106 protein-coding genes and 1 riboswitch (2 of these 107 cut by a window edge) are annotated in these 113,982 nt (G+C 67.5%); of the genes, 49 read left to right on the top strand and 57 right to left on the bottom strand.

Annotated elements, in window-relative coordinates:
* The 5 genes from leuE to gloB all read right to left on the bottom strand — a co-directional run.
* Window positions 1-79 carry the beginning of a leucine efflux protein LeuE gene (gene leuE / locus AC5LXK_RS06655; RefSeq protein ID WP_175842762.1) on the bottom strand. 581 nt of this gene lie to the left of the window's left edge, so 79 of the gene's 660 nt are visible here — the first part of the coding sequence; it begins with the start codon at window positions 77-79; its stop codon lies off the left edge, out of view.
* 36 nt (window positions 80-115) lie between these two features.
* Window positions 116-1,261, bottom strand: coding sequence for a glutamine-hydrolyzing carbamoyl-phosphate synthase small subunit (carA, locus tag AC5LXK_RS06650; protein WP_493390859.1), 1,146 nt, complete (start codon window positions 1,259-1,261; stop codon window positions 116-118).
* 365 nt (window positions 1,262-1,626) lie between these two features.
* Entirely contained in the window at window positions 1,627-2,844 is a 1,218-nt protein-coding gene (locus AC5LXK_RS06645) for an MFS transporter (RefSeq protein WP_493390858.1), read from the bottom strand.
* Between the two features lie 158 nt (window positions 2,845-3,002).
* Complete coding sequence (locus tag AC5LXK_RS06640) at window positions 3,003-4,577, bottom strand: transglycosylase SLT domain-containing protein (protein WP_493390857.1); 1,575 nt, start codon at window positions 4,575-4,577, stop codon at window positions 3,003-3,005.
* A 151-nt stretch (window positions 4,578-4,728) separates the two neighbouring features.
* Window positions 4,729-5,535 (bottom strand): hydroxyacylglutathione hydrolase, encoded by an 807-nt coding sequence (gene gloB, locus AC5LXK_RS06635; protein ID WP_493390856.1) that lies wholly within the window; start codon window positions 5,533-5,535, stop codon window positions 4,729-4,731.
* 18 nt (window positions 5,536-5,553) lie between these two features.
* Between gloB and AC5LXK_RS06630 the strand changes: the two genes are divergently transcribed.
* From AC5LXK_RS06630 to dnaQ, 3 genes are read left to right on the top strand one after another with little or no spacing between them, the layout of a single operon-like run.
* On the top strand, window positions 5,554-6,366 hold the full coding sequence (locus AC5LXK_RS06630; RefSeq protein ID WP_493390855.1) for a class I SAM-dependent methyltransferase: 813 nt from the start codon (window positions 5,554-5,556) through the stop codon (window positions 6,364-6,366).
* A complete protein-coding gene (gene rnhA, locus AC5LXK_RS06625) occupies window positions 6,363-6,806 on the top strand; it encodes a ribonuclease HI (RefSeq protein WP_011351593.1) in 444 nt (147 codons plus the stop codon). Before AC5LXK_RS06630 ends, rnhA begins: the two co-directional genes overlap by 4 nt.
* 39 nt (window positions 6,807-6,845) lie before the next feature.
* Window positions 6,846-7,580: a DNA polymerase III subunit epsilon gene (gene dnaQ / locus AC5LXK_RS06620; protein WP_493390854.1), complete on the top strand. Its 735-nt coding sequence runs from the start codon at window positions 6,846-6,848 to the stop codon at window positions 7,578-7,580.
* Window positions 7,581-7,607: 27 nt separating this feature from the next.
* Here the strand turns inward: dnaQ and AC5LXK_RS06615 are convergent, their stop codons facing one another.
* Window positions 7,608-7,940 carry a YnfA family protein gene (locus AC5LXK_RS06615; protein WP_493390853.1) on the bottom strand — a complete coding sequence of 111 codons (333 nt, stop codon included), beginning with the start codon at window positions 7,938-7,940 and terminating at the stop codon, window positions 7,608-7,610.
* Window positions 7,941-8,481: 541 nt separating this feature from the next.
* On the opposite strand from AC5LXK_RS06615, the gene proP reads away from it, so the two are divergent.
* Window positions 8,482-9,972 (top strand): glycine betaine/L-proline transporter ProP, encoded by a 1,491-nt coding sequence (gene proP, locus AC5LXK_RS06610; protein WP_493390852.1) that lies wholly within the window; start codon window positions 8,482-8,484, stop codon window positions 9,970-9,972.
* A gap of 110 nt (window positions 9,973-10,082) precedes the next feature.
* On the opposite strand, the gene AC5LXK_RS06605 is transcribed toward proP, so the two are convergent.
* Complete coding sequence (locus AC5LXK_RS06605; RefSeq protein ID WP_006491323.1) at window positions 10,083-10,289, bottom strand: hypothetical protein; 207 nt, start codon at window positions 10,287-10,289, stop codon at window positions 10,083-10,085.
* Between the two features lie 173 nt (window positions 10,290-10,462).
* A complete protein-coding gene (locus AC5LXK_RS06600; RefSeq protein ID WP_493390851.1) occupies window positions 10,463-11,092 on the bottom strand; it encodes a glutathione S-transferase family protein in 630 nt (209 codons plus the stop codon).
* 141 nt (window positions 11,093-11,233) lie between these two features.
* Between AC5LXK_RS06600 and AC5LXK_RS06595 the strand changes: the two genes are divergently transcribed.
* Window positions 11,234-12,454: a polyhydroxyalkanoate depolymerase gene (locus AC5LXK_RS06595; protein WP_493390850.1), complete on the top strand. Its 1,221-nt coding sequence runs from the start codon at window positions 11,234-11,236 to the stop codon at window positions 12,452-12,454.
* A gap of 7 nt (window positions 12,455-12,461) precedes the next feature.
* Here AC5LXK_RS06595 and AC5LXK_RS06590 read toward each other — a convergent pair whose 3' ends face one another.
* The 11 genes from AC5LXK_RS06590 to madL all read right to left on the bottom strand — a co-directional run bounded on the left by AC5LXK_RS06590 (window position 12,462) and on the right by madL (window position 21,522).
* Complete coding sequence (locus AC5LXK_RS06590; protein WP_493390849.1) at window positions 12,462-13,106, bottom strand: phosphoribosyltransferase; 645 nt, start codon at window positions 13,104-13,106, stop codon at window positions 12,462-12,464.
* 130 nt (window positions 13,107-13,236) lie between these two features.
* Complete coding sequence (locus AC5LXK_RS06585) at window positions 13,237-13,758, bottom strand: phospholipase D-like domain-containing protein (RefSeq protein WP_493390848.1); 522 nt, start codon at window positions 13,756-13,758, stop codon at window positions 13,237-13,239.
* A gap of 117 nt (window positions 13,759-13,875) precedes the next feature.
* Window positions 13,876-14,808 carry an acyltransferase domain-containing protein gene (locus AC5LXK_RS06580; protein ID WP_493390847.1) on the bottom strand — a complete coding sequence of 311 codons (933 nt, stop codon included), beginning with the start codon at window positions 14,806-14,808 and terminating at the stop codon, window positions 13,876-13,878.
* Window positions 14,805-15,686 carry a triphosphoribosyl-dephospho-CoA synthase MdcB gene (gene mdcB, locus AC5LXK_RS06575; RefSeq protein WP_493390846.1) on the bottom strand — a complete coding sequence of 294 codons (882 nt, stop codon included), beginning with the start codon at window positions 15,684-15,686 and terminating at the stop codon, window positions 14,805-14,807. The genes AC5LXK_RS06580 and mdcB overlap by 4 nt, the downstream gene beginning before the upstream one ends.
* The gene (mdcG, locus tag AC5LXK_RS06570) at window positions 15,683-16,351 is read right to left on the bottom strand and encodes a malonate decarboxylase holo-[acyl-carrier-protein] synthase (RefSeq protein WP_493390845.1); all 669 of its coding nucleotides are present in this window, start codon (window positions 16,349-16,351) and stop codon (window positions 15,683-15,685) included. The genes mdcB and mdcG overlap by 4 nt, the downstream gene beginning before the upstream one ends.
* On the bottom strand, window positions 16,338-17,045 hold the full coding sequence (gene mdcE / locus AC5LXK_RS06565; RefSeq protein WP_493390844.1) for a biotin-independent malonate decarboxylase subunit gamma: 708 nt from the start codon (window positions 17,043-17,045) through the stop codon (window positions 16,338-16,340). The genes mdcG and mdcE overlap by 14 nt, the downstream gene beginning before the upstream one ends.
* Window positions 17,032-17,967, bottom strand: coding sequence for a biotin-independent malonate decarboxylase subunit beta (locus tag AC5LXK_RS06560; protein ID WP_493390843.1), 936 nt, complete (start codon window positions 17,965-17,967; stop codon window positions 17,032-17,034). The genes mdcE and AC5LXK_RS06560 overlap by 14 nt, the downstream gene beginning before the upstream one ends.
* Window positions 17,964-18,278: a malonate decarboxylase acyl carrier protein gene (gene mdcC, locus AC5LXK_RS06555; protein WP_006485317.1), complete on the bottom strand. Its 315-nt coding sequence runs from the start codon at window positions 18,276-18,278 to the stop codon at window positions 17,964-17,966. Before mdcC ends, AC5LXK_RS06560 begins: the two co-directional genes overlap by 4 nt.
* 10 nt (window positions 18,279-18,288) lie before the next feature.
* Window positions 18,289-19,935: a malonate decarboxylase subunit alpha gene (gene mdcA / locus AC5LXK_RS06550; RefSeq protein ID WP_493390842.1), complete on the bottom strand. Its 1,647-nt coding sequence runs from the start codon at window positions 19,933-19,935 to the stop codon at window positions 18,289-18,291.
* A gap of 412 nt (window positions 19,936-20,347) precedes the next feature.
* The gene (gene madM, locus AC5LXK_RS06545; RefSeq protein ID WP_493390841.1) at window positions 20,348-21,115 is read right to left on the bottom strand and encodes a malonate transporter subunit MadM; all 768 of its coding nucleotides are present in this window, start codon (window positions 21,113-21,115) and stop codon (window positions 20,348-20,350) included.
* Window positions 21,116-21,126: 11 nt separating this feature from the next.
* Window positions 21,127-21,522 carry a malonate transporter subunit MadL gene (gene madL, locus AC5LXK_RS06540; RefSeq protein ID WP_059235074.1) on the bottom strand — a complete coding sequence of 132 codons (396 nt, stop codon included), beginning with the start codon at window positions 21,520-21,522 and terminating at the stop codon, window positions 21,127-21,129.
* A 325-nt stretch (window positions 21,523-21,847) separates the two neighbouring features.
* On the opposite strand from madL, the gene AC5LXK_RS06535 reads away from it, so the two are divergent.
* The gene (locus tag AC5LXK_RS06535) at window positions 21,848-22,696 is read left to right on the top strand and encodes a LysR substrate-binding domain-containing protein (RefSeq protein ID WP_493390840.1); all 849 of its coding nucleotides are present in this window, start codon (window positions 21,848-21,850) and stop codon (window positions 22,694-22,696) included.
* 160 nt (window positions 22,697-22,856) lie between these two features.
* Window positions 22,857-23,135 (top strand): DUF4148 domain-containing protein, encoded by a 279-nt coding sequence (locus AC5LXK_RS06530; protein ID WP_493390839.1) that lies wholly within the window; start codon window positions 22,857-22,859, stop codon window positions 23,133-23,135.
* A 9-nt stretch (window positions 23,136-23,144) separates the two neighbouring features.
* Here AC5LXK_RS06530 and AC5LXK_RS06525 read toward each other — a convergent pair whose 3' ends face one another.
* Window positions 23,145-24,062, bottom strand: a complete 918-nt coding sequence (locus AC5LXK_RS06525; protein ID WP_493390838.1) for a 3-hydroxyacyl-CoA dehydrogenase NAD-binding domain-containing protein — start codon at window positions 24,060-24,062, stop codon at window positions 23,145-23,147.
* Window positions 24,063-24,307: 245 nt separating this feature from the next.
* On the opposite strand from AC5LXK_RS06525, the gene AC5LXK_RS06520 reads away from it, so the two are divergent.
* Together AC5LXK_RS06520 and AC5LXK_RS06515 are read left to right on the top strand one after the other, a co-directional pair.
* A complete protein-coding gene (locus AC5LXK_RS06520; RefSeq protein WP_493390837.1) occupies window positions 24,308-24,748 on the top strand; it encodes an Hsp20/alpha crystallin family protein in 441 nt (146 codons plus the stop codon).
* A gap of 16 nt (window positions 24,749-24,764) precedes the next feature.
* Window positions 24,765-25,175, top strand: coding sequence for an Hsp20/alpha crystallin family protein (locus AC5LXK_RS06515; protein WP_493390836.1), 411 nt, complete (start codon window positions 24,765-24,767; stop codon window positions 25,173-25,175).
* Window positions 25,176-25,284: 109 nt separating this feature from the next.
* On the opposite strand, the gene AC5LXK_RS06510 is transcribed toward AC5LXK_RS06515, so the two are convergent.
* Both AC5LXK_RS06510 and AC5LXK_RS06505 read right to left on the bottom strand, forming a co-directional pair.
* Window positions 25,285-25,587: a TFIIB-type zinc ribbon-containing protein gene (locus AC5LXK_RS06510; RefSeq protein WP_493390835.1), complete on the bottom strand. Its 303-nt coding sequence runs from the start codon at window positions 25,585-25,587 to the stop codon at window positions 25,285-25,287.
* Window positions 25,588-25,677: 90 nt separating this feature from the next.
* Complete coding sequence (locus tag AC5LXK_RS06505; RefSeq protein WP_493390834.1) at window positions 25,678-26,430, bottom strand: TerC family protein; 753 nt, start codon at window positions 26,428-26,430, stop codon at window positions 25,678-25,680.
* Window positions 26,431-26,538: 108 nt separating this feature from the next.
* Between AC5LXK_RS06505 and AC5LXK_RS06500 the strand changes: the two genes are divergently transcribed.
* Both AC5LXK_RS06500 and AC5LXK_RS06495 read left to right on the top strand, forming a co-directional pair.
* Window positions 26,539-27,432 carry a LysR family transcriptional regulator gene (locus tag AC5LXK_RS06500; protein ID WP_493390833.1) on the top strand — a complete coding sequence of 298 codons (894 nt, stop codon included), beginning with the start codon at window positions 26,539-26,541 and terminating at the stop codon, window positions 27,430-27,432.
* 116 nt (window positions 27,433-27,548) lie between these two features.
* Complete coding sequence (locus AC5LXK_RS06495; RefSeq protein ID WP_493390832.1) at window positions 27,549-28,760, top strand: DUF2242 domain-containing protein; 1,212 nt, start codon at window positions 27,549-27,551, stop codon at window positions 28,758-28,760.
* A 237-nt stretch (window positions 28,761-28,997) separates the two neighbouring features.
* Here AC5LXK_RS06495 and AC5LXK_RS06490 read toward each other — a convergent pair whose 3' ends face one another.
* A complete protein-coding gene (locus tag AC5LXK_RS06490; RefSeq protein ID WP_493390831.1) occupies window positions 28,998-29,918 on the bottom strand; it encodes a pyridoxal-phosphate dependent enzyme in 921 nt (306 codons plus the stop codon).
* Between the two features lie 161 nt (window positions 29,919-30,079).
* Here AC5LXK_RS06490 and AC5LXK_RS06485 point away from each other — a divergent pair, with 161 nt between their 5' ends.
* Entirely contained in the window at window positions 30,080-30,991 is a 912-nt protein-coding gene (locus AC5LXK_RS06485; protein WP_493390830.1) for a LysR family transcriptional regulator, read from the top strand.
* A 741-nt stretch (window positions 30,992-31,732) separates the two neighbouring features.
* A complete protein-coding gene (locus tag AC5LXK_RS06480) occupies window positions 31,733-32,938 on the top strand; it encodes an MFS transporter (RefSeq protein WP_493390829.1) in 1,206 nt (401 codons plus the stop codon).
* Window positions 32,939-33,039: 101 nt separating this feature from the next.
* Here AC5LXK_RS06480 and AC5LXK_RS06475 read toward each other — a convergent pair whose 3' ends face one another.
* Complete coding sequence (locus tag AC5LXK_RS06475) at window positions 33,040-33,300, bottom strand: hypothetical protein (protein WP_493390828.1); 261 nt, start codon at window positions 33,298-33,300, stop codon at window positions 33,040-33,042.
* Between the two features lie 216 nt (window positions 33,301-33,516).
* Here AC5LXK_RS06475 and AC5LXK_RS06470 point away from each other — a divergent pair, with 216 nt between their 5' ends.
* Genes AC5LXK_RS06470 through AC5LXK_RS06455 form a run of 4 tightly spaced genes read left to right on the top strand, consistent with a single transcriptional unit; the run spans window position 33,517 to window position 38,088 of the window.
* Complete coding sequence (locus AC5LXK_RS06470) at window positions 33,517-34,002, top strand: Csu type fimbrial protein (RefSeq protein ID WP_425320698.1); 486 nt, start codon at window positions 33,517-33,519, stop codon at window positions 34,000-34,002.
* A 15-nt stretch (window positions 34,003-34,017) separates the two neighbouring features.
* Window positions 34,018-34,737 (top strand): fimbrial biogenesis chaperone, encoded by a 720-nt coding sequence (locus tag AC5LXK_RS06465; RefSeq protein ID WP_493390827.1) that lies wholly within the window; start codon window positions 34,018-34,020, stop codon window positions 34,735-34,737.
* A 7-nt stretch (window positions 34,738-34,744) separates the two neighbouring features.
* Window positions 34,745-37,129 (top strand): fimbria/pilus outer membrane usher protein, encoded by a 2,385-nt coding sequence (locus AC5LXK_RS06460; protein ID WP_493390826.1) that lies wholly within the window; start codon window positions 34,745-34,747, stop codon window positions 37,127-37,129.
* On the top strand, window positions 37,126-38,088 hold the full coding sequence (locus AC5LXK_RS06455; protein WP_493390825.1) for a Csu type fimbrial protein: 963 nt from the start codon (window positions 37,126-37,128) through the stop codon (window positions 38,086-38,088). The genes AC5LXK_RS06460 and AC5LXK_RS06455 overlap by 4 nt, the downstream gene beginning before the upstream one ends.
* Window positions 38,089-38,104: 16 nt before the next feature.
* On the opposite strand, the gene AC5LXK_RS06450 is transcribed toward AC5LXK_RS06455, so the two are convergent.
* The 4 genes from AC5LXK_RS06450 to AC5LXK_RS06435 form a co-directional block, all read right to left on the bottom strand.
* Window positions 38,105-38,392, bottom strand: a complete 288-nt coding sequence (locus AC5LXK_RS06450; RefSeq protein WP_493390824.1) for a hypothetical protein — start codon at window positions 38,390-38,392, stop codon at window positions 38,105-38,107.
* 104 nt (window positions 38,393-38,496) lie between these two features.
* Window positions 38,497-39,519 carry a histone deacetylase family protein gene (locus tag AC5LXK_RS06445; protein ID WP_493390823.1) on the bottom strand — a complete coding sequence of 341 codons (1,023 nt, stop codon included), beginning with the start codon at window positions 39,517-39,519 and terminating at the stop codon, window positions 38,497-38,499.
* Window positions 39,520-39,544: 25 nt separating this feature from the next.
* Window positions 39,545-40,816 carry a Zn-dependent hydrolase gene (locus AC5LXK_RS06440; RefSeq protein WP_493390822.1) on the bottom strand — a complete coding sequence of 424 codons (1,272 nt, stop codon included), beginning with the start codon at window positions 40,814-40,816 and terminating at the stop codon, window positions 39,545-39,547.
* 31 nt (window positions 40,817-40,847) lie between these two features.
* A complete protein-coding gene (locus AC5LXK_RS06435) occupies window positions 40,848-42,158 on the bottom strand; it encodes an MFS transporter (protein ID WP_493390821.1) in 1,311 nt (436 codons plus the stop codon).
* A 189-nt stretch (window positions 42,159-42,347) separates the two neighbouring features.
* Between AC5LXK_RS06435 and AC5LXK_RS06430 the strand changes: the two genes are divergently transcribed.
* The gene (locus AC5LXK_RS06430) at window positions 42,348-43,304 is read left to right on the top strand and encodes a LysR family transcriptional regulator (RefSeq protein WP_175842843.1); all 957 of its coding nucleotides are present in this window, start codon (window positions 42,348-42,350) and stop codon (window positions 43,302-43,304) included.
* Window positions 43,305-43,362: 58 nt separating this feature from the next.
* On the opposite strand, the gene AC5LXK_RS06425 is transcribed toward AC5LXK_RS06430, so the two are convergent.
* The 5 genes from AC5LXK_RS06425 to speB all read right to left on the bottom strand — a co-directional run bounded on the left by AC5LXK_RS06425 (window position 43,363) and on the right by speB (window position 48,558).
* Window positions 43,363-44,433: a porin gene (locus AC5LXK_RS06425; RefSeq protein ID WP_493390820.1), complete on the bottom strand. Its 1,071-nt coding sequence runs from the start codon at window positions 44,431-44,433 to the stop codon at window positions 43,363-43,365.
* A 158-nt stretch (window positions 44,434-44,591) separates the two neighbouring features.
* Entirely contained in the window at window positions 44,592-46,022 is a 1,431-nt protein-coding gene (locus AC5LXK_RS06420; protein WP_493390819.1) for a purine-cytosine permease family protein, read from the bottom strand.
* A 303-nt stretch (window positions 46,023-46,325) separates the two neighbouring features.
* Window positions 46,326-47,003, bottom strand: coding sequence for an SOS response-associated peptidase family protein (locus AC5LXK_RS06415; protein ID WP_493391193.1), 678 nt, complete (start codon window positions 47,001-47,003; stop codon window positions 46,326-46,328).
* Window positions 47,004-47,132: 129 nt separating this feature from the next.
* The gene (locus tag AC5LXK_RS06410; RefSeq protein WP_493390818.1) at window positions 47,133-47,597 is read right to left on the bottom strand and encodes a GNAT family N-acetyltransferase; all 465 of its coding nucleotides are present in this window, start codon (window positions 47,595-47,597) and stop codon (window positions 47,133-47,135) included.
* Window positions 47,590-48,558: an agmatinase gene (gene speB / locus AC5LXK_RS06405; RefSeq protein WP_493390817.1), complete on the bottom strand. Its 969-nt coding sequence runs from the start codon at window positions 48,556-48,558 to the stop codon at window positions 47,590-47,592. Before speB ends, AC5LXK_RS06410 begins: the two co-directional genes overlap by 8 nt.
* 129 nt (window positions 48,559-48,687) lie before the next feature.
* Between speB and AC5LXK_RS06400 the strand changes: the two genes are divergently transcribed.
* Window positions 48,688-49,605: a LysR family transcriptional regulator gene (locus AC5LXK_RS06400; RefSeq protein ID WP_493390816.1), complete on the top strand. Its 918-nt coding sequence runs from the start codon at window positions 48,688-48,690 to the stop codon at window positions 49,603-49,605.
* Between the two features lie 27 nt (window positions 49,606-49,632).
* On the opposite strand, the gene AC5LXK_RS06395 is transcribed toward AC5LXK_RS06400, so the two are convergent.
* A complete protein-coding gene (locus AC5LXK_RS06395) occupies window positions 49,633-50,262 on the bottom strand; it encodes an NAD(P)H-binding protein (RefSeq protein WP_493390815.1) in 630 nt (209 codons plus the stop codon).
* Window positions 50,263-50,718: 456 nt separating this feature from the next.
* Between AC5LXK_RS06395 and AC5LXK_RS06390 the strand changes: the two genes are divergently transcribed.
* Window positions 50,719-54,318 (top strand): YadA-like family protein, encoded by a 3,600-nt coding sequence (locus AC5LXK_RS06390; RefSeq protein WP_493390814.1) that lies wholly within the window; start codon window positions 50,719-50,721, stop codon window positions 54,316-54,318.
* 116 nt (window positions 54,319-54,434) lie between these two features.
* Here AC5LXK_RS06390 and AC5LXK_RS06385 read toward each other — a convergent pair whose 3' ends face one another.
* Window positions 54,435-55,460 carry an AraC family transcriptional regulator gene (locus AC5LXK_RS06385; RefSeq protein ID WP_493390813.1) on the bottom strand — a complete coding sequence of 342 codons (1,026 nt, stop codon included), beginning with the start codon at window positions 55,458-55,460 and terminating at the stop codon, window positions 54,435-54,437.
* Between the two features lie 112 nt (window positions 55,461-55,572).
* Here AC5LXK_RS06385 and AC5LXK_RS06380 point away from each other — a divergent pair, with 112 nt between their 5' ends.
* The gene (locus AC5LXK_RS06380) at window positions 55,573-56,547 is read left to right on the top strand and encodes an alpha/beta hydrolase (RefSeq protein WP_493390812.1); all 975 of its coding nucleotides are present in this window, start codon (window positions 55,573-55,575) and stop codon (window positions 56,545-56,547) included.
* A 122-nt stretch (window positions 56,548-56,669) separates the two neighbouring features.
* On the opposite strand, the gene lpdA is transcribed toward AC5LXK_RS06380, so the two are convergent.
* From lpdA to AC5LXK_RS06355, 5 genes are all read right to left on the bottom strand, one after another.
* Window positions 56,670-58,061 carry a dihydrolipoyl dehydrogenase gene (gene lpdA, locus AC5LXK_RS06375; RefSeq protein ID WP_493390811.1) on the bottom strand — a complete coding sequence of 464 codons (1,392 nt, stop codon included), beginning with the start codon at window positions 58,059-58,061 and terminating at the stop codon, window positions 56,670-56,672.
* 5 nt (window positions 58,062-58,066) lie between these two features.
* Complete coding sequence (locus AC5LXK_RS06370) at window positions 58,067-59,377, bottom strand: dihydrolipoamide acetyltransferase family protein (protein WP_493390810.1); 1,311 nt, start codon at window positions 59,375-59,377, stop codon at window positions 58,067-58,069.
* Between the two features lies 1 nt (window position 59,378).
* Window positions 59,379-60,419, bottom strand: a complete 1,041-nt coding sequence (locus AC5LXK_RS06365) for an alpha-ketoacid dehydrogenase subunit beta (RefSeq protein WP_175842863.1) — start codon at window positions 60,417-60,419, stop codon at window positions 59,379-59,381.
* Window positions 60,420-60,421: 2 nt separating this feature from the next.
* Entirely contained in the window at window positions 60,422-61,654 is a 1,233-nt protein-coding gene (locus tag AC5LXK_RS06360) for a 3-methyl-2-oxobutanoate dehydrogenase (2-methylpropanoyl-transferring) subunit alpha (RefSeq protein WP_493390809.1), read from the bottom strand.
* Window positions 61,655-62,059: 405 nt separating this feature from the next.
* A complete protein-coding gene (locus AC5LXK_RS06355; protein WP_493390808.1) occupies window positions 62,060-63,091 on the bottom strand; it encodes an alcohol dehydrogenase catalytic domain-containing protein in 1,032 nt (343 codons plus the stop codon).
* A 159-nt stretch (window positions 63,092-63,250) separates the two neighbouring features.
* Here AC5LXK_RS06355 and AC5LXK_RS06350 point away from each other — a divergent pair, with 159 nt between their 5' ends.
* Entirely contained in the window at window positions 63,251-64,195 is a 945-nt protein-coding gene (locus AC5LXK_RS06350) for a LysR family transcriptional regulator (protein ID WP_493391192.1), read from the top strand.
* A gap of 13 nt (window positions 64,196-64,208) precedes the next feature.
* On the opposite strand, the gene AC5LXK_RS06345 is transcribed toward AC5LXK_RS06350, so the two are convergent.
* Window positions 64,209-64,919 (bottom strand): response regulator, encoded by a 711-nt coding sequence (locus tag AC5LXK_RS06345; RefSeq protein WP_174934982.1) that lies wholly within the window; start codon window positions 64,917-64,919, stop codon window positions 64,209-64,211.
* 374 nt (window positions 64,920-65,293) lie between these two features.
* Here AC5LXK_RS06345 and AC5LXK_RS06340 point away from each other — a divergent pair, with 374 nt between their 5' ends.
* The 7 genes from AC5LXK_RS06340 (at window position 65,294) to AC5LXK_RS06310 (ending at window position 71,762) form a co-directional block, all read left to right on the top strand.
* Window positions 65,294-65,926, top strand: a complete 633-nt coding sequence (locus AC5LXK_RS06340) for an energy transducer TonB (RefSeq protein ID WP_493390807.1) — start codon at window positions 65,294-65,296, stop codon at window positions 65,924-65,926.
* A 56-nt stretch (window positions 65,927-65,982) separates the two neighbouring features.
* Window positions 65,983-66,771: a MotA/TolQ/ExbB proton channel family protein gene (locus tag AC5LXK_RS06335; RefSeq protein ID WP_493390806.1), complete on the top strand. Its 789-nt coding sequence runs from the start codon at window positions 65,983-65,985 to the stop codon at window positions 66,769-66,771.
* A 3-nt stretch (window positions 66,772-66,774) separates the two neighbouring features.
* A complete protein-coding gene (locus tag AC5LXK_RS06330) occupies window positions 66,775-67,206 on the top strand; it encodes an ExbD/TolR family protein (RefSeq protein ID WP_493390805.1) in 432 nt (143 codons plus the stop codon).
* A 28-nt stretch (window positions 67,207-67,234) separates the two neighbouring features.
* A complete protein-coding gene (locus AC5LXK_RS06325; RefSeq protein ID WP_493390804.1) occupies window positions 67,235-67,663 on the top strand; it encodes an ExbD/TolR family protein in 429 nt (142 codons plus the stop codon).
* A gap of 24 nt (window positions 67,664-67,687) precedes the next feature.
* The gene (locus tag AC5LXK_RS06320; RefSeq protein WP_493390803.1) at window positions 67,688-69,049 is read left to right on the top strand and encodes an MFS transporter; all 1,362 of its coding nucleotides are present in this window, start codon (window positions 67,688-67,690) and stop codon (window positions 69,047-69,049) included.
* Window positions 69,042-70,091 carry a dipeptide epimerase gene (locus tag AC5LXK_RS06315; RefSeq protein ID WP_493390802.1) on the top strand — a complete coding sequence of 350 codons (1,050 nt, stop codon included), beginning with the start codon at window positions 69,042-69,044 and terminating at the stop codon, window positions 70,089-70,091. Before AC5LXK_RS06320 ends, AC5LXK_RS06315 begins: the two co-directional genes overlap by 8 nt.
* A gap of 87 nt (window positions 70,092-70,178) precedes the next feature.
* Window positions 70,179-71,762 (top strand): serine hydrolase domain-containing protein, encoded by a 1,584-nt coding sequence (locus AC5LXK_RS06310; protein WP_493390801.1) that lies wholly within the window; start codon window positions 70,179-70,181, stop codon window positions 71,760-71,762.
* A 42-nt stretch (window positions 71,763-71,804) separates the two neighbouring features.
* On the opposite strand, the gene AC5LXK_RS06305 is transcribed toward AC5LXK_RS06310, so the two are convergent.
* Window positions 71,805-73,271, bottom strand: a complete 1,467-nt coding sequence (locus AC5LXK_RS06305) for a M81 family metallopeptidase (protein WP_493390800.1) — start codon at window positions 73,269-73,271, stop codon at window positions 71,805-71,807.
* 120 nt (window positions 73,272-73,391) lie between these two features.
* Window positions 73,392-74,441: an ATP-binding protein gene (locus AC5LXK_RS06300; protein ID WP_493390799.1), complete on the bottom strand. Its 1,050-nt coding sequence runs from the start codon at window positions 74,439-74,441 to the stop codon at window positions 73,392-73,394.
* Window positions 74,442-74,646: 205 nt separating this feature from the next.
* On the opposite strand from AC5LXK_RS06300, the gene AC5LXK_RS06295 reads away from it, so the two are divergent.
* Together AC5LXK_RS06295 and AC5LXK_RS06290 are read left to right on the top strand one after the other, a co-directional pair.
* Window positions 74,647-77,025, top strand: a complete 2,379-nt coding sequence (locus AC5LXK_RS06295) for a TonB-dependent receptor (protein ID WP_493390798.1) — start codon at window positions 74,647-74,649, stop codon at window positions 77,023-77,025.
* Window positions 77,026-77,044: 19 nt separating this feature from the next.
* Entirely contained in the window at window positions 77,045-78,679 is a 1,635-nt protein-coding gene (locus AC5LXK_RS06290; protein WP_493390797.1) for a serine hydrolase domain-containing protein, read from the top strand.
* A gap of 151 nt (window positions 78,680-78,830) precedes the next feature.
* On the opposite strand, the gene AC5LXK_RS06285 is transcribed toward AC5LXK_RS06290, so the two are convergent.
* The 3 genes from AC5LXK_RS06285 to AC5LXK_RS06275 form a co-directional block, all read right to left on the bottom strand.
* Complete coding sequence (locus tag AC5LXK_RS06285) at window positions 78,831-80,351, bottom strand: GMC family oxidoreductase (protein WP_493390796.1); 1,521 nt, start codon at window positions 80,349-80,351, stop codon at window positions 78,831-78,833.
* 51 nt (window positions 80,352-80,402) lie between these two features.
* Window positions 80,403-81,326, bottom strand: a complete 924-nt coding sequence (locus AC5LXK_RS06280; protein WP_493390795.1) for a transporter — start codon at window positions 81,324-81,326, stop codon at window positions 80,403-80,405.
* 161 nt (window positions 81,327-81,487) lie between these two features.
* The gene (locus AC5LXK_RS06275) at window positions 81,488-82,441 is read right to left on the bottom strand and encodes an AraC family transcriptional regulator (protein ID WP_493390794.1); all 954 of its coding nucleotides are present in this window, start codon (window positions 82,439-82,441) and stop codon (window positions 81,488-81,490) included.
* A 692-nt stretch (window positions 82,442-83,133) separates the two neighbouring features.
* Between AC5LXK_RS06275 and AC5LXK_RS06270 the strand changes: the two genes are divergently transcribed.
* The 3 genes from AC5LXK_RS06270 to AC5LXK_RS06260 all read left to right on the top strand — a co-directional run bounded on the left by AC5LXK_RS06270 (window position 83,134) and on the right by AC5LXK_RS06260 (window position 87,047).
* A complete protein-coding gene (locus AC5LXK_RS06270; RefSeq protein WP_493390793.1) occupies window positions 83,134-84,735 on the top strand; it encodes a GMC family oxidoreductase in 1,602 nt (533 codons plus the stop codon).
* Between the two features lie 35 nt (window positions 84,736-84,770).
* The gene (locus tag AC5LXK_RS06265; RefSeq protein ID WP_493390792.1) at window positions 84,771-86,261 is read left to right on the top strand and encodes an aldehyde dehydrogenase family protein; all 1,491 of its coding nucleotides are present in this window, start codon (window positions 84,771-84,773) and stop codon (window positions 86,259-86,261) included.
* A gap of 363 nt (window positions 86,262-86,624) precedes the next feature.
* Entirely contained in the window at window positions 86,625-87,047 is a 423-nt protein-coding gene (locus tag AC5LXK_RS06260) for a tellurite resistance TerB family protein (protein WP_493390791.1), read from the top strand.
* A 571-nt stretch (window positions 87,048-87,618) separates the two neighbouring features.
* On the opposite strand, the gene AC5LXK_RS06255 is transcribed toward AC5LXK_RS06260, so the two are convergent.
* From AC5LXK_RS06255 to AC5LXK_RS06235, 5 genes are all read right to left on the bottom strand, one after another.
* Window positions 87,619-88,803: a lipid-transfer protein gene (locus tag AC5LXK_RS06255; RefSeq protein ID WP_493390790.1), complete on the bottom strand. Its 1,185-nt coding sequence runs from the start codon at window positions 88,801-88,803 to the stop codon at window positions 87,619-87,621.
* Window positions 88,804-88,822: 19 nt separating this feature from the next.
* Window positions 88,823-89,698 (bottom strand): transporter, encoded by an 876-nt coding sequence (locus AC5LXK_RS06250; RefSeq protein ID WP_493390789.1) that lies wholly within the window; start codon window positions 89,696-89,698, stop codon window positions 88,823-88,825.
* An 80-nt stretch (window positions 89,699-89,778) separates the two neighbouring features.
* The gene (locus tag AC5LXK_RS06245) at window positions 89,779-91,320 is read right to left on the bottom strand and encodes an acyl-CoA synthetase (RefSeq protein ID WP_493390788.1); all 1,542 of its coding nucleotides are present in this window, start codon (window positions 91,318-91,320) and stop codon (window positions 89,779-89,781) included.
* 27 nt (window positions 91,321-91,347) lie between these two features.
* Window positions 91,348-92,469: a DUF5938 domain-containing protein gene (locus tag AC5LXK_RS06240; protein WP_493390787.1), complete on the bottom strand. Its 1,122-nt coding sequence runs from the start codon at window positions 92,467-92,469 to the stop codon at window positions 91,348-91,350.
* A 42-nt stretch (window positions 92,470-92,511) separates the two neighbouring features.
* On the bottom strand, window positions 92,512-93,315 hold the full coding sequence (locus AC5LXK_RS06235; protein WP_493390786.1) for an SDR family NAD(P)-dependent oxidoreductase: 804 nt from the start codon (window positions 93,313-93,315) through the stop codon (window positions 92,512-92,514).
* Between the two features lie 263 nt (window positions 93,316-93,578).
* Here AC5LXK_RS06235 and AC5LXK_RS06230 point away from each other — a divergent pair, with 263 nt between their 5' ends.
* The 8 genes from AC5LXK_RS06230 to AC5LXK_RS06195 all read left to right on the top strand — a co-directional run bounded on the left by AC5LXK_RS06230 (window position 93,579) and on the right by AC5LXK_RS06195 (window position 101,646).
* Complete coding sequence (locus AC5LXK_RS06230; protein ID WP_493390785.1) at window positions 93,579-94,226, top strand: TetR/AcrR family transcriptional regulator; 648 nt, start codon at window positions 93,579-93,581, stop codon at window positions 94,224-94,226.
* A 224-nt stretch (window positions 94,227-94,450) separates the two neighbouring features.
* The gene (locus AC5LXK_RS06225; protein WP_493390784.1) at window positions 94,451-95,476 is read left to right on the top strand and encodes a LacI family DNA-binding transcriptional regulator; all 1,026 of its coding nucleotides are present in this window, start codon (window positions 94,451-94,453) and stop codon (window positions 95,474-95,476) included.
* A 73-nt stretch (window positions 95,477-95,549) separates the two neighbouring features.
* Complete coding sequence (locus AC5LXK_RS06220; RefSeq protein WP_493390783.1) at window positions 95,550-96,578, top strand: ABC transporter substrate-binding protein; 1,029 nt, start codon at window positions 95,550-95,552, stop codon at window positions 96,576-96,578.
* A 17-nt stretch (window positions 96,579-96,595) separates the two neighbouring features.
* Window positions 96,596-97,420 (top strand): ABC transporter permease, encoded by an 825-nt coding sequence (locus tag AC5LXK_RS06215; protein ID WP_493390782.1) that lies wholly within the window; start codon window positions 96,596-96,598, stop codon window positions 97,418-97,420.
* Window positions 97,421-97,430: 10 nt separating this feature from the next.
* A complete protein-coding gene (locus AC5LXK_RS06210) occupies window positions 97,431-98,327 on the top strand; it encodes an ABC transporter permease (protein WP_493390781.1) in 897 nt (298 codons plus the stop codon).
* Window positions 98,328-98,340: 13 nt separating this feature from the next.
* Window positions 98,341-99,372: an ABC transporter ATP-binding protein gene (locus AC5LXK_RS06205; RefSeq protein WP_493390780.1), complete on the top strand. Its 1,032-nt coding sequence runs from the start codon at window positions 98,341-98,343 to the stop codon at window positions 99,370-99,372.
* An 87-nt stretch (window positions 99,373-99,459) separates the two neighbouring features.
* Window positions 99,460-100,284, top strand: a complete 825-nt coding sequence (locus tag AC5LXK_RS06200; protein ID WP_493390779.1) for a phosphodiesterase — start codon at window positions 99,460-99,462, stop codon at window positions 100,282-100,284.
* Window positions 100,285-100,446: 162 nt separating this feature from the next.
* Window positions 100,447-101,646: an MFS transporter gene (locus AC5LXK_RS06195; protein WP_493390778.1), complete on the top strand. Its 1,200-nt coding sequence runs from the start codon at window positions 100,447-100,449 to the stop codon at window positions 101,644-101,646.
* Between the two features lie 21 nt (window positions 101,647-101,667).
* On the opposite strand, the gene AC5LXK_RS06190 is transcribed toward AC5LXK_RS06195, so the two are convergent.
* Complete coding sequence (locus AC5LXK_RS06190) at window positions 101,668-102,834, bottom strand: EamA family transporter (protein ID WP_493390777.1); 1,167 nt, start codon at window positions 102,832-102,834, stop codon at window positions 101,668-101,670.
* 506 nt (window positions 102,835-103,340) lie between these two features.
* On the opposite strand from AC5LXK_RS06190, the gene AC5LXK_RS06185 reads away from it, so the two are divergent.
* Both AC5LXK_RS06185 and AC5LXK_RS06180 read left to right on the top strand, forming a co-directional pair.
* The gene (locus tag AC5LXK_RS06185; RefSeq protein WP_493391191.1) at window positions 103,341-103,694 is read left to right on the top strand and encodes a type II toxin-antitoxin system RelE/ParE family toxin; all 354 of its coding nucleotides are present in this window, start codon (window positions 103,341-103,343) and stop codon (window positions 103,692-103,694) included.
* Window positions 103,691-103,972 carry a helix-turn-helix domain-containing protein gene (locus tag AC5LXK_RS06180; RefSeq protein WP_493390776.1) on the top strand — a complete coding sequence of 94 codons (282 nt, stop codon included), beginning with the start codon at window positions 103,691-103,693 and terminating at the stop codon, window positions 103,970-103,972. The genes AC5LXK_RS06185 and AC5LXK_RS06180 overlap by 4 nt, the downstream gene beginning before the upstream one ends.
* A gap of 25 nt (window positions 103,973-103,997) precedes the next feature.
* Here the strand turns inward: AC5LXK_RS06180 and AC5LXK_RS06175 are convergent, their stop codons facing one another.
* From AC5LXK_RS06175 to AC5LXK_RS06165, 3 genes are all read right to left on the bottom strand, one after another.
* Window positions 103,998-104,786 carry a molybdopterin-dependent oxidoreductase gene (locus AC5LXK_RS06175; RefSeq protein WP_493390775.1) on the bottom strand — a complete coding sequence of 263 codons (789 nt, stop codon included), beginning with the start codon at window positions 104,784-104,786 and terminating at the stop codon, window positions 103,998-104,000.
* Between the two features lie 29 nt (window positions 104,787-104,815).
* Window positions 104,816-105,448: a cytochrome b/b6 domain-containing protein gene (locus tag AC5LXK_RS06170; RefSeq protein WP_493390774.1), complete on the bottom strand. Its 633-nt coding sequence runs from the start codon at window positions 105,446-105,448 to the stop codon at window positions 104,816-104,818.
* A 77-nt stretch (window positions 105,449-105,525) separates the two neighbouring features.
* Window positions 105,526-105,798: a pentapeptide MXKDX repeat protein gene (locus AC5LXK_RS06165; RefSeq protein WP_175842910.1), complete on the bottom strand. Its 273-nt coding sequence runs from the start codon at window positions 105,796-105,798 to the stop codon at window positions 105,526-105,528.
* Window positions 105,799-106,068: 270 nt separating this feature from the next.
* Window positions 106,069-106,185, top strand: a riboswitch (TPP riboswitch).
* A 75-nt stretch (window positions 106,186-106,260) separates the two neighbouring features.
* Between AC5LXK_RS06165 and thiC the strand changes: the two genes are divergently transcribed.
* The 5 genes from thiC to AC5LXK_RS06140 all read left to right on the top strand — a co-directional run bounded on the left by thiC (window position 106,261) and on the right by AC5LXK_RS06140 (window position 111,932).
* Window positions 106,261-108,192, top strand: a complete 1,932-nt coding sequence (gene thiC / locus AC5LXK_RS06160; protein WP_493390773.1) for a phosphomethylpyrimidine synthase ThiC — start codon at window positions 106,261-106,263, stop codon at window positions 108,190-108,192.
* A 232-nt stretch (window positions 108,193-108,424) separates the two neighbouring features.
* Window positions 108,425-108,637, top strand: a complete 213-nt coding sequence (locus AC5LXK_RS06155) for a YMGG-like glycine zipper-containing protein (protein WP_493390772.1) — start codon at window positions 108,425-108,427, stop codon at window positions 108,635-108,637.
* A 213-nt stretch (window positions 108,638-108,850) separates the two neighbouring features.
* On the top strand, window positions 108,851-109,099 hold the full coding sequence (locus tag AC5LXK_RS06150; RefSeq protein ID WP_493390771.1) for a hypothetical protein: 249 nt from the start codon (window positions 108,851-108,853) through the stop codon (window positions 109,097-109,099).
* 143 nt (window positions 109,100-109,242) lie between these two features.
* The gene (locus AC5LXK_RS06145; RefSeq protein ID WP_493390770.1) at window positions 109,243-110,169 is read left to right on the top strand and encodes a DMT family transporter; all 927 of its coding nucleotides are present in this window, start codon (window positions 109,243-109,245) and stop codon (window positions 110,167-110,169) included.
* Window positions 110,170-110,651: 482 nt separating this feature from the next.
* The gene (locus AC5LXK_RS06140; RefSeq protein ID WP_493390769.1) at window positions 110,652-111,932 is read left to right on the top strand and encodes a sensor domain-containing phosphodiesterase; all 1,281 of its coding nucleotides are present in this window, start codon (window positions 110,652-110,654) and stop codon (window positions 111,930-111,932) included.
* Window positions 111,933-111,989: 57 nt separating this feature from the next.
* On the opposite strand, the gene arfB is transcribed toward AC5LXK_RS06140, so the two are convergent.
* Window positions 111,990-112,394 carry an alternative ribosome rescue aminoacyl-tRNA hydrolase ArfB gene (gene arfB, locus AC5LXK_RS06135; RefSeq protein WP_493390768.1) on the bottom strand — a complete coding sequence of 135 codons (405 nt, stop codon included), beginning with the start codon at window positions 112,392-112,394 and terminating at the stop codon, window positions 111,990-111,992.
* A protein-coding gene (locus AC5LXK_RS06130) for an AAA family ATPase (RefSeq protein ID WP_493390767.1) crosses the window boundary here: on the bottom strand, window positions 112,391-113,982 show its 3' portion. 718 nt of this gene lie beyond the right edge of the window; only the last 1,592 of its 2,310 coding nucleotides appear in the window; its start codon lies off the right edge, out of view; its stop codon occupies window positions 112,391-112,393. The genes arfB and AC5LXK_RS06130 overlap by 4 nt, the downstream gene beginning before the upstream one ends.

Genomic DNA, 113,982 nt, shown 5'->3' with positions numbered 1-113,982 from the left:
GCCCCGGCAGCAGGATGATGAAGATCACGCCGAACACGTAGGTCCAGATATCCGTGATGCCGAGTGCGTGGCCGAACATGATGTGAATCTCCCGTCCTTCGGTTGCGTCAGTGACTTAAGCGTTGCGCTGCTTCGCCGCGTCCATCAGCGCGGTGAAACGGTCGAACAGATAGCCGATGTCGTGCGGGCCGGGCGACGCTTCCGGGTGACCCTGGAAGCAGAAGGCCGGCTTGTCGGTCAGCTCGAAGCCCTGCAGCGTGCCGTCGAACAGCGACACGTGCGTCACGCGCGCGTTGGCCGGCAGCGAATCGGCGTCGACCGCGAAGCCGTGGTTCTGCGACGTGATCACGACACGACCGTCGCCGAGATCCTTCACCGGATGGTTCGCGCCGTGGTGACCCGTCTTCATCTTCAGCGTCTTCGCGCCGACCGCGAGGCCCATGATCTGGTGGCCAAGGCAGATGCCGAAGGTCGGCACGCCGCGCGCGATGAATTCCTTCGTGGCCGCGATCGCGTAATCGCACGGCTCCGGATCGCCGGGGCCGTTCGACAGGAAGATGCCGTCCGGATTCAGCGCGAGCGCATCTTCCGCGCTCGCCTGTGCCGGCAGCACCGTCACGTGGCAGCCGCGCTCGGCGAGCATGCGCAGGATGTTGTACTTGACGCCGAAATCGTAGGCGACGACGCGGTACTTCGGCGTTTCCTGCATGCCGTAGCCGCCTTCGAGGCGCCATTCCGTCTGCTTCCACTCGAACGGCTTGGTGGTCGACACGACCTTCGCGAGATCCATGCCCGCGAGGCCCGCGAACGAGCGCGCGAGCTCGATCGCCTTCGCCTCGTCGTCCGAGCCGGCCAGGATGCAGCCGCTCTGCGCGCCCTTGTCGCGCAGGATGCGGGTCAGCTTGCGGGTATCGATGCCGGCGATCGCGACGACGCCTTCGTCGCGCAGGTAATCGCCGAGCGTGCGGTCCATGCGGAAGTTCGATGCGAGCGTGGGCAGATCACGGATGATCAGGCCGGCGGCATGGACTTTCGTGGCTTCGACGTCTTCGGCATTGACGCCGACGTTGCCGATATGCGGGTAGGTGAGCGTGACGATCTGGCGCGAGTAGCTCGGATCAGTCAGGATTTCCTGATAGCCGGTGATCGCGGTATTGAACACGACTTCGCCGATCGTGTGGCCTTCGGCCCCGATCGAATAACCACGAAAGACCGTGCCGTCGGCGAGTGCAAGCAAGGCGGGAGAAAAAGACGGCAACACGGGAGGCTCCTTGGGGAACACCCTGCTGCCGACCTGTTTACCCTGCCGCGCGAGCGCCGCGCTGCGTGGGCGCGCGTGGTCGCTTGCTGGACGCGGCCTGCGTTGTCGAGACGCGAACCCGGCGCGTGGCGCACGAGGCTTCGCGGCATCGCCCGGCAGACGGCGTGCGGCGGATGAACGGGATGAATGAGGTAGGCGCTAGGGTGCGAGGTTGATCAGCACAAACTTTCAAATTATAGCCTGAAAATGGCCTTATCTTCAATCGATATGGCCGTCCGATCGTGTGCGCGCCGCGCCCGGAAGCGCGGCGCGACGTGCTGCGGCCCCGTTTCCGCGGCCGCCCCATCCGCCAGCGTACCGCCGGATCAGTGCGCTTGGCCAGCGCCTCGCGCGGGCCATACGTACCAGACCGCACTCGCGAGCTGCAGCGCGAGCAGCACGCCCCACGCGGTGAAGTGCGCGGCGGCCGGATAACGGCCATCGACTGCCGGCCAGTGCGACAGGACCGCGCCGACGCCGATCTGGAACGCAAAGATCAGCAGGAAGATCACGAGCGTGAGCGTCGTGTTCGCGCGGCCGATCAGATGGGCGGGGAAGTGCCCGGCCATCACCGCATAGGTCAGGATCCCCACGCCGCCGAACATCCCGTACGCCGCCCACAGCACGGCCGGCGGCAGCGGCACGCGCGCGACGATCGCGACCTGCGTCGCGACGAACAGCGCCATGCCGACCCCGCAGAATGCGTAGACCGACACGCCGCGCCGCTCCAGCACGCGCGCCGCCGCGCCGAAGCCGACGCAGCCGGCCATCATCGCGAAGCCGAGCACCGACACGAGACGCGCGGCATGCGGCGCATCGAATCCGCCGACATCGCGCAGGTACGGCCCGACCCACAGCGACTGCATCGCGTAGAACACGCCCTGCGTGACGACGGAGAACGACGAGATCTTCCAGAACGCGCGGCTGCTCAGGATGTGCCACGTCCCCTTGAACTGGCTGACGAGCCCGCCCTGGTGGCGCACCTGCTTCGCCTCGGGCGCACCGAAGCTGATCGACGCCGCGACGATTACCGTCAGCACCGCGAGGCCGAAACAGATCGCGCGCCAGCTCGTCCAGCCGAGCAGCCAGGTCAACGGCGAGCCGACCATCACGCCGCCGAGGCCGCCCACGGCCATCACGAGGCCGTTGACGAGCGGCAGACGGCCGACCGGGAAATGCTGCGCGAGCGCCTTGAACGCCGCACCGAGACACACCGATACACCGACGCCGATCAGCAGCCGGCCGGCCATCATCGTGCCGAGGCTGTGCGCGGCGCCGAACACGGCCGCACCGGCCGCCGCGAACAGCAGCATGCCGGCCGTCACGCGACGCGGGCCGAAGTGGTCGAGCATCACGCCGGCGGGAATCTGCGCGCCCGCGAAGCCGAGGAAATAGAGGCTCGTCAGCAGGCCGAGATCGGCGGCCGACAGCCCGAGTTCGTGCGTGACGAACGGCGCGAAGCCCAGATTGACGCCGCGGAACACATACGACACGAAATACCCGACCGAAAACAGCGCGAGCACCCTCACCTGCACCGACGACATCACTTCCCCTTGTTTTAGAAGACTTCCGGAACAGCGCCCCCGCGCCGCACACAAACGAAAACGCCGTCACCTCGGTGACGGCGTTTCGTCGCAATTCGTCGGATGATAGCGCAATCGCGCGAACCGGACCGGCCCGCCCGCTGCGCGCGGCAGCCGCGTTACTTCTTCTTGCCCTTGTGCGCGGCGGCCTTGGCCGGCGCAGCCTTGGCGGGAACCGCCTTCGCCGACTTGGGCGCCGGCTTCGCGGCACCGCGCTTCGCGCCGTGCGACTTGCCGCCTACCGCCAGGCTGGCGCGCTCGATGTGCGCACCGCCGGCCGACGTCGCGATCCGCTCCGGACCGGGTTCCGCCGGCACCGAACGGCCGACCGGCACGTGCAGCACGAGCGCCTGGCCCGGCATCACGAGATCGCGGTGCGTCCGGTTCCACGCCTTGAGCTGGCCGACCGACACGCCGTAGCGGCCGGCGATCGCCGCCATCGACTGCTTGCGGCGCACGCGGATCAGCATCTTGCGCGTATCGGGTACGTCGGGCTCCATCGCGAGCGCGCCGTTTTCGGCGACGTCGGCGCTGATGTCCTCGTCGTCATCGTCGCCGCGCGGCACGACGATCGTCGAGCCCGGCTTCAGGCGCATGCCGGCCGGAATCTTGTTGACCGACATCAGCGTATCGGCGTCGACGCCGATCTTTTCGGCAATCGCGGCCGGGCGCGCCCGTTCGCTGACCGTGTAGGTGGTCCACGACGACAGCTGGCCGTTGTACGCCTTCAGGTTCTTCTCGAACGCCGATGCGTTGTCGAACGGCAGCAGGATCTGCGGATCGGTCGCACCGAGGATCACGGGCTTCGAGAACGACGGGTTCAGCGAGCGGAACTCGTCGAGCGACAGGTTCGCGAGCTTCGCGGCCACCGCCACGTCGATGTCGCGCGACGTCGTGACCGTCACGAAATACGGGTGGTTCGGGATGTCCGGCAGCGTCAGGCCATACTGCTGCGGGCTCGCGATGATGTTCTTCACCGCCTGCAGCTTCGGCACGTAGTTGCGCGTCTCGTTCGGCATCCGCAGGCTCTGGTAGTCGGTCGGCAGGCCGGCCGCCTGGTTGCGCGCGATCGCGCGCTGCACGTTGCCCTCGCCCCAGTTGTACGCGGCCAGCGCCAGATACCAGTCGCCGAACATGTCATGCAGGCGCGACAGGTAGTCGAGCGCGGCGCTCGTCGACGCGAGCACGTCGCGACGCTCGTCCTGCCACATGTTGCGCTTCAGGTTGTACGTGCGGCCGGTGCCGGGCATGAACTGCCACATGCCGGCCGCCTTCGCGACCGACAGCGCCTGCGGGTTGTACGCGGACTCGATGAACGGCAGCAGCGCGAGCTCGGTCGGCATGTGACGCGCCTCGAGCTCCTCGACGATGTGGTACAGGTACTTCTGCGAGCGCTCGGTCATGCGCTGCACGTAATCGGGACGCTGCGTGTACCACGTCGTCTGCATGTCGACGAGGTCGCTCTGCAGGTCGGGCATCTGGAAGCCGCGACGAATGCGCCCCCACAGATCGGAGTCGGCACTGGTCAGGTCGCCGACGGATTGCTTGTCGACGTCGACAGTTTCTTTGGCGGTGGCTGATTTACGGAGGTAGTTGGACGTCGCCTGCGAATCGGCGGCGTTGTTGGCGACAGGGGCCTGGCTCGCACAAGCGGCGAGTAGCAGCACCACCATCGCACTCAATATAAGTCGCATGAAAATCTCGGCTTCCGACGGCTGGAAATTGCAGGCGATACTACGGAAGTGCGTGCTTCACGTCAATAAAAACACCGAAAACTCAGCGAAATCCTACATTTGGAGCAATTTTTACAGACACCGCTTGAGCTTTGGAGTCCTCCGGAAATCATCATCGGAACCGGTTTTTCCACTCGCGCATCAGCGTGAATGCCGCCAGACGATCCGGCACTGTTTCGTGCAGCTCGGCCTCGAGCGTGGCGTGAATCGCCGCGCTGTCCGCCCGCATGAACGGGTTAACGGCACGCTCGTGGGCAATCGTAGTGGGCAGCGTCGGCACGCCGCGCGCACGCAGCGCCTGCGCCTCGTCACGCCACGCGGCGAGCGCCGCATTGCCGGGCTCGCACGCGAGCGCGAAGCGGATGTTCGACAGCGTGTATTCGTGTGCACAATGCACGCGCGTGTCGCCCGGCAGCGCCGCGAGCGCGTCGAGCGACGCGAGCATCTGCGCGGGCGTGCCTTCGAACAGGCGGCCGCAGCCGCACGAGAACAGCGTGTCGCCGCAGAACACGTGCGGCACTGCGTTGCCCTGCCCGGCCGTCTGGAAATACGCGATGTGGCCGCGCGTATGACCGGGTACGTCGAGCACGTCGAACGCGGCGGCCGGCGCATCGAGCGTCACGCGATCGCCGCCTGCAAGCGGCCGCGTGACCACGCCGATCGCTTCGGCGGCAGGGCCGTAAACGGTCAGCGGAGCATCGTCCGGTTGGCTATTGCGCAGCGCCTCGACACCGCCGACGTGGTCGGCGTGGTGGTGCGTGAGTAAAATAGCGGTCAACCGCCAGCCTCGTTCGGCAAGAACCCGGCGTACGGGCGCGGCTTCACCCGGATCGACGGCGATTGCATCGCGGCCGTCCGAGACGAGCCAGATATAGTTGTCATCGAATGCCGGAACCGGCACGTATTCCAGCTCGTTCATGGGCGCGCAATCATCGTTATGTCTGATCGTCAAATTATAGACTGGCCCGCCTGGACCGACTCGCCTCCCGGCCGCTACGTGCTGGACTGGGAGCAGGCGCAGCTCGACCGGATCGTGTCCAACGTCTTCGGGTTTCACGCGCTGCAACTCGGCCTGCCGCAGCTCGACGCGCTGCGCGAGAACCGCATGCCGTATCGCGGCCTCGTGCTCGATCCGGCCAGCGGCGCGAGCGCGCCGTACCAGTATCCGTGGGCGCGCGAAGCACACGCGGCCGTGCACGCGCCCGCCGGTCGCAGCACGACCTGGTGCGACCTGCTCGACCTGCCGTTCGAGTCGCAGAGCGTCGACCTGATCGTGATGCCGCACACGCTCGAATTCACGTCCGATCCGCACCGCCTGCTGCGCGAGGCCGAACGCGTGCTGATGCCGGAAGGCCAGCTCGTGATCACCGGCTTCAACTCGCTCAGCCTGTGGGGCATGCGGCAGTCGTTCGGCCGCATGGCGAACCGCCCGTTCGTGCCGGCCACGCGCGACCAGATCGCGTTCATCCGGCTCAAGGACTGGATCAAGCTGCTCGGCTTCGACCTCGAACGCGGCCGCTTCGGCTGTTACCGGCCGCCGCTCGTCACCGACAAGTGGCTGGGCCGCTACGGCTTCATGGAGGCCGCCGGCGACCGCTGGTGGCCGATCTTCGGCGCCGTCTACATGGTGACGGCCGTCAAGCGCGTGCGCGGCATGCGTCTCGTCGGCCAGATCAAGATGAAGAAGCCCGTGCTCGCACCGGGCCTGACGCCGGCGGCCTCCCCGACCACCCATCAAGAACATTCATGACAACCGATACCATCGACATCTATACCGACGGCGCCTGCAAGGGCAACCCCGGCCCCGGCGGCTGGGGCGCACTGATGCGCTACGGCGACAAGGAGAAGGAACTGTTCGGCGGCGAGCCCAACACGACCAACAACCGCATGGAGCTGATGGGCGTGATCGCCGCGCTCGAAGCGCTGAAGCGGCCGTGTCAGGTGATCGTGCATACCGACTCGCAATACGTGCAGAAAGGCATCAGCGAGTGGATCCACGGCTGGAAGAAGAAAGGCTGGATCACCGCGGCGAAGACGCCCGTGAAGAATGCCGATCTCTGGAAGCGGCTCGATGCGCTCGTCGCGCAGCACGAGGTCGAGTGGCGCTGGGTCAAGGGTCACGCCGGCCATCCCGAAAACGAACGCGCGGACGCGCTCGCGAATCGCGGCGTCGAATCGCTCACGGCCTGAACGCCGGCCGCCTCCCCTGTTTTCTTTGCTTTTCCCGACATGCGCCAGATCATTCTCGATACCGAAACCACCGGCCTGAACGCCCGCACGGGCGACCGCCTCATCGAAATCGGCTGCGTCGAGCTGCTGAACCGGCGGCTCACCGGCAACAACCTGCACTTCTACGTGAACCCCGAGCGCGACAGCGATCCGGGCGCACTGGCGGTGCACGGCCTCACGACCGAATTCCTCAGCGACAAGCCGAAGTTCGCGGAAGTCGCCGACCAGATCCGCGACTTCGTGAAGGACGCCGAGCTGATCATCCACAACGCGCCGTTCGACCTTGGCTTCCTCGACGCCGAATTCGCGCGACTCAAGCTGCCGCCGTTCACCGAACAGTGCGGCGGCGTGATCGACACGCTCGTGCAGGCCAAGCAGATGTTCCCCGGCAAGCGCAACTCGCTCGACGCACTGTGCGACCGCTTCGGCATCAGCAACGCGCACCGGACGCTGCACGGCGCACTGCTCGACTCGGAGCTGCTCGCCGAGGTGTACCTCGCGATGACGCGCGGCCAGGACAGCCTCGTGATCGACATGCTCGACGACGCGGGCGCCGGCGGCGGCGCCGCGAACGGCCAGCGCGTGGCGCTCGCCGCGCTCGACCTGGCCGTGGTGGCCGCGAGCGACGACGAGCTCTCCGCGCACCAGGCGCAGCTCGACGAACTCGACAAGTCGGTCAAGGGCACCTGCGTGTGGCGCACGTCCGCCAACGCGGGCGCCGCCGAAACGGCCTGACGCCCGCCGCACGCGCCGCGGCCGCGCCTACGCGCGCGGCTGCAGCGCGATGACGGCCATCCCGCCGAGCGCGAGCACCGCGCCGGCCACGTCCCAGCGGGTCAGCGCGACGCCGTCGACCACCCGCAGCCAGATCAGCGCCACCGCAATGTACACGCCGCCGTACGCGGCATAGGTGCGCCCCGCCGCACTCGGGTGCAGCGTCAGCAACCATGCGAACAGCGCGAGCGACAGCGCGGCCGGCACCAGCAGCCAGCCCGGGCGACCGCCCTTCAGCACGAGCCACGGCAGGTAGCAGCCGACGATTTCGGCCAGCGCGGTGACGGCGAACAGCGCCGCGATCTTCATCAGTTCGGTCATCCGGTTTCTCGCGAATTTGCCCCCTGCTCCCGGGGGCCGCACGGCCTCGCCGCGCGCCGCCGATCATACCCGAGCGGGCGCCGCCGAATGCCCCGCCAGACGGGCGCCTCCCGGCAATTTGCACGATCATCCGTCATCGTGCTATCATGTCGCCTGTTTCAACATTCAATCTCTGTCTATTCGATTTCGAGAGAAGACCGCTCGCGCATTGCGGGCCGGCGCTTCGACCGGAATTGCATCCACAGGAAAGCCCGCCCGACAGGCCCGCTTTTCTCGTTTCGCTGCCCCTCCGGGGCGTTGCCGGAACGCCGGACCCATTGTCCGCACCGGCATCTGCCGCCTGCATCACGCGGCCCATTCTTCTCGAGCGCACTGTCGCGACGGCCCATCGGGCCCGCGTCGAAGCAGCCCCTTGTGGCCCTTTACCGCCTTTTGTGCAGTAAGTGCTTAATGGCCTGCCCCGACGCGCAGCACACGACCCCGCGCTCACCGGCAAACCGTGTCGGACGGCCCGCCCGTTCCGGCGCAGTCAAAGGAGTGCATGACCTTGACCGCAACACACGTCAGCCCGACCGCTGTCTCTTCCCCTGCTTCGTCGTCCGGCGAGGCCCCGCTCGCCGTGGACGACATTACCGTCGTCGACCAGAGCCTGCTCAAGCGCGCCGTCAGCGCGATGGCCATCGGCAATGCGATGGAATGGTTCGACTTCGGCGTCTACAGCTACATCGCCGTCACGCTCGGCAAGGTGTTCTTCCCGTCCAGCAGCCCGTCCGCGCAGCTGCTCGCGACCTTCGGCACGTTCGCGGCCGCGTTCCTCGTGCGCCCGCTCGGCGGCATGGTGTTCGGCCCGCTCGGCGACCGCATCGGCCGCCAGCGCGTGCTCGCCGCGACGATGATCATGATGGCCGCCGGCACCTTCGCGATCGGCCTGATCCCGAGCTACGCGTCGATCGGCATCATGGCGCCCGTGCTGCTCCTCGTCGCCCGCCTCGTGCAGGGTTTCTCGACCGGCGGCGAATACGGCGGCGCGGCCACCTTCATCGCCGAATTCTCGACCGACAAGCGCCGCGGCTTCATGGGCAGCTTCCTCGAGTTCGGCACGCTGATCGGTTACGTGATGGGTGCAGGCGTCGTCGCGCTGCTCACCGCGTCGCTGTCGCAGGAAGCGCTGCTGTCGTGGGGCTGGCGCGTGCCGTTCCTGATCGCGGGCCCGCTCGGCCTGATCGGCCTCTACATCCGGATGAAGCTCGAGGAAACGCCGGCGTTCAAGCGCCAGGCCGAAGAGCGCGAAGCGCAGGACAAGGCCGTGCCGAAGGCGCGCTTCCGCGAAACGCTGATGCGCAACTGGCGTGCGCTGCTGCTGTGCGTCGGCCTCGTGCTGATCTTCAACGTGACCGACTACATGGTGCTGTCGTACCTGCCGAGCTTCATGTCGTCGACGCTGCACTTCGACGAATCGCACAGCCTCGTGCTCGTGCTGCTCGTGATGGTGCTGATGATGCCGATGACGCTGTACGCCGGCCGCCTGTCCGACAAGATCGGCCGCAAGCCCGTGATGCTCGCCGGCTGCGTCGGCCTGCTCGTGCTGTCGATCCCGTCGATGATGCTGATCCATGCGGGCACCACCGCGTCGGTGTTCGGCGGCCTGCTGATCCTCGGCGTGCTGCTGTCGTGCTTCACCGGCGTGATGCCGTCGGCGCTGCCCGCGCTGTTCCCGACCGAGATCCGCTACGGCGCGCTCGCGATCGGCTTCAACGTGTCGGTGTCGCTGTTCGGCGGCACGACGCCGCTGATGACCGCCTGGCTCGTCGACGTGACGCACAACCTGATGATGCCCGCGTACTACATGATGGGCGCCGCCCTGATCGGCATCGTGTCGGTCGTCGCGCTCGCCGAAACCGCGCGCCAGCCGCTGAAGGGCTCGCCGCCGGCCGTCGCGACGCGCCGCGAGGCGCACCAGCTCGCGCGCAAGCTGCGCGAAGAGGACGACACGCCCGAGATGTACGGCGTCGCGACGCCGGCACGCGCGTGAGCGCCGCCCAATGAAAAAGCCCCGGCCGAAGCCGGGGCCCGATCGAACCCGATCCGCCCGACCGGCTTGCGCCGGCCGGGCTTTTTTTCATCCTTTCGACGCAGCCGCCTTCATGCGCGCGCTTCGCAATGACGGCAGAAGATCAGCGCGCGCGAGCGCGACACGGCCGCCTGGGCGCCGCGCGTGGCCATGATCAGCCCGACCTGGCCGAGATTGAAATCGCGCTCGACCATCAACTGCGTCAACGCGGCAAGCGGCAACACGACGGACGGGTGGTACAGGCTCGATTCGATCAGGGCTTTCATCATCGGCTCCATCTGGCAATGCGTGATTCGATGGAGCGAATTCTAGTGACCGGCCGCCTCCGGATAAACAGCGCGAATGCGAAGTCACTTGTCAGCCGCTGCGAACAATCGGCAGCGGCTTGCGGGGCAAGGCTCCGCGGGCGGCAGGCAGCGTCATGCGGCAGTCCGTCGGCCGCCGCCGGGCCCTAGACGAGCGGCGTTTCGACGAATACCGGCAACGCTTCCGCCCGCGCCGAATGCGCGGCGAGCGCCGGATAACGGGCTGGATCGAGCCGCGCGAGCACCGGATAATCGGCCGCCATGAACTGCGTGAAGCGCCAGGCCACCGCGACCGTCACGTCCGACTGCAGCAGCCGCGCACCGCCGAACCAGCCGTTCGCGGCCGCGACGAGCGGCTCCAGTGCGCCGTACGCACCTTCGAGCTGGCTCAACACGCGTTCGATCCACGGCGCGTGCTGCTTGTCGGACGGGCGCAGTGCCTGCTCGTAGACGATCTGCACCGTTTTCTCGGCCGCCGCCAGCGCGAAACCGACCGGCACGAGCGCGCGCAGCCGTGCATCGGCGGCGTCCGGCAGCAGGCGCCGCTCCGGCGCCACCAGGTGATCGAGATAGTCGACGATCAGCGACGAATCGATCAGCGTCGCGCCGTCGTCGGCCACGAGCGTCGGCGCCTTGACGACCGGGTTGACCGCCCTGAACTGCTCGAAATGGCGGAACACCGAGATCGATTCGTGTTCGAACGGCAGGTCGAGCAGCTTCGCCGAAATGGCGACGCGGCGCACGAACGGGGAATCCAGCATGCCGATCAGCTTCATCGCAAACGCTCCGCTTGAGGGGAATGGGACCGATGACTGTAGCAGCGTCGCGCGACATCGCCTAGGGCCTCACCCGGCTCCCGCTGCCCGGCCACAGTGACCATAATGCAGGTTCACGCCCCTTCCGCCCCAAGGTCCGCCATGTGGTATGCCCTCGTCGAGCAGCAGCGGGAATGGATGCGCGCCTGGCGCGCGGCGACACGGTACGCGTTCGACGCATGGCCGGCGGCCTCGCTGCCGCACGCTGCGTCGTCGTGCTACGACGACCTGTTCGAACCGCTGCTCGGGCCGCCGGCCGCGCCGCCGTCCTTCGACATCGATTGGCCCGCGATCAGCGAGCGAATCGTCGCGCGTACGCCGTTTTGCGACCTGCGGCGCTTCGCCCACGCCGACGATGCGCGCCGCACGGTGCTGCTGTGCGCGCCGCTCGCCGGGCACGCGACCGTGATGATGCGGGAAACCGCCGAGACGCTGCTCGCCGACGGCGACGTCTGCGTGACCGACTGGCGCAATGCGCGCGACGTACCGCTCGCGGCGGGCCGTTTCGGGCTCGACGAATATGTCGCGATGCTCGACGGCTTCGTCGATGCACTCCAGCACGACGACCGGCCGCTGCACGTCGTCGCCGTGTGCCAGGCGACCGTGCCGGTGCTCGGCACGCTCGCGCTGCGTGCCGCGCGCGGCCTCGCGCCGCCCGCAAGCGTGACCCTGATCGGCGGCCCGCTCGATGCGCGCCTGAATCCGAGCGCGCTCGGCACCGCGGCGGCCAGCCATTCGCTCGACTGGTGCCGGCGCCACCTGCTCGACATCGTGCCGCCCGGCTTCGCGGGGTACGGCCGCCACGTGTTCCCGACCTATCTGCAGCAGGGTGAAATCGCGCTCCTGTATCCGAAGCGCTTCCTGACGCTGATCGAGGCCTACGCGCTGGCCGCGTCGCGCTTCGACATGGCCGGGCTCGCCGGCGCGCGGCGTGCGCTGCTCGAATACACGGCACTGCTCGACATGCCGGCCGACTATTTCCTCGATACGGTCGACGTCGTGTTCCAGCGCATGAGCCTCGCGACCGGCACGTGGGACGTCGGCGGCCGGCGCGTCGACCCGGCCGCGCTGCGCGGCGTCGTGCTGCTGACCGTCGAAGGCGCATGCGACACGGTCACGGGCGCCGGCCAGACGCATGCGGCGCTCGGCCTGTGCAGCGGCCTCGCGGCCGGCGAGCGCCACCGTATCGACATCGACGATTGCGATCACTACGGGTTGTTTACGGGGGCGCGCTGGCACGGCAACGTCCATCCGGCGCTGCAGCGCGTGTTCGCACTGGCCGAGGCCGGCCGATCGCGCCCGCGCCGGCTCCGGCGGACATGACGCTGCTTCAGGAACGGGCCGCGTCGAGCCATGCACGCACCTCGTCGTCGCTCGTCTGCTCGAAGCGTGCGTAGAACTGGCTGATCCCGAAGAACCGCAGTGGCCGCGACACCGTGACGAACGCGTCGGCCAGATCGTCGAACACATGCCGCGCGCCCGCCGGCGCGACCGGCGCAGCCGCCACGACGCGCGCGGGGCGGCGCTCGCGCAATGCCTGCAGCGCGACGTGCATCGACGCACCGGTCGCAACGCCGTCGTCGACGACGATCGCGATGCGGCCCTCCACCGGCAGCGGCGGCACGGCGCCGCGATACAGTGCTTCGCGACGCTGCAGTTCGGCGGTCTCGCGCGCGATCACATCGGCAAGCTGTGTGTCGGATACGCCCATCGAGCGGATCGCCGAACGCTGCAGATGAATGGCTCCGCCGGTGGCGATCGCGCCCATCGCGAGCTCGGGGTCGGCCGGCACGCCGAGCTTGCGCACGACCAGCACGTCGAGCGGCGCGCGCAGCGCGCATGCGACCGGATACGCGACGGGCACGCCGCCGCGCGGTAACGCAAGCACGACGACATCGCCGCGCCCCGCGTATTCGCGCAATGCGTCGGCCAGCTGGCGGCCGGCATCGGCGCGATCGGCAAAGCATTCGGTCACGATCGGCTCCCTGCCGTTGCGCCGGAGGCACGAAACGGGTGCCCGACGCAGGTCTGTCATCGAGCATGGTTCATCGGCCGCGCCGATGCAAGCAGGGTCACACCGGCGCGCGACGCACCGCGGGAAAGGGTCAGAGGCCGCCGGCCTGCCGGTACAGCCGCCAGAACGACTGCGCATAGGATTGCGCGAGCTCGGGCGCGCGCCGGAACACGTTCACCGTCTCGGCATGCGCGGCCGCACCGTCGGAGAGCGTCGTCAGCGCGACGTTGTCGTCGACGATCACGAAGCGCGGCGCGGGGTCGCCATGCCGCGAATCGATCGCGACGTCGATGCCCGCGGATTTCAGATAGCCGGCGCCGCTGTACCTGCCCGCGCGGGGCGAGCGCACGAGCACGACGCGTACCTCGATCCCGCGCGCGCGGGCCATGCGCAGCGCGCTCGCGACCGCCGGCGGCACCTGCGTATAGCCGGCCAGCAGCACGCGGCGCTGCGCCTGCCCGATCAGGTCGACGGTCGCGTCGGCCGCCGCATTGTCATACGAAAAGTACGCGCCGACCGATGCGGCGTCGGACGGAATCTGGCTGGCGTGGACGCTCGTCGCGCACGCCAGCGCGGCGAGGAAGAAAGCGGCGGATCTCATGGCGGGCGCCATTGTAGCGACGCCAATTCGCATGGCAAGGGCCGGCTGCGACGCTGCTGCGCCGGCGCAACACACAGGGCGGAACAGGCGCCCGGCGACTGTGCTTCAAGCCGTCTTTCAGGCCGCCGATCAGCCGGCCGCGACGCGCGCGAGCCAGCTCGTCACGCCGTCGACGGAACGGAAATCCGCGAGGCTGCGCGCCGGTAACGCGGGATAAGCGCCGCCGGCCATCTCGGCCAGCGCACGCCCGGGACCGAGCTCGAAGAACGCAGTGGCGCCGGCCTCCACGCAGGCGGCGAGACAGGCCGCCCACTCGACCGGCTCCGCGATCTGCCGCGCGAGCTTGTCGAGGCCCGCGTCGGCGTCGAGCACCGACGCGCCGTCGATCCCCGAGAACAGCCGCGTGCCGGGCAGCGGCCGGCGCACGCGGGTCGCGGCAAGCGCCGCGCGAAATGTCGGCACGGCCGCCGCGAGCCGGCGCGTGTGCGACGCGATCCGCACGCAGACGGGCGCCACGCGCAGCGCGCCGGCACGCGTCGCGTCGTCGGCCACGGCATCGACATCGGCCTGCCGCCCCGCGACCACGAACGCATCGCCGGGGTTCGCAATCGCGATGGCTGCATCGCGGCCGTCGCACAGCTGCGCAAGCTGCACGCGCGTCAGCCCGCGCACGAACACCATCCGCTCGTCGCCGCTGCTCGCAGCGTCCATCGCGCGTGCCCGCGCATCGGCCAGATCGAGCGCGTCGTACGGCTCGATCATCCCCGCGACGCTCCACGAGCCGACCTCCCCGACGCTGTAGCCCGCAACGCAACGCCGGCGCGGCCACACCGCGTCGAGCAGCGCGACAGCCGCAAGCGCCTGGGTCGTACAGAGGATCTGTGCGGCACGGTTTTCGCGCAGCGCGTCGGGCCCGGCCTGCCGGACCCATGTGCGCGGATCGTCGCCGAGGAGCCGGCCGGCATGGGCGAACACGCCATCGGCCTGCGGCGCCGCTCCGGTCAGGTCGAACATGTCGGCGCGCTGCGCGCCCTGCCCCGAACAGAGGATGGCCAGCGTCATCGCGCGCCTCCGCCGGCTTCGAGCGCGTCGACGAAGACGCTCATCGCCAGCAGGTCGGCCGCGCCGCCCGGGCTCAGCCGGCGCGCCACGAACGCGCGGTGCGCGGCCGCCGCGCGCCACCGCCAGTCGCATGCCCGCACGCCACCGCGTGCGATGAATGCCCGGGCGGTCGCCCGCGCGAAATCGAGGCCGCCCTGCCCGCCCCGATGCAGCAGATTCGTATCGTCGAGCGCGGCGATCAGCGCGAAGCACGCGTCGACGCGTGCGGCTTCCGGATCGTCCGGCAGGTCGCGCTGGGCGCGGCGCAGCGCGGGCAACCCGATCGCGTATACGGTGTTGAAGCCGTCTGCCGCTTCGCGACGCGCGCCGCCGACACCGTAGCGACGGCTTGCACGCTCGCCGTGGCTGTCCGGCAGGCGCGGGCCGCCAAGAATCTCGGCGCCCCAGCGGTGCGAGACGAACGCGCCGAGCGTCATCCCGTCCGGCACGGCACCCGGCATCGCGCGCCGGCCGGCGGCCGCGCACAACAGCCCGAGCCCGAAGATCGCGCCCCGATGCGTATTGACACCGCCGGTCGCGGCGAGCATCGCGTGCTCGGCACGCAGGCCGATCTTGCGCAGCACGGCCATGTCCGCGTCGCGCGCGCCTGCGTCCGCGAGTGCCGCAAAGTAAGGCCGCAGCACGGCGGCGCTGCGCGCGAACGTCGCGGCATCCATGTCCGCGTGACTGCCGGTGTCGACGTGACTGACGAGGCCCGGCTTCGGATAGGTCTCGATCTCGAGCACGAGGCTGCGTTCTGCTAGCGCGGCGATGCGCCCGGCATCCGACGGCGCCGCATCGAACGACTCCGGTAAGCCGCAGGCAGCCCATGCGTTCATCGTGTGCCCCCGGCAAACGCGTCCGCGTGCATCAATTCGACGGCGATCGCGGTCTTCACCGCGACTTCCGGCGATCGCGCGTGCAGCTCGCGCCAGTTGACGCCCGCGCCGTCGTCGCGCAGCAGTTCGCCGTCGATGCGCATCGGCGCACGCGCGTCGATCGCCGCGAGGCCGTCGAGCAGCGGCGCCAGCGACACGGCCGCCGGCAGCGGAAAGACGATGTCGAGATCGGACGACGCACTCAGGTATGACTCGCCCGTCAGCGCCTGCCAGGCGAGGCTGCCGAACACGCGGCCCTGCACGCCACAGCGTGCGCCGAGCGCATCGAGCGCGCGCAGCGGCGCGTGCCATGCGTCGGGTGCAGCGGCGAGCACGTCGGCCAGCGCGGGCAGCGGGCCGACCGTCGCGAGCGCGTCGGGGGCAACGTTCAGCGCGATGCGCCGCTTGCCCGCCGAAGGCGGTAGCGGCAGGCCGAGCGGCACACGGCCGGCATCGGCTTCATCCGGCGACGCGCGACGCACGATCAGCGGCCAGCCGCGTTCGGCCCATGCGCGCACGAGCGGATCGCCCGCGAGCGCGGGATCGCGTGCGAATGCCGCGCCCCACCCGGCCGCCGTCAGCGTGACCAGCGTGTGGCGGCGCAGCGGCAGCTCAGCGTGCGGCACGCGCGAGTGCCTCGACGCGCTGCGCGACGTCGGTCGCGACCGGCCGGCCGCGCGCCGCACGACGATCGACGCGATCCACCGGCTTGCCGAACCATTCGCCGACCTGCACGTCGAGCGCGCGGGCCGGATCGAGCACCGCGTCGACGGCCCCCATCTTCACGAGGTTGTCGAGCCCCGGTGCGAACACCGGCGTCGAGCGCGACATCTCCTTCAGCACGTCGATCGGCAGCTTGGTCACGCGCGACATCGACGGCAGATCCATCACCTCCGGCTCGGCGCCCGGCAGCGCGAGCAGCGTGCGCGTCGCGAGCGCGGTCGCGATGAACGCGCCCGCGGCCGTGTGGCCGTACAGCACGCCGATCGTCCGGTGCCCGGCGAGATCCGCGTGCATCAGGCATTTCGCAAGGTGCGACAGCCCTTCGTTGAGGCCGAGCAGCTCGTCGCGCTTGCTCATCCGCTGGCTGTCGCTGTCGACGAGCACGAGGATCGGCGTGTCGCCGCCACGCGCGATCGTGCCGAGCACGTGCGACGCGAGCGTCAGCGCCTCGTCGATGCCGAACGGCAAGCGGTCGGCGACGCCGATCACGTCGACGCGCGTGCCGGCCAGTTCCGCGTGGCCCGTCAGCAGGCCGCCGTCGCGCGCGATCGAGTGGCCCTTCGGAAACAGCGAATTCAGTACTTCATCGAGCGTCATGCTTCGGCTCCTGCAAGTGATCGGCGAGCTTCGCGAATGCGTCGTCGGGCATGCCCGGAATCGCTTCCGGCGTGTCGGCCCCGAGCATGCGCCACACGTCGAGCGCATCCTTGCATCCGCCGAACCGGTCGACGCGCGCTTCAAGACGTGCCTGCTCCGCGCGCAGCATCGCGGCATCGAACGCCGGCGCGCCGCCGATCAGGTCGAGCGCCGCCACACGGAACGCATCGGGCGTATCGGCCACGTAACGATCGGCGCCGCCGATCAGCCGCCGGTGCTTGCCGCCCATCGTGCGCCAGATCAGCGCGCGATCCTTCGAATCGAATTCCTCGACGCCGCGATTGGTCTCGATCACCTCGGGGCCGGATACGCTGATGCGCCCCTGCTCCGACACCGCGAGCGCCGAACAGCATGCAGCGAGCAACCCGCCGCCGCCGTAGCAGCCCGCGCGCCCGCCGATCAGCCCGATCACCGGCACGCCGGCCGCACGCGCTTCGACGAGCGCGCGCATGATTTCGGCGATCGCCAGCTCGCCCGCGTTCGCTTCCTGCAGCCGCACGCCGCCCGTATCGAACATGATCAGCACCGGCTTGCCGGCTTCGCGCGCGGCGCGCAGCAGCCCGGTGAGCTTCGCGCCGTGCACCTCGCCGAATGCGCCGCCCATGAAGCGCCCCTCCTGCGCGGCGACGAACACCGGCCGGCCGTCGAGCCGGCCGTGGCCGACCACCATCCCGTCGTCGAACTGCTGCGGCAGGCCGAACAGCGGCAGATGCGGGCTCGTCACGCGCTCGGCCGGCCCGAGGAATTCGCTGAAGCTGCCCGCGTCGAGCAGCCCGTCGATGCGCTGCCGCGCCGATGCTTCGTACCAGCTCGCGCCGTTCGCGACGAACGCCGGCGCGTCGTGGATCACGTCGCTCATCATGCGTCCCCCTCGATCGCGCGCACGGCCTGCGCGAGCCGCAGCGACACCATGTCGGGCCGCGCGCCGCCGTCGTTGATCGACAGCTTCAGGCCGCCCGGCGTGCGCCGCTCGACGAAATCCGACACGACGGCCTGCCAGACCGCACCGAAACCGACGGCCGCGGTGCGGATGTCGATCTCGCACTCGTTGCCCGGCAGCACGCGCTCGACGAGCACCTCGAGATTGCCGGACGCAACCACGCCGACGAGCGCCGCGGCCTGCTCGCCTTTCGCGCGTTCGCGCGCGGTGAAGCGATAGTTCAACTGTTCCATGCCCTCTTCCTCACCAGTTGCGGAACCGGGCCGGCGGCGCATAGAGCCCGCCCGACCAGTGCACGAGATCCTTGATCGAACGCGCGGCGAGCCAGCGGCGATCGGCGTCGAGCGGATCGATGCCGAGATCCTCCGGGCGGCGGATCACGCCGCGCTCGCGCAACCGCTCGACCATCTTCCGGTCGCGGCCGCGGCCGATGTCCGTATAACCGGCGACGCCGCGGATCGCATGCTCGCGTTCGTCCTTGTCGCGGCACATCAGCAGGTTCGCGATCCCTTCCTCGGTGACGATGTGCGTGACGTCGTCGCCGTAGACCATGATCGGCGCGAGGTCGAGCTGCAGCTTGTCGGCGAGCTTCAGCGCGTCGAGCTTCTCGACGAACATCGGCACGTTCTTGTCGCCGAACGTCTCGCCGATCTGCACGACGAGCTTGCGGCCGCGCCGCAGCGCCGCCGGCGTGTCGGGGTCGGCTTCCGCACCGGCCTTCAGCCACGGCTCGCTCGGATGGCGCCGGCCGCGCGCGTCGCTGCCCATGTTCGGCGCGCCGCCGAAGCCGGCAATGCGTTCGGCCGTGACCGTCGACGAATGGCCGGACAGGTCGATCTGCAGCGTCGAGCCGATGAACATGTCGCACGCGTAGAGGCCGGCCGTCTGGCAGAGCGCGCGGTTCGAGCGCAGCGACCCGTCGGGGCCCGTGAACCACACGTCGGAACGCGCGCGGATGTAATCGTCCATCCCGACCTCGGAGCCGAAGCAGTGGATCTGCTCGACCCAGCCCGACTCGATCGCGGGAATCAGCGTCGGATGCGGATTGAGTGCCCAGTGCGTGCAAACCTTGCCTTTCAGCCCGAGCTTCTCGCCGTAGGTCGGCAGCAGCAGCTCGATCGCGGCCGTGTTGAAGCCGATCCCGTGGTTCAGGCGCTTGATGCCGTACGGCTCGTAGATGCCCTTGATCGCGAGCATCGCGGTGAGGATCTGCGTTTCGGTGATCGCGGCCGGATCGCGCGTGAACAGCGGCTCGACGTAGAACGGCCGGCCGGCCTCGACGACGAAATGCACGCGGTCGCCCGGGATGTCGACGCGCGGCACTTTGTCGACGATGCGGTCGACCTGTGCGATCACGACGCCGTCCTTGAATGCGGTGGCCTCGACGACGGTCGGCGTGTCCTCGGTGTTCGGGCCCGTGTACAGGTTGCCGTCGCGATCGGCGCTGACCGCGGCGATCAGCGCGACCTGCGGCGTGAGGTCGATGAAGTAGCGTGCGAACAGCTCGAGATACGTGTGCACCGCACCGAGCGCGATCTTGCCGCCGAACAGCAGCTTCGCGATGCGCTGCGACTGCGGGCCCGAATACGCGAAGTCGAGACGCTTCGCGATGCCGCGCTCGAACACGTCGAGATGCTCGGGCAGCACGACGCCCGACTGCACCATGTGCAGGTCGTGGATCTTCGCGCTGTCGACGTCGGCGAGCGCCGTCGCAAGCAGGTCGGCCTGCTTCTGGTTGTCGCCTTCGAGGCAGACGCGGTCGCCGGGCCGCAGCACCGCTTCGAGCAACGCGACGGTGTCGCGCGCATCGACCCGCTTGCCCTGCGCGTAAGCCGCGCCGGCCGCGAGCCGTGCATCGCGCGCCTGCCGCGCGTGATTCCATCCCGTCATGAACAGTTCTCCCGCTTCGATGGTTCAGCGGCATTCTAAGCCTGGCGCCGCCGCCGATTGATGATGTTGACGAATGCGACTCAGAGGACGCCGCGATGGATGCGGCCCCCGCACCGCACGGCCCTAGGGCCTGTTCACGCTAATAACGGGCTTGCGCTGGCCCCCAGAAGGGCCGAGCGCAAGGATTGCGACGAAGCGAATACTCGACGTATTCGCGAGGAGCATGACGCGGCGATCGGCCCTTCTGGGGGCCAGCCCCACGAATGAAGTTTTCCAAACAGGGGAACGTGCCTTGCCGGCCGCATTGCGGCGTCGCGCGTCGCTTGTTTGGCTCGGCCAAACGGCGCTCCTTGCTTCTTGCACTGCAGCCGGCAAGGCACGTTCGCAAGCCCGTTATTAGCGTGAACAGGCCCTAGGCACCGACCAGCGCCCGCGTCGTGAAGAACAGCACCGACGGGCCGAGCAGGCAGCCGACGCCCGTGTGGAACGTCGCGACCAGCGCGCCGTACGGAACGAGCCGACGATCGGTCGCGGCGAGCCCCGCGCTCACGCCGCTGACGGTGCCCGCGAGGCCGCCGAAGATCATCGCGGAGCGCGGCGTCTTCAGGCCCATGAAGTTGGCCGCGACCGGCGTGCCGACCATCACGATGATCGCCTTCACGAGCCCCGTCGCGATGCTGAGCGCGATCACGTCGGAACTCGCGCCGATCGCCGCACCCGTGACGGGCCCGACGATGTAGGTGACGGCGCCCGCGCCGATCGTCGTCATGCTGACCGCATCGGTATAGCCGAACGCCCGCGCGATGCACGCGCCGACGATGAACGGCAGCACGGTGCCGAGCAGCAGCGACACGACGCCGACGAGCCCGGCCTTGCGCGCCTCGGTCGGCTGCACTTCGAACGCGGTCGCGACGATCGCGAAATCGCGCAGCATCGCGCCGCCCATCAGGCCGATGCCCGCGAACAGCGGCACGTCGGCAATTCCCTTCTCGCCGCCGGTGAACGCGCCGCCGACATACGCGAGCACGAGACCGATCACGATCGCGATCGCGGAGCCGTGCACGCGGCCGAACGTGAGCTTGCGCGACGCGATCGACGACAGCCACATGATCAGGCCGACCAGCGCGAACGACGCGACGAGCCCGTTGTGGGCGACGGTTTTTTCGAGCATCTGCAGCATGACGGCCTCCGTTACTGTTCTTCGAATTGCGGCACGCCCGCGAAGGCCGTGTCGTCGCGCCCGGTGCGCACGAGTACCGCGATGCAGCATGCGCAGATCGCGACCGCGCCGACGGCGGCCAGCAGCGCGACGGGGCCGCCCTTCAGCGCGGCGACGACGTTCTGGTTCGCGGCCATCGCGACGACGACCGGGATGTACATCGCGCCCCAGAAACCGACGCCGGCCTCGGTCTCCTTCGGCATCCAGCCGCGACGGTGCAGCCACAGGCGCAGGCAGATCAGCAGCAGCATCGCGATGCCGACGCCGCCGACGTTGGTCTTCACGCCGATCGCACTGCCGAGCAGGTCGCCGAGGAACAGTCCGGCCAGGTGGCAGAACGCCAGCAGCGCGGTTCCGTAGATGATCATGAGTCGTCTCCAGTCTCTTCGTGACGGGCGCCGGACGCATGCAGGAACCGCGCCCGCACGCCGATCCCGTGTGCGGACTTGTCTCCTGCGGCGGTGCGCCGCGGCCCGGCGGCCCGTCTGGCGGGCACGTTCTCGGGCGGTCGATGGGATGATGCGGTTTCGGGCCGGACGCCGGATGCCGTAGACTGAACGATGCAGCCGCCGGCACGACGCGGGCTACGGCCGGTGCGCCCCGTTGCGGGCCGCACCGGCGCGTGATCCGATACTAGCGCTGCACCATCCGGCCATTTATGAAGTTGTCGAAACCGATTCAGTGGATTTAGCAATGCGTCCGTTACCGCCCGAGCTGCTGCGCAGCTTCGTCGCCGTTGCCCAGTCCGGCAGCTTCACCGCCGCGTCCGAGCGCGTGAGCCTGTCGCAGTCGACCGTCAGCCAGCACATCCGCCGCCTCGAGGAGCTGCTCGACCGGCCGCTGTTCGAGCGCGACACGCGCAACGTCCACCTGTCGCAGCACGGCGACGCGCTGTTCCGCTATGCGGTGCGCATCCTCGAACTGATGGACGAAGCCGTCACGTCGGTGTGCGGGCCGCCGCTGTCGGGCAAGGTGCGGCTCGCGATGTCGGAGGATTTCGCGTCGGCGCACCTGACGGCCGCGCTCGCGAGCTTCGTGCAGCGCAATCCGGACGTCGAGCTCGCGATCTCGACCGGGCTGTCGGGCGACCTGTTCGACGCGCTCGACGAAGGCCGGCACGATCTCGTGTTCGCGAAGCGCATCGCGGGCAGCCGGCGCGGCCGCGTGATCCGCAGCGAACCGCTGTACTGGTGCACCGGCCCCGATTCGCGGATCACCGGCCACGAGGCCGTGCTGCCGCTCGCGATGCACCCGGAGCCGAGCGTATCGCGCCGCCGCGTGCTTGAATCGCTCGAAGCCGTCGGGCGGCCGTACCGGATCGCGGTGGTCAGCAGCAGCGTCGCGGTGCTGCGTGCGGCCGCGAGCGCGGGGCTCGGCGTCAGCGCGTTCGCCGGCTACGTGATTCCCGCCGGGCTCTCGCGGCTCGACGCGGGGCTGCCCGAACTCGGCGAACTCGAATACGTGATCGACCGGCCGGCGGCCGCGTCGCGCTCGACGCTCGCGCTCGAAGCGACGCTGATCACGGCGGCGGCCGAGCTGTAACTGCACCGGCGGCACCGCATGTGCCACGCCCGCACCTGACAGCTTTGCCCGGAACGCGTCATCGTCTGCGCAGCACCCGCTCGCGACAATGGGACCCATCGGAACGCACGGCAAACCGCCACGCGCACCCGGTACCCCGTCCCCTTGATCGGAGCCCGCCATGAACGTCCTGCGATTCGTCGTCGCGACCACCGCAGCCGCGCTGCTGTCCCCCGCCTTTGCCCAGACCGACGCGTCGGCGCCCGCCCAGGGCCTGACGCGCGCGGAAGTCATCGCCCAGCTCAAGCAGGCCTATCTCGACGGCGAACTGCCGACGAACGACAGCAACTACCCGCCGAATGCCGCGACGCGTGCACGCAACCGCGAGCTCGTGCAGGCCGCGAGCCCCGCCTGGCTCGCGCAAACGCCGCCCGCACCGCAGGCGGCGTCGCAGCAATAACCTGCGCGCTCAGGGCAGGAAACTGCGGCGCCGCGCGTCGATCAGCTCGACGAGCAGCCGGTCGCGCTCGGTCGAGAGTTCCTGCATCGACCGCTCGCCCTGGATCGCGCGCAGTTCGTCGTTCAGCCTGCGATCGACTTCCGGATCGAACGACGGCGTACCGAGATCGTCCCACCAGCTCGTGATCGGCCCCGACAGGTGTTCGAGGAAATGCTCGATCCCGCCCGCGCCGCCGCCGAGGTGATAGGTCAGGCACTGCCCCATCAGCCCCCAGCGCAGGCCGGGGCCCCACGCGACGGCCTTGTCCGCATCGGCGACGCTCACGACGCCTTCGCCGACGAGGTGATACACCTCGCGGAACAGCGCGGCCGCGAGCCGGTTCGCGACGTGGCCGGTCATCTCCTTGTTGAGGACGATCGTCTGCTTGCCGAGCGCATCGTAGAACGCCTTCACGCGCGCGATCACGTCCGGGCCGGTCGCCTCGCCGCCGACCAGCTCGACGAGCGGGATCAGGTGCGGCGGGTTGAATGGATGCGCGATCAGGCAGCGTTCCGGATGCTTCTCGCATGCGGTCTGGATGTCGGACATCTTCAGGCCCGACGAGCTCGATGCGATCGGCACGTGCGCGGGCAGCACGTCGTCCATCTGCCGGTACAGCGCACGCTTCAGGTCGAGCCGTTCCGGGCCGCTCTCCTGCACGAAGTCGACGCCGTCGAGCGCACGCACGAGATCGGCGTCAAACGACAGCCGCGCGGATAGTCCGGCGGCGCGCTCGCCGAGAAACGCGGCCAGCGCGTCGCGCAGCCGCGCGTCGGCTTGCGGCGCCGGATCGGTCGCAACGACGTCGAAGCCCTGCGCCAGATAGAAGGCGGCCCAGCTTGCGCCGATCACGCCGGTGCCGACGATTGCGATGCGTCGAATGTCCATGGTTGTCCCGTGTAGTTGGTCTGCGGATGGTTCGCGGCGATTGTCGCATCGAATCCCGAGCCCATGCGTCGATGCAGATTGCAGATGCCCTCTTGAAATGCGCGACGGTGGCCACTAATTACCCGTCGTCGGGCAGTGCTTCATGCAACGCACCGCCCCCGTTTCGATCCCGTGGAGCCACCGTCGCGCCCGCCGCAGGCGTCGCGCCGTCACGTCTCCCGCGTTCCCTGTTCAGGAGGACAAACATGAGCGGCATCCATCACAGCTACGACCTGTTCGACGAATTCGCCCGCGTGCAGCGGCAGGTGGCGAACCTGCTCGGCGAACGCCCGTCCGGCATCCGCGCGGTGCGTCCGGGCACCTTTCCCGCGCTCAACGTCGGCGCCACCGACGACGCGGTCGAGATCGTCGCATTCGCGCCCGGCATGGCCGCAGGCGATTTCGACGTGTCGATCGACAAGGACCTGCTGACGATCAGCGGCGAGCGCAAGCCGGCGCCGCGCACCGAAGGCGAAGACGTCCGCACGTATGCGCAGGAGCGCTTTCACGGCGCATTCCGGCGCGTCGTCGAACTGCCGCGCGACGCGAATCCCGACCAGGTCAGCGCCCGCTACGAAAACGGCTGCCTGCTGATTCGCGTCGGCCGGCGCGAAGCGTCGAAACCGCGTGCGATCACCGTTCAGTAATCTTCAGGAGACCGACATGAACACGAACCCGACCTTGGCCGAACGCCAAACGAATACCGTCCACCCTGCTGCTGCCGAGGCCGCGCGCCGGCCCGCGATCACGCCGTCCGTCGACATCGTCGAGGACCATCGCGGCGTCACGCTGCGCGCCGACCTGCCCGGCGTGCCGCGCGAAAACCTCGACGTGAAGGTGCACGACACGACGCTGACGATCGAAGCCGCCACGCACATCGATACGCCGGACGACCTGCGCGTGCGGCATGCCGAAGTGCGCGCGACGCGCTATGCACGGTCGTTCGTGCTGAGCGCCGACCTCGACACGTCGCGGATCGACGCGAACCTGCGCGACGGCGTGCTGACGCTGACGATCCCGCGCCGCGAGGAAACGCGTCCGCGCCGCATCGACGTGACGGCCGGCAACGCGTAAGCATCGACGCGCGTCGCGACGTGATGCGACACGCATGAAAAAAGCCCCGTCCGGCATCGCGCCGGGCGGGGCTTTATTGCGTCGGGCGGCGCACGCGCCGCATCCGGGTTCAATCGAAATCGAACAGGTCGAACACCGACTTCTTGCGCCGCTGGCCGTCATGCCGGTAGCGATCGTCGTGCGAGCGGCCGTCGCGACCCCAGCCGTCGTCGCGGCCGTGCTGCGCCGGTGCTTGCTGCCGGGCCTGCACGTCGTCACGGCGGGCCGGCGCATCGCCGGTTTCCCGGGCGATCAGCTTGTCGAGTTCGCCGCGATCGAGCCACACGCCGCGGCACGTCGGACAGTAGTCGATCTCGATCGACTGGCGCTCGGCCATCAGCAGGTCGGGCGTCTTGCAGACAGGACATTTCATCGCGTTTCTCCTTTCCGTGCGAATTTCGTCTGGATTCCATATCGGGTGCGCGACCCGGCCGCCGCGGCGGCCGACGTCACGCGCACCGGCTCAGTCGCCTTCCACTCTCGCCGAACGCTTCGCCTTCGCGCGCCGCGCCAGCATGTTCATGCCCTCGACGAACGCCGAGAACGCCATTGCCGCGTAGATGTAACCCTTCGGCACGTGCGAACCGAAACCTTCGGCGATCAGCGTCATGCCGATCACAACGAGGAACGACAGCGCCAGCATCACGATCGTCGGGTTGCGGTCGATGAAGCGTGCGAGCGGCTGCGCAGCGAACAGCATCACGGCCACGGCCACGATCACGGCGACGAACATGATCGGGATGTGCTCGGTCATGCCGATCGCGGTCACGATGCTGTCGATCGAGAACACGATGTCGAGCATCACGATCTGGCCGATCGCGGCCCATACCGTCAGGCTGGCCGCGCCGCTCGCCCCGCCCCCGCCGCCGTCATGCGACACGTGGTGATGAATCTCGGTGGTCGCCTTCCACACGAGGAACAGGCCGCCTGACAGCAGGATCATGTCGCGCCACGAGAACGCATGGTCGAACAGCGTGAACACGGGTTCGGTCAGGCTCGCGATCCACGCGACGCTGCCGAGCAGCGCAAGACGCATCACCAGCGCGAGCGCGATGCCGAGGCGCTGCGTACGGGCGCGCTGCGCTTCGGGCAGCTTGTTGCTGAGGATCGAGATGAAGATCAGGTTGTCGATGCCGAGCACGACTTCCATCACGACGAGCGTCAGGAGCGCGGCCCAGACGGCGGGGTCGGCGGCAAGCGTCAGCAGGTAGTCCATGAAATGGGCCGATACGAAAGTGGAAAGCCAGATGATATGCCGCCCCGCACTTCGCAAAAATCAGAGAGAATCTGACTTTAAGTTCGGTTTTTCCGATATTTCGATCCGATGCTGAATTTTCGACATCTGTACTACTTCTGGGTCGTCGTGAAGGAAGGCGGCTTCGCGCGCGCGGCCGGCCGGCTCGACATGGCCGTGCAGACGATCAGCGCGCAGGTGCGCGAGCTCGAGAAATCGCTCGGGCACCAATTACTGCGCCCCGCCGGGCGCGGCGTCACGATGACCGACGCCGGACAGGCCGCATTTGCGCGCGCGGAGGTCATCTTCGAGATGGGGCGGCTGATTCCCGACGAAGTACGCGCGGCGGCCAGCCAGCCGACCGTGCGCCTCGCGGTCGGCCTCGCGGACGGCATCTCGAAGCTCGCCGCGCACGCGATCCTCGCGCCGGTGCTCGATACGCCCACGCTGCGGCTGCTGTGCCACGAGGGCGAGCACGATGCGCTGCTCGCGGAGCTGGCGCTGCATCACCTGGATCTCGTGCTGGCCGGCCAGGGCGCACCGTCGGGGTCGAACCTGCGCGTGACGAGCGAGCGGCTCGTCGCGTCGCCGGTCGACTGGTACGGGCCTGCGGCACTCGTCACGCCGGCCGCCCGGCAGCGCTTTCCGCAGTGCCTGGCCGACCTGCCCGTGCTGCTGCCGACCGCCCATTCGGCGCTGCGCGCCCGCCTCGACCTGTGGCTGGAAGGCGAACGGATCGTGCCGCGCGTGGCCGGGGAATTCGAGGACAGCGCACTGATGGCCGTGTTCGCGGCGCGCGGCCTCGGCGTGTTTCCGCTGAGCGAACTCGGCGCGAACGATGCGTCGCTATTGCGCGGGCTCAGGCGGCTCGGGCGCGCGGGCGACGTGACCGAGGAGATCCACGCGATCCGCTCGCGGCGCGGCGAACATCATCCGCTGACGTCGCAATTGCTCGCCGCCGCGCGCGGCGCACCGGCCGACTGAAGCGAGCGCGACATCAAACGAAACTATAATGACGCCCCGGCCATACGAGATGTGCACGCGCATCACCCCAGGCACCGCCATTGTGCGGCATCTCGCCGAGCCTTCTGAAAGACGCCATGCACAACCGATTTCGCCTGTTTTCCGTTTCGTGCGCGCTCGCGGCCGCGACCGTGCTGGCGGCGTGCTCGTCGCCGCCCAAGCCGATCTACCAGCAGGAACAGTTCGACGCGACGAGCAGCCCGTATGCGCATACGTTCCAATCGAAATCCGACGCAGCCTGCGAGGCCGCTCGGCGCGCGCTGCTGAGCCAGGGCTATGTGGTGTCGTCGTCGCGCAACGATGCGGTCGACGGCAGCAAGAATTTCCAGCCGAACAACGACATGCACGTCGTGATCGAGTTTCACGTCGTGTGCGCGGATGCGAACGCGGACGGCTCGTCGAGCATCGCGTACGTGAACGCGGTGCAGGATCGCTATACGCTGAAGAAGTCGAATACGTCGGCCAGCGTCGGCTTGAGCGTGTTCGGTTCGCTGTCGCTGCCGATCGGGTCGAGCGACGATGCGCTCGTCAAGACCGCGAGCGAGACAATTCCCGCCGGCGTGTTCTATGAGCGCTTCTTCAATCTCGTCGACCATTTCCTGAAGATCGACCCCGCGCGCCGCGACCGCGCGACCGTGAAGGCCGCCGAAAAAGAACCCGTCACGCCGCTGCCCGAACCCGCACCGACGCAGGGCGAACCGCTGAAGATGACGACGCCGGTCGTACCGACGCCGCCCGCGGCGCCGGTGCCGCTGTCGGTGCCGGGCGTCGCGCCCGGGTCGGGCGCGAATGCCGTGCCGGCTGCGGCAGCGGCCGTTGTCGTCCCGGCGGCAATGCGTGCCGCCGCGCCGGTGGCGGCGTCCGGTGCCGGGTCGGCGCCGGCTGCGGCCGTGGCGCCTGCGGCCGCCTCCGCCGCCGCGCCCGCACCGGCTTCGATTACCGGTTCGTCGGCCGCAGCGGCCTCGGCGCCTGCGTCGGCTGCCGCACCTGCACCCGCTTCGGCACCCGTGCCGGCTTCCTCCGGCCCGGCACCTGCGCCGGTTTCCGGTTCGGCGGCTGCATCGGCTGCCGCACCCGTTTCCGCCCCGGGTTCCGCGCCCGCATCGGCTTCGGGTCCGGCGGTACCGCCGGCCACCGCCACCCCGGCATCGGCCGCGCCCGCACCTTCGTCCGCAGCATCGGCACCCGTGTCGGCATCGGCGCCGTCGAACACGTCGCCTGCGCCTGCCGCCGCGAACCCCGTCGCATCGTCCGCGCCGTCCGGCACGAGCGCGCCGGTCGCGAACTGATCGATCTGCCGTATCGTCGCGCCCGGCCGCACATGGCGCGGCGCGACGATGCGCTCCCTGTCCGCGTCATTCCCCGAAGCAATGTCCGCCCATCCGGTTGCCTGACCGCGCCGCGATGACCGGCCGGCGACGGCGGCGCTTCGCGCCGGGCCGCACGCGGCCGATACCCGAAGCCCCGCACTCGACGCTCGAAAGCCTCACGGCCATTTCCCGGCCGCCCCGGCTTCCCGCTCCCCCTTACCGCAACGTCGCGCGCAGCGTCTGCAGATGCTCGACGGTCGCCGTCACGCCGCCGCAGACGATCACGGCGATGTCCGACGCCGATTCGAGCACCGGCACCGGCCGCTCGAGTGCGGCCAGCGCCGCACCGCACGCCGGCTCGACGACGATCCGGTGCTCGTCGAGAAACCGCAGCGACGCGGCCACCGCGTCGGCATCGGACACCACGACGGGATGGATCTCGTGGCGCGTCGCCCACTCGACCGCCGCATCGCACGGCCGCTTCGCGCCGAGCGACGTCGCGATGCTCGAGATCGCCGACAGCTCGACCGGATGCCCCTGCGCGACCGAGCGCGCATAGCAGTCGGCACCTTCCGTTTCGGCCGCGACAACCGGCACGTCGTGCCAGCCGTTGCGCACCAGCCCTTCGAGCACGCCGCACAGCAGCCCGCCGCCGCCGACTGCCAGCACGACCGCGTCGGGCTTCGGGCCGGCCGCCGCCATCTCGTCGATCATCGTCGCGTGGCCCTGCCACAGCACGGGATCGTCGAACGGATGCACGAACGCATCGTGCTCGCCGAGCGCCGACTGCGCGAACGCGTTCGCCTCGGCCCAGCTCGCCCCGTGCACCATGAGTTCCGCGCCTTCGATCCGGATCAGTTCGCGTGCCCGGGCCGATGCGCTTTCCGGCACGACGACGCGCACCGGCACGCCGAGTTCACGGCCGCAATACGCGACCGCAATGCCCGCGTTGCCGCCCGACGACGACACGAACCGTCGCGCGCCGGCCGCATGCCGCGCCTCGCAGACGGCGCCGATGCCGCGCAGCTTGAACGAGCCCGACGGCTGCAGCGCATCGAGCTTCAGCCGGATGGTCCTGCCGAGCCGGCAGGACGCGATTTGCGAGCGGATATACGGGGTCGGGATATGAAGCGGCATGGGACGGGACGCAGTGGGAACGGGGGAAACGCGCGCAACTCGCGAGCACGCGAGCGCGGCAACGACGGTCATCGTACGGCAGGCTCGTCATGCTTTCCAATACCATCGAATGGTGTTTGTTATGCTTGCAGGGCATATCAACGAACCGGAACGGACACCGCATGCGCCAGATCGAATTGCGCCACCTGCGCTACTTCGTCGCCGTCGCACAGGCCGGCAGCGTGATGGCCGGTGCCCGCGCGGCCGGCATCGTCCAGCCCGCGCTGTCGCGGCAGATCCGCGAGCTCGAGGACGCGATCGGCACGCCGCTGCTGATCCGCCGCACGACGGGCGTCACGCTCACGGCGGCCGGCGCGAGCTTCCTGCAGGATGCGACCGGCCTGCTCGCCACGCTGCAGGACAGCCGCGAGCGCGCGTTGCGCAGCGCGGCCGGCCAGCTCGGCGAACTGCGGCTCGGCGCGCTGCCGAACTGCCTGCCGTTGCCGATCGTCGCGAACGTGCTCAAGGCGTTTCGCGACGCATGCCCCGACGTGAAGCTGTCGATCGCGCCGATGCTGTCGGCCGAACAGGCGAGCGCGCTGATGCGCGGCCAGCTCGATGCCGGGATCATGGCGTGGCGTCGCGACGAGGCGCCGCACCTGTCGGGCGTGCGGCTGCTGAGCGACCGCTTCGTGCTCGCGATGCCCGCGCCGCCGGGCGGCCGCTTCCACGCGCCGCGCACGCTGGCCGACGTCGCGGACGAACCGTTCGTCTGGTTCGACGCACAGCGCTCCGCCGCACACCACCGGTTCCTGATGGCGCAGTGCCAGCAGGCCGGTTTCACGCCGCGCATCGCTCAGGTCGGCAGCGACATCCCGACGTTGATCGGCCTCGTCGCGGCCGGGATGGGTTGTGCGTTCGTGCCCGAGAGCGCGTCACCGACCTGCCCGCGCACGGTCCGGCTCGTCGCGCTCGACGAGCTCGCGCACCGCTTCGACATCGAGTTCGTGTTCGACGGTGCGGCGGCGGCTCCGTCGCCGATCGTCGCGCAGTTTCTCTCGGCTGTGCGCGATGCAACCGGCGACGTGGGCTGAACCGATGCCGGACGCACCCGGCACGTGATCGGGCAGCACGTCTTGCACGTCCGGCTGACGGGCGACATCCCTCCTCCGTCATACCGTCGCTTGTGCTGCTCCAGCACGCTAAACAGCAGCATCGGGCCTGCGAAAAATCTTTCAGGAAACCGACGCACAACTCTGTGACACGGGAATTTTCAAATTGGCACCAAAAACGGCCGTTTAACGCCGGTTCGAATTGTCGCGGGCCGAAATATACTGCGCGCGCATCCAACCCTCGTGCCAAAGAGAGGATGCGTTTCCGCCCCGGCCACGGTCCCCCTGTGGTCGGGGCTTTTTTGCGTTTGTGCGTTGCCGGAAAAGGGTTCCCGGTCATGGTGCGCCGCCGGTCACGGGAGCTCGCCGATCGCGGGACCATTCGCCCGGACCGCTCGGCTGCCCGTTGCCGCCCGGCGGCCGAACCGCGCTCCGGTGTCGCACAGAACGACCGCCCGGCCGCCGCACGCCGCGACGAGATCCCATCCGCCCAGCGGCAGGCGCCAACCCCGCAGCTGACGAATATCCGTCACAAAGAACGCCCTCGTTCGCCGACGCCCCGCCCGCAAGCCTCGCGCGCCCGCGGCCCATGCCCCGCATTGTTGACATGAAATCAAGATAATTTCGTCCGGATACGGCTTTTTCCGCAAAAGTAATGCAGGCACACTTCGCCCTGTCCTCAATGGCCGAGTGCCGTTGTCCTTCGATTACAGGAGCCATCGCGTGAACACCACGACTTCTTCTCCTTCCCGCCCGGGCGGCAGCGCCGCGCTGCCGCTGCTGGCGCTCGCCGCCGGTGCGTTCGGCATCGGCACGACCGAGTTCTCGCCGATGGGCCTGCTGCCCGTGATCGCCGACGGCGTACACGTGTCGATTCCGCAGGCCGGCATGCTGATCAGCGCGTATGCGATCGGCGTGATGGTCGGCGCGCCGCTGATGACGCTGCTGCTTGCGCGCTGGTCGCGCCGTTCGGCACTGATCGCGCTGATGTCGATCTTCACGATCGGCAACCTGCTGTCGGCCGTCGCGCCGGGCTACACGACGCTGCTGCTCGCCCGCCTCGTGACGAGCCTCAACCACGGCGCGTTCTTCGGGCTCGGCTCGGTGGTCGCGGCCAGCCTCGTGCCGCGCGAAAAGCAGGCGAGCGCGGTCGCGACGATGTTCATGGGCCTCACGATCGCGAACGTCGGCGGCGTGCCGGCCGCGACCTGGCTCGGCCAGATCATCGGCTGGCGCATGTCTTTCGTGGCGACCGCGGGCCTCGGCCTGATCGCGATCGCCGGCCTGTTCGCCGCACTGCCGAAGGGCGAAGCCGGCAAGATGCCCAACCTGCGTGCCGAACTCTCGGTGCTGACGCGCCCCGTCGTGCTCGGCGCGCTCGGGACGACCGTGCTCGGCGCCGGCGCGATGTTCACGCTCTACACGTACGTCGCACCGACCCTCGAACACCTCACTGGCGCCACGCCCGCCTTCGTGACCGCGATGCTCGTGCTGATCGGCGTCGGCTTCTCGATCGGCAATATCGCCGGCGGCCGCCTGGCCGACCGCTCGCTCGACGGCACGCTGATCGGCTTCCTGCTGCTGCTGATCGCGACGATGGCTGCGTTCCCGCTGCTCGCCACCACGCATGCCGGCGCCGCCGTCACGCTGCTGATCTGGGGCATCGCAACGTTCGCGGTCGTGCCGCCGCTGCAGATGCGCGTGATGCGTGCCGCCCATGAAGCGCCGGGCCTCGCCTCGGCCGTCAACATCGGCGCGTTCAACCTCGGCAACGCGGTGGGCGCCGCAGCCGGCGGCGCGGCGATCTCGGCCGGGTTCGGCTACGCAGCGGTGCCGCTCGTCGGCGGGCTGATCGCCGCGGCCGGACTCGCGCTCGTCATGCTGCAGATCGTGCAGCGCCGCCGCGCACCGGTTGCCGCGAACTCGTAAGCACGACACGCACGGGCTCACGACCCGTTCGGCAAGGACTCCCACGGCCGCGCAATGCGGCCGTTTTCATTGCCGGCCGGCAATCCGGATTCACCGTCGCATCAATCGGGAAAAATCCGGAATATTCCCTTTGCCCGATACCATTCAAATCGAATCGATTCACGGCCCCGAAAAATCGAATCAATCCACCCGAACGATTCATCGATTGCGCCTTCCATTTCACCAGCCGTATTAATTACCCATTCCGCATTGACTGGGACGGCACAATACGTGATCGGAAAAATCGTGTCGCACCCCGCACCGGCTGTGCAGCTATTTCCGCACCGCAGGAAAATCTTTCGCTCGGCCTCCTGATAATCCAATCAAAAATCGTAATGTTTTCCGGCTTTATTCAATAATTAATCGAGCCAACTGTAACAAAATGAAACAGCCAAAACTTTAAGATTGAAAGATTCGTCGATTCGTATCAGGATTTATAACGCCGTGGCATGCGGAGCGCGGCATAAATCCAATGAAAAACCGACCGATGAGGGATCAGAGTGAAAGTCGCCATCGCTTCCACGACATTGTCGCTCGCGCTGTCAATCGGCCTTTCGACGCCCGCCGCCGACGCGGCCACCTATTCGAACGGCACCGCGACCGCCACCTTCAACGTGACGCTGACACTGCAGCCGAACTGCACGATCGCCGCGAACCCGCTGGCCTTCGGCACCAACGGCGTGCTGGCCACCGCGATCAACCAGCAGACGACCGTCAACGTCACCTGTACCAACACGACGCCTTACAACGTCGGCCTCGATGCCGGCTCGGTCACGGGATCGAGCGTCGCGAGCCGCCTGATGGCCGGTACGTCGACCGGCAACACGACGACGACCGTCGGCTTCCAGCTGTACCAGGATGCCGGGCGCACGACGATCTGGGGCAACACGCAAGGCACGAACACCGTGGCCGGCACCGGCACGGGCGCCGCGCAGGCGCTGACCGTCTACGGCCAGGTGCCCGCGCAGGCGACGCCGAAGCCGGATACCTACCAGACGACCGTCACCGCAACCGTCTACTTCTGACCGGCACCGCCACGCATGACCGCATTACGTCGAACGCTCGCCGCGCTCCTGTGCGCGGCCGGCGCCGCGCACGCCGCGTCGCTGCAGATTTCCCCCGTCACGATCGAATTCGGCACCGACGACACGGCCACCGGCATCACGCTGCGCAATCCGGGCGATCGCCCGGTGTATGGGCAGGTGCGCGTGTTCCGCTGGGATCAGGCCGACGGCCAGGACACGCTGACGCCCACGCAGGATCTCGTCGCGAGCCCGCCGCTGATCGAGGTCGGCACGCAGTCCGACCAGCTGATCCGCGTCGTGCGCGCATCGCGCACGCCATCCGGTGTCGAACAGAGCTACCGGCTGCTGATCGACGAGTTGCCGCAGCCCGGCGAAGCGCCGACCAACGGCGTGTCGATCCGGCTGCGCTATTCGATCCCGGTATTCGTCGAACCGGCGACCAACGGCGCACCGCAGCTCGACTGGGCGCTCGCGCACAGCAACGGCAGCTGGATGCTGCGGGTGCGCAACGTCGGCACGCGCCGCGCGCAACTGGCGTCGGTCGAGCTCGTGACCGGCGACGGCCGCGCGTACCCGCTCACGCACGGGCTGCTCGGCTACGCGCTCGCGGGCCGTACCGGCCAGTGGAGCGTACCGCTGCCGGCCGGCGTCACGCTCGGCGGCAAGATCACGGTGCGGGCGGCGGTCAATTCACAGCCCGCCAGCGCGGTCGTCGCGGTGGAGCCGCCGGGCTAGACCGCCGGTGCGCCGCCCGGCTCCTTCCCCTTCGCCACGCGCCGGCACGTTTCCGGTCAACGGACGCAGAACGTCGCGACGCACCCGGCGCATCGTGCTCGTGGCCGTCGTGGCCGGCCGCCTGCTCATGGCCGGCGGTGCACGCGCGGACGAACCGGCGGCGCTCGTGATGACCGACAGCACCCACGACGTGATCCTCGAAGTCAGCGTCAACGGCGAAAACACGACGCTGCTCGCGCACTTCCGCGAACGCGACGGCCACCTGTCGGCGAGCGGCGCCGACCTGCGCACGATCGGCCTCGCGACCGACCGGCTCGGCATCGCCGACGCGGCAACGGTCGAGCTCGATACGATTCCCGGCCTGCGCTACCGCTACGATGCGGCGCGCCAGAGCGTCGATCTCGAGATGGCCGACACGCTGCGCCGCCCGTACGCGGTCGACAGCCGCGCGCTGCCGCCCACCCAGGCGGCCTCCGCGTCGCGCGGGATCGCGATCAACTACGAAGCCTACGCACAGACGATCGGCGACCGGCAGTTCTCGCTCTACACCGACGTGCGCTACTTCGATCCGAACGGCGTGTTCGACACCACCGGCGCCGCGTATTTCTACAACGGCCAGCGACGCTACACGCGCTTCGATACGTCGTGGAGCCGCTCGGATCCGGCACGACCGAGCACGACGCAGATCGGCGACGCGATTTCGGGATCGCTCACGTGGACGCGCTCGGTGCGCTTCGGCGGCTTCCAGTGGCGCAGCAACTTCGCACTGCGGCCCGACCTCGTGACGTTCCCGATTCCGTCGCTCTCGGGTTCCGCCGCGGTACCGTCGGCGGTCGACCTGTACATCAACAACGTGCGGCAGTACACCGGCAACGTGCCGAGCGGCCCGTTCATCATCCACGACGTGCCGGGCATCACCGGCGCCGGCCAGGCGACCGTCATCACGCACGACGCGCTCGGTCGCTCCGTCGCGACGTCCGTGCCGCTCTATGTCGACACGCGCATGCTGTCGGCCGGGCTGTCGAGCTATTCGTTCGAGGCCGGCTTCCTGCGCCGCAACTACGCGCTGCAGTCGTTCGACTACGACGCGCGGCCGGCCGTCAGCGGCTCGATGCGGCGCGGCGTCAGCAATGCGCTGACCGTCGAAGGGCATGCGGAGGCGACCGGCGGCGTGCTCAACGCCGGCGTCGGCGCGCTGATGCGGCTCGGCTATGCGGGCGTCGTGAGCGGCGCGGTCGCAGGCAGCGTCGGCCGCTATCCGGGCACGCAGGTGAGCGCCGGCTACCAGCTGATCGAACCGCGCTTCTCGATCAACGCACAGACGACCCGCGCATTCGGGCGCTACGGCGATCTTGCGTCGCGCGACGGCGCGCCGGTGCCGTCGGCGACCGACCAGGCCACCCTGGCGCTGCCGTTCATGCACCGCCAGACGCTGTCGCTCAGCTATATCGGCTTCCGGCTGCCGCAGGGCCCGAGCGCGCGGATCGGCACGGTGTCGTACACGCTGAGCTTCGGCGATCTCGCGTCGCTGAGCGTGAGCGCGTACCGCGATTTCGCGCAGCAGGGCGCGAACGGCGCGTTCGTGTCGCTGAACATCGGGCTCGGCCGCAACACGTCGGTCAACGCGACCGTCGGCCGCCAGCGCGGCCAGTCGAACTACTCCGTCGACGCGAGCCGTCCGCCCGACTACGACGGCGGCTGGGGCTGGGGCGTGCAGACGGGCGGCACGGGCGCGGTGCCCTACCGGCAGGCGCAGCTGCGTTACCTCGGCCATGCGGGCGAAGTCATCGCGGCGGCGCAGGGTATCGACCGCCAGACCGGCGCCTCGCTGGACGTCAGCGGCGCGCTCGTGTTCATGGACCGCAGCCTGCAGCTGTCGCGCCGCATCGACGACGGCTTCGCGCTCGTGTCGACCGACGGCGTCGCGGGCATCCCGGTGCTGCACGAGAACCGCGTGATCGGCACGACCGATCGTGCGGGCCATCTGCTCGTGCCCGACCTGAATGCATACCAGAACAACCAGATCGCGATCGATTCGATGAAGCTGCCCGCCGATGCGCGAATCGCCCGCACGTCGATGACGGTCGTGCCGCAGGCGCAATCGGGTGTCGTCGCGCATTTCGGCGTGTCGCGCTATCGCGCGGCGTCGGTGATCCTGCGCGACGCCGCCGGCAAACCGCTGCCGGCCGGTGCGCGCGTGCATCACGCCGAGAGCGGCATGGACACGATCGTCGGCTACGACGGGATCACTTTCATCGACGGGCTGAAGGACGACAACCATCTCGTGATCGACTACGGCACGCAGCGCTGCGCGGCGGAATTCGCGTTCACCGAGCCCGGCAACGGCACGCTGCCGACGATCGGCCCGCTCACCTGCCGGGCGGCGCCATGAGGCTCGTGCTGCTGCTCGTCGTCGCGTGCGTCGCATGGTGCGGCGTGCCGCGTCACGCGCAGGCCGAGACGTGCACGGCCACCGCGTCGACCGTCAGCTTCGGCTCGGTCAGCCCGATCTCGCGCGCATCGGTCGCCGCCACCGGCGCCGTCAGCATCACCTGCACGTGGTCGGCCATCACGCTGACGCCGAACGTGCTCGTGTGCCTGAATCTCGGCGGCACGAGCCCGCGCAGCCTCGTCAACGGCGCCAACGCGATGCAGTACGACCTGTTTCTCGACGGCGGCCATTCGGTCGCGTGGGGCTCCGTGTATTCCGGCACGACACCGGCCTCCGTCACGCTCGCCAAACCCGCGCTCGGCACGAGTGCGAGCGCCACGGTCACGATCTACGGGCAGATCACGTCGAACCAGCCGACCGTGCCGACGACGGGTAACAACACGACGACCTACTCGCAGACGTTCGGCGGCAACACGACGTCGCTCAACGCGGGGTTCTACCTGCTCGGGGCGCCGACCTGCGCGTCGCTGACGACGTCGAACGGCACTTTTCCGTTCAGCGCGACGGCGAACGTGATCAACAACTGCAACATCAGCGCGACCAACGTCAGCTTCGGCACGGCCAGCGTGCTGTCGAACGCCCTCACGGCAACCGGCTCGATCACCGCGCAGTGCACCAACGGCGACGCCTGGAAGATCGCGCTGAACGGCGGCAACAGCGGCAACGTCACGGCCCGCCGGATGCAGCTCGGCGGCGGCAGCGGCACGATCGGCTACGGGCTTTACACGGATGCCGCGCGCTCGATCGCGTGGGGCGACGGCACGGGCGGCAGTTCGACGGTCACGGGCGTCGGCACCGGCACGTCGCAGGTCGTGACCGTGTACGGCGCGGTGCCGGCGCAGACCACGCCCGCGCCCGGCAACTACAGCGACACGATCACCGCGACGATCACGTTCTAGCGTGAACGGCGGGGCGTCAGAACGTGACGGTCCACGCGGGCGATGTACCCGCACCGACGCTGTGCGGCGCCGACCGCAGGTCGGGCAGCTGCGCGTGGCTCAGCACGAACGGCGTGCCGTGCATGCAACTGACAGTCGGCATGCCGACGTCGACGGCCTGTCGAACGGCGGGACCGATCGTGCAGGTTTCCGGAATGATGAGGCTGACGCGCAGCGGAATCGACGGTTCCACTGCGCCCGCGAGCGACCCTGCGCCCAGCAACGCGAGCGCGATCGCACCGCGTCTGATTTGGCCGGCTGTCATCGTGCGGCCCTCCTTCGAGCATCCATCCAGCATATGCGCGAATTATCGGCATGCACACGGAAAACTTGAACCCGCGCGCACGCTGACCGGCTCCGCTCCGCCGGTCAGCGTGCGGCGGCAAACCCGCCGAAGAAAGCACGTGCGTTCGCATCGAGGCTCTCGAGGTGATAGCCGCCCTCCTGCACGATCACCGTCGGCAACCCGAGCGCGCCGATCGCGCCGCCGAGCCGGCCGAACCCGTCGGTCGTGACGGCAACCTGCGATTGCGGATCGTCCTTGTAGATGTCGAAGCCGAGCGCCAGCACGAGCGCATCGGGCTGGAACCGCGCGAGCGCGCGCAGCGCATCGTCGAGCCGCGCGAAGAATGCCGATTCCGGCGAACCGTGCGGCATCGGCAGGTTGAGATTGAAGCCGTCGCCGGCGCCTGCGCCCGTCTCTTCCTCGTAGCCTGCAACGACCGGGTAGAAGTTGGTCGGGTCGCCATGGATCGACACGTACAGCACATCGTCGCGGCCGTAGAAGATCTCCTGCACGCCCTGTCCGTGATGCATGTCGGTATCGAGGATCGCGACGCGCCGATGGCGGCCGAGCAGCGACTGCGCGGCGATCGCCGCATTGTTCAGGTAGCAGAAGCCGCCGGCCGCGTCGCGACGCGCGTGGTGGCCCGGCGGCCGGCACAGCGCGTACGCCTCGTGCGCGCCGTCGTTGACGTCCGCCGCGGCCGCGAGCGCGCCCTGCGCGGACCAGTACGCCGCGCGCCATGTGTTCGCGCCGACCGGGCAACTGCCGTCGGCGAGGTAGCGCGCGGCTTTCGCGAGCACGCCGCGCAGCGGGTTCGGATCGCGCACGAACACGTTCGACATCACTTCGTCGCCCCAGTCGTCGGGCATCTGCTTCCAGTCGCGGTGCGCCTCTTCGAGAAAGCGCAGGTAATTCATGTCGTGCACGGCCGCGAGCGGCGCGGTGCCGCGGTCGGCCGGCTCGCGCACGTCGAAGTCGAGCGCCCGGACGGCCGCGACGAGCCGCACCGCGCGTTCGGGCACTTCCTGCGGTTCGCGCATCTGGCCGCGCGACAGGTAGCTGCGCGGATGATGCAGCAGTTGTTCGGGATGGAAATAGGTCTTCATCGTTCGTCCTCGTCGATTCGCCTTGTCACGCACCGTGTGCGGCGGCTGCCGCGTCGACGCGCGCTTCGATGCCCGCGCGCGCCAGCACCGCATGGAGCAGCACGTTCGTGCCGCGCGTCACGTCGTCGGGTAGCGCATCCTCGGCCTCGTTGTGCGACAGACCGTCGACGCACGGGATGAATACCATCGCGGTCGGGAAACGGCGCGCGAGCAGGATCGCATCGTGACCGGCGCCGCTGACGATCCGCTCGTTCGTATAGCCGAACGCGGCGGCCGCCTGCGCGACGAGTTCGACGCAGTCGCGATCGAACGGCGTCGCCGGGCTGCGCCAGCAGGGTTCGATCGCCACCTGTACGCCGCGCGCGGCGGCAACACGGGCGCACGCATCGCGCAACTCACGCTCCATCGCATCGACTTCCGCATCGTCGTGATGACGGAGATCGACCGTGAACGTCACGTCGCCGGCAATCGTATTGCGCGACGCGTTGCGGATGCCGACCTGCCCGATCGTCGCGAGCCCGCGCGGCGCATAACCGGCGACGATCCGTTCGAGTTCGAGTGCGATCTGCGCACTCGCGAAATACGCGTCCTTGCGGTACGGCATCGGCGTCGTGCCCGCATGCGCGGCCACGCCCTTCACCGTCACGTCGAGCCAGCGGATCGCCTGCCCGCCGGTGACGATGCCGATCGTCGTGCCGTTCGCCTCGAGCACGGGCCCCTGTTCGATATGCGCTTCGAAATACGCGTCGACCGCGCCGCCCGTCGCACGCGTACCGCGATAGCCGCATGCATCGAGCGCCGCGCCGAGCGTGACGCCGTCGGCGTCCTGCTTCGCGAGCGCTTCGTCGAGCGGCAACGCGCCCGTGAACACGGCCGAGCCGAGCATCGCCGGTGCGAAACGCGCGCCCTCCTCGTTGGTCCAGGACACGATCTCGATCGGCCTGTCGGTCGCGATGCCCGCGTCGTTCAGCGTGCGCACGAGTTCGAGCGCGGCGAGCACGCCGTACACGCCGTCGAAGCGGCCGCCTTCGGGCTGCGTGTCGAGATGGCTGCCGATCAGCACGGGCGCGGCCTGTGCATCGGCGCCGTTGCGCCGCGCGAACAGGTTGCCGGCCGCATCGACGCTCACCGTCATGCCCGCGTCGCGGCACCATTGCGCGAACAGGTCGCGCCCGCGCCGGTCGTCATCGGTGAGCGCGAGGCGCCGCACGCCGCCGCGCGGCGTCGCGCCGACGCGCGCCATGTCGATCAAGCTCTGCCACAAACGGGCGCCGTCGATTTCCAGCAGGTCTTTCATTTGCATTCCAGATCAATTCCGTTGTTTGGGTTCAATGCGAGCCGAGTGCCTCGGCGGCGGCCGGCCGTGCCGCCCGGCGCGCGTCGAGCGCGACGATGCAGAGCAGCGAAATGCCGGCGAGACACGTGTAGAACACCGCGAGCGGCCACCACTGGCCCGTGAAGCGATGCGCGAGCCACGTGCCGACGAGCGGTGTCAGGCCGCCCGCGATCGCGCCGCAGATCTGATACGCGAGCGAGATCGCCGAATAGCGCACGTGCGCGGGGAACACCTCGCTGACGAAGCCCGCGATCACCGAGTAGAAACCGGCCATGCAGACCACGGCGAGCGCGATGCCGGCAATCAGCGACGCGGACGTACCGCCCTGCACGAGCACGAACATCGGATACGGCGACAGCATCGCGAGCAGCGCCGCGAGCTTCAGGAAGCGCGCGCCGCCGATCCGCTCGGCGATCCATGCGGCGACCGGCTGCGCGCAGAACTGGATGATCGCGACCGCGAACAGGCTGTCGAGGATCAGCGAGCGCGATACGCCGACGTACTGCGTCGTGTACGCGATCATGAACGTGTTCGTGAAATAGACGCCCGCGATGCCGATCGTGTTCGCGCCGATGCAGAGCAGCACGAGCCCCGACGACGAGCGGAACACTTCCGCGACCGGCAGCTTCACCGTGCGGTTGGTTTCCTTCACCCGCGCGAATTCCGGCGACTCGTTCACGCCGAGCCGGATCAGGATGCCGACCACCAGCAGCACCGAACTCGCGAGAAACGGCAGGCGCCAGCCCCACGCGAGGAAGTCGGCCTTGTCCATCGACGTGACCGCGCGGAACGCGATCAGCGACAGGATCAGCCCGGCCGGGCTGCCGAGCTGCGCGAACGACGCGAAGAACGTGCGGCGCCCCTGCGGCGCATGCTCGCCCGCCATCAGCACCGCCCCGCCCCATTCGCCGCCGACCGCGATCCCCTGCACGACACGCAGCGCGACGAGCAGCACCGGCGCGAGCATGCCGACCTTCGAATAATCGGGCAGCAGCCCGACGCACACGGTCGCGACGCCCATCATCATCAGCGTCGTCATCAGCGCCTTCTTGCGGCCGATGCGGTCGCCGAGGTGGCCGAAGATCACGCCGCCGAGCGGCCGCGCGAAGAAGCCGACCGCGAACGTCGCGAACGACGCCATCGTGCTGACGAAGGGGTCATGCGACGGGAAATAGAGTTCGCCGAACACGAGCGCCGCGGCGGTCGCATAGATGTAGAAATCGTACCACTCGATCATCGTGCCGATGAACGCGGCCGTCGCGGCACGTCCCGGCTGGCGGGCGGAAGGAAGGGACTGGGTCATGCGGGCTCCTGACGCGCGCCGCTACGGGGCGACGCGCAATATCGTGATCGCGGCCGTCTTCGCGGCCTCGCGCCGCACGCTGCGGCACCCCTCCTTTATCGGCGACCGCAAATCATTAGTCAAATTTCAAGTTATTATTCACCGTATAAATTTAACTAATGTCTGTCCGCTGCCCCGCCCGGAGACCCGATGCGCCCCGACCTCGCCCCGTTCCTGAACGACCGCCTCGACTGGAACCTGCTGCGCACCTACCTGGTGATCATGCAGGAGCGCAGCGTGAGCCGCGCGGCCGCACGCCTGCACGTGACGCAACCGGCCGTGAGCCAGGCGCTGCGACGGCTCGAAGAGACGCTCGAACGCCGGCTGATCGAGCGGCGCGGCGCCCACTTCGCGCCGACGCCCGCCGGCGAAGCCGTGTACCGGATCGCGAGCGACATCTACGGCGGCATCTCGCGCCTCGAAACGGAAATCGACGACAGCACGGCCGACCTGACCGGTTCGATCCGGCTGCTGACGGTGAGCCGCATCGAGTCGCCCGTCTACGACGAGTTCCTCGCGGAATTCCATCGCGCGTATCCACGCATCGACCTGCAGATCGAAGTGATGCGCTCGTCGGACATCCTGTCGTCGCTGCTGCAGAAGACGGCCACGGCCGGGCTCGGCCTGTGCCGCACGCCGCACGACAAGCTGGAGATGCGTTGCTTCCTGCGCCAGCGCTATGCGATCTACTGCGGCCGCCATCACCGGCTGTTCGGGCAGACGCAACTGCGGATGGACGATCTGCTCGCGGAGAACTTCGTGTCGTTCACGAGCGACCAGATCGGCGACAGCCTGTCGCCGCTCACCGTGTTCCGCGACCAGAAGGGTTTCACGGGGCGCATCGTCGCGTCGTCGCCGAGCCTCGAGGAAGTGCGGCGGCTGATCTTCGCGGGCTACGGGATCGGCTGCCTGCCCGAGCACATCGTGCGCGACGACATCGCGCAGCAACGGCTGTGGCGGCTGCCGCCCGACGACGGGCTCGTCGATGTCGACGTGTTCCTGCTGTGGCATCGCGACCGCAAGATGAACGCGGCCGAGCACGCGTTTCTCGACGCGATGGAGCGCTGCATGCAGCGCTACTCGCTCGCGGAGCGGCTGGGGAAGTAACGGCGCGAAGGCGCGGGAGGAAAGCGCCGGGCGCCCCCGACCCGGCGCGTCGCGCTCGTCAGAAGCGATGCACGATGCCGAGCTGCACACCGCGCGCATTCGCGCCCGGATACGCGAGCGGCAGGCCGGGGTTCGCCGCACCGGCGAGCGTGTAGCCGGCCTGGTTGCGGTTGCGCAGGTACGACAGTGCGCCGTAGAAGCTCGTGCGCTTCGACAAGTCGTACTCGTACATCAGCCCGAGCTGGTCCGCGTTGTTGCCCTGCGACGACTGGTCGTGCAGATACGCATAGCCGAGCGCGACGTAGTTCGCCGGGTTGAACTGGTATTTGACCGACAGCCCGTACACGCGCGAATCGATCCCGAGGTCGGCCCACTTCACCGCGGAAAAGCCGCCGTACACGGTGGCCTTGCCGATCTCGTACGACGCACCGGCCATGATCGTGCGATCGGTCGTGGTCGCCGTCGCGTTCTTCAGCCACTGGCCCGCGACGAACGCGCCGAACGGCCCGTGCTCATAGGTCAGGTCGAACTGCTGGCTGGAACCGGCCGAGCGCACGCCGCCCGCGTCGCCGAACCCGACGTACAGCCCGCCCTGGAAGCCCACGACCTCCGGGCTCTGGTACGACAGCGTGTTGCTCGTGCGAAATGCGAACACGGTCAGGTTGTCCATGCCGGACGCCTGCGTGACGCCGCCGAACGCATCCTGCCCGCCCTGGTCGTTGAACAGCGGCGAATTCTGGCGGCCCGCGCGCACCTTGCCCCACTGCCCCGCGATGCCCACCCACGCCTGCCGGTTGAACAGGCTGCCCGAACTCGCGAGCGAACCGTCGTTCGGGTTGAAGCCGTTCTCCAGCGCGAACTCGATCTTCTGCCCGCCGCCGATATCCTCGCCGCCCTTCAGGCCGAACCGGCTGCCCCACTGGCCGCCCGAGTTCATCGCCGCCGTATAGCCGTTGCCGGTATTCACGTACTGCGCAAATTCGTCGATCACGCCGTACAGCGTGACGCCGTCCTGCGCGAACACGGTGCCCGAGCCGGCGAGGCAGGCAACCGCCACCGTCATGCGAAGACCGGCGTGCACCGGCCGCACGCGACAATCGCCGTCGCGCGCTTCCATTTGTTTAGTCATACTATTCAATCATCCGAGAATGAGACGATACCGGGCGCGACCATCAGGCCGTGCCGGTATCGCGGGAAAGGGAATGTGTTCGCCTGGGCCTGGCGCACGCGGCGCCCGGCTCGACGCTCAGGCCGGCAGCGTGCCGGCCCGCTGCGCGAGATGCGCGGTCAGTGCTGGGCTTCGCCGCGCTCGAGCGGCAGGATCAGGCGCTCGGGGATGCTGCGTCGCGACGCGCGCGCGCCGATGTAATACAGCACGGCCGGCACGATCAGCCCGAGGATCCACGAGATGTCGGTGCCGCCGAGCGCATCGACGAGCGGCCCCGTGTAGATGTGCGTTGACATGAACGGCAACTGCACCAGGATGCCGACCACGTAGATCGTGATCGCCATCACGTTCCAGCGGCCGTAGCGGCCGTCCGGATCGGACAGCGCCGGCACGTCGTAGCGCGAGCGCGTGAAGCAGTAGTAGTCGACCAGGTTGATCGCGCTCCACGGCGTGAAGAACGCGAGCAGGAACAGGATGAACGCGGTGAATTCCTTCAGGAACGAATGACGGCCCGCGAGCGCGATCAGCGTCGATACGCAGATCATCCCGAAGATGTACACGAGACGGCTCTTCGACGACACCGCGCCCTTGCCGCGAAAGCCGCTGACGATCGTCGCCATCGACATGAAGCTGCCGTACGCGTTGAGCGCCGTGACCGTCACCTTGCCGAACGCGATGCTGAAGTACAGCAGCGCAGCCACGGCCCCCGTCGAGCCGAGCCCGACGATGTACGCGACTTCGTGGTGCGCGAACTGGCCGCCGGCCAGCGCGGCGGCGAACACGCCGAACACCATCGCCGCCTGCGCGCCGATCACCGAGCCGAGGCCGACCGCGAGGAACGTCGCGACCGACGACGTCGACCGCGGCAGGTAGCGCGAATAGTCGGCCACGTACGGGCCGAACGCGATCTGCCACGACGCGGACAGCGACATTGCGAGCAGGAAGTTCGCGAGCGAGAAATGCCGGTTTGCGAGCAGCGCGCCGATGTCGTGATTCGCGAACAGCTGCGAGAACATGTAGACGAACGCGACGATGCCGACGACGCTCGCGATCCGGCCGACGAAGTGGATCGCGCGATAGCCGAACACGGTCAGCACGACGATCACGGCCGCGAACAGCAGGATGCCGGCCGCGTCGTCGACGTGCAGCAGCTGCGCGACGGCCTGCCCGGCCAGCACCGAGCCGCTCGCGGAAAAGCCGATGTACATCAGGCATACGAGCACGATCGGGATCATCGCGCCGTACACGCCGAACTGCACGCGGCTCGAGATCATCTGCGGCAGCCCGAGCTGCGGCCCCTGCGCGCCGTGCAGCGCCATCACCGCGCCGCCGACGAGCTGGCCGAGCAGCAGCGCGATCAGCGACCAGAACACGTCGCCGCCGAGCACGACCGCGAGCGCGCCCGTGACGATGGCCGTGATCTGCATGTTCGCCGACAGCCACAGCGTGAACTGGCTCAGCAGGCCGCCGTGGCGCTCGGCGTCGGGAATGAAGTCGATCGAGCGTACCTCGATCAGTCCGCCGGCATTTCCACTGGAATTCGTTGACACGGGTCAATCTCCCAAATACTCAGGACCACATATGGTTTGAACGAGACAGGACGTTGCGAGCCGCCCTTTCGGCTCTGCGGGTGCGGGGCGCCGTGGATCGCCGGCATGCGCCACGCACGCACGGTCTGCACGCTGGCGCGCAAGCGGCACGACGTGTGCCGACATTGCCAGCGGATGATCTTGTATATACAACTTGTGAGATATCGGTGATTACCCGGTATCGATCGACTTTCGAAATCGTCCGAATAATGGTGTCGCGGACCGGTCGTTTTGCCGCTGCCCGGGCGTCGGAGAAATGAAAGGTCAGATGCCGGCCGGCCGCGCCTGATCGGGTGCGGCCGTCATGTCGCCGGCGGGGAACAGGTTCAGCATGCGCCGCGCGGCCTCGATGTCGCGCCCGTGCAGCCATTCGTCGTAGTCGTCGCGGCGCAGGATCACGACGCCGCGCTTCTCGTCGCCGGGCCGGTGCATCCGCGAGAACAGCGGGTGATCGTCCGCGTTCACCGTGAGCATCGTCATGCCGATGCATGCGCGCCCGTCGCTGCCTTCGTAGCGCCGCCAGATGCCGGCGACGCAGTATGGTTGCCAGCCGTCGACGCCGATCCGGTGCCACACGTTGCGGCCGGTCTCGTAACACGGCTCGCAGATCCAGCGCACCGGAATCAGGCAGCGCTGGCCGTTGCGCCAGGCATGACCGTAAAGTCGCGACGCGCCGACCGTTTCCGCGCGCGCATTCACCGTATCGAGCTTCTTTCTCTTCCGGCCATGCTCGTCGAGCCGCTCGGGCTGCATGAACTTCGGCCAGAAGCCGAACACGGCCGCGACGACTTCGAGGCTGTCGCCATCGGCGCATGCGACCGGCGCCGCGTAATCCGGATACACGTCGGGTGCCCACGGGTCGCGGCGATACAGATCGCCGATGCCGATCTTCAGTTCGCTGATGCCCGGATCTTCGCCGGGGGCGCGGTAGTGGGTGCACACGGCTCGGCCGACGATGGAAGCAATGTTTCCATCGTAGATCAGCGTGCGCGCCGCCATTGGCCTATTGCTTGGTATGACGAAACAGTTTTACGACCCGGACCGACGCCGCGATCCGGGCAACGTATGCCGTCACGTACGCGGCCCGACCTGAAGCGTGAGGATTTCGTCGCCGGCTTCATCGAGTGTCCCGGTCGGGATCCAGCCGAGATGCCGGTAGAACCCGTACGAGCGCGACGCAGGGTCGGTCGAGCAGCCGAGAAACAGCGACGTGACGCCGGTCGCCGCGAAATCGTCGATCACGCGCCGCAGCAGCCGCTTGCCGATCCCCGCCCCTTCGTACTCGGGCAATATCGCGAGCACGACGACCTCGCCCGAACCGGTGTCGCCGAAACAGTAGCCGATCATGCGCGCTTGCACGCAGCAGACATGGCCCGAGAACAGACCGTCGCGGATCCCGTCTCCCCAGCTTTCGACGGTAATGCCGAGATCGCGCAACTGCGCTGCGGTGAACGCGTTCTCGCGCGTTTGCCCGCGCAACGCGATGCACGCGGCCGCGTCGCCGGGCACGGCCCTGCGCCAGACGAGGTCATCCATCGATCGGTTGCTCCTTTTCCTGCCGCCGGCGCGACGCATACAGGCAGATCAGCTCCAGTGCGATCGTCGCGCCGGCCAGCGACGTGATTTCCGCATGATCATACGGCGGCGACACCTCGACTACATCCATGCCGACCAGGTTGATGCCTTCCAGGTGGCGCAGGATCTCGAACGCCTGATGGCTCGACAACCCGCCCGACACCGGCGTGCCGGTACCCGGCGCGAACGCCGGATCGAGGCAGTCGATGTCGAACGTGAGGTACACCGGATGATCGCCGACGCGCTCGCGAATCCGTGCGGCGACCGCGGCCGGCGTCGACGCGTGCACGCGGCGCGCATCCTGGATGTCGAATCCCATCGGCTCGTCGTTGGTCGTCCGGATGCCGATCTGGGCCGAGCGCTCCGGCACGACCCACCCTTCCCGCGCCGCGTGATAGAACATCGTCCCGTGATCGATGCGCTTCACGTCGCGGTCGGGCCACGTGTCGGTATGCGCATCGAAATGCACGAGCGACAGCGGGCCGTGCACCTTCGCGTGCGCCTTCAGCAGCGGATACGTGATGAAGTGATCGCCGCCGAGCGTCAGCATCGCGCAGCCGCGCGCGAGGATCGCGTCGGCATGCCGCTCGATCGCGCCCGGCACCGATTCGGGCTGTCCGAGATCGAACGCGCAATCGCCGTAGTCGACCGCGGCCAGCACGTCGAACGGATCGAACGACCACGGCCACGGGCGCTCCCACGCGATACCCGTCGACGCGATCCGCAGCCCGCGCGGGCCGAAGCGCGTGCCGGGCCGGTGCGATGCGGCGGAATCGAACGGCACACCGGTGATCGCGAGATCGACGCCGTCGAGATCGCGGCTGAAACGCCGGCGCATGAAACTCGTCGCGCCCGCGAAGGTCGGTTCGGCCTGCGTGCCGTAAAGGCTGTCGCGCGTGAACGCGAGATCGTTCTGGCTCATCGTCGGAGTCCTGTCTGGAGGGGAACACGGCCGCGTGACCGGCGACCTCGTGCCCGATTCTGCCGGCATCGCATCCAACGAAAAATATGAACTAACATAAGCCGACTTCACACAATGCGATGTATCGCGATGCTGACCCGACTCCGAGACCTGGATGTGCAGTTGTTGCGGCTCTTTCTGACGATCGTCGAAAGCGGTGGTTTCAGCGCCGCGCAGGGCACGCTCGGGATGGCGCCGTCGACGATCAGCACGCAGATGGCCAAGCTCGAGACGCGGCTCGGCTTCCGGCTGTGCGATCGCGGCAAAAGCGGCTTCCGGCTGACGCCGAAAGGCGAACGCGTGCTGCAGTCGACACGCCGGCTGCTGCACGCGATGGACGTGTTCACGCGCGACACGCAGCACGTATCGGGCACGATGCTCGGCGAGTTGCGCATCGGCCTGTCCGAGCGGCTCGCGCCCGACGTCGTCGAATCGATCGCGACGGCCGTCGGGCGCTTTCGCGAGCAAGCGCCCGACGTGCTGCTCGAGATGATCGCCGTGCCGCCGGACGAACTGGAGCGCCGCCTGCTGAAAGGCGAACTGCAGCTTGCGATCGGCTACTTTTCCGGCCATCAGGCCGGCCTGCACTACGCACCGCTGTTCGTCGAACATCAATCGTTGCATTGCGGCGCGCGCCATCCGCTGTTCGCGAAGAAGACCGTATCGGTCAACGACATCGCGCGCACGAGCAATGTCGCGCGGCTTTACAAGACCAGCACGTCGGGCGCGGCGCCGCGCAACGCGCAGCCGACCGCGTTTTCGGAGAACGTCGATGCCGACGTGATCTTCATCCTGTCGGGCGCGCATGTCGGCTTCCTGCCCGACCATGTCGCGGCGCCGTGGGTCGCCGCCGGAAAGATGCGCCGGCTGCTCGCGAGCAAGCTGAGCCACACGGTCGAATTCCAGCTCGCGACACCGAGGAATTGCGACGGCAGCGAGGCGCTGGATGCGTTCACGGCTGCGCTCGCCGAACAGTTCGGCGGGCTTGACGGACCCGCGGGCGGGTAACCGGACCGGCGCTCCGCCCCTTCTGCTTCAGGCGAGCCGGTCCGATGCGACGACGTGCACGCCCGGCCGCGCATCGATCGCCGCGTCGAGCAGCGCGCGTGCGATCCGCGACGCGGGATTCACGCGCCACTTCGCCGGCAGCACCGGCCCGGCGGCGTTCAACGCGAACACGAACAGCCGCTCGCCGAACCTGAACTCGTCGCGGCTGCCGCCGATCAGGCCCGGCCGCACATACGTGAGCGACGCGAACCCGACACCGGCGAGCGCCTGCTCGACCTCGCCTTTCACGCGGTTGTAGAAGATGCGCGACGCAGCGTCCGCGCCGAGCGCGGAATTCAGCACATACACCGGCGTGCCGTGCCGCCGCGCGAGCCGCGCGACCGCAAGCGGATAGTCGTGGTCGACGCGCCGGAAGGCCGCCTGAGAACCGGCGGCCCGCATCGTGGTGCCGAGCGTGCAGATCACGGCGTCGGCCTGCCACCAGTCGGCCTCGTCGGGCAGACGATCGAAATCGACCTCCAGCGCGCGCATCTTCGGATGCGGCGACAACGGCCGGCGCGCGACGACGACCACCTGGTCGACCCGCGAATCGGCCAGCGCGACTTCGAGGACGTGGCGCCCGACGAGTCCGGTCGCGCCGACGAGCAGCAGTTTCATGTCCGGTTCTTCCGTATGGAGCGGGAATGGGCGAGCCCGATGCAGCCCGGTTCCCGGCTATCCACATGATCGTCGGCCGCCCCTGCGCCGGCAACCTTCCAGCATCTCGAAAAATTACGGACTGCCTTCTCTTGATATCTCGAATTTTCAGGTGCCGGCTTCCGGCTGGTCACGCGCGGATGCAGCAATTCGTCGCACCTTTTCACGCATTTTCGGTATTTTCATCGAACCCTATCTACATAAACGTCGATTTATTCGATGTTTGTACGACAAATTATGTAAAACAATGCAAGAAAATGCATTCATTTTTCGTTGTTTTACATTACAAATACATTTCACTCTGTAAGATTCGTCTCATTCGTTATCTCTTAATTCACCCAGGAACGCCCATCCAGCTGCCTTAATTCCTCAAGTCATCGTATGCGGTGCGGCGTCCTCTTTTTTCCGAGACAGACTATGAACCGCACTTTCCGTACGATCTGGAACGACGCACTGGGCGCCTGGGTCGCCACCGCCGAAACCACCCGCGCCAGCGGCAAGAAAACCTCGAGCAAGGTCTCGGCTCCGGTGCGCGCTGCCGCCACCCTCTCCGTCGCCGCCGCGGCCCTGATCCCCCTCGACAGCCTCGCTTACGTCTCGATCGGCGGCAACACCGGCGCCCTGTGCTCCGGCACCTGGGCGGCCTGTGCCGACTATTGGTCGGTCGCGATCGGCGACGAAGCAACCGCGACGCAAACCGGCAACCGCGCCGGCGCGACGACCTCGAGTTTCCTGACGTCGGTCGGCGCACGCTCCAAGGCGTCCGGCGGCACCTATGCCGCGGCGTTCGCGGCCGAAGCCAATGCAACCGGCGAAGGCTCGCTCGCGATGGGCGGCAAATCCACCGCGTCCGGCACGAGCGGCGTTGCCGTCGGCTACCAGTCGAACGCGAGCGTCGCCAACGCGGTCGCGCTCGGCCAGGGTTCCATCGCCGACCGCACCGGTTCGGGCGTCGAGCGCTTCTCCAATGCGGCCGTCGCCGCGAACGGCGTCGTATCCGTCGGCAGCGACGGCGCGGAACGGCAGATCACGCGCGTCGCCGGCGGCACGCAGGACACCGATGCCGTGAACGTCCGCCAACTGGCCGCCGTCGACGCCGCCGCATCGAACGGCCTCGCATCGCTGTCGACCGGGCTGAGCACGACCGGCACCGCGATGGCGTCGCTGTCGACGTCGGTGACGACCGGCCTCAACACGCTGTCGACCTCCACGTCGGCCGCGATCGATGCCGCGACCACGCGTTACTACAGCGTCAACGACGGCGGCACGGCCGGCGCGAACTACAACAACGACGGCGCCACGGGCTTCAACGCGCTCGCGGCCGGCGTGAACGCGTCGGCGGCCGGTCATGGCGACGTCGCGATCGGCTCGGGCGCGGCCAGCAGCAGCGGCTCGACGGGCGCCGGCAACGTCGCGATCGGCCAGGACGCCCGTGCGATCACCGCCGGCGGCGGTGGCGGCGGCTTCGGCGTGATCGCGCTCGGCGCGGGCGCGAAGGCCGGCACGGGCGGCTACACGGGTGCCACCGCAATCGGCTACAACAGCTCGGCCACGGAAAACAGCATGGCGATCGGCCCGAACGCGTCGTCGAGCCACACCGGCACCGCACTCGGCCGTGCGGCGGAAGCGACCGCCCGCGGGGCGCTGGGCGCCGGCTCCTCGGCCGCCGCCACCGCGACGAGCGCGGTCGCACTGGGCGACCGCGCGACGAGCTCGGCCGCCACCAGCGTGTCGGTCGGCACACAGGCCAACGCGAGCGCGCAGGCCGCGAGCGCGATCGGGCCGCGTGCGATCGCGTCGGGCGCCGGTGCGGTCGCGCTCGGGGCGAGCGCAACGGCTGCCGATGCCGGCGCGGTCGCGCTGGGTTCCGGCTCGGTCACCGCCGCGGCCGTCGGCACGAGCGGCGCGACGATCAACGGCACCGCGTACGACTTCGCGGGCACCGCGCCCGCGTCGACCGTGAGCGTCGGCGCCGCCGGCCGCGAGCGCACGGTCACCAACGTCGCGGCCGGCCGGCTGGCCGAGAAAAGCACCGACGCCGTCAACGGCTCGCAGCTGAACGCGACCAACGTCGAACTCTCGACGGTGGGCTCCCACCTCACGAGCCTGTCGACGTCGACCGAGTCGTCGATCGCGTCGCTGTCGACCTCGACGTCGACCGGCCTCTCCACGACGAACGACACGCTCACGTCGCTGTCCACGTCGACCGCCGACAGCCTGCGCATCGTCGACAGCAACATGGCCTCGCTGTCGACCGGCCTGAGCACGACCGACAACACCGTGGCCTCGCTGTCGACCGCCACGTCCACCGGCCTGTCGACGACCCACAACGCACTGGTTTCGCTGTCCACCTCCGCGTCGACCGGCATCGACACGCTCGGCAAGAACCTGACGTCGCTGTCGACCGCAACGTCGACGACCGCCGGTTCCTTGTCCACCACGATCAGTACTACGAATGACAATCTGGTCTCGCTGTCGACCTCGACGTCGACCGGCTTCGTGTCGCTGTCGACCGGCCTGAGCACGACCAACGACACCGTCACGTCGTTGTCGACGTCCGCCTCGACCGGCCTGTCGACGACCAACAGCACGCTCGCATCGCTGTCGACGTCCGCTTCGACGGGCATCAACTCGCTGTCGACCGGCCTCAGCGCGACCGACAGCACGATGACGTCGCTGTCCACGTCGACGTCGTCGGGCCTCGGCTCGCTGTCGACCAGCATCAGCTCGGTCACCGTCAACACGACGAACCTCGGCAACAGCACGGCCGACGCGCTCGGTGGCGGCGCGACGTACGACCCGGCAACCGGGAAAATCACCGCACCGTCGTACGTGACGTACAACAACGACGGCACGACGACGACCAACACCAGCGTCGGTGACGCGATCGACAACCTCAATGCGAAGGGTGCGAAGTACTTCCACGCAAACTCGACCGAAGCCGACAGCCAGGCCACCGGCGAGAACAGCATCGCGATCGGCCCGAACGCGGTCGCCAATATCGACAACTCGGTCGCGATCGGCCACCGCTCGGTCACCGGCGCCGCCGTCGGCGTGTCGTCGTCGAACATCGGCGGCCTGAGCTTCGGCGGCTATGCGGGCGCCAACCCGTTCGGCGTGTTCAGTGTCGGCGCACCGGGCCAGGAACGCCAGATCCAGAACGTCGCGGCCGGCCGCGTGAGCGCCGACAGCACCGACGCGATCAACGGCAGCCAGCTGCATGCGACCAACCTGAACGTCGCGTCGCTGTCGACCGGGCTCAGCTCGACGAACAGCAACCTCTCGTCGCTGTCCACGTCGACGTCGACCAGCATCGGTTCGCTGTCGACCGGCCTGTCGTCGACCAACGAAGCGCTGGGTTCGCTGTCGACGTCCACGTCGACGAGCGTGACGTCGCTGTCCACCGGCCTGTCGACGACCAACGACCGCGTATCGTCGCTGTCCACCAGCGTGACGAACATCAACACGCAGATCAACAACCTGTCGACCTCGGCATCGCGCAACACCGGCATCTCCGCCGACATGAACGGCTCGGGCACCGATGCGCCGACCGTCACGGCCGGCTCCAACTCGGTTGCGATCGGCGCGAACTCGAACGACGGCGGCCGCACCAACGTGGTCTCGGTCGGCACGGCTGAACAGCAGCGCCAGATCGTCAACGTCGCACCGGGTACGCAGGGCACCGACGCGGTCAACCTGAACCAGCTGACGATGGCGACCGAATCGTCGAACCGCTACACCGACCAGCGGGTCGGCGCGATTCAGCAGGGCGTGAACGATCTCGCGCGCAACGCGTATTCGGGTATCGCGATCGCCGGCGCACTCGCGGGCATGCCGCAGGTCGATCCGGGCAAGGTGATCTCGGTCGGCGCCGGGTTCGGCAACTACGGCGGCTACACGGCGATCGCGGTCGGCGGCAGCGCACGGATCACGCAGAACACGGTGATCAAGCTCGGCGTCGGCACGGTGAACGGTTCGCGCATGATGGTCAACGGCGGCATCGGGCATTCGTGGTAAGGCCGCCCGGGCCGGAGCAGTAGGTGTCGGCCCGCATCGCTTCAGAAAGGGAAAAGCCCGTGAGCGCCTGGTTGCTCACGGGCTTTTTCATGTCGACGCCGGCAACGGATCGCGCGCTACGAAGCCGCCGTACCCTGCCGCGACACGCTCGGCGCGACGCCGGTCCAGCGCTTGTACGCCTGCGAGAACGACGACATGTCGCTGAACCCGAGTTCCTGTGCAATTTCCTTGATCGACAGCCGCCCTTCCGCTATCAGCGTCTCTGCACGCGCCTTGCGCACCGCGTTCGAGATGTCGCGAAAGCACGCGCCCTCTTCCTGTAGCCGGCGTTTCAGCGTGCGCTCGCTGGTGTTGAGCAGCGTCGCGATGTCCTTCAGTTGCGGCGGCCGGTCGAACGGGCGCGTGGCCAGGTATTCATTCAGGAACGACACGAGATCGACGCGTGTGCGCCGGCGCGTCATCAGCTCCGCACACATGCGTTCGCACATCGCGGCAGTCGCGGCATTCGCCTGCGGCAGCGGCCGCTCGAGATGCGCGTGTTCGAACGTGAGCGTGCTGGCAGGCTGGCCGTACCAGACCTTCGCACCGAGCACCGTCCGTTTCGCGTCGGTGTCGGGGCCGGCGGCGCAGGCAAGGTCGAACGTCGCGAGTTCGAATGCGCTGCCGATCACGTCCCGCAATACGCGGCACGTCGCGCCCATCGCGCGCTCGACGAAAAAACGCTGCATGTTCTCGGCCAGCTCCGGCGACGCGTCGAACCGAATCGCGTCGTGCTGCCCGACACGGTGGAACGTCATCCCGACGAACGTATAGGTCAGCGCCAGGTAGCGGCCGGCGAGCGCGATCGCGTCCATGCCCGTCGCGCTGCTCAACAGCCCGTACCCGAGCAGCCCGTATGCCGACAGCTGGTACGACAGGCCGACCCTCAGGCCGACGCCGGCCTCGCCGGCGGTCAGCTCCAGCAGGTTCGACGCCACCGCCAGCTCCTGCGCGGCCAGCACCGTGAAATCCGGATCGGCGAGCTGCTTCAGCGTGAGCTGCGAGCCCTTGAGCAGCGCCGACGGCGCGAGCTTCCGGTCGCGCCCGAATTCGATCATGAGCAGGACGGAAGCCGGGCTGCGGGCAAAGTTCCAGACATTCATCAGACGCCTCGCGACGGGGGTTGGCCTAGATTCTAAAGCGGTTGGCCTGCCGCAGCATGGCTGGCGAGCAGCCGGGCGCGCATGATGGGCCATCGATCAACCGGAGCCCGCCATGTCCAAGACCTATGCCGACCAGCCCGCCTGGCGCGCCATGCAGACCTTCCTGCCGCCCGAGTTCCAGTGGGCGGACGACCGGCAGCCGAACGAGGAATGGTGGCGCTGGCGCGGCCATCGCCTGCACCTCGACACGTACCGCAACCCGCAGGCGAAAGTGAAGGCGATCCTGTTCCACGGTGTCGGCACCAACGGGCGGCAGATGTCGATGATCGTCGGCGAGCAGCTCGCACGCCGCGGCTACGAGACGATCGCGGTCGACATGCCCGAATACGGGATGACCGAAGTGGCCGCCGGCGCGCTGGTTCGCTACGACGACTGGGTGCGTGCCGGCAGCGACCTGATCGATGCGGAGCGCGCGAAGGACGATCGGCCGATCGTGCTGTACGGACTGAGCGCGGGCGGCATGCTGACCTACCACGTGGCCGCGCTGAACGGAAAGGTGGGCGGCATCGTCGGCATGACCTTTCTCGACCAGCGCCTGCAGCAGGTGCGCGACGAAACCGCGCGCAATCTCTTCATGAGCCGTGTCGGCGGCCCGATGACGCATTTCACCGCGAAGACGCCGCTGCGCGCGATGCGCATCCCGATGTCGCTGGCGAGCAAGATGCACGCGCTCGTGAACCGCGAAGACGCGCTGAAGGTATGGATGTCCGACCGGACCTCGGCCGGCAATGCGATGACGATGGCGTTTCTCGATTCCTACATGTCGTACCGGCCGGCGGTCGAGCCGGACGATTTCGCCGTGTGCCCGATCCTGCTCACGCAACCGGCGGCGGACCGCTGGACGCCGCTGCATCTGAGCGAGCCGTTTCTCGCGCGCATTCGCCGTGTGCCGGTGAAGGTCGCGATGCTGGAGAACGCGGGCCACTATCCGCTCGAACAGCCGGGGCTGTCGCAGATGGTCGACGCGATCGACGGGTTCTACCGCGAGGTGACGGCGCGGCGCGTCGAGCCGCGTACGCTGTCCTGACGAACCGCGCACACGAGCGCAGCCGGTTCAAATCGGTCGACGCGCGACGGCAAGTACGCTGGATGAAAGGCCGCCGATGCGCACGTTGCACATCGGCGCCTTCATTTCAGGCGAACCGCGCGTCAGACATGCAACGCGTGCCCGAGCGCTCGCAACGCAGCCTCCTGCAGCGCTTCGCCCAGCGTCGGATGCGCATGGATCGTGCCGCCGATATCCTCCAGCCGCGCCCCCATCTCCAGCGACTGCGAGAACGCCGCAGCCAGCTCCGATACGCCGCGCCCGACCGCCTGCCAGCCGACGATCAGGTGGTTGTCGCGCCGCGCAACGACACGCACGAACCCGTCGGTCGCCTGCAGCGTCATCGCGCGCCCGTTCGCCGCGAACGGGAACGATGCGCTCAGGCAGTCGACGCCGGCCGCGTGTGCATCGTCCGGCGACCAGCCGGCCGTCACGATCTCGGGATCGGTGAAGCACACGGCCGGAATCGATGCCGGCACGAACTGCCGGCGCCGGCCGGCAATCAGCTCGGCCACCATCTCGCCCTGCGCCATCGCGCGATGCGCGAGCATCGGTTCGCCCGCGACGTCGCCGATCGCCCACACGTTGCGCATCGACGTCCGGCATTCGTCGTCGATCCGCAACGCACGGCCGTTGCGATCGAGCTGCAGCGTCTCGAGCCCGAAGCCGTCGACGCGCGGCCGGCGGCCCACGGCAACCAGCACGCGATCGGCCGGCAGCGTCTGCTCCGCGCCGTCGGCGGCCTGCACGCGCACCGCGCCGTGCTCCGCCAGCCCGAGCACCTTGTGGCCGAGCCACAGCCGCACGCCGAGCCGCGTGAGCGAATCGGCAACCGGCCGCACGAGTTCGGCATCGTATGCGGGCAGCACACGTTCGGCCGCTTCGACGACGCTGACGTCGACACCGAGCTTGCGGTAGACGGTCCCGAGTTCGAGACCGATGTACCCGGCCCCGACGACGACGAGCCGCTTCGGCAGCGTCGCAGGCGACAGCGCCTCGGTCGACGACACGACGTGCGCGCCGAACGGCATCGTCGGCAGTTCGACCGGCTCGGAACCCGTCGCGAGCAACAGGTGTTCGCAATTGATCCGCACCGAGTGCCCACCGGTGACGACATCGACGGTCTTGCCGTCGACCACGTGTGCGTCGCCATGCAGCACGCGCACGCCGTTCTTCTTGAGCAGCGCGCCGACGCCACGCGTCAGCCGGTCGACGATGCCGTCCTTCCACGCGACGCTTTTCCCGATGTCGATCTCGGGCGTGCGCACGCGGATCCCGAGCGCGCCCTCGCCCGCATGGCCGCACGCCTGTTCGAATGCATCGGCCACGTGGATCAGCGCCTTCGACGGAATGCAGCCGATGTTCAGGCACGTGCCGCCGAGCCGGTCGCGCTCGACCAGCACGGTCGGAATGCCGAGCTGGCCGGCGCGGATCGCGGCGACGTAGCCGCCGGGGCCGCCGCCGATGACGAGCAAGGTGGTGTGTTCGTTCTTCATCGCGCTCACTCCACGAACAGCAGTGCCGGGCGTTCGAGCACCGCGCGCACGGCCTGGATGAATTCGGCCGCATCCGCGCCGTCGACGACGCGATGGTCGAACGACGACGACAGGTTCATCATCTTGCGCGCGACCACCGCGCCGTCGCGGATCATCGGCCGCTCGACGATCCGGTTCACGCCGACGATGCCCACTTCCGGATGATTGATGACCGGTGTCGACACAATGCCGCCGAGCGCACCGAGGCTCGAGATCGTGATCGTCGAACCGCTCAGCTCGTCGCGTTGCGCCCGGTTCGCGCGCACAGCATCGGCGAGCCGCGCGATCTCGCCCGAGATCGACCACACGTCGCGCGATTCCGCATGGCGCAGCACGGGCACCGTGAGGCCGCCGTCCGTCTGCGTCGCGACGCCCATGTGCACCGCGCCGAACTGCGTGACGACGCCAGCTTCGTCGTCGAAGCGCGCGTTGATCTGCGGGAAGTCGCGCAACGCGATCACCATCGCACGGATCAGCAGCGGCAGCGGCGTGAGCTTGCCGCGTGTGTCGCCGTAGCGGCGGTTCAGTTCCGTGCGCAGCGATTCGAGCTCGGTCACGTCGATTTCCTCGACGTAGCTGAAGTGCGGGATGCGCCGCTTCGCTTCCTGCATCTTGCGCGCGATGGCACGCCGCAAGCCGATCACCGGCACTTCGGTTTCGTCGTGGCGTTCATCGTAGCCGTGCGCTTGCGACGGGCGCGCCGCACCGCCACCGGTGCGCGCATACGTATCGAGATCCGCGTGCAGGATCCTCCCTGCTTCGCCCGTCCCGCGCACGTAACGCAGCTCGATGCCCATGTCCCACGCGCGCTGGCGCACGGCCGGCGACGCGAGCGGCCGCTCACCGGGCGCGAGCGCCGCGCGCGGCTGCGTTGCCGGTTCCGCACGGCGCGGCTCCGCGGGTGCGCGGCTCGCCGTCGGCCGTGCAGGCGGTTCGGCCGGCACGTCGGCCACCGGTTTCGCCTGCGCCGCCGCGACCGGTGCGGTTGCTACCTTTGTTTCTCGCACCGGTGCGCCGGCCTTCAGGTTGCCGTCGCCTTCGACTTCCAGACGGATCAGCTCGCTGCCGACCGCCATCATCTCGCCGATCCGGCCGCCCAGTTCGATCACCTTGCCCGTCACCGGCGACGGAATCTCGACCGCCGCCTTGTCGGTCATCACGTCGGCGAGCGGCTGGTCTTCCTTGATCACCTGCCCGACTTCCACGTGCCAGGCCACCAGCTCGACCTCGGCAATCCCTTCGCCGATATCCGGCATCTTGATGACATGAATCCCCATCTCACGCCTCCATCACGCGTCGCAACGCTTCACCGACCCGGGCCGGGCCCGGAAAGTACGCCCATTCCTGCGCATGCGGATACGGCGTGTCCCAGCCCGTCGTGCGCTCGACCGGCGCTTCGAGGTGGTAGAAGCAGTGTTCCTGAACCAGCGAAACGAGTTCCGCGCCATAGCCGCAGGTGCGCGTCGCCTCGTGCACCACGACGCAGCGTCCGGTCTTGCGGACCGACGCGACGATCGTGTCGAGATCGAGCGGCCACAGCGTGCGCAGGTCGATCACTTCCGCGTCGATGCCCGTCTCCTCGGCCGCGGCGAGCGACACGTGCACCGTCGTGCCGTAGGTCAGCACCGTCACGTCGTTGCCGGGCCGCACGACGGCGGCCGTATCGAGCGGCACCGTGTAGTAACCCTCGGGCACCGCGCTGGCCGGATGCTTGAGCCACGACGTGACCGGCCGTTCGTGATGGCCGTCGAACGGCCCGTTGTACAGCCGCTTCGGCTCGAGGAAGATCACCGGATCGTCGTTCTCGATCGACGCGATCAGCAGCCCTTTCGCGTCGTACGGATTCGACGGCATCACCGTGCGCAGCCCGCACACCTGCGTGAACATCGCCTCCGGGCTCTGGCTGTGGGTCTGGCCGCCGTAGATGCCGCCGCCGCACGGCATCCGGATCGTCATCGGCGCGATGAACTGGCCGGCCGAGCGATAGCGCAGCCGCGCGCCTTCCGACACGATCTGGTCGGACGCCGGGTAAAAATAGTCGGCGAACTGGATCTCGCACACGGGGCGCAACCCGTACGCGCCCATCCCGACCGCCACGCCGACGATCCCGCCTTCGGAGATCGGCGCATCGAACACGCGCGACTTGCCGTATTTGTTCTGCAAGCCTTCGGTACAGCGGAACACGCCGCCGAAGTACCCGACGTCCTGCCCGAACACGACCACGTCGCTGTCGCGCCCGAGCATCACGTCCATCGCGGAGCGCAGCGCCTGGATCATCGTCATCGGCTGCGTCGCCGTCTCTGTCTCGTGTTGCGCCATGATCACGCTCCCAGTTCCTGGCGCTGACGGCGCAGGTGCGCGGGCAGCTCCTTGTACACGTCGTCGAACATCGAGGCCGGCGACGGTATCCGGTCATCGGCCAGCGATCCGTATTTCTCCGCTTCCTTCTGCGCGGCGATCACCTCGGCTTCGAGCTCGGCCGTCAGCGCGTCGTGTGCGCTGTCCGACCAGATGCCCTTCACGATCAGGTGGCGCTTGAAGCGTTCGATCGGGTCGCCGAGCGGGAAATGGGACCAGTCGTCGCTCGGCCGGTACTTGGTCGGATCGTCCGACGTCGAATGCGCACCCGCGCGGTACGTCACCCACTCGATCAGCGTCGGGCCGAGATTGCGGCGCGCGCGTTCGGCCGCCCAGCTCGACGCCGCGTAGATCGCGAGGAAGTCGTTGCCGTCGACGCGCAGCGACGCGATCCCGCAGCCGACGCCGCGCCCGGCGAAGGTCGTGCCCTCGCCGCCCGCGATCGCCTGGAACGTCGAGATCGCCCACTGGTTATTGACGACGTTCAGCACGACCGGTGCGCGGTACACGTGCGCGAACGTGAGCGCGGTATGGAAGTCGGCTTCGGCCGTCGCGCCGTCGCCGATCCACGCGGACGCGATCTTCGTGTCGCCCTTGATCGCCGACGCCATCGCCCAGCCGACCGCCTGGATGAACTGCGTCGCGAGGTTGCCGGAAATGGAGAAGAAGCCGGCTTCGCGGTCCGAATACATCACCGGAAGCTGGCGGCCCTTCAGCGGGTCGCCTTCGTTCGACATCAGCTGGCAGATCATCCGCTCGAGCGACACGTCGCGCGCGATCAGGATGCTCTGCTGGCGGTAGGTCGGGAAGCACATGTCGCCGTCGCGCAGCGCCATCGCGTGCGCGGTGCCGATCGCCTCTTCACCGAGGCTCAACATGTAGAACGAGATTTTCTTCTGGCGCTGCGCGATCATCATGCGCGCGTCGAAAATGCGGGTCTTGAGCATCGCGCGTAGCCCGGCGATCAGCCGCGCATCGTCAAGATCGGGTGCCCACGGGCCGACGGCCTTGCCGTTGTCGTCGAGCACGCGCACGAGGCTGCGGGCGAGATCGGCGGTGTCCGCCGCGGCGACATCGATCGGCGGGCGACGGACTGAGCCGGCCGGCGATAGATGCAGATAGGAAAAATCCGTCTTGCAGCCCGGACGCCCGGTGGGCTCCGGCACATGCAGACGCAATGGCTCTGACAGGCTCATCGTGTCGTCTCCACGCTCGATTGTGTCTCACGCTGTTTGGGAACGCGCGACCGGTTGCCGGCCTGCGCGCGGGCTGACGCGCGGATAGGCACGTCAACCTTGAGAATTTATGCCTTGCGGCGCCGGACGTCGATGTCCAAGCCGCTCGATTGCGGTGAGCAGATTTGCCATGTCGGAAGCGGGACGCCCGGCGGGCGGGCTGCCGCGGCGGGCAGGCACGCGTGGCCGTGCCGCTTCGAACCGGGTCCTGACGGGAATTTGCGAGGAGCGACGCAGCCGCTACCGGATGCGTCGGACGAAATCGGTCGCCTGCCCTGACGCGGGAGAACGCCGATCACGGGCGGGATGCTGCGCGCGTGCCTGCCGGGGGATACGCTCCCGCGTTCCCCCGGCGACCGCCGGTTTTCAGTGATGTTCAGCGGGGGTGAATACCCCGCGAAAGCGCATCTTCCCCGACGCGAGGCGATCGTACGCGTCGGTGGCCTCGTCGAGTGTGAACGTCTCGACGATCGGCTTGACCTTGCCCCGGGCGGCAAGCTCGAGCACTTCGCTCAGGTAGCGCAGGCCGCCATGCGTCGACCCGATGACCTGCTGACGCATCATGTGGAACGGCTTGCGCTGCGACGCGATCGAGAACGGTTTGCTGAAGTCGAGCCCGCAGAGGATCACCCGGCCGTCGACCCGCAATCCCTGCATCGCTTCCTCTGCAGTACTGAACTCGTTGGTCGTGACGAGCAGAACATCCGCACCACCCGCATCGCGCAGTTCCAGGCCGTTTGCAACGACGCGGTCCGCGCCCAGCCCGATCGCGAGGTCGCGCTTGTCCGCGGAGTGCGTGATCGCGATCGTCTCGAAGCCGCATGCGCGGGACAACTGCAGCGCCACGTGCCCCAGTCCGCCGATGCCGAGCACGGCGACCTTCTCGTGCGGTTGCGGCGCCGCATCGCGCAAGCCGCTCCACGTCGTGTAGCCGGCGCACATCATCGGCGCGGCATCGACGTACGCGAGCCCGTCGGGCAACAGCACCGTCCCTTCGGCCGCCACCGCGATGTACTCGGCATGTCCGCCCTGCGACGCAAACCCGGTGGTCCGCGGCGTGTCGCAGTTCACGGCCGTCTGGCCGGAAAGCGGGCGGTGTTCCCGACAGTACGCGCAGCGACCGCACGCGGACTGCACCCAGGTCGTGCCGATCCGGTCGCCTACCCTGCGCGCATGCACGCCCGCGCCCACTTCGACGATTTCGCCGACGACCTCGTGGCCGGGCGTCTGCGGATAAATGTCGCCGCCGAAGCCTTGCGTGGCCCAGACGTCCGTGTAGCACATCCCGGACGCATGCACCTTCACCAGCACCTGCCCCGGCCCGGCCACCGGAACCGGCACTTCCTGCACTTCCCAGGGCCGATTGGCGCCGGTCATCACGACCGCCTTCATCTTCATGGCTTGCTCCTTGTTCAACCGAACGTAGGGTTCATTGCGCAGTGCGTCAACCGGCACGGCCGCTGCGTCGCCTCCGCCGCGGCCGACCGTTGCGATGACGAACGCCCTAGTCTAGAAAAGGCGCATTATCATGACAATCTCGCCAATCTTTACATCAAGATGAATTCAGCTCATCAATTGAAAAACGGCGACCTCTTCTCGCTCAACGTATTCCTTGCCGCGGCAACGCATCTCAGCTTTCGCGCGGCATCGATCGAGCTCGACGTCACGCCGTCGGCGATCAGCCATTCGATCAAGAGCCTCGAGCAGCGTCTGGGGGTTCGCCTGTTCAACCGCACGACGCGCAGCGTGTCGCTGACGGATGCCGGCGAGCGGCTCGTCGAGAAGCTCCGTCCCGCGATTTCGTCGGTGGCCGAGGCGATGCTCGCGGTCGACGGGATGCGCGACACGCCGAGCGGCACCGTGCGCATCAACGCCAGCGAAGGCGCGATCCGCATGGTGCTGAAGCCGGTGCTCGCGCGCTTCCTGCGCGACTACCCGCAGGTCCATCTCGACATCGTGACCGACGGAAAGCTCGGCGACATCGTCGCCGGCGGATTCGACGCGGGGATCCGGCTGGCCGAAGCCGTGCCGCAAGACATGATCGCGGTGCGCGTATCCGACCCGGTCCGGTTCGCGGCGGTGGCGTCGCCGTCGTACTTCGCCGCGCGCGGGCGACCCGACGTGCCGCAGGATCTGCACCGGCACGACTGCATCCGCTTCCGCTTCGACAGCGGCGCGATCTACCGCTGGGAGTTCGAGCGGCGCGGGGTCGTCGAAACGGTGAACGTCGGCGGCCCGCTCACGCTGACCGACCAGCCGTTGATGGTCGACGCCGCGATCGACGGCATCGGGATCGCGTTCGTGCCCGACCACCTCGTCCGCGACGCGCTCGACGACGGGCGTCTCGAACGCGTCTTGACCGACTGGTGTCCGGTCATGCCGGGACTGTGCCTGTACTACCCCGGCCATCGTCATGTTTCCGGCGGGCTGCGCGCGCTGATCGAGACGTTGCGGGTCCGGTCGGCGGGCGCCGCTCCCGAACGTGCGCCGTCAGGCCGATGAACCGCACGCACACCTAACGATGACCGACATCCAGCATGTAGCCTTCCCCGCGAATCGTGCGAATCAGGCGCGGCTCCTTGATATCCTCGCGCAGCTTCTGACGCAGGCGTGATATCTGCACGTCGATGCTGCGATCGAACGTGTCGATCGACTTGCCGCGAGCGGTGTCCATCAGGTATTCGCGGCTCAGTACACGCCCCGGCGCGGCCAGGAAAGCGTTGAGCAGGCGGAATTCCGCATTCGACAACGGAATGACCGTGTTGTCGGCGGCAATCAGGTGGCGGCCGATCTGGTGCAGCCGCCATCCGGCGAAACGGCTTTCTTCCTGCGCCCTCGTCCGGCCTTGCGTTTGCGCACGCACGCGACGCAGGATCGTCTGGATGCGCGCGACCAGTTCACGCGGCTCGAACGGCTTGACGATATAGTCGTCGGCACCCAGTTCCAGCCCGACGATCCGGTCGGTCATCTCGCCGCGTGCAGTCAGGATGATCAACGGGATCTCCGACGTCGCACGAATCTCGCGGCAGAGATTGAGGCCGTCGTCGTCCGGCAGCATCAGGTCCAGCACTACCAGATCGAAGCCGCCCTCCCCGAGCGCGAGATGCATTTCCGCGCCCGTGCCGGCTTGCGCGGTCGTCATGCCGAAGTCTGCCAGGCAGTCGCACAACAGGCTGCGAATCTGCGAGTCGTCGTCGACGACGAGAATACGAATCGCTTTGTTCACGGCGTCTTGTCTCCGATATTGCGGCGGTGAGAGTTGCCCCGCACGCATTATTGCCCGCCAATATAAGGGCTATTTGCACGAATTGTTGCGGCCTTGAAATAATTGCCACCGCACCTTGCCCCACAAGGTCATCCGCAGAAATCGGGACGCGTGACGACGATTCACGTCATGGATAACCCGCCCGGTACTTTCCCGGACTGGCGTTGCTGCGCATCGTCCGTCTTCGCCGTCCCGTCTGGTTTTGCGTGTCGCGCGGCCACATTGGCCAACCGGAAAGACTTTGTATCAGCGCGGATACAAAGCCGATATGAAACAGAAATGCCCGGGTTTTAACGTGGCTCCCAAGTCATATCGATGCAGGAGACACGCGGGACATGAACTACGCACAACCCAAGCCGCCTGTCCGGCGCATTGGCGGTATCGCCTTCGTGGTCGGATTGCACGCCGTGATCGTCTACGCATTGCTCACCGGTCTCGCGACGAAAGTCGTGGACGTGATTCGTCAGCCGATCGAGACGCGCATCATCGAAGAGGTCAAGCCGCCTCCCCCGCCACCACCACCGAAGCGGATCGCACCGCCACCGCCGAAGCACGTCGCGCCGCCGCCGCCGTTCGCGCCGCCACCCGAAGTGCACGTCGCCGCGCCGCCGTCGCCGAACGCGATCACCACGCAGTCGGCCACGCCTGCGCCGTCGGCCCCCGTCGCGCCGCCGGCCCCGCCCGCCGCCGCGCCTGTGTCGACGAGCGTCGGCGTGGTGTGCCCGAACTCGACGCAGGTCCGCGCGGCCATTCGCTATCCGCGTGAAGCGCTCAAGGACAACCTGACCGGCGACGTCGTCGTGACGTTCGTCGTCGGCACCGACGGCAACGTCAAGGACCTGAGCGTGACCCAGTCAGCCGCCCCCGTGCTCGACAGGGCCGCGGAAAACGCCGTTCGACAGTTCCACTGCGTCGCACAGGGCGAGGAAGTCCGCGTGCAGGTGCCCTTCTCTTTCAAGCTCGATTGACGGCGCCCTCGACAGCCGTTCCCTTTTTACTTGCCAACGCATTTCAGGAGACATTCATGATCGACCGTACCCGCAAGGCCGCCCTGGTGACGGCTCTGTTCCTCGCGGCCAGCGCCGCCCACGCCGCCACCGATACGGTGACGAACCCCTACGGCCTCGATGCGCTCTGGAAGGGCGGAGATTTCATCGCGCGCGGCACGCTGCTCATTCTCGTCGTGATGTCCATGGGCAGCTGGTACATCATCGTCGCGAAACTGCTCGAGCAGGCGCGTGTGCTGCGCCGCGCGAAGGCGGCGGAGAAAGGCTTCTGGCAAGCGGGCAGTCTCAACGAAGGCACGCGCCAACTGGACACCGGCAGTCCGTTCCGCTACATCGCCGAAACGGGTCTCGCGGCATTCGACCATCACGAAGGTGCACTGCTCGAACAGGTCGACCTCAACCATTGGGTCGCGGCGGCCATCGAGCGCGCGACCACGTCCGTCTCGAGCCGCCTGCAGGACGGCCTCGCGTTTCTCGGCACCGTCGGCTCGACCGCACCGTTCATCGGCCTGTTCGGCACGGTGTGGGGCATTTATCACGCGCTGACTGCCATCGGCATCGCGGGTCAGGCTTCCATCGACAAGGTCGCGGGGCCGGTCGGCGAGGCGCTGATCATGACCGCGATCGGCCTGGCTGTCGCGGTGCCCGCCGTGCTCGGCTACAACTGGCTCGTGCGCCGCAACAAGGCCGTGATGGAGCGCGTGCGCGGGTTTTCGACGGAATTGCACATCGTCATCCTGACCGGCACGACCACGGCCGGGGCCGCCGCCGCGACCAAGGCCGCCGCCCTGTCCCGCGTGGGGTGAACCATGGCCATGTCCGCAGGCCCCCGCGACGGCGACGAGCACACCGAGACCATGTCGTCCATCAACACGACGCCGCTGGTCGACGTGATGCTGGTACTGCTGATCATCTTCCTCATCACGATTCCGGTGGTATCGCACACCGTGCCGGTCACGCTGCCCAAGGAAGCCGTGCAGCCGCTGCAAACGACCCCGCAGAACGTGATTCTCGCGGTGACGAAAGAAGGCGACGTGTTCTGGGACGAACGGCGCATACCCGACGCGGCAACGCTCGTCGAGAAGCTCAAGGCGGTCGCGATGCAATCGCCGCAACCCGAAGTCCACATCCGCGGCGATCTCGACGCGCGCTACGCCGCCATCGGGCGGGTCGTGTTCGCCTGCCAGCGGGCGGGCATCGTCAAGGTCGACTTCATCACGGAGCCGCCGCCACGCCAATGATCCACCCACATCGACAAGGAGACCCGAGATGGCAATGACGATGCCCACCGGCAACGCCGACGAAGCCGAAGTGATGATCGAGATCAACACCACGCCGCTCATCGACGTGATGCTCGTCCTGCTCATCATGCTGATCCTCACCATTCCCATTCAGACGAACGCGGTCAAGCTCGACATGCCGACCGGCACACCACCGGCGCAACTGCAGGCACCGCCCGTGGTGCAGATCGATATCGCGGCCGACGGCACCATCGCATGGAACGGCGAGACGCTGGGTTCGCGCGAGCAACTGGAAACGCGATTGCGCGAGGTCGCCGCCAACCCCGCGCCGACCGAACTGCATTTGCGGCCCGACAAGGCGGCGCCTTACCGCGCCGTCGCCATGGTCATGGCGTCCGCGCAGCGGCTCGGTGCGACCCGCATCGGGCTCGTGGGCAACGAGCAGTTCATGCAGTAACCGCTTTCTCATCACAGAGCCCTCATGTTCGACTCCAACCTCGACGTGCCCGCCCCCGTGGCGGCCCACAGCCCGCCACCCGATTCATCCGCCGGACCGCTCGCGTGGTTCGGCCTGGCGATTCTCGTGATCGTGGCGTTCTTCGCGTTCGTCGACCGGCAGATGCTGATCCTGCTGACCGAGCCCATCCGCCACGATTTCGGGCTGACCGACACGCAAATCGGCCTGATGCAGGGCGCGGGTATCGCGCTGTTCGCTGGCGTGGCTTCGTTGCCGATCGGCTGGGTCGCCGACCGCGTGGATCGCCGGGTGGTGCTGGCCGCGTGTGTCGTCGTCTGGACCGCTGCCACCGCCGTCTGCGGCATGACCACCCACTTCTGGCAGTTGTTCATCGCCACCGTCGGGCTCGGGATCGGCGAGGCCGGACTGGTGCCGGTGATCTACGGCCTGATCCCCGATCTCTTTCCTGCGCGCCAGCGCGTGCTCGCCAATGCGATCTTCGCGCTCGCGAACCTGTTGGGCGCGGGTGCGGGGATGGCGCTCGGCGGCGCACTGATGCACGGCATCTCGGCGGTGCACGGTGCATTGCCGGCCGGGCTCGCCGATCTCGCGCCGTGGCGGCTCGCGTTTTTTGCCGTTGCGTTGCCGGCCCCCGTGCTGGTCGTGCTGATTCTGCTCATTCGCCCCGGAAGACACGGCGACACGAAAGAATCCACAGCGCGTCACCGGGCTTCCGCGCCGCTGCCGTCCGCGCCGGTCTACTTCCGGCGCGAAGCCATCATGATGCTCAAATTCTTCGGTGCCATCGGGCTGGTCAATCTGTCGTTCGGCGGTGTGGCGACGTGGATGCCGGTCGTGGCGGTACGAACCTTCGGCGCGACGCCGGCCGAAGCCGGCGGCGGCATGGGCGTGGCGGCAATGGCCGGCGGTATCGCGGGTTGCGTGCTCAGCGGTCTCGTTGCCGGCCGCATGCGGGCGCGCTTCGGCGTACTCGCACCACTGCGTGTCTGTGAATGTGGCGCGCTGGTCGCCGGCGGCCTGTCGTTCCTCTATCTGGCCGTGGGCTCGCTTACGCCGGTGTACGCGCTGTTCGGCCTGCAGCTCGCCTGCATGGTTGCCGGCATGGTGCTGTTTCCCACCATCATGCAGAACATCTGCCCGGCCCACCTGCGCTCGCGCGTGGCGGCGATCGGCGCGCTGACGTCGATCATCGTGCAATCCGGCAGCCCCGTGTTCATCGGTTTCATGTCGGATCGCCTGCATGCGTTCAGCCAGGGGTTGCTGTGGTCGATCGTCTGCGTCGCGGCGTTCGGCTTCTTTGCCGCCTGCATCTTGATGCGCGCAGCGGGCCGTGGTGTGCGCGAGGCAATCGAACGCTATGCGTAACTCCTTTCTTCCTTCCTCTCCCATGTCACCCCGCACGCTCTCACTCTCGCTGCGTATCGAACGCTGGCCGTTGGCCGCGCCGTTCCATATCACCGGCCACGTCATCGACGCCGCCCGCCTCGTCAGCGTGACCGTCGACGACGAACAGCACGCCGGCAACGGCGAAGCATCCGGGGTCTTTTACCTGGGTGAAACGCCCGAATCCATCGCCGCGCAGATCGAGAGCGTGCGGGCGCCGATAGAAGCGGGGATCACGCGCGCGCAGTTGCTCGACGTATTGCCGCACGGCGGCGCACGCAATGCGGTCGATGCGGCATTGTGGGCGCTTGAATCACGACAGCAAGCCATGCCTGCGTGGCGCATGGCGGGGCTCTCCGCCCCGCGTCCGCTGCTGACCACGATGACGATCGGCGTGGGCACGCCGGACGCAATGGCCGGGGCCGCGCGGCGGCTGTCCGACGCCAGGGCGCTGAAGGTCAAGCTGGACGGCAGCGCCTTGGACGCCGCGCGCCTCACGGCGATCCGTGACGCGCGCCCGGACGTACCGCTCGCCGTCGACGCGAATCAGGGCTGGTCGCGCGCGCACTTCGACGCGATGCTCCCCGTGCTGCAACAGCTCGATGTCTGCATGCTCGAACAACCGTTTGCGATCGGTGCGGACGCCTGTCTCGAACAAGTCGAATGTCCGATCCCGCTCGCGGCCGACGAATCGTTTCAGGATCTCGTCGATCTGCCCGCCGTTGCACGCCGCTACGACATCGTCAACCTCAAGCTGGACAAATGCGGCGGCCTGACACGCGCGCTCGACCTGGCCACGCGTGTACGCGAAGCCGGCTTGTCCGTGATGGTCGGTTGCATGGCGGGCACCTCGCTCGCGATCGCCCCCGCCTTTCTGCTCGGGCAACAGTGCGATCACGTCGACCTCGACGGGCCGATCTTCCTCGCGCGCGATCGCGAACCGGGCGTCGCCTACCTCGACGGCCTGCTGCACTGCCCTCCCCCAGTCTGGGACTACCCGGGCATCACAGCTTCTTCTCGCTGAGGCATCGACATGACACCGGATTCCCCCGCCACGACGACGCAGCTCGACGCGCTGTTCGCGCGTTATCACCGAGCCGATGCCCCCGGATTGATCGCCGGCATCGTCCATCGCGGCCAACCGCTGTATCGACGCGGCTTCGGCATGGCCAGCCTCGAACACGGCATCGCCAACACGCCGGCCACACGCATGCGCATCGGCTCGGTCAGCAAGCATTTCACTTGCGTCGCGGTACTGCTCCTGTGCGAGCGCGGCGCGCTCGACGCCGACACCCCCATCGGCGCGTATCTGCCGGAGCTGCCGCCGGCCGCAGGCCTGCCGACACTGCGGCAGTTGATGTCGCATCGCGGCGGGCAGCGTTGCGCACTGGACCTCGCCCTGCTGACGCAGGGTCTGGCCATGTCGCCGCATGGCGCGCTCCTGGCCACGCAGCAACGCCAACGCGACGAAAATTTTCCGCCGGGGGAACGCATGATGTATTCGAATGGCGGCTATCACCTGCTCTCGCTCGCCGTCGAACGTGCGAGCGGGATGCCGTTCGACGCGTTCCTCACGACGCATGTCTTCGACCCGATGCTCATGCACGACACCGCGTGCGTGCCCAACGACATGACGATCGAGCGCGGCATCGCGACGATGCATGTTCCTGACGGCGAAGGCGGATTCCGGCGCGGTATCTTTCCGTCGTGGGACCTGCTCGGCGAAGGCTCGATCGTCTCGACCGTCGACGACATGCTGCGCTGGACTGCGCACCTGCGATCCGGCGACAAGATCGTCGGCAACGACGATACCTGGGCCCGGATGCTCGCGTTGCCCGTATTCTCCAGCGGCCAGCGCAGCCAATACTCGCTCGGTCTCACGCAGAGCCTCTATCGCGGTGTCGAGCTGATCCACCATTCCGGCGGTGTCGTCGGCGGGACTTGCCAGATGCTCGTGTCGGCGGCGCACGGGCTCGACGTCGTGCTGCTCAGCAACGGCGCAGTCGACGCGCCGCTCGAACTGTCGAAGCGTGTCGTCGACATCGTGCTCGCGGACGAGCTCGGCAGCAATGGCCCACCTGCCGCGGCGCGCGCCGCCGACCACGCAGCGCGCCTCGGCCGCTACCGGTCGCCCGGCACCGGCGCCGTGTATGTCCTGGAAGATCGTGAAGGCGCCCTGATGTTGACGGGGCCGCTTTGCCCCAGGCCGTCGATGACACTCCACGATAGCGACAATGACCTGGACGACGTCCAGGTCGACGCGAGCGGCGACGGGACGCTGGCGTTGCGCTGGGGATCGTCCTGCACACCGGACGATCTCTCCAGCCTGCGCATCGTGCATTGCGGCCATGTCGAGACGTTCGTACGACTCGGTGAAGCGCCCGCGTTGACGCCGCCACTCGTCGCCGCGATGTCCGGCACGTTCGCAAGCCACGACGCCAACGCCCAGGCAGGCATTCGACGCGACAGCGGCGCACTCGTCCTTCGCATGCAGGGCGCGGTGGGCCGTTGCGACTACCATCTCACGCCGCTTGCCCACGATGCCTTCGTACTGGTGCCGGTCGATCCGATCGACATCACGACCGGAATCGTCACGTTGACACGCGACGCGACAGGCGCGCACATCACCGGCTTTCGCATCGATACGCCACGTACCCGGCATCTGGCCTTCACACGGATTCACGCCGACGCCTGACACGTGCCGGCGTCGCACGACGCCGGCACGCACGGCAGGCATTCACATCGCCGACGCAAACGGATTCGACACGCGCGGCCAGTAGTTGAGGTCGCGATGCCGATAGTCCAGTGCGGCAAAATCCGTCGAGAGCGCACCAGGCGCCGCGACATGAAATATGGCCTTCGCGCGCGGCGCGAATTCGGTTTGAAAATGCTGAGTCGATTTCACGATCACGAGCTTCTTGCCGGCAAAGTCGATGCCGAGGCCGGTGAATGCGTCCACGCCCAGCACCTGCGTGCGAACCGATATCAGCGCGATGTCGAGCCCGTTGTCCGCTTCTACCCACACGGCCCGGCCAAGCGGTTGCTCGAGGCCCATGATGCTTTGCGCATGACGCTCGACCACACCGCGCACGGTCACGCGCAGGTCCACCGGGTCCCCGGAGTACACACTGCATTTGCCGCCGATGCGCAGGTTCAGCGTCGCCCCGACACCGGCGTCCCTGCAAATCTGGATGGCGCCGAGATCCCAGAAGCACCCGATCGCAACGTCGGCGATCCGCCGCTCGACCACGCGCCGCAGCATGAACGTGCTGTCGCACGGCGCGCCACCGCCAGGATTGTCCGCGACATCGGCCAGCACGACCGGGCCGCCGTCGACCGCCAGCGCACGATCCAGCCCGGAATCGATATCGAGCCATGCGGGGCCGGTCGCGTCGCGCAGCGCCCAGAACTCGCGTGCCAGTTGCGCCGCCAGCGCCTCGGCCTTGGCGGGATCGTTGTCCGTCACCACCCAGAATTTCGCGCCGGCTTCCGGCACGTCGCCCCACGGGAACCCATGGCCGAGCGACACCGACAGCACGCCGTCGCGCCCCTCGAACGACTGCATGCGCCGGACAAACCCCGCCATCGGCTCGCTGGTGGTGTGCCATGCACCGACCATCCGGCAGTCCGACACGCCGATCGTCGGACGGATGCGTCCCGCAGCCATGTCAAGCGCCAACCGATAGGCATCGCGCGCCCGGTCGATCGCATCGATATGCGGATACTCCTTGTAAGCGATCAGGACATCCGCCGATGCCTTCATCCGTTGCGTGAAATGGCAGTGCGGATCGAGCGTGACCAGGATCGGAACCTCGGGTCCGACAATGGCGCGAACGCCGGCGAGCAGATCGCCTTCACAATCGTCGTACCCCTCTGCCACCATCGCGCCGTGCAGCAGCAGAATCACGGCATCGAGCGGCAGGGCGGCCTTCACGCCGTCGAGAATTTCGTCCCTCAGGGACTCGTAGACCGCACGAATCGTCCGGCCGGACGGCTGGGCCTCGGCACACAGGCCTTCGACGAGTTCGTGACCGTCCCCTTCCGCGAGGCGCCGCACTTCCGCGATCACGTGACCCATGCCGTCAGGCTCGCGCACACTCGCGTCGCCGTGAAAGATCGTGCTTTCTTCGAAGCCGCCCCAGCCGGTGGGGCACGGGGCGAATGTATTGGTTTCCGTCGAAAGCTGAGCCGTATATATCTTCATGACGAGGTCTGCCGAATGGGATTGAAGGGTGAAACGACTATAAGCACGCGCTGTTTCCGCTTTGTGAGCAATCTGTATCAAGCGTGAAACAGAGCCGCGCCGACGGTCGTCTCGCCCGCCCTATCGGCGCGGCAACGTAACCTGCGCCACCAGTCCGCCTTCCGTCCCGTTGCGCAACACCAGTTCCCCGCCGTGACGCTTCACGACGTCGTTCGCGATGGCGAGGCCAAGCCCCGTCCCGCCCGTGTTCTTGTTGCGGGAACCTTCCACCCGGTAGAACGGCTCCAGGGCCCGCTCCAGTTGCGCCTCCGGTATGCCCGGGCCGTGATCGGCAATCTGGATGCGCACGCACGACGGCGCGTCGAACAGACGGATGTGGGCGTCCTCTCCGTATCGAATCGCATTGGCAACCAGATTCGTCAGGCAGCGCTTGAGGCCCAGCGGTTGAGCCGATATCGGCGGCACCTCACCGCTGATCGTCACTTTTTGACCGTGTTCGGCTGCATCTTCCGCGATGGCGTCCACCAATGCATTGATGTCGACCGGGCTGAACGCCTCGACCACTTCTTCATTGCGCAGAAACGACAGGGTGGCCTCCAGAAGCTGGGTCATCTCGTCGATATCGTCCCTGAGCCGTTCACTCAATTCGGTATCCTGAGCGGATCGAAGACGCAGCTTCATGCGTGTCAGCGGGGTACGCAGATCGTGCGACACGGCGGCGAGAAAGCGGTTGCGCTCACTCATCTGCCGCCGCAGCGACGCCTGCATCGTGTTGAACACGCTTGCGGCCTGACGCGCCTCGACCGGGCCGATTTCCTCGATGGGCGGGGCATCGATGTTCCTCGACAACTCGGCAGCGCCAACGGCCAGCGAGCGGAACGGCGCGGCCAGCATGCGCGCGCCGATCCATGACGAGATCAGGGCCGGCATGATCTGGATCATCACTGCGGCCGCCCACTGCAACGATGCGCTCATTCCGGGCGGCGGTTTGAACGGCGCGGTGCTGTAGAGCTTGAAGAGCAGCAGGCCGGCGCTGATCTGCATCACGAGGATGATCGAGATCATCACGAAAAACAGGCGATAAAAAGCCGAATCGAAGCGGGGTCTGTGCATGGTCATGGCCGACAGCGAGCGATAGCGTCGATTATCGCCCGCGAATGTAGGGCCCATGTGTGCCCTTTGTTGCAAACCCGAAACAAGTCCCCGTCCCGTGCCCGCCTCGTTCGCCTGTCCGGCTGCCCTTCCCCTTCACCGATCGTTTGTATCAGCGACGATACAAACGCCACATGAACCAGAAATAACCGGCACTTACCGTTCACCCTGAGTTGCGCTACACGGCACCGCGTTCAGTCGATCGCAAAATCAGGAGGAGACAATGGTGAAGATGAAAAACCGGACGAAGCATGCAGCGGTTTCGGCAACGTCGCCGCTGCGGCACGGCGGGCGTTACGCCCCCCTCTTCGTCGGGCCGGTATTCGGGTTGGCGTCGCTGGGCGTGCACGCGCAGCAACAGGCGCAAACGCAAATGCAGGCTCAGCAGATCGCCGCGCCTGACGCGGCGTCCGCTGCGACACCCGCCACGGCGCCCGGCACCGCCGTGCCGGCTGCCCCTGCGGCAGAGACGTCGAAAGTGCAAGGCAAAGGCGGCGCAACGCTCAATACCGTCGTGGTCACCGCGACACGCCGACGTGAACCGGCTCGCGAAGTGCCCATGCAGGTCAATGTCCTTTCTGCCGACGAACTGCAGAAGAGCGGCGCGAAAACGATGTCCGACTACCTGTCTTCGGAGCCGGGTGTCGACCTGAACGCGAGCGGCGGCAGCGGATCCGGTCAGGTCAGCATCCGCGGCGTGACGACAGGGATTCAGACGGGGCCGACGGTCGGTATGTATATCGACGACGTCGCGTTCGGCGGCAGCACCTTGTTCTCGCAGAGCGCAACGTTCGCGCTCGACATGAGCCTGCTCGACCTCAATCACGTCGAAATTCTCAGAGGCCCGCAAGGCACGCTGTATGGCGCGGGTGCGATGGGCGGCCTGCTGAAATACGTGACCAACGAACCGGACCCGGGGCAGTTCTCCGGGCAAGTCGGCACCGGCGTGTCGGGAACGGCGCACGGCGGCGTGAGCGGCACGGCCAACGCGGCGTTGAATATCCCGCTGAAGACCGACGTTGCAGCGCTGCGCGTCTCCGTTTTCGGGCAGCACGATGGCGGTTATGTCAACGCGGTGGGGCCCGAGTCGGGCTCCCGCGTCGACCGCGGCGACACCTACGGTGCGCGCGCGTCGTTACTGCTGACGCCGACTAGGGACTTGACGGTCCGGTTGAGCGCGGTCTCGCAAAACATCAACCGCAACGATCCGAACTACGTTGAATACGGCGCCAACGGGCAGCCGCTCCTGGGTGACCTGACCACGCAACAGTTCGCCCCGCAACCCTTTCACCAGAACATCCAGCTCTATTCGGCCGGGATCGAATATGAGCTCGGCTGGGCGCGCCTGAACTCGATCACGTCGTATCAAAGAATCAACTCGAGCGCGCCGCAGGACCTGACCGGCGTGTACGGGCCGCTATTTGCCGCCCAGGGGCTGGACCTGGGTTCGGTGGTAGCCAAGGATGTGGCCACCACGAACAAGGTGACCCAGGAGTTTCGCCTGACCTCGCCGGGCAACCAGCGACTCGAGTGGCTGGCCGGACTCTTCTATACGCACGAGCGCAGCAATTTGAGCGAAGGCTTTCTGACGACGTTGCCCGACGGCACGCCCGGCCCGAACCTGTCGGAGATCCAGGCGCCCAGCACGTACAACGAATACGCGGCATACGGCGACCTGACCTATCACCTCACGCCGCGCCTTTCGCTGACCGGCGGCGTCCGGATCGCCCACAACACCCAGACCTACGAACAGACGACCTTCGGTACGCTCGCCGGCCCGACACAGACCATCTCGGCACCATCGTCGGACACCAGCAAGACCTACATGTTCACCGCGCGCTACGCGCTGACCGCCAACAGCAACGCCTATGTCCGCATTGCCAGCGGATACCGGCCCGGCGGCCCGAATGCGCTGCTGATCGATCCGCTCACCGGCATACGCGCGCCGGGCAGCCCGACCTTCGCCCCCGACACGCTGTGGAGCTACGAGGCGGGCTACAAGGCCGACCTGTTCGACAAGCGGCTCTCGCTGGAGACGTCCGTCTACGACATCGAGTGGAAGAATATCCAGCAGCTCGGCACGGTCGATGGCGTCAACCAGGTCATCAACGCCGGCAACGCGCGAATCAAGGGGCTGGAATTCTCCGGTACGTTCCGTCCCGACCCGCACTGGAACTTCAGCGCGAACCTGTCGCTCATCGACGCCAGCCTCACGACCGGCAATGCGAGCGCAGGTACGACCGCGGGCGCGCCCTTGCCGAATTCGGCCAAGGTCGCCGCTACGTTCTCGGGCACCTATCTGTTCCCCGTACACGGGTATCCGTCGTATGCGGGTATTACCCAACGATTCGTCGGTCGACGTCATAGCGGGTTCGACGCCAGCTCCGGCCGACCGGATTACCCGTTGCCGGGCTACGCGATCACCGATTTGCAGGCGGGCGTCGACTTCAAGAAGTTCAGCCTGGCGTTCTATGTCCGCAACCTGCTCGACCGTCGCGCGTTGATCGCGGCCGGTACGTCACTGATACCGATGGGCGGCCCGGCACTCGTCAGCGTGATTCAGCCCCGCACGATCGGTGCCGCGCTCACCGTTCCGTTCTAAATAATAGGGATACCTTGCAATGAAACAAGCATCGTCCGACATCGTCAAGCAACTGGATGCCCTGTTCGAACGTTTCAACAAGTGCGATGAACCCGGCCTCGTCGTGGCCGTCGCCCGTCAAGGCGAAATCCTCTACCGGCGAGGCTTCGGCATGGCCAGCCTGGAGCACGGCGTAGCCAATACGCCGGCCACGCGCCTGCGCATCGGCTCGACGAGCAAGCACTTCACCTGCCTCGCCGCACTCCTGCTCGCCGAAGACGGCAAGCTCGACATCGACGCCGGGATTCGCACGTACCTGCCTGAACTGCCGCTGCTCGCAGGCGACCCCAGTTTGCGTCAGCTGATGACGCATACGGGAGGCTACCGCTGCTATCTCGACCTCACCCTGCTCGCGCAAGGCGTCGCGACGCTGCCGCGTGGTGGCGTGCTGGCGGCGCAAGTCCGGCAGCGCGACGTCAATTTCCCGCCGGGCGAACGGATGATCTACTGCAACGGCGGATATCACCTGCTGTCGCTCGCGATCGAACGGGCCAGCGGCATCCCGTTCGAGACCTTTCTAAAGGAACGCATCTTCGATGTCATGGGCATGGTCGACACCGAGTCGGTCGCCGACGACATGCGCATCCGCCCGCGCATGGCGACCCAGCATGTGCCGGACGGAAAAGGCGGATTCACGCGCGGCCTCTTTCCGACGTGGGAAGTGCTCGGTGAAGGCGGAATCGTGTCGACGGTCGACGACATGCTGCGCTGGCTCGCGCATCTGCGCGACCCCAGGCGTCTCGGCAGCGCAGCGACCTGGCGCCAGATGCTGACCCGACCGCATTATTCGAGCGGTGCGGAAGGCGTCTACGCCCTCGGGCTGATGCTCACCCCGCATCGCGACGTGGAGGTACTGCACCATGCCGGCGGCGTGTTCGGCGGCGCCTGTCAGATGTTGACCGTGGCCAAGCAGGCACTGGATGTCATCATCCTCACCAACGGCGCGGCAGCCAATCCCGTCGAACTGGCTACGCAGGTCATCGACATCGTTCTGGGCGATGCGATCCTCGGCGCGAAGCTTGCCGCGCCCCTGCAAACCGCCGGGCACGAAACCTTGCTCGGCAAGTATCACTCGCGGGCGTCCGGGACGTATTGCGTGATCGACGATCGCAACGGGCACGTGAACGCCACCTTCCACAACGTCAAACAGATGCCCCTGCCGCTCATCGAGACGACGGCCGGATTGCGGGTTGACGACGGGGCCGGCGGAGCGCTGTTGATCAGGCCCTGCGCGTCGACGGCGGAGACACGCGTGACGGCCATCGAGCTGCTGGACTGCGGTCACGCGGAAACGCTCGAGCGCCTGCCCGATCACGCTCCGTCATGCTCCGATGCGTCGGCGGGTCTGGCCGGCACGTATCACGGTCATGACGCCGCGGCACGTGCGACGATCGCCGTGACGAACGGCGAACTCATGCTGACCCTGGACGGCGTCGCAGGCAGCGTCGGCTACCGGCTGGAGCCGGTCGCCGACGATCTCTTCACGTTCGAGCCTGCCGGTCAGATGGCCGTCATTCACGGCGTCCTGAGCGTGGAACGCGCGGAGCGCGAGGTGACGGGCTTTCGCATCGACACGGCACGCACGCGCAACCTGAGCTTCATGCGCGAGCGGTGAGATTCGTCGCCGTCACGTCGCTTCCCGGCATGCCGATGACGTTCGTCGAGGATCGAGTTGACGCGCCACGTGCGGTGACGAATCCGCTCGTGCGTTTCCTCGCCGGTACGAGTCCGACCACCCGCATCGTACCGATGCGGGTGGCGCGGAATCACTTCGCCTGCGACTGCCGGATCAGGTCGGCGGCCTTTTCGCCGATCATGATGGCCGGCGCATTAGTATTCCCGGACACGACGTCCGGCATGATGGATGCGTCGGCCACGCGAAGGCCGGTCACCCCCCGCACGCGCAGTTCCGGATCGACGACGGCGTCGGCCCCCACGCCCATCTTGCATGTGCCGGCCATGTGGTGATAGGTCACGCACGCACGACGCACGTATTCGCGCAGCGCGGCAGGATCGTCCCCGGCCGGTCCCGGCAACACCTCGCGCGCGCGCCATTCGTCGAAAGCGGGCCGGTTGCCGATGTCACGGCAGATCTGAACCGCTTTCGCGAGACGCTCCAGGTCCGACTGTTCCGACAGATATCGGGGGTCGAGAAGAGGCGCGGCGGAAGGATCGTCCGATCCAAGACGAATCTCGCCGCGGCTCGCCGGACGGACCAGGCCAGCACACAGCGTCCACGCATTTGCCGGACCGTCGAAACCCGGCGCGTAGTACGGGATGTGCATGAACAGCGGCTGCAAGTCCGGACCGATGCGGCGCTCGTCACTGCGACAGAACAACTGCGATTCAAGCAGGTTGTTCCGCGGTGCCGGGATCGGCCTGGAAGCCTCGAAGATCACGCTGCAAAGCAGGTGATCCTGGAGGTTCTTCCCGACGCCCGGCAGGTGATGCGTTGCACGGATGCCGACGCGCGCCAGTTCGTCCGCCGGGCCGATGCCCGACAGCATCAGAAGCTGCGGGCTGGCGATTGCGCCGCCGCTGACAATCACTTCGCTGTCGGCCATCGCGTCGATAACCGACGCCCCGTCGAAGTAGCGAACGCCGACGCACCGGTCGCCCAGGAGAATCAGCCTTTCGACGCACGCGCCGGTTTTGACCGTCAGGTTCGCACGATCGCGAGCGGGCGACAGAAACGCCCGCGCAGTCGATTGGCGTACGCCGTCCTTGATCGTGAGATGGCAATAGCCCGCGCCGTCGATTGCCTCTGCGTTGCAATCGTCGTTGCGCGCGAATCCTGCCTGTACCGCCGCTTCGATCGCGGCTGCACAAATCGGATTGGGATCGCGGTTTCGCGACACGTGCAACGGGCCGCCCGCACCGTGATACCGGTCTTCGCCGCCTTCATGATCCTCCGACTTGCGGAAATACGGCAGAACGGACTCATAGTCCCAGCCCACGCAGCCTTGATACGCCCACGCGTCGTAGTCGCTGCGGTGTCCGCGCACGTAGATCATGCCGTTGATCGCGCTGGAGCCACCGAGCGTCCGGCCACGCGGCCAGTAATGCGATCGCCCGGCGGTATGCGCTTGCGGCACCGTGTGGTACGCGTAGTCCACCGGGGTATTCCACAGGGACGGCCACCCGCCCGGCGCCGCAATATTGGGATCTTCATCCCGCGGCCCTGCCTCCAGCAGCAGCACGCGGACATGCGGATCCTCGCTCAATCGCGCTGCAATCACACAACCGGAAGACCCCGCACCAACAACGATGTAATCGTATGCATCCATGGTTTCATACCCTTGAGCGACGGTTTTGACGATCGGCGTGCAATCGCACGATCAGAAGAAGTGCGCAACGCGAACGTTGAAGCGTTGCGTTTCGAGCGGGCCATTCTCGGTTGACGTCTGGCGACCGTAGAGCGCGATGATTTGCCAGGTTTTGGTGGGAAACCATGCTGCCCCCACGAGAAAGCTGGGTGTCGATTGCCGGTTGGCCTGGGACACGCCCGCAACGGTCTGGTTGCCGCCGAACACATATGAGCCGCCGACCCGCAGGTCGACGCTGCTCGTGAGCTGGTACCGCAACCAGCCCTGCGCCTGAAACAGCGGCGACTCCGTCATCGTCGCGCCGGTCGCACCGAAGTTGTGGTTCGGCGTGAATGCGGTGGCGTCCGCTGCCAGATCGAGGGTCACCTTGGGCGCGACCGGCGTGATGAAGCCGGCCTGCAGCGCGAACTTCCACCGGTTTTCGCCGAGATTGATGCCTCGATTGTGGTCGTAGCTGCCGGTCGGTGCGTAGATGAACGGCGTGATGCCCAGGAACGTGTTCGACTCGGGATGGTTGACGACCCAGATCGTAGCGGCAAAGACCGCGTCACCGATGCCCGTATTGTTCCCGAGGGCCGACATCTGGTTCGTCCCGCCGACGTGGCCGAACGGAATCAGCACCTGCGGATCAACGGTGAATCCGCCGATCGACATGAAATGGATGAAACGCGCAATGCCGATGTCCTGGGTGATGTCGCCGCCCGCCACTCGCGAACCGTTCGCATAGATCCGCGTATCCTCGGCATGCTGATAGTACAGCGCACCGATATTCGCGCCGGCGGGCAACGCCGTATAGTCCCCTGCATCGATATTGATCGCCAAGGCCAGTGTCGGGAAAGCAGCCGCCATCGCGAGCGCAGCCAGCTTCCACGCGCGCGGACCGCGGGGCAAACGCGCAAAGCGACGCGCTCGAATACCTGCCTGGTTTTTCCTCAAGTTCGTCTCCTAGATATCCATCGGCCCTATGATTTGGCCGTCCAGACTAGTCTAGGATTCCTGAATATTATCTTTCGGCGTTCGGTGCAGACGTTGCGTCGATGCGTGCAAATCTTCGCCGCAACGCACGCTTTCCGATTGCATCTGACGGAGGCGTCGCGTCACGCCGGTTCCGATGCATTTCGACAGGTCATCCGGTAGACGCCGGGGCTGGATCCGAATCGCGCCTTGAACAACCGGCCGAAATGCGTCATGTCCGAAAAGCCGCACATGACCGCCAGCTCCAGCAGATTGCGGTTCGTGTCGGCGGGATCCAGAAGCGCCCGCCTGCTCGCCTGCAGCCGATATTCCTGAATCAACCCCTGGGGCGTCTGGCTGGTCGCCGCCAGTGCGCCGTAGAGCGTGCGTCGCGATACGTTCAGTGCACTGGCAAGCCGGTCCGGTGTCAGGTCGGGATCGCTATAGTGATGCGCGAGGTAGATTTCAGCGTTCATGCGCAGGGATGCGCTTCGCGCGCCGGCCCGGTTGAGCGCGTCGCCGGCCTCGCGGCGAACGACGGAATCGAGCAACATCAACGTCGACTGCTCGAAACCGAACAGGCTTTCCGGGTCGTCAGGCACCTGCCCGTCCATCAGGTACTGGATGGACTGCAACGCGAGGTGTGCATTGCCGACAGTCCGGCGTACCTGCGTATCCGCGCGATCGACGAACCATCGCCACATCGTGCTGCTCCTCGGCGGCGCAAGCGCGGCAACGAACCTCGACGCATCCGCGCACTCGATCGAATACGCCTGCGTCGCATCGTAGACCACCCACTCTCCCGGATTGACGATCGACGTCCTGTTTCTTTGCGTTACGCGACTTTGCCCGCCGATCTGGAACAGTATCTTGTAACAGTCGCTCTCGGCCCGCTCCGCCAGCACCCGGTCGCGGTCCACCCGGATCGACGAGGTATCGACCTCTGCCGCGCGGATCCCGCCCGCCACGGCAATACGCACCGCCATCCGGAAATGCGGACCTGTATCTCGAAGCGCCAGCGGCAGGAAACTCTCCGAGATGAGATCTCGCAGATTTGCGCCGCTACCGCTCTCGCCAACAACGATTTCGTTTGTCATTGCTCGGTGAATGAGTTCTACGAATGACTTTAGCCGCGCCGTACATGTGCACGAGCCGCGAAACTGCGCGGGAAGGCGCCTGCATATCGGGTGCGCCGCCGGCTCGCCGGGACAGCCCGACGACAACCTTGTCGAAAGCGGGAACGCGCGGCGAAGGGTCGGCGGCTGAAGTGCACTGCGAAACAGGTGTATCTCACATCGACATTGCCAACGATGCGTTTCGAATTCACGGAAAAAACGACGACAGCATCCGGTTCGCCCTATCTCGGGCCGCGCAGATGCCTTTTCGCCGCATCTACAGCGCGTAGCACATTTTTTTGATGACCGACCGGTCGGTCAATGATGGTTTGTACCAGTGAAAGCGGCGACCTTCCCTGCATCGGCAACGGGGCGCGGGACATTCGTTGCACGTCGACGCGATGTGCACGCTGAAACCAAAAGTGTGCACGCACCGTCGATCGGGGTTCGACGCACAAACCTAGAATCGAAATGCGGTCGACCCATCGCCCGCCTGATGCCGAGGCCCTGCTTCGTCAGTGCCTTCACGGCCAGTCGAACTGCAGGTGCCGGCCCAAAACCATAGCGAACCATCCAGAATCAGCAAGGAGATACCCACCGAAGATCGGGACAGCAAGCATGCGCGGAGCGGGACGGAACCGACGGATGTCGCTGCACGATCGTGGGCAAAAACGATGTCCGATAACACGTTCGATTACATCATCATTGGCGCCGGTTCGGCCGGCTGCACCATTGCAACCAACCTCATCGAGCGGCGCAAGGGAACCGTCTTGCTGATCGAGGCAGGCGGTCACGACAAAGACCTGTTCATTCACATGCCCGGCGGCCTCGGCAAGGCCATCCCCCGCTATACGTGGCCGTACGCCGCCGAACCGTCGCAGGACGTGAAAGGTCGATCCATCGCGGTTCCGCAGGGTCGCGTGCTCGGCGGATCCAGTTCGGTCAACGGCATGCTCTACGTACGCGGGCACCGGAACGACTACGACCGGTGGGAGACGGAATTCGGCTGCAAGGGCTGGGGTGCCGATGAAATGCTGCGTTACTTCGCCAAGGCGGAGAACAACGAATCGCTGACCACGCCTTATCACGGAAACGACGGACACCTGAAAGTCACCGAGATTCGCTATCGGCATCCGCTCTCGCAAGCATTCGTGCGGGCGGGCCAACAGATGGGACTCGAATACCGGACCGACTACAACGGCGACCGGCAGGACGGTGTCGGGTTTTATCAGGCCACCATCTTCAATGGCGAGCGCGGCTCGACGGCAGCGACCTATCTGAAGGCAATCCGAAACCGCGCAGGGTTCAAGCTCGAAGTCGATGCGCTGGTCGAGCGCGTCGAAATCGAAGGCGGCCGCGCGACCGGCGTGACCTATCGTCAAGGCAACCGGCAAGTGACCGCGCATGCGCGCGCGGAGGTGATCGTGACCGCCGGCGCGATCGGTTCGCCGAAGATCCTGCAGCTTTCGGGCATCGGACCACGCAGCGACCTCGAAAATGCGGGGGTTCGGGTCAAGCACGTGCTGCCGGTCGGCGAGAATTTTCACGACCACATGCACACGTCGGTCAATGCGTCCATCAAGACGCCGATCTCGCTCTATGGCCAGGACCGGGGATTCCGGGCACTCAAGCACGGTCTCCAATGGATGCTGTTCCGCTCCGGACTCCTCACCTCCCCGGTCCTCGAGGGATTTGCATTCGTCGACACGTGCAACCAGGGCCAGCCGGATGTCCAGTTTCACTTCCTGCCGGTCATCGATGCGTTCGACGATCCATTCGGCGTCACCAACGGCAGGACGCACGGGATCACCATCAAGACAGGTCACCTTCAACCGCATTCCCGCGGCCGCGTGGCCATCAGGTCGCCGAACCCGGCGGAGCTTCCGCGGATCGACGGAGCCTACCTGTCCGATCGCCGGGACGTCGACGGTCAGGTTCGCGCCACGAAGCTGGCACTCAAGATACTCCAGCAGCCGGCGCTCGCCGCGCATGTCGACGAGATCTTCTCGCCGAACTGCATTCCCGATGACACCGCGGCGATCGAAGACTGGGTGCGCGGCGCCGCCAAGACGGTCTATCACCCTGTCGGCACGTGCAGGATGGGGATGGAACCCGCGTCATCGGTCGTCGACACGCAGCTTCGCGTACACGGTATCGCGGGGCTTCGCGTGGCCGACAGCTCGACGATGCCCAGCATCCCGAGCGGGAATACGAACGCGCCGACCATCGCCCTGGCCGAGAAGGCATCGGACCTGATCTCGAATGCGTCGCGCTAACGCTTGCCAATCCAATTTCTCCCGGAGGTGAACAGATGGCGCTGGTCCAGATGCTTGACGAAGTCAGACAATTCCTTGCACGCGAACACGGGCACTACATCGGTGGCCGGCCCGTCGCGGGACAAGGCCGTGAACGAATCGACGTTCGGTGCCCGGCCACGCTCGCCGTGGTGGGCTCCGTCGCGCAGGCGGAAGACGCGGATATCGAGGCCGCCCTTGCGTCGTCCCATCAAGCATTCAAGGAGGACTGGGCCCGCTTCTCCCCTGCCGAACGAGAGCGCACCCTGCTGCGATTCGCGGATCTGATCGAAATGCATGGCGAGGAAATCGCGCAGATCGAAACGGCCCAGTCGGGCAAGCTCATCGCGCTGTCCCGCATCATCGAGGTAGGCTGGTCCGCCCGCTGGCTGCGGTACTACGCAGGCTGGGCCACGAAAATTGCCGGCGAAACGATTACGCCGTCCTACCCGAGCATGAACGGCGAACGCTATACGTCGTTCACGCTTCGGGAGCCGCTGGGCGTTGTGTTCGGCGTCACTCCGTGGAATTTCCCGGTCATGATTCCGGTGTGGAAATTCGGCGCGGCACTCGCGACCGGCAACACCGTGCTCATCAAGTCGTCGGAGTTTTCGCCGCTCACGATGCTGCGCATCGCGGAACTCGGCACCGAAGCGGGGCTGCCGCCCGGCGCGCTCAACGTCATCAACGGCACGGGCAGGATCGGCGCCAAAGTCATTGCGGACCCTCGTGTCGCCAAGGTCTCGTTTACGGGCTCGGTCCCGACCGGACGCGTCATCGGCGAAGAGGCCGTCAAGGCCAACTTCACCCGCTTCACGCTCGAGCTCGGCGGCAAGAATGCCGCGGCATTCCTCCCGGATACATCGGTCGACAAGATTCTCGACGGGGTCTTCGAGGCAGGGTTCCTGCACAGCGGGCAAGTATGTGCGTCGGCGGAACGTTTCTTCGTGCACCGCTCGCAATTCAACGAGGTCATCGACAAGCTCGGCGCGCGCTTGAACAGCATCGGGCCGTCCGATCCGATGGATGAGGCGGGATTGATCGGACCGGTGAGCAACGTGCCGCACTTCAAGAAATGCCTGGCCGCGTTCGACCAGGCCAAGGCCGACGGCGACGACATCGTCGCGGGCGGCGGTGCCTACGGGCGCGACGGACTCTACATCAAGCCGACGATCATTCTGCCGAAGTCCCTGCAATCGGGCTCATACCGTCAGGAGATTTTCGGCCCGGTCGGCACGTTCGTGCCGTTCGACGACGAAGAAGAACTGATCGCGATGATGAACGACTCGGCTTTCGGCCTGACCGCGAGCATCTGGACGAATGATCTGGCGAAAGCCCTTCGATACGTGCCCCGTATCGAGGCGGGCACCGTGTGGGTCAACATGCACACGCTGGTCGATCCGGCCGTGCCGTTCGGCGGCGCGAAGGGATCCGGCGTCGGTCGCGAGTACGGTTCGTCGTTCATCGACGCCTACACCGAACTGAAGTCCGTCACCATTCGCCTGTGATCGACGGCCGCCGCCGGCGCGGTTCGAACACACATCGCCCGATGCCGTTCCCGGTACATTTCCGGCCGGCATTCGGGTCGTGCCCGATCACACCCGCCTGAGCCGGTGCGGCACACGCAACGCTCGACGCAACGACGAACGCACCCGGACGACAAACGCATCCGGCGGAGCGCCATGAAAAAACGCGCGCGTCCGCCTTCTCGCGGGTTTTCGAAGCGGCATCGGATCGCATGGCGGCGATTCCTCGTTACTTCGCATTTTCCGAACCTTTCCTCTCGAATACTCTGCTTTTTCCGATCAACGAAACCATCGAAACTGAAGGCTCTTCAACAACGCGGCATGACACCGCAAAGGAACGACAGCATGAGAACCTATCCCCGCAACAGCGCTCACGCCGCCGCACGCATCGTCGCGCTGGTGCTGATTGCGGACGGCCACATCGATCCCAGCGAGGAACGGCTCCTCGACAAACTCCGGATGAACGGCGAGTTCGGGATCGATCCAGCCGAGTTCGCGCGGATCGTCCAGATAGTGTGTGAAGACTGGGCGGTCAGCCATGCATCGTCGGGCTCGATTTCCGGTCATGTCGATCAAGCGACGCTCAAGACACTGCTCGCGGAAATCGACGATCCCGACCTGCGGGTCAGGGTCATCGAGCTGTGCCTTTCCGTCGCGTCGGCGGACGGACACCTCGCCGACGGTGAAATCACCGTGCTGGGGACCATCCTGACGGCGTGGACGCCACAGACGCTGCACGTCGGGTCGACGGAGCCCTGCTGCATGTAATGTCGCCGCGCGTGCCGTGACACGCGCGGCGGAATCCGGCCTGCTCGCCAGCAAGCCGGCTCGTCTCCATGGCATGTCCTTCGTATCCAGTCGGGCACATCATGCAAGCGCAGAAACGAAAAAACCCGCGAAGCGTTGCGCTATCGCGGGTTTATCGACCAACGAGGACTTCCTCGGAAGCGTATTTGGTGCCGGGGACCGGACTCGAACCGGCAAGCCAGTTAAGGCGGCGGATTTTCGTCACACTGCTTCTTTCAAAGCCGGCGCCGCATAAGCGAAACCGTTCGTGCGCTGGACTATGCCTTCACCGTCGCGCGCGGGCGTGACCGCTGCCCGTGCGCCTTAGGCGCCCCCCGTCTAGTCTCTACACCTTCCTCGCGCATACCGCGAGGCTTGGCTCGGCGTTGCCTCGATGCGTGCATCAGGGGTTTCACCGAATTTGAAGGGTTCTGCACCGACCGTTTCCGGCCGGGCACTCAATCGTTTAAGTCCGCTATGTTTACCAATTTCATCACCCCGGCAAGAGGGCGGACCGCATTCTACCATCGGTCCGTCGCCTGTACGACGCCCGTCAATCGTCACGACGATACAACGTCACGACACACGCGCCGCCCAGTCCGATGTTGTGCTGCAGGGCCACGCGCGCACCCTCGACCTGCCTTGCACCCGCCTCCCCGCGCAGCTGCCAGACCAGCTCCGCGCATTGCGCCAGCCCCGTCGCTCCCAGCGGATGGCCTTTCGACAGCAGGCCGCCCGACGGATTGGTGACAATCCTGCCGCCGTACGTGTTGTCGCGATCGCGAACGAACTGCTCGGCCCCGCCTTCGGGACACAGTCCGAGCGCCTCGTAACTGATCAGCTCGTTACTCGTGAAGCAGTCGTGCAGCTCGACGACATCGAGATCCCCCGGCCCGATCCCTGCCTGTTCGTACACCTGTCGCGCGGCGGCGGCCGACATGTCGTAGCCGACCATCCGGATCATCGATGCCGGTTCGAAGCTGCTCGGGTAATCGGTGGTCATCGACTGCGCGGCGATGTGAACCCGCCGCGCAATACCGTGACGCCTGGCGAATTCATCCGAGCACAGCACCGCGCCGCCGGCGCCGCAGGTCGGCGGGCAACACTGGAACCGCGTGAGCGGATCGAACACCGTGCTCGAACCCATCACCTGCGCCAGATCCAGCGGCTCGCGAAACAGCGCATACGGGTTGCGTGCGGCATGCTCGCGCGCCTTGACCGAGATCATGCCGAACGTGTCCCGCGACGCGCCGTAACGTTCGATGTACTCGCGCCCCGCGCCGCCGAACATCCGCACGGCCATCGGCACGTCCGTCTCCCCTTGCACCGCATCGGCGACATCGAGATGCCGTTCGAGCGGCGACGCACGGTCGTTGAACCAGGTCGTCAGCGCACCCTTCGCCATCTGCTCGAACCCGAGCACCAGCACGCATTCGGCCGCGCCGCTGTCGATCGCCTGGCGTGCCAGCCACAGCGCGGTCGAGCCCGTGGAGCAGTTGTTGTTGACGTTGACGACCGGCACGCCCGTCATGCCGACCTCGTAGATCGCCCGCTGCCCGCACGTGGAATCGCCGTAGACGTACCCGGCGTAGACCTGCTCGATCGCATCGTATGAAATGCCGGCGTCGGCGAGCGCGACCCGGGCGGCTTCGGCTGCCATCTGGTAGTACTGCGGGCTCGCGCCCGGCTTCGTGAACGGGATCATCCCGACACCGATGACGTTGACTCGACGGCTCATGCTGGGCTCCTTCGTGGATTCAGAATATCTTCATCACGCGCAACTGGACGCTGTAGCTGTTCTTGAAGCCGCCCTCGGCCGAGAGCGCCTTGCCCAGCATCCCCGATACCTGCCAGGTCGGGGTCAGCATGTGACTCGCGAACAACCGCAACTGGTTCGTGCTCGTCTTCTGGCCAGTATAGGCATCGTCGACATACTGCTTGCCGCCGTAGGTGCCGGCATAGCCGAACGAAACCGATGTGGCCGGCGTGAACTGATAGCGCAGATACGTCTGCAGCTCGATCGACGGCCGCACCGAAATACGATAACCGTTGTCGTCGTGCCCCGGTTGCGCGGCGACGTCCAGTGCGGCGTCGAGGAACAGGTTGCGCCCCAGCCCCTGGATCACGCCAAGCTGCGGCGTGAACACCACGGTGCCGGCGCCGGCGCCGACCCGCCCGTAATCGTACTTTCCGGTCGGCACCGAGAAGTATGCCGTGAACCCGACGGTCGTACCGTACTGCGGATCGGGACGGTTCACGAGAAACGCCGTCGCACCGAACGTGAGGTCGCCGAGCCCGTTGTTCGTCGGCAGCGGACTGCCGCCGACCTTGACGTCGGTCAGCTTCGCGAACGGCAGGTACGCCTGGAACGCCACCGGCACGCCGCCGATCTGCGTGTAGTGCAGCACCCGCGCAATGCCGACGGTCTGGTCGAGGCTCGAATCCGGCACCCTGCCCACGCCGTCGAGCCTGAAATTGCTGCTCGGCGTGTAGCCGAGATAGCCGAGCGCGAGCGTCGTACCAGGCGGCAGGATCGTATAGTCGCCCGGGTAGATGTCGATCGCCGATGCGGAGGTCGAGATCGCCAGCATGACCCCCGCCGTCGCGGCAGACTGCATCAGTTTCGCCTTCATGTTTCCGTCCTTATTGTTCAGTACACCTATTATTTATGCGCATGCCGGCCGCATCTGCACGGCGGCCGGATGCGCCCGCCCTAGCCTGCGGTCGCGTCGTTGCGCAACCGCGCCTTCACATCCGGCTTCGACACCTTGCCGACCTTCGAGCGCGGCAGGTCGCTCCACACCTCGATCTGCTTCGGCGCCTTGACGCTGCCGATCCGCTCCTTCGCAAACGCGACCAGCGCCGCCGCATCGATCCGCCTGCCCTCGCGCGGCTGTACGACGGCCACCACCCGCTCGCCCCACTTGTCGTCGGGCAGGCCGATCACCGCGCAATCGCGCACGTCGGGGTGCGCAAGCAGCGCCTGCTCGACTTCGATCGAGTACACGTTGAATCCGCCGGTGATGATCATGTCCTTCGCGCGATCGACGATGAACAGGAAATGATCCGCGTCGAGGTAGCCGATGTCGCCCGTGTGGTGCCAGCCGAATGCCGATGCGTCAGCCGTCGCGTCGGGGTTCTCGTAATAGCCTTTCATGACCAGCGAGCCGCGTACGACGATCTCGCCGCGCTCGCCCGTCGGCAGCAGGCGCCCCTGTTCATCCATGATGCCGACTTCGACAAGCGGCGTCGGCCGGCCGGCGGACGACAGCCGCTCGATCGCGACCGAGCCGTCCGGACGATAGTGATCGGCCGGCGCCAGCGTCGACACCATCATCGGGGCCTCGGTCTGGCCGAACAGCTGCGCCATCGGTCCGATCCGCTCGAGCGCCTCGCAAAGGCGATCGACCGACATCGGTGCGGCGCCGTACCAGAAGCATTGCAGCGAATCGAGACGGGTCGCCGGCAGGTGCGGATGGTCGAGCAGCATGTAGATCACCGTCGGCGGCAGGAACGTGTGCGTGACGCGTTCGCGCTCGATCGACGCGAGGAATTCGCCGACGTCGGGATGGCGCATCACGACGATCCGGCCGCCCAGCGTCATCACCGGCAGGCACAGGACGCCTGCCGCATGCGTGAGCGGCGCGAACGCCAGGTACACCGGCCGCCCGTCGAACGGATAGCTCATCAGCGTGAGCGCCGTCATCGTCTCCAGGTTGCGCTCCGACAGCATCACGCCCTTCGGCACGCCGGTGGTGCCGCCGGTGCCGGGCAGCATCGCGACGTCGCTCACCGGCTCGCGCTCGAACGCCGTGTCCGGCAATCCGTCCAGCCAGTCGCCGAGGCTCGGCGCGAACGGCAGCGTCGCATCGAGGCAGACGGCCACGCTCAGCGCCGGCAGTCCGGGCAACATCTTTTCGACCATCGCGGCATACGCGCTGTGGAACAGCAGTGCACGGCAATCGAAGGTCGCGAGCACGAAGCGATTCTCGGCGACTTCATTGCGCGGATTGATCGGGCACCAGACGTTGCCCGCCCGCGCAATGCCGAACACGCACGCGAAAGCGACCGGATCGTTGCCCGACAGGATCGCCACCTTGTCGCCGGCGGCCACGCCCGAGCGGGCCAGGCCGCGGGCGACGCGGTAGGTCAGGCGCTGTACCTGGGCATAGGTCAGCGTCTCGTCGTCGGCGACGAGGCACGGCTGGTCGGCGCCGAGCGACGCGCCCTTGTCGAGATAGCGGGTCAAACGCATGACGATTCTCCCGGAAAGTACGAGGCGTCAGTCCTGGACGGTCAGCACGGGCTTCATCACGAGGCCGAAGCTGCGCAACTGGCCGAGCAATGCATGATGGCCGAACGCCTGGCAGCCCGATGCGAAGCCGACCCGCTTCGGCGGCGTCTGCAGCAGCGAGAACGCGGCATACGCCTGCAGCAGGCCGGTCTGCTTGTAGTTGCAGACGCCGTGGATCACGCAGTGCGCGCGGCCGAGCGGGCCCGACGCATGCACCGAGTCGATCGTCGTGTTCAGGCGCGGGTTCTCGCGCGGCGGCATGCTCGCCTGCAGGCTGTTCGCGATCTCCGCGAGCGCGACCTCCTGCTCGGCCGGCGGCAACGGCCGGATCTTCTCGTCGAACATCTGCGTCGTCTTGCGCACGCCCTCCATGACCTCGCGCGCCATCACGCCGCCGATCGCGCGACAGTTCGACACGCGCGGATCGTCCTTGAACCACACCGGATGTGCGGTGCCGCCCCACGGCATCGCGATCGCCGTTTCGTGCTGCCCCGGCACCGCCACTTCCGCGTCCGCGGTCGGCGACCATGCGACGTACTTGTTCTGTTCGAGGTAGTACCAGGTGGCCTTCAGGATCGTGAAGATCGTCTGCGTCGACGCATAGGTCGGAAAGCCTTTCCACAGCACCAGGATATCGAGCGTGTCGAGCCCCGGCGTCTCGAGACACAGGTTCGCCGCGATCTCGCCCGTCGTATACATCTGCGCGATGTTCGGCGCGAGCAGCAGTTCCTTCTTCGCGAACGCGTCGCCCCAGCGCTCCTTCGCGAGCAGCACCCAGTCCTGCTCGCCCGTCGTGTCGGAATAGTGGCAGCCGGCCGCGAGGCATGCCTCGACGACCTCCGGCCCGTACTTGATGAACGGCCCGACCATGTTGCTGACGAATTTCGCACCCTTGAACAATTCGGTCAGCGCGGCCACCGAATGCTCGACCTCGACGATTTCGTAGTCGGCGGTCTCGATGCCGGGAATGCGCTCGACGACTTCCGCGATCCGCTTCCGGTCGCGGCCCGCCGCGATGAACGGAATGTTGTATTCGCGCAGGTATTCGCATACCAGGCGGCCGGTATAACCCGACACGCCGTAGACGACCACGGGCTTCTTGTCGCTCATGTCTCCTCCTTCGTGAAAGAAAAATCCGGTCCCTGTCCCGCGTCACATGCCCATGCCGCCGTCGACCGGCATGCCGGCGCCGGTGATGAAACGGGCATCGTCGGAGCACAGGAAGACGATCGCGTCCGCGATCTCGTCGACCGTCGCGAGGCGGCCGAGCGGCGTCTGCGCGACGACGGTGGACACGGCGGCCTCGACATCGGGCGCGAGCCCGTTGGCGACGATGTCGGTAGCGAGCTTCATCCCCATCTCGGTGGGCGTCAGGCCCGGGTACACGCAATTGACGCGGATGCCGTAGCCGAGCTTGCCGGCTTCCATCGCCGCCACGCGCGTCATGCGGTCCACCGCGGACTTGGTGGCCGAGTAGCCGGCGATGGCGGGAAAGGCGATCGTGGCCGCCACCGACGACACATTGACGACGGCGCCGCCCCGCCCCGCCATCCCGCCCGGGCGCATCGCGCGAAACGCGTGCTTGAGGCCGAGCCCGACGCCGACGATGTTGATGTCGCACATGCGGCGCAGGTCGGCCGCCTGCAGATCCGCGACGAGCGATGTGATCTCGATCCCCGCGTTGTTGATCAGGATGTCGAAGCCGCCCATCTCGTCGACCATCGCGCGGGCGGCATGCGCCCATTGCGCGTCGTCGCCGACGTCGAGCGCCACCGCCCCCGCGCGGCCGCCCTTCTGCGCGATGTCGCGTGCGGTCTGCGCCGCGAGGTCGGCAAGCACGTCGCCGATCATCACGTCCGCCCCCGCCTGCGCGAGCGCATGCGCCACCGCTGCGCCGATTCCGCGGGCACCGCCCGTGACCAGCGCCTTGCGTCCTGCCAGCCTGCCGTTCTCCATGTCTCCCTCCACGCTTCAACGTTGCACCGGGCGACAACCGGAACGGCCGTCGGGCCCGACCACATCTAACCAACTGGAAAGATAAATTTTTACGAATGGTTAGATTTATTTATCCACGTGTCAAGATTTATTTTTACAACCGTCCGGCTTTTTCTTGACAGTCGTTTCGCTGCTTCGCACAATGCAATGACCTGCCGACAACGGCGCCGCGCGAGTTGCGCGGCGTCGTGCGGCGCAACCGATCGACGGGAGACGACAGCAGGATGACGAAGCAGCACGACACCGCGCCCGCGGCCCCCCGGCAGCGCGCCGCACGGCCGAGACGCGATCCGGTGGACAAGTACGAGGCGCGCCGCGTCGAACTTGCGGAAGCCGCGCTGAACACGCTCGCGGAGCTCGGATACGCCAAAACCAGCCTGCGGGAAATCGCGCAGAAGTCGGAGTACACGCATGCCGTGCTGCATTACTACTTCGAAGACAAGCTCGACCTGATCCGCTGCAGCATCCGGCAGTTCAAGGCGCAGTGCGCGACGCGCTACGACGTGGTGACGGCCGCCGCACGGTCGCAGGAAGAACTGACGAACGGCTTTCTCGACAAGCTGGCGGAAACGATCCGCGACGAGCCGCAAATGCACTGCCTCTGGTACGACCTGCGCGCACAGGCGCTGTTCGAGGACGCGTTTCGCGACGTCGTGAACGAAATCGACAAGAGCCTCGAGGAAATGGTCTGGCGGGTCGTCACGCGCTATGCCGAACTGGGCGGCCGGCAGCCGTCGATCACACCGGGCGCCGCCTATGCGCTGCTCGACGGACTGTTTCAGAAACACCTGCTGCTGCACGTGTCGAGCCAGCCCGACGCGATCGCTCACCTGCTCGACGAAGTGCGCGCGCTGATGCCGCGGCTCGCCTGACGCTACCGGCGCGCCGGGCGGCCGGCGCGTGCGCGCCACATCGGCCGCCAATTTCATCCCGCGCCGCACCATCCCCGCTACAATCGAGTCCGCATCGTCCGACGACCCCAACCGTCTGACGTTTGTGTCGTGCTTTTTACGAAACAAGCGTCACGAGCGTCATCGCGAAGTCACAAACGTTTTCGATAATTTTCCGGCCGAAAACGTTTACATCGCGTTACCACATGACCTCGACCATCAAGGACGTTGCTGCCCTCGCGGGCTTCTCGATCGCCACCGTTTCGCGTGCGATCAACGCGCCGCATACCGTCAGCCCTGCCACGCTGCAGACGATCCGCACTGCAATCGACACGCTGCAGTTCCGCCCGAGCCCGCTCGGCCGGCAACTGCGCGGCGAGCGCACGCGGCTCGTCGGCGTCGTCGTGCCGACGCTGTCGAACCCCGTGTTCGCCGACTGCCTGCTGGGCATCGACGAACTCGCGACCGCGGCCGGCTTCAAGCTGATCCTGATGACGACCGAATACGACGCGGCGCGCGAGCGTCACGCGATCGAGACGCTGCGCGAGCAGCGCGTCGAAGGGCTGATCCTCACCGTCGCCGACGCGGATACGCACCCGATGCTCGACATGCTCGATCACGACGGCCCGCATTACGTGCTGATGCACAACGACACGCAGCGCCGCCCGTCGGTGTCGGTCGACAACCGCCGCGCCGCCTACGACGGCGTGCGGCTGCTGACCTCGCGCGGTCATCGCCGCGTGCTGATGCTGGCCGGCTCGCTCGCCGCGTCGGATCGCGCGCGCCAGCGCCACCTCGGCTATGCGCAGGCCCTCGAGGAAAGCGGCGTCGCCACGCTGCCGCCGGTCGAAGTCGACTTCAACGCGCCCGAGCTGCCCGATGCGGTGCTCGCGCATCTCACCGCGCAGGCAACGCGCCCGACCGCCCTCTTCTGCAGCAACGACCTGCTCGCGATGGTCGTGATGCGCGGGCTGCGCCGCGCGGGTTTCTCGATCCCCGACGACCTGTCGGTGCTCGGCTTCGACGGGATCTCGATCGGCGAACTGCTGGCGCCGCCGCTCGCGAGCGTCGCGACGCCGAACCGCGACATCGGCCGCCACGCGTGGCAGCGTCTCGTCGAATGCATCGGCGGCGCGACGATCGAGCGCACGTCGATGATCCTGCCGCATACGGTGCGCGACGGCGCGACCGTCGCGCCGCCGGCCGCCGAGCGGCAATTGCGCAAGGCCTGAACGCACGTCGTACCGCGCCGCACACAGACAACCACACCACCCCAGCGCTACACCACTCGCCCGGAGACCCACCGTGTCCTTTCGCCTGACCTCGCTGCTGCGCGCGCTCGCCGCACCGCTCGCCTGCGCCGCGCTCCTCGCCGGCGCACCCGCCGCCCACGCCGACGAAACGGCGATCTGCTACAACTGCCCGCCCGAATGGGCCGACTGGGCCGCACAGATCGCCGCGATCAAGCAGAAGACCGGCATCCGCGTGCCGTTCGACAACAAGAACTCGGGGCAGTCGATCGCGCAGCTGATTGCCGAGCAGAAGAGCCCGGTCGCCGACGTCGTCTACCTCGGCGTGTCGTCGGCGTTCCAGGCAAAGGACAAGGGCGTGATCGCACCGTACAAGCCCGCGCACTGGAACGACATTCCCGCGAACCTGAAGGACCCGCAAGGCTACTGGTTCGCGATCCACTCGGGCACGCTCGGCTTCTTCGTGAACAAGGACGCACTCGACGGCAAGCCGGTGCCGCGCTCGTGGGCCGACCTGCTGAAGCCCGAATACAAGGGCATGGTCGGCTATCTCGATCCGTCGAGCGCGTTCGTCGGCTATGCAGGCGCGGTCGCCGTCAACCAGGCGCTCGGCGGCAGCCTCGACAACTTCAAGCCCGCGCTCGACTGGTTCCGCAAGCTGAAGGCGAACGCGCCGATCGTGCCGAAGCAGACCGCGTATGCACGCGTGCTGTCCGGCGAGATTCCGATCCTGCTCGACTACGACTTCGACGCGTATCGCGCAAAGTACAAGGACAACGCGAACGTCGAGTTCGTGATCCCGAAGGAAGGCACGATCGCGGTGCCGTACGTGATGAGCCTCGTGAAGGGCGCGCCGCACGACGCGAACGGCAAGAAGGTGCTCGACTTCGTGCTGTCGGACGAAGGCCAGAAGCTGTGGGCCAACGCGTACCTGCGCCCGGTGCGCGCACAGGCGCTCGGCGCCGACATCGCCGCGAAGTTCCTGCCGGCGAGCGAATACGCGCGGGCGAAATCGGTCGACTTCGGCAAGATGGCGGCCGGCCAGCAGGCGTTCGGCCAGCAGTATCTGCAAGTGATGCAGTAAGCCGCGGGACGCCACCGATGCTCGACCTGACTTTCCCGCTGCGCTGGCGCGTCGCGCTCGTCGCGCCGGCGCTGGCGGTGTTCGCCGCGTTCTGGCTGCTGCCGATGGTGTCGCTCGTCCAGGTGTCGGCGGACGGCGCATTCTTCTCGCACTATGCGGCGCTGCTCGGCAATGCGCGCTACATGAAGAGTCTCGGCGAGACGATCGCGCTGTCCGCTGGCGTCACGCTCGCGACGCTCGCCCTGTCGACGATCTCCGGCCTGCTGCTCGCGCGCCGCGAATTCGCGGGCAAGCGCGTGCTGCTCGCGCTGCTCACGTTCCCGCTCGCGTTCCCGGGCGTCGTGGTCGGCTTCATGGTGATCATGCTCGCCGGGCGCCAGGGGCTGATCGGCATGCTGTCCGCGAAGCTCACCGGCGACAAGTGGGTGTTCGCGTACTCGGTTGCGGGCCTGTTCATCGGCTACCTGTACTTCTCGATCCCGCGCGTGATCGTCACCGTGATCGCGGCCGCGTCGAAGCTCGACGCGTCGCTCGAGGAAGCCGCGCGTTCGCTCGGCGCGTCGCCGTGGCGCATCTTCGTCGACATCGTGCTGCCCGCGCTCGCGCCGGGCCTGATCGCGGCCGGCGCGATCTGCTTCGCGACCGCGATGGGTGCGTTCGGCACCGCGTTCACGCTCGCCACCGACCTGAACGTGCTGCCGATGACGATCTATACCGAGTTCACGCTGAACGCGAACATCGCGACGGCGGCCGGCCTGTCGATCGTGCTCGGCATCGTCACCTGGATCGTGCTCGCGCTCGCGCGCCGGTTCACCGGCCACACCGCCGCTGCCGCGGCCTGAGGATTCCGTCATGCAATCGCTTTCCGGCTCTTCCGCGCCGTCGCCGGCCCCCGCTCCCGCGCAGGCGAAGCGCGGCGCCCGGCACGCACCGCGCGCCGCAGGCTCACGCGCGATCGCCGCGATGCAATGGGGCGTCACGCTGCTGCTGTGCGCGTTCCTGATCGTGCCCGTCGTGATGTCGGTGCTCGCGGGCCTGACCGTCAACTACTTCCGCGGCCTGTCGAGCGGCCTCACGCTGCGCTGGCTCGAACAGGTGTGGCAGCAGTATCACGGCTCGGTCGCGCTGTCGCTCTATGTCGCATTCGCGACGCTCGCGATCGTGCTCGCCGTCGGCGTGCCGGCCGGCTATGCGCTCGCACGCAGCAAGAGCCGCGTCGCGCGGGCGATCGAGGAAGCGCTCGTGCTGCCCGTCGCGCTGCCCGGCCTCGCATCGGCGCTCGCGCTGCTGGTCGTGTACGGCGGCTTCACCGCGTTCCGGATGAGCCTGTGGTTCATCGTCGTCGGCCACGTCGTGTTCACGCTGCCGTTCATGGTGCGTGCGGTGGCAGCCGTCGCGGCCGGCGCCGACCTGCGCACGCTCGAGGAAGGCGCGGCGAGCCTCGGCGCGTCGTTCGTCACGCGCTTCGTCACGATCGTGCTGCCGAACCTGCGGCCCGGCATCGTCGCGGGTGCGCTCGCGGTGCTCACGCTGTCGATCGGCGAATTCAACCTCACGTGGATGCTGCATACGCCCGACACCAAGACGCTGCCGGTCGGGCTTGCCGATACGTATGCATCGCTGCGCCTCGAAGTCGGCAGCGCATACACGATCCTGTTCCTGCTGATGACGCTGCCGTTGCTCGTCGCGATGCAATGGCTCGGTGTCGATCCGTCCGGCACGCGCGCGCTCAGGAAGCGCCCGCGCTGAATTTATTGCAGACATGAAACTCGATTCCACCCCCATCACCCTGACCGGCTGCGCGAAGACGTTCCGCGGCACGCGCGTGCTCGAACCGCTCGACCTGTCGATCGGCGCCGGGGAAACGCTCGTGCTGCTCGGGCCGTCGGGCTGCGGCAAGACGACCACGCTGCGCCTGATCGCGGGCCTCGACACGCCGGATGCCGGCGGCACGATCGCGTTCGGCAACGACGACGTCACCGCGCTGCCGATCGAGCGCCGGCAGGTCGGCATGGTGTTCCAGAACTACGCGCTGTTTCCGAACCTGACGGTGCGCGGCAACGTCGGCTACGGGCTGAAGATCCGCAAGACCGCGCCGCGCGCGTTGCGCGAGCGCGTCGACGAACTGCTCGCGATGATGCGGCTCGACGCGCATGCGGACAAGCCGGTCGATCAGCTGTCGGGCGGCCAGCGTCAGCGCGTCGCGCTGGCGCGTGCGCTCGCGGTGCGGCCGCGCGTGCTGCTGCTCGACGAACCGCTGACCGCGCTCGACGCGAAGCTGCGCGACGTGCTGCGCCGCGAGATGAACGCGCTGCTGCGCGAACTGGGCGTGACGACCGTCTACGTGACGCACGACCAGGCCGAGGCGATGGAGCTCGGCGATCGCATCGTCGTGATGGGCGCGGGCCGCATCGAGCAGATCGGCACGCCGCGCGACATCTACTACCACCCGGCAAACCGCACGGTCGCGCAATTCATCGGCACGCTGAACCGGCTGGCGGGACAGTGGCGCAACGGCGCGCTCGAAACGACGGGCGGCGCGATCGTCACGCCGCATGCGGCCGACGAATGGTTCTTCCGCCCCGAGGACGCGCAGCTTGCCGATCCCGCGCATGCGCCGTTGCGTGGCGCGGTCGGCGCGTGCGCGTTCCTCGGCGAGCGTACGCGACTCACGATCGAGCATGCGGCGCCCGACGCGCTCGTGATCGACGTGCCCGGCCGCATCGCGCTCGCGCGCGGCACGGCGGTCGGCCTCACGATCGCGCCGGAAGGCCTGATCGCGCTCGGCGCGTAACCGGTCGTTCGGGCATCATTCATGCAGCCCCCCACCGCGGCGCACGACGCCGCCGCGACAACAACCAGACGATTCCGAGGAACGACGATGCTGCTTGCTCAAATCAGCGATCTCCACATCAAGCGTCCGGGCCAGCTCGCGTACCGGCGCGTCGACACGGCGGCCGCGCTCGCGCGCTGCATCGCCAAGCTGAACGCGCTCGTGCCGCGCCCCGACGCCGTGCTCGTCACCGGCGACCTGACCGATTTCGGCCATGACGAAGAGTACGGCAACCTGAGCGGGCTGCTCGCGACGCTCGAGATTCCGTACTACCTGATGATCGGCAATCACGACGACCGCGCCGGGCTGCGCCGCGCGTTTGCCGATCGCACCGAGCTGCAGGACGGCGAATTCGTGCAGTACGCGCTCGATGTCGGCGCGGTGCGCATCCTCGCGCTCGACTCGCAGGTGCCGGGCGCCAGCTACGGCGACCTGTGCGACGCACGGCTCGCCTGGCTCGCCGCGCAGCTCGACGCCGCGCGCGACCGGCCGGTGATCGTCGCGCTGCATCATCCGCCGTTCGAGTCGGGCATCGGCCACATGGACAAGCTGCGTCTCGCACCGGCCGCTTCCGCGAAACTCGACGCGCTGCTCCGCGGTCATCCGAACGTCGAGCGCGTGCTGTGCGGTCACGTGCACCGCACGATGTTCACGCGCTTCGGCGGTACGCTCGCGTCCGCGGTGCCGTCGCCCGCGCACCAGGTCGCGTTCGACCTGCGGACCGATGCCCCGTCCGCATTCCGGCTCGAACCGCCGGCGTTCGCGGTCCATCGTTACGAACCCGATACGGGGATGACGTCGCATCACGTGTACGTGGACGAAGGCGCCGGGCCGTATCCGTTCTACGAACCGACGGGCGAGCTGGTCGACTGAGCGCGGCCGAAGCGCACGCCGACGGGCGGCGGCCGGTTCGCCGCCCGCCCGGCAGGATTCACGTCGCTCCGGTATGATCGGCAGCCTCGACCGGCGCCCGGCCCGCCTGCGCACCCGACGCGTGCGCCGCTTGCCGCGCCGTCCAACTTCGCCCGCGCAGCCATGTCCACCGCCTCCACCGACCGTCCGACCGACGCCGCCTCGCCCCACTACTCGCGCAGCCTGCTGTTGCTCCTCGCGACGATCGCGGGCGTGTCGGTCGCGAACATCTATTACAACCAGCCGCTGCTCGACAGTTTCCGCTCGGCCTTTCCGGACGGTGCGTCATGGATCGGCGCGGTACCGACCGCGACGCAGCTCGGCTATGCGGCCGGCATGTTCCTGCTCGCGCCGCTCGGCGACCGTTTCGATCGCCGCGGGCTGATCCTGCTGCAGATCGCCGGGCTGTCGGTCGCGCTGATCGTGGCAGCCACCGCGCCGTCGCTGGCCGTGCTCGCGGTCGCGAGCCTTGCGATCGGCGTGCTCGCGACCATCGCGCAACAGGCCGTACCGTTCGCCGCCGAAATCGCGCCGCCGGCGGAACGCGGGCATGCCGTCGGCACCGTGATGAGCGGCCTGCTGCTCGGCATCCTGCTCGCGCGCACGGCCGCCGGCTTCGTCGCCGAATACTTCGGCTGGCGCGCGGTGTTCGCCGCATCGGTCGCGGCGCTCGTCGCGCTCGCCGCGGTGATCGTGCTGCGGCTGCCGCGCAGCTCGCCGACGTCGACGCTGCCGTACGGCAAGCTGCTCGGCTCGATGTGGCATCTGGCCGTCGAATTGCGGGGGCTGCGCGAGGCATCGCTGACGGGCGCCGCGCTGTTCGCGGCGTTCAGCGCGTTCTGGCCGGTGCTCACGCTGCTGCTCGCCGGCCCGCCGTTCCATCTCGGCCCGCAGGCCGCCGGCCTGTTCGGGATCGTCGGGGCCGCCGGCGCACTCGCCGCGCCGTACGCAGGCCGCTTCGCGGACAAGCGCGGCCCGCGCGCGATCATCTCGCTCGCGATCGCGCTGCTCGCGCTGTCGTTCGTGATCTTCGCGCTGTCGGGTTCGAGCCTCGTCGGGCTCGTGATCGGCGTGATCGTGCTCGACGTCGGCGTGCAGGCCGCGCAGATCTCGAACCAGTCGCGCATCTATGCGCTGAAGCCCGAGGCACGCAGCCGCGTCAACACGGTGTACATGGTGTGCTATTTCATCGGCGGCGCGCTCGGCTCGTCGGCCGGTGTCGCCGCATGGCGTGCATTCGGCTGGACCGGCATGTGCGCGGCCGGGCTGCTGTTTACCGCGCTCGCGGGCTGGTTCCACCATCGCGGCGGCCGGCGCGGCTGAGCGCAACCGGCCACGGCGGCGTCACGCGTCGGTGCGCGATGCGGCCGGCTCGGCCGCTGGCGGCTGCGCGAATGCCGGTGCCGGATCGATCACCGCGGCAGGATCCATCACCGCGGCCGGCGTCGGCACCGCGAGCGGGACGGCGGAAGGCGCCAGGATCGGCGGCGCATCCGGTATCGCAATCTGCTCGGGTGCGGACGCAGCGTCCGCCGCCCCCTGCTCGGTCGTCACGGCCGGCGAACTGGCCGCCGCCGCGGGCCGGCGCGCCGGATCGAACACGAACGACAATCCGACGCTGCCGAGGATCGCGACGGTCGCGACCACGGTCGCCATCGTCACCGGCTCACCCAGCAGCAACGCACCGAGCGCGACCGCGACGATCGGGTTCACGTACATGCAGCTGCTCGCGATGATCGGGCTCGTGTGGCGGATCAGGTAGCCGTACGCGACATACGCGGCCATCGTGCAGAACACCATCAGGTAGACGAACGCGAACACGGACCCGACGGCCACGTGTTCGATCCGTTCGCCGAGCAACCACGCGACGATCGTCGACATCAGCCCGCCGAGGCCGATCTGCAGCGACGTCGACAGAAACAGGTCGGACGGCAGCTTGAGCCGCGTCGCGAGATGCGCGCCGCCTGCCCAGAACAGCGCGCCGGCCAGCACGCAGATCGTGCCGAGCGCCGAATTCGCGGCAGCCGCGCCGCCCGAATTCAGCACGACGATGCCGACCATGCCGAGCGCGACGGCGGACCATTCGCCCTTCGTCACCGGCCGTCCGGCGACCGCCGCGATCATGGTCGCGAACAGCGGCACCGTGGCGACCATCACCGCGGCCGAACCGCTGCTGACCGTGCGCATGCCGAGCGCGATCGTGCCGGACGACAGCGCGACGAGCATCGTGCCGACGATCGCCGAGTTGCGGATTTCCAGCAGCGTCGGCCATTCGGGCTTGCGCCGCAGCGCGAAGATGAACAGCCCGATCCCGCCGAGCAGGTTGCGCAGCCCCGACAGCAGCAGCGGCGGGAACGACTGCAGCGCGAAATGCAGGCCGCTGTAGGTCGAACCCCAGACGAAATAGATGAACACGAGCGCCAGCGCCACGCGGCCGCCGCGGCTTTGCGGCAGGCGGATCCGGAACGAAAAGCGGGCGAGGAAATCGAGGAGGCGGTCGAGCGGCGTCATCGTACGCCCCGCCCGCACGTCACGCCGCGTGCTCCGCTGAAAGACGCCGGCGATGCCGGCAAACGGTCCTGACAGGACCGGGAAGGCAGAGCAAACGTGCGGAACGACATGGCAGTGCGAACGGCGACGAAAAAGAACCGGCAAGCGGCGGCAGAGGGACAAAAAAAATGCGCGCAACCGCTTTCGGCTGCACACGCTCGGCATTATGGCATCAAGGATTCGAAAGCATCGTCGGACCTGTCTGAAAGGATCACGAATGATGTTTCCGCGCGACATTTTCCGGCCGGCGGGCGGAGGAAATCCGGGGCCGGATACGCCACACGCGTGCATTGCCGGGATACCGGTTCGCCCTGCCACCGAGGGCAATCCGTCGCGATCGAGTCAGCCATCGGCCGAACGGCCAGTCCTGCACGCCGGCCGGCGCATCCCCCTTGTCGTGACGGTCGGCTCACGTGCCCCCTGCTCCGCGCACCCCTCTTTCGATCCTGCACCATTCATACAAAATTTTGTATGATTCAACCGCTCTACCGCCGGAGCCGGTTGTTTTCGTTGGCAGCGCGCTCGCCGATCTTCGCGGCTTTCCGCTACCCGCGCGGCGCGAGGCCGGCCACCAGATCGACCAGGTACAGCGCGGCCTCGCGCCCGACGACTGGAAGCCGATGCGCACGATCGGCATCGGCGTGCGGGAAATTCGCCTGCGAGATGCGAGCGGCGCGTTCCGGATCATTTACGTCGCAACATTCGCCGACGCCGTCTACGTCCTGCACTGCTTCCGGAAGCAATCGGTGCGCACGACCAGGGCCGATATCGAACTGGCCGCCCGGCGCTATCGCGCACTGACGATGGAGAGGAAACGATGACCAACGAACGTTATTCAAGCGTCCGGGACGCACTCGAGGGCCAGCCGGCCGAAGCGGAGAACATGAAGCTGCGCTCCGAACTGATGATCGCGCTCAAGCAGCGCATTGCTCAGCTCGAGCTCAGTCAGGCCCAGGCGGCGAAGCAGCTGAGCGTCACCCAGCCGCGCGTGTCCGACCTGATGCGCGGCAAGATCAACCTGTTCGGGCTCGACGCGCTCGTGAACATGGCCGCCGCGGTCGGCCTGCGCGTCGATCTGCAGGTGCGCGAATCCGCGTGACGCCTGCGGGCGCCACGCGCACCGCTCACGATCCGCCGAACCAGTTGTATCCCTGATCGACCCAGTACCCGCCCGGGAACGTGTCGGTCACGAAGATTTCCATGATGTGCTTCGGGTTCTTGTAGCCGAGCTTGGTCGGCATCCGCAGCTTCATCGGAAAGCCGTATTCCGGCGGCAACCGCCGGCCGTCGTACTCGAACGCGAGCAGCGTCTGCGGATGCAGCGCGGTCGGCATGTCGATGCTTTCGTAGTAATCGTCCGCGCACTTGAAGCCGACGTATTTCGCCCGCGTGTCGGCGCCGGCGCGCGCGAGGAACGCGCCGAACGGCGTGCCGCCCCAGCGGCCGATCGCGCTCCACCCTTCCACGCAGATGTGCCGCGTGATCTGCTCGGCGTGCGGCAGCGCGCGCAGCTCGTCGAGCGTCCACACGCGCTTGCCCGTCACGCGGCCGGACAGCACGAGGCGGTAGGTCGACTCGTCGACGTGCGGCACGTCGTCGATCCCGTAGTACGCATTGAACGGGAACGGCCGCGTGATGTCGGCTTCGGCGTAGGTCGGCGCGAGCCGGTCGGGATTGAACAACCACGCCTGCACGCGATCGTTCATGCGCGACACCTTCTCGAGGAACGTGTTGACCGATGCGTCGTCCTGCAGCGTGCAGCCGGTCAGCATCGTCAGGCCGCCGAGCGTCAGCACGCGCCGGGTGAAGAGTCGCCGCGACGGCATCTCGAGCTCGCGTCGTACGTCGAGCTCGAGCGACTTCCGGTCGAGCGTCCAGCGCGGCTCACCGCGATTTCCTTCGGATTCCGACATGATGATTTCCTTCGCCCGCGACTTGCGGGTCAGCGACCGCGCAGCATCGCGAGCAACGAGCGCGGCACCAGCAACGCCATCGCAACGTGGACGACAAAGAATGCGACGAGCAGCGACATCGCCCAGAAATGCACGACGCGCGCGTTGTCGTAGCCGCCGAACAGTTCGCGCAGCAGCGGGAATTGCACGGACTTCCAGATCGTGAGCCCCGACAGCACCAGTACGACCAGATCGACGATCGCAACCAGGTACGCGGCGCGCTGCACCGCGTTGTAGACGCTCAGGTCGTCGTGCGACAGCCGCCCGCCGAGCGCGGCACGGACGTCGCGCCACACCGACGCCGGCGTGACGGGCAAAAGCTTGCGCGCGAAGCGCCCCGTCGCGATCGACATCGCGAGATAGAACAGCCCGTTGCCGACCAGCAGCCACATCGCCGCGAAATGCCATTGCAGCGCACCGCCGAGCCAGCCGCCGAGCGTGATGCCGTGCGCGAACGTGAACGACGGATAGATCGGCGACGCGTCGTAGATGCGCCAGCCGGACAGCACCATCAGGATCGCCGCGACCGCGTTGAGCCAGTGGCTCACACGCAGCCACGGCGGATGGATCGGGCGCACGGGCGGTATCGCACCCGCACGCCCCGTGACAGGAACCGTTTGCATGATGAAGACTCCCGGGATGATTCGACGTGACGGGACGCGCGCGTGCAACCGGCACGACCGCGCCCCGCGCGCATCCGTCAGTTCGACGGGCTCATGGCGTCCTTCTTCATCGCGTCGCCCTTGGACATCGCGTCGTGCCCCATCGCGTCCTTCTTCATCGCGTCTTTCTTCATCGCGTGCTTCTTCATGCCGTCCTTCTTCATCGCGCCGTCCTTGGCCATCGCGTCGTGGCCCATCGCGTCCTTCGACATCGACATGCCGTCCTTCGACATCGCATCGTTCTGCGCATACGCGCCCGTTGCGATCGTGGCAAGTGCGGCGACACAGGCAACCAGGAATACGTTTTTCATGACATCTCTCCGATACATGGGTTTGGGAGCCGAATAGACGGAGCACACCGCCGGAAATGACAGCGATGTCGAAAAAAATTTCGGGGGCTGAAATGAAGGGGCGCGATGCTGCACCGCACGACCTTTTCCGGCCGGGCTGCGAGGCGATTCGTCCATGGTGCTTGCTGCGGCGCACCCCGCCCGTTCCGGCGGCGGCGATCGGGCGATCGCCAGGCGACATCCGCTGCGCTCCCGGTTGAAACCGTCGCCAAGCCGGTGTATCGTGTGCCCTTGCTAACGCGGGGGTCCTGCAATGCGCTCGGTCAAACAACCGGCATTGCGGGTGAGAAATACCCTTTGAACCTGATCTGGATAATGCCAGCGCAGGGAAGCGTACGGATTTCGCCGCCATCCCTCTGACGAAATCCGCCGCCTCACGAATCTCGTCTCCTGCTTAGCTAGCGCCCCACATCAGGAGATTGCATGAACGCCAATCCGAAGTTTCTGTCCGCCGACGCCCACGTCGACGCCGCTGCTGTCGCGCCGCTGCCCAATTCGCGCAAGGTCTACGTCACCGGCTCGCAGCCCGACATCCGCGTGCCGATGCGCGAAATCACGCAGGCCGACACGCCGACCGGCTTCGGCGGCGAAAAGAATCCGCCGATCTACGTGTACGACACGTCGGGCCCCTACACCGATCCGGAAGCCAAGATCGACATCCGCGCGGGCCTGCCGGCGCTGCGCCAGGGCTGGATCGAAGCACGCGGCGACACCGAAACGCTCTCCGGCCTGTCGAGCCATTACGGCCTCGAACGCGCCGCCGATCCGGCCACGGCCGACCTGCGTTTCCCGGGCCTGCACCGCAATCCGCGCCGTGCCCAGGCCGGCAAGAACGTCACGCAGATGCACTACGCGCGTCAGGGCATCATCACGCCGGAAATGGAATACATCGCGATCCGCGAGAACCAGCGCCGCGCCGAGTACCTCGAGAGCCTGAAATCGAGCGGCCCGAACGGTGCGAAGCTCGCCGCGATGATGGGCCGCCAGCACCCGGGCCAGGCGTTCGGCGCCGCAGCGTTCGGCGCGAACGCGCTGGCCGAGATCACACCGGAATTCGTGCGCGACGAAATCGCGCGCGGCCGCGCGATCATCCCCGCGAACATCAACCACCCGGAATCCGAGCCGATGATCATCGGCCGCAACTTCCTCGTGAAGATCAACGCGAACATCGGCAACTCGGCCGTCACGTCGTCGATCGGCGAGGAAGTCGACAAGATGACGTGGGCGATCCGCTGGGGCGGCGATACGGTGATGGACCTGTCGACCGGCAAGCACATCCATGAAACGCGCGAGTGGATCATCCGCAACAGCCCGGTGCCGATCGGCACGGTGCCGATCTACCAGGCGCTGGAAAAGGTCAACGGCAAGGCCGAAGACCTGACCTGGGAAATCTTCCGCGACACGCTGATCGAACAGGCCGAGCAAGGCGTCGACTACTTCACGATCCATGCGGGCGTGCGCCTGCAGTACGTGCCGCTCACCGCGAACCGGATGACGGGCATCGTGTCGCGCGGCGGCTCGATCATGGCGAAGTGGTGCCTCGCGCACCACAAGGAAAGCTTCCTGTACGAACACTTCGAAGAGATCTGCGAGATCATGAAGGCGTATGACGTGAGCTTCTCGCTCGGCGACGGCCTGCGCCCCGGCTCGATCTACGACGCGAACGACGAAGCGCAACTCGGCGAGCTGAAGACGCTCGGCGAACTCACGCAGATCGCGTGGAAGCACGACGTGCAGGTGATGATCGAAGGCCCCGGCCACGTCCCGATGCAGTTGATCAAGGAGAACATGGATCTCCAGCTCGACTGGTGCAAGGAAGCGCCGTTCTACACGCTCGGGCCGCTCACCACCGACATCGCGCCGGGCTACGACCACATCACGTCGGGCATCGGCGCCGCGATGATCGGCTGGTTCGGCACCGCGATGCTGTGCTACGTGACGCCGAAGGAACACCTCGGCCTGCCGAACAAGGACGACGTGAAGGAAGGCATCATCACGTACAAGCTCGCCGCGCACGCCGCCGACCTCGCCAAGGGTCACCCGGGCGCGCAGGTGCGCGACAACGCGCTGTCGAAGGCCCGCTTCGAATTCCGCTGGGAAGACCAGTTCAACATCGGCCTCGATCCGGACAAGGCGCGCGAATTCCACGACGAAACGCTGCCGAAGGATTCGGCGAAGGTCGCGCACTTCTGCTCGATGTGCGGCCCGCATTTCTGCTCGATGAAGATCACGCAGGACGTGCGCGAGTTCGCGGCACAGCAAGGCGTGTCGGAAACCGAAGCGCTGAAGAAGGGGATGGAAGTGAAGGCGGTCGAGTTCGTCAAGACCGGCGCCGAGATCTACCACCGTCAGTAAGCGCACGATGCGGTCCGCACCGGATCGCATCGCGATGCACGAAGCCCGCTTTCGAGCGGGCTTTTTTGCGCATGTCGTGTGCCTGCCGGCCCGTGCGAAACAATTGATTACGAAACCGCGCGAGCCTTAACAAGTCCTTACAGCAGCGCGGCAGGGCGGCGCGTAGATTGGGGACATGCGCGGCCGCCAGCCGGTCGCGCGCCCTCCGTTCACTACCACAAGGACAACGATCATGAATTCGATTCGGCGTTTTGGGGTATGCGCTCTCCTCGTCGCGACCGTCGCCAGCCTGTCGGCCTGCGATTCGATGTCGCGCCGCCAGCGCGATACGGCAATCGGCGCGGGTGTCGGCGGTGTCGCCGGCGCAGCGATCGGCGGCAGCGCGCTGTCGACGCTGGGCGGCGCGGCAGCCGGCGGCATCATCGGTAACCAGGTCGGCATGTAAGCGGGCCGATACCGGCCCGCCGCGAGACGCATGGCGGCAGTCCAGCGGGTTCAACGGCGTTTCCGCCACGCGGAAGCGCCGTTTTCGCATGCGGCGCCGCAACACGCGCGACGGCCGCCCGGAAATGATCCGTTACCGTTTTGCACACCGTGTCATCGGCGCGCGGCCTAAGCTTAAGCATCTGCCGATTGCCGGCTCCGCCGGAGAGACATCATGAACAGGACCCTCGTCGCCGCGGCGCTCGCGTGCACGACGCTCGCCGGCTGCTACTACCCGTACGGCTACTATCCTGGCGGCTATTACGCGGCGGCACCGGTACAGCCGGCGCCCGCGTATGTCGACCCCGGCCCCGCCTATTATTACCCGGCGCCGGCCTATGCGCCCGCGTGGGGCGGTTATTGGGGACCGGCGCTATCGCTCAATTTCGGCTTCGGCGGAGGCGGCGGCTGGCGCCATCACTGATCGCAGCGCCGGCGCAGCCGGCCGGCCATCGGGCCCCGCAATCGGCAGCATTCCCGTTTCTTGTCGTTTCATCCAATCGTGAAACGGCGGCGCGTTAACGCGGTGTAAGATTCTTCGCATCCCGTCCCCGCCCTCGCCGATCGATGTCGCCCAAGAACGCTTTCCTGCTGACCGTGCTCGCTGCCCTGTGGGGCGCATCATTCCTGTTCATCCGGATCGGCGTGGTCGATTTCGGCGTCGCGCCGCTGATGGCGCTGCGCGTGGGCATCGGTGCGCTGTTTCTCACCGGCTTCGCGCTGACGCGCTTCAAACCAGCCGAACTCGCTACCCAGTTGCGCAGCCGGGCCTGGCCGTTGTTCGTCGTCGGTGCGCTGAACTCGGGCATCCCGTTCTGCCTGTTCGCGTTCGCCGAACTGACGCTGTCGGCCGGTCTGACGTCGGTGATCAACGCGACGACGCCGCTGTGGGGCGCACTCGTCGCGTACCTGTGGCTGAAGGACAAGCTGTCCCTGCCGCGCGCGCTCGGCCTCGTCATCGGCTTTGCCGGCGTGCTCACGCTCGTGTGGAACCAGATCGCGAATGCGCACGGTGACACGGGCGCCAGCGCAACCGCGCTCGCCGCCGCCGCCGCGCTCGGCGCGACGCTGCTGTACGGCATCGCGGCCAACTACACGAAGCGCAAACTCGGCGGCGTGGACCCGCTCGTCAACGCGACCGGCAGCATGATCGGCTCGACCGTCCTGCTGCTGCCGTTCGCGATCGTCACGTGGCCGGCCGCACCGGTCGGCCTGCACGCGTGGGGTTCCGTGCTCGCGCTCGGCATCGCCTGTACGGGCATCGCGTATTTCATCTTCTTCTACCTGATCGCGCATGTCGGCCCCGCCCGCGCGATCACCGTGACGTTCGTGATCCCCGTGTTCGGGCTGCTGTGGGGCGCGCTGTTCCTCGGCGAACACGTGTCGGCCATAATGATCGAAGGCTGCGCGATCGTACTCGTCGGCACCGCGCTCGCGACCGGCGTGATCAAGCGGATTCCTGGCCTCCGGCCGCGCGGCGGCGAAGCGACCTGAAAATTCGCGGTCACGCTCTGCCGTCCGTCGCGCGGCAGTGCCGGCGGCGAAACGCCGCTCGTTTGCCGGCGCGGTGCGGATAGCCCCGCGGCGGCGGCAGCATTCATCCGACGGCGACGCCCGACCGCCGGGATTTTCCGCAGCGCAGCGCCCGTCAGGCACCCGCAACGCACGTTCCTGCCACCGCCATGTCGCGGGATTGTCATTTGCCGCTGCGGCGCCCTCCGCCGCGTGACGATCATGCGCGGCGTGCACTCGCACGGCACCGGTCGCCGCCGCGTGCGCGCCGAAGCCGCCCGGTGTACCGTTTGCGTCTGGAGTTTCCCTGATACGCGCGCCGCCGCAATCCCGTTACACTCGGAAAACTTATCCGCTGAAGGCGGTCTCGATGCCTCACGTTCTCTCGCGGCCGCCTGCGCATGCGACTGCATCAGTGTGGTGGCGCGCCGCCGCCCCGCCGCTCGCTCCCGGGTACCGTTGACATGAAGCCCGAACGCGACCTGTCGCTCGACGCCCTGCTCGAACGCCTCACGCCAACCCCCAGCGGCTGGCTCGCCACCTATCGCACCACGACGCTGCGCAGCGTGTTCCAGCCCGTGCTGTCGATCACGCACAAGCGCGTCGTCGGCTACGAGGCACTGCTGCGCGTGGTCGATGCAAACGGTGCGCTGATCTCGCCCACCGCGCTGTTCAACAAGACCCGCGACGACGCCGACGTGCTGCTGCTCGACCGGCTCGCGCGCTGCCTGCACACGGCCAACTTCGTCACGCAAGGAATCGGCGACGGCTGGCTGTTCCTGAACGTGACACCGCGCGTGCTCGACACGGGCCTCGTGCAGCGCGAGTTCGTCGAGGCGCTGTGCCGGCACTTCGCGCTGCCGCCGAACCGCATCGTGCTGGAGGTCGTCGAACAGCCGGCGCGCGACGAAGCCGCGCTCGCCCGCACGATCGACATGATCCAGCATCGCGATTTCCTGATCGCGATCGACGATTTCGGCACGGGGTTTTCGAATTTCGACCGCGTGTGGCGGGCGCGGCCCGACATCGTGAAGCTCGACCGCTCGCTCGTCGAGCGCTCGACCGGGTCGGCCGACGATCGCCGCATCATGCATCACCTCGTGTCGATGCTGCACCAGGCCGGGGCGATGGTGCTGGCCGAAGGCGTCGAAAACGACGACGCACTGCAGGCGCTGATGGAAGCCGACATCGATTTCGTGCAAGGCTTCCAGTTCGGCCAGCCCGATGCATCGATCGCGCACGCGAGCGCGTCGGCGCCCGCGATGCTGGACGCCGCGTGGCGGCGCTTCATCGCCCGTCGACATGCGCCGGCCGTCGCCGAGCAGCCGGGTTTCGATGCAATCGAACGGCTCGTGCTCACCGGCGCGGCCGCGTTTTCGGCGAGCGGCAACTTGCAGGATGCCGCGCAACGCGTATTCGCGGTGCCGGCCGCGCGCCGCGTGTTCGTCACGGACGAAACCGGCGAGCAGTTCCTCCCGTCGATCGGCGCACCTGCCGACGACAATCAGGCGAGCGTCACTCGCCTCGCGCCGCTGTTCCCGGAAACCCACAGCAACTGGTCGCGACGACCGTACTTCCAGCGCGCGATCGCCGCACCCGGACGCGTCGCGCTGATGGGCCCTCACTTCTCGCTGACGGAAGGCCGCGACTGCTATACGGCCGCCGTCGCGATCCGCGCGCAGAGCCGGCTCGTCGTGTTCTGCGTCGACTTCGTGCTCGACAGCGCAGGGACGGTGATGCGCTAGCCGGAGCGACGGCGCGCATACGTCCATCGCGCCTGTCGTTCGCTGCCGCGCCGTTCGTCAGTCGACCACCTTCCCGCGTCCCGACTTCACCGCGCCGCGGCGCGACTTGTGCTCCAGCCGCCGTTCCTTCGACGCGCGCGTCGGCCGCGTCGCAACCCGTGCACGCGGCGTGTACGCGACGCCGCCGATCAGCGCATCGAGCCGCGCGAGCGCGGCCTCGCGGTTCTTCTCCTGCGTGCGGTATTCCTGCGACTTGATCACGACGATGCCTTCGCGCGTGATGCGCTGATCCGACAGCGCGAGGAGCCGCTCCTTGATGACCGGCGGCAACGACGACGCCCGGATGTCGAAGCGCAGATGAATCGCACTCGACACCTTGTTCACGTTCTGCCCGCCCGCGCCCTGCGCGCGCACGGCCGTCCATTCGACTTCGGCCGGATCGAGTGTGTAGCGGATCATCATCGCAAAGCCTCCTCGCGGCGCCGTGCGAGCGCTTCGTCGACGCGGGCCGCGAGCCCCGAATCGCGCTGCGTGCGCGTCGCGACCGCCTGCGCCAGCACACGCCGCGGCCCGATCACCTGCACGCGCGTGCGGGCGCGCGTGACGGCCGTATAGACGAGTTCGCGCGTAAGCACCCGGCTGAACGACGCCGGCAGCACGAGCGCCGCTTCGTCGAATTCCGAGCCTTGTGATTTGTGTACCGTCAACGCGAATGCCGTTTCGTGCGGTGGCAGTGCGGCGGGCGATACCGCGCGCGTCGTGCCGTCCGCACGCCGGAACCACACACGCAGCACGCCGTGCGCATCGGGCAACGCAATGCCGATGTCGCCGTTGAACAGTCCCAGCGCATAGTCGTTGCGCGTCACCATGATCGGCCGACCGGTGAACCAGTGCGCACCGACCGCGAGCGGCACGCGCGCCGCGTGCCGCACATGTGCGGCCACCAGCGCGTTGACGTGCTCCGCGCCGCGCGAGCCGTTGCGGGTCGCGCACAGGATCCGGAACCGGTTGAGCGCATCGAACAGCGGCAGCGGATCCGGCACCGGTGCGGCCAGCGCGTCGCGCAATGCATCGAGATATGCGCCGAATCGCCGTGCGAGCCGCTCGACCGTCGACGACGCCAGCGTATCGCCTGCATCGTCGTGGAACGACGCGGCGGCCGCGTCGTCGGCGGGCAGCGCATCGAGTGCGGCCTGCACGTCGCCACGGCGGATCGCGAGCGACAACCGCCCGATCGGCGAATCAAGACCGAAACGGTAATTGCGTTCGAGCCACACGACGCAATCTGCGAGCGGTGCCGGAGCCGGCGTGGCCGATACCGCAGCGGTTTCGCCGGCCCATGCCGGCGCGGCCGCCGCCACCGACGCGAGCGCCGCGTCGTCTGCGTCGAACGGCGGCAGCTCGACGGCGTCGAGCCATGCAAGTTCGTCGACCCCGATCCACGCGGGCGCATCGTCCGCTTCGCCGGAATTGCGCTCCTCGATCGACACTGGCGCAACGGGCGATGGCGGAGCGATGTCGGCCGGCGACCCTTCGTCATCCTGCGGTTCGTCGTCGAAGAGCGATGCCTGGCGAGGATCGGCTTTCGGCCGGGATGGCGGTTTGCGTGAAGCAGAAACCGATACGGATGACGGCGCCGGGACGTGTGACGAAGCGGGCACCGGATTCGCAGCCGGAATCGCCGCGGGCGCCGCGTCGTCCGGCACCGGCAACGCCGCGACGAACGCCGCTTCGTCGATGCCGAACGCCTGTGCGATGCGTGTGCGCGCCGCTGCGGTAAACGTCGGCCGCGCACTCAACTCCGCGAACACGGCGCCGGCCTCGACCGCGGCCAGTTGATCCTTGTCGCCAAGCAACACGAGCCGCGCCCCCGGCGCGAGCGCGTCGAGCAGATGCGCGGCGAGCGCGACGTCGATCATCGACGCCTCGTCGACGACGATCAGGTCGTACGGCAACGGATTGTCGCGATGATGCCGGAAGCCGGCCGCCCCGCCGCCGCCCAGCAGCCGATGCAGTGTGTACGACGTGTCGGGCAAACGCGCCGCGAGTT

It is taken from the genome of Burkholderia pulmonis (assembly GCF_984667975.1).
The sequence above is the reverse complement of the archived record's forward strand: the minus strand, read 5'-3'. Positions and strand labels throughout refer to the sequence as shown.

Coding starts and splice junctions, on each gene's coding strand:
- AC5LXK_RS06645 (WP_493390858.1), bottom strand. CDS start 2,844: ATGTCGTCGGTGCAGGTGAGGGTGCTCGCGCTGTTTTCGGTCGGGTAT.
- AC5LXK_RS06640 (WP_493390857.1), bottom strand. CDS start 4,577: ATGCGACTTATATTGAGTGCGATGGTGGTGCTGCTACTCGCCGCTTGT.
- gloB (WP_493390856.1), bottom strand. CDS start 5,535: ATGAACGAGCTGGAATACGTGCCGGTTCCGGCATTCGATGACAACTAT.
- AC5LXK_RS06630 (WP_493390855.1), top strand. CDS start 5,554: ATGTCTGATCGTCAAATTATAGACTGGCCCGCCTGGACCGACTCGCCT.
- rnhA (WP_011351593.1), top strand. CDS start 6,363: ATGACAACCGATACCATCGACATCTATACCGACGGCGCCTGCAAGGGC.
- dnaQ (WP_493390854.1), top strand. CDS start 6,846: ATGCGCCAGATCATTCTCGATACCGAAACCACCGGCCTGAACGCCCGC.
- AC5LXK_RS06615 (WP_493390853.1), bottom strand. CDS start 7,940: ATGACCGAACTGATGAAGATCGCGGCGCTGTTCGCCGTCACCGCGCTG.
- proP (WP_493390852.1), top strand. CDS start 8,482: ATGACCTTGACCGCAACACACGTCAGCCCGACCGCTGTCTCTTCCCCT.
- AC5LXK_RS06605 (WP_006491323.1), bottom strand. CDS start 10,289: ATGGAGCCGATGATGAAAGCCCTGATCGAATCGAGCCTGTACCACCCG.
- AC5LXK_RS06600 (WP_493390851.1), bottom strand. CDS start 11,092: ATGAAGCTGATCGGCATGCTGGATTCCCCGTTCGTGCGCCGCGTCGCC.
- AC5LXK_RS06595 (WP_493390850.1), top strand. CDS start 11,234: ATGTGGTATGCCCTCGTCGAGCAGCAGCGGGAATGGATGCGCGCCTGG.
- AC5LXK_RS06585 (WP_493390848.1), bottom strand. CDS start 13,758: ATGGCGCCCGCCATGAGATCCGCCGCTTTCTTCCTCGCCGCGCTGGCG.
- AC5LXK_RS06580 (WP_493390847.1), bottom strand. CDS start 14,808: ATGACGCTGGCCATCCTCTGTTCGGGGCAGGGCGCGCAGCGCGCCGAC.
- mdcB (WP_493390846.1), bottom strand. CDS start 15,686: ATGAACGCATGGGCTGCCTGCGGCTTACCGGAGTCGTTCGATGCGGCG.
- mdcE (WP_493390844.1), bottom strand. CDS start 17,045: ATGACGCTCGATGAAGTACTGAATTCGCTGTTTCCGAAGGGCCACTCG.
- AC5LXK_RS06560 (WP_493390843.1), bottom strand. CDS start 17,967: ATGATGAGCGACGTGATCCACGACGCGCCGGCGTTCGTCGCGAACGGC.
- mdcC (WP_006485317.1), bottom strand. CDS start 18,278: ATGGAACAGTTGAACTATCGCTTCACCGCGCGCGAACGCGCGAAAGGC.
- mdcA (WP_493390842.1), bottom strand. CDS start 19,935: ATGACGGGATGGAATCACGCGCGGCAGGCGCGCGATGCACGGCTCGCG.
- madM (WP_493390841.1), bottom strand. CDS start 21,115: ATGCTGCAGATGCTCGAAAAAACCGTCGCCCACAACGGGCTCGTCGCG.
- madL (WP_059235074.1), bottom strand. CDS start 21,522: ATGATCATCTACGGAACCGCGCTGCTGGCGTTCTGCCACCTGGCCGGA.
- AC5LXK_RS06535 (WP_493390840.1), top strand. CDS start 21,848: ATGCGTCCGTTACCGCCCGAGCTGCTGCGCAGCTTCGTCGCCGTTGCC.
- AC5LXK_RS06530 (WP_493390839.1), top strand. CDS start 22,857: ATGAACGTCCTGCGATTCGTCGTCGCGACCACCGCAGCCGCGCTGCTG.
- AC5LXK_RS06525 (WP_493390838.1), bottom strand. CDS start 24,062: ATGGACATTCGACGCATCGCAATCGTCGGCACCGGCGTGATCGGCGCA.
- AC5LXK_RS06520 (WP_493390837.1), top strand. CDS start 24,308: ATGAGCGGCATCCATCACAGCTACGACCTGTTCGACGAATTCGCCCGC.
- AC5LXK_RS06515 (WP_493390836.1), top strand. CDS start 24,765: ATGAACACGAACCCGACCTTGGCCGAACGCCAAACGAATACCGTCCAC.
- AC5LXK_RS06510 (WP_493390835.1), bottom strand. CDS start 25,587: ATGAAATGTCCTGTCTGCAAGACGCCCGACCTGCTGATGGCCGAGCGC.
- AC5LXK_RS06505 (WP_493390834.1), bottom strand. CDS start 26,430: ATGGACTACCTGCTGACGCTTGCCGCCGACCCCGCCGTCTGGGCCGCG.
- AC5LXK_RS06500 (WP_493390833.1), top strand. CDS start 26,539: ATGCTGAATTTTCGACATCTGTACTACTTCTGGGTCGTCGTGAAGGAA.
- AC5LXK_RS06495 (WP_493390832.1), top strand. CDS start 27,549: ATGCACAACCGATTTCGCCTGTTTTCCGTTTCGTGCGCGCTCGCGGCC.
- AC5LXK_RS06490 (WP_493390831.1), bottom strand. CDS start 29,918: ATGCCGCTTCATATCCCGACCCCGTATATCCGCTCGCAAATCGCGTCC.
- AC5LXK_RS06485 (WP_493390830.1), top strand. CDS start 30,080: ATGCGCCAGATCGAATTGCGCCACCTGCGCTACTTCGTCGCCGTCGCA.
- AC5LXK_RS06465 (WP_493390827.1), top strand. CDS start 34,018: ATGACCGCATTACGTCGAACGCTCGCCGCGCTCCTGTGCGCGGCCGGC.
- AC5LXK_RS06455 (WP_493390825.1), top strand. CDS start 37,126: ATGAGGCTCGTGCTGCTGCTCGTCGTCGCGTGCGTCGCATGGTGCGGC.
- AC5LXK_RS06450 (WP_493390824.1), bottom strand. CDS start 38,392: ATGACAGCCGGCCAAATCAGACGCGGTGCGATCGCGCTCGCGTTGCTG.
- AC5LXK_RS06445 (WP_493390823.1), bottom strand. CDS start 39,519: ATGAAGACCTATTTCCATCCCGAACAACTGCTGCATCATCCGCGCAGC.
- AC5LXK_RS06440 (WP_493390822.1), bottom strand. CDS start 40,816: ATGAAAGACCTGCTGGAAATCGACGGCGCCCGTTTGTGGCAGAGCTTG.
- AC5LXK_RS06435 (WP_493390821.1), bottom strand. CDS start 42,158: ATGACCCAGTCCCTTCCTTCCGCCCGCCAGCCGGGACGTGCCGCGACG.
- AC5LXK_RS06430 (WP_175842843.1), top strand. CDS start 42,348: ATGCGCCCCGACCTCGCCCCGTTCCTGAACGACCGCCTCGACTGGAAC.
- AC5LXK_RS06425 (WP_493390820.1), bottom strand. CDS start 44,433: ATGACTAAACAAATGGAAGCGCGCGACGGCGATTGTCGCGTGCGGCCG.
- AC5LXK_RS06410 (WP_493390818.1), bottom strand. CDS start 47,597: ATGGATGACCTCGTCTGGCGCAGGGCCGTGCCCGGCGACGCGGCCGCG.
- speB (WP_493390817.1), bottom strand. CDS start 48,558: ATGAGCCAGAACGATCTCGCGTTCACGCGCGACAGCCTTTACGGCACG.
- AC5LXK_RS06400 (WP_493390816.1), top strand. CDS start 48,688: ATGCTGACCCGACTCCGAGACCTGGATGTGCAGTTGTTGCGGCTCTTT.
- AC5LXK_RS06395 (WP_493390815.1), bottom strand. CDS start 50,262: ATGAAACTGCTGCTCGTCGGCGCGACCGGACTCGTCGGGCGCCACGTC.
- AC5LXK_RS06390 (WP_493390814.1), top strand. CDS start 50,719: ATGAACCGCACTTTCCGTACGATCTGGAACGACGCACTGGGCGCCTGG.
- AC5LXK_RS06385 (WP_493390813.1), bottom strand. CDS start 55,460: ATGAATGTCTGGAACTTTGCCCGCAGCCCGGCTTCCGTCCTGCTCATG.
- AC5LXK_RS06380 (WP_493390812.1), top strand. CDS start 55,573: ATGTCCAAGACCTATGCCGACCAGCCCGCCTGGCGCGCCATGCAGACC.
- lpdA (WP_493390811.1), bottom strand. CDS start 58,061: ATGAAGAACGAACACACCACCTTGCTCGTCATCGGCGGCGGCCCCGGC.
- AC5LXK_RS06370 (WP_493390810.1), bottom strand. CDS start 59,377: ATGGGGATTCATGTCATCAAGATGCCGGATATCGGCGAAGGGATTGCC.
- AC5LXK_RS06365 (WP_175842863.1), bottom strand. CDS start 60,419: ATGGCGCAACACGAGACAGAGACGGCGACGCAGCCGATGACGATGATC.
- AC5LXK_RS06360 (WP_493390809.1), bottom strand. CDS start 61,654: ATGAGCCTGTCAGAGCCATTGCGTCTGCATGTGCCGGAGCCCACCGGG.
- AC5LXK_RS06355 (WP_493390808.1), bottom strand. CDS start 63,091: ATGAAGATGAAGGCGGTCGTGATGACCGGCGCCAATCGGCCCTGGGAA.
- AC5LXK_RS06350 (WP_493391192.1), top strand. CDS start 63,251: ATGAATTCAGCTCATCAATTGAAAAACGGCGACCTCTTCTCGCTCAAC.
- AC5LXK_RS06340 (WP_493390807.1), top strand. CDS start 65,294: ATGAACTACGCACAACCCAAGCCGCCTGTCCGGCGCATTGGCGGTATC.
- AC5LXK_RS06335 (WP_493390806.1), top strand. CDS start 65,983: ATGATCGACCGTACCCGCAAGGCCGCCCTGGTGACGGCTCTGTTCCTC.
- AC5LXK_RS06330 (WP_493390805.1), top strand. CDS start 66,775: ATGGCCATGTCCGCAGGCCCCCGCGACGGCGACGAGCACACCGAGACC.
- AC5LXK_RS06325 (WP_493390804.1), top strand. CDS start 67,235: ATGGCAATGACGATGCCCACCGGCAACGCCGACGAAGCCGAAGTGATG.
- AC5LXK_RS06320 (WP_493390803.1), top strand. CDS start 67,688: ATGTTCGACTCCAACCTCGACGTGCCCGCCCCCGTGGCGGCCCACAGC.
- AC5LXK_RS06315 (WP_493390802.1), top strand. CDS start 69,042: ATGCGTAACTCCTTTCTTCCTTCCTCTCCCATGTCACCCCGCACGCTC.
- AC5LXK_RS06305 (WP_493390800.1), bottom strand. CDS start 73,271: ATGAAGATATATACGGCTCAGCTTTCGACGGAAACCAATACATTCGCC.
- AC5LXK_RS06300 (WP_493390799.1), bottom strand. CDS start 74,441: ATGGGCCCTACATTCGCGGGCGATAATCGACGCTATCGCTCGCTGTCG.
- AC5LXK_RS06295 (WP_493390798.1), top strand. CDS start 74,647: ATGGTGAAGATGAAAAACCGGACGAAGCATGCAGCGGTTTCGGCAACG.
- AC5LXK_RS06290 (WP_493390797.1), top strand. CDS start 77,045: ATGAAACAAGCATCGTCCGACATCGTCAAGCAACTGGATGCCCTGTTC.
- AC5LXK_RS06285 (WP_493390796.1), bottom strand. CDS start 80,351: ATGGATGCATACGATTACATCGTTGTTGGTGCGGGGTCTTCCGGTTGT.
- AC5LXK_RS06275 (WP_493390794.1), bottom strand. CDS start 82,441: ATGACAAACGAAATCGTTGTTGGCGAGAGCGGTAGCGGCGCAAATCTG.
- AC5LXK_RS06270 (WP_493390793.1), top strand. CDS start 83,134: ATGTCCGATAACACGTTCGATTACATCATCATTGGCGCCGGTTCGGCC.
- AC5LXK_RS06265 (WP_493390792.1), top strand. CDS start 84,771: ATGGCGCTGGTCCAGATGCTTGACGAAGTCAGACAATTCCTTGCACGC.
- AC5LXK_RS06260 (WP_493390791.1), top strand. CDS start 86,625: ATGAGAACCTATCCCCGCAACAGCGCTCACGCCGCCGCACGCATCGTC.
- AC5LXK_RS06255 (WP_493390790.1), bottom strand. CDS start 88,803: ATGAGCCGTCGAGTCAACGTCATCGGTGTCGGGATGATCCCGTTCACG.
- AC5LXK_RS06250 (WP_493390789.1), bottom strand. CDS start 89,698: ATGAAGGCGAAACTGATGCAGTCTGCCGCGACGGCGGGGGTCATGCTG.
- AC5LXK_RS06245 (WP_493390788.1), bottom strand. CDS start 91,320: ATGCGTTTGACCCGCTATCTCGACAAGGGCGCGTCGCTCGGCGCCGAC.
- AC5LXK_RS06240 (WP_493390787.1), bottom strand. CDS start 92,469: ATGAGCGACAAGAAGCCCGTGGTCGTCTACGGCGTGTCGGGTTATACC.
- AC5LXK_RS06235 (WP_493390786.1), bottom strand. CDS start 93,315: ATGGAGAACGGCAGGCTGGCAGGACGCAAGGCGCTGGTCACGGGCGGT.
- AC5LXK_RS06230 (WP_493390785.1), top strand. CDS start 93,579: ATGACGAAGCAGCACGACACCGCGCCCGCGGCCCCCCGGCAGCGCGCC.
- AC5LXK_RS06225 (WP_493390784.1), top strand. CDS start 94,451: ATGACCTCGACCATCAAGGACGTTGCTGCCCTCGCGGGCTTCTCGATC.
- AC5LXK_RS06215 (WP_493390782.1), top strand. CDS start 96,596: ATGCTCGACCTGACTTTCCCGCTGCGCTGGCGCGTCGCGCTCGTCGCG.
- AC5LXK_RS06210 (WP_493390781.1), top strand. CDS start 97,431: ATGCAATCGCTTTCCGGCTCTTCCGCGCCGTCGCCGGCCCCCGCTCCC.
- AC5LXK_RS06205 (WP_493390780.1), top strand. CDS start 98,341: ATGAAACTCGATTCCACCCCCATCACCCTGACCGGCTGCGCGAAGACG.
- AC5LXK_RS06200 (WP_493390779.1), top strand. CDS start 99,460: ATGCTGCTTGCTCAAATCAGCGATCTCCACATCAAGCGTCCGGGCCAG.
- AC5LXK_RS06195 (WP_493390778.1), top strand. CDS start 100,447: ATGTCCACCGCCTCCACCGACCGTCCGACCGACGCCGCCTCGCCCCAC.
- AC5LXK_RS06190 (WP_493390777.1), bottom strand. CDS start 102,834: ATGACGCCGCTCGACCGCCTCCTCGATTTCCTCGCCCGCTTTTCGTTC.
- AC5LXK_RS06180 (WP_493390776.1), top strand. CDS start 103,691: ATGACCAACGAACGTTATTCAAGCGTCCGGGACGCACTCGAGGGCCAG.
- AC5LXK_RS06175 (WP_493390775.1), bottom strand. CDS start 104,786: ATGTCGGAATCCGAAGGAAATCGCGGTGAGCCGCGCTGGACGCTCGAC.
- AC5LXK_RS06170 (WP_493390774.1), bottom strand. CDS start 105,448: ATGCAAACGGTTCCTGTCACGGGGCGTGCGGGTGCGATACCGCCCGTG.
- AC5LXK_RS06165 (WP_175842910.1), bottom strand. CDS start 105,798: ATGAAAAACGTATTCCTGGTTGCCTGTGTCGCCGCACTTGCCACGATC.
- thiC (WP_493390773.1), top strand. CDS start 106,261: ATGAACGCCAATCCGAAGTTTCTGTCCGCCGACGCCCACGTCGACGCC.
- AC5LXK_RS06155 (WP_493390772.1), top strand. CDS start 108,425: ATGAATTCGATTCGGCGTTTTGGGGTATGCGCTCTCCTCGTCGCGACC.
- AC5LXK_RS06150 (WP_493390771.1), top strand. CDS start 108,851: ATGAACAGGACCCTCGTCGCCGCGGCGCTCGCGTGCACGACGCTCGCC.
- AC5LXK_RS06145 (WP_493390770.1), top strand. CDS start 109,243: ATGTCGCCCAAGAACGCTTTCCTGCTGACCGTGCTCGCTGCCCTGTGG.
- AC5LXK_RS06140 (WP_493390769.1), top strand. CDS start 110,652: ATGAAGCCCGAACGCGACCTGTCGCTCGACGCCCTGCTCGAACGCCTC.
- arfB (WP_493390768.1), bottom strand. CDS start 112,394: ATGATGATCCGCTACACACTCGATCCGGCCGAAGTCGAATGGACGGCC.